The organism is Frigoribacterium sp. Leaf164 (genome assembly GCF_001423665.1).
GTDB classification, from domain to species: domain Bacteria; phylum Actinomycetota; class Actinomycetes; order Actinomycetales; family Microbacteriaceae; genus Frigoribacterium; species Frigoribacterium endophyticum.
Map to the genome: position 1 here is coordinate 130,038 of NZ_LMOX01000001.1, position 110,254 is coordinate 240,291.

Consider the following 110,254-nt stretch of genomic DNA (forward strand, 5'->3'; position numbering starts at 1 on the left):
GACGCCCCCGTGTCGCCGAACATGCACCTCGCCCTCGACCAGGTGCTCACCGAGGAGGTCGGGGCCGGCCGTCGCGGCCCCACCCTGCGCTTCTGGGAGTGGGAGCAGCCGGCCGTCGTCATCGGCAGCTTCCAGTCGCTCCGCAACGAGGTCGACCTCGACGCGGCCGAGGAGCACGGCTTCGAGGTCGTCCGCCGCATCAGCGGCGGCGGCGCCATGTTCATGGACGCCCAGTCGATCGTCACCTACTCGCTCTACGCCCCCGGCGAGCTCGTGCAGGGCATGAGCTTCGCCGACAGCTACGCCTACCTCGACGAGTGGGTCATCACGGCGCTGAAGTCGCTCGGCATCGACGCGTTCTACCAGCCGCTGAACGACATCACGAGCGCCAAGGGCAAGATCGGCGGGGCCGCCCAGAAGCGCCTCGGCAACGGCGCGCTGCTGCACCACGCGACCATGTCGTACGACATGGACGGCGAGAAGATGGTGAAGGTGCTCCGCATCGGCCGCGAGAAGATGAGCGACAAGGGCACCACGAGCGCCGCCAAGCGCGTCGACCCGCTCCGCAGCCAGACCGGCCTGCCCCGCGCCGAGATCATCGAGCGCATGAAGCAGACCTTCACGGGCCTCTACGGCGCCACGACCGGCCACGTCACCGAGGCCGAGCTCGAGGCCGCCGAGCAGCTCGTGACGACGAAGTTCGCCACGCCCGAGTGGCTCCGCCGGGTCCCGTGACGTGAGCCCTGCGGGCGTGCCCTGCGGGCGTGCCCTGCGGGCGTGCCCTGCGGGCACAGCTCCGAGAGCTGGGGGGAGTCGCGGGTCGGCGACCGGGGTCAGCGGGCCAGCAGCTCCTGGTAGTCGACGTGCTCGTCGACCCAGTCGGCGACGAACGGGCAGAGCGGCACGACGCGCAGCGAGGTCTCGGCGCGCACGTCGTCGAGGGCGCCCTGCACGAGCTGCGCGCCGAGGCCGGCCGAGCGACGGCTCGGCTCGATCTCGGTGTGGGTGAAGCGGATCTCGTCGCCGACGACGTCGTAGGCGGCGAAGCCGACGGTCTCGCCGTCCTCGACGAGGGCGTACTGGGACTGCTGGGGGCGGTTCTCGACGGTGATGCTCATCCGGCGACCCTACGCCCGGTGAACTGGCCGCTGCCCGGCACGACAGAATGGTGACCATGCCCGTCGACTGGACCCGTGACTCCCCGAGCCTCGTGGTCCACGGCGACAACCTCGACGCGACCCGCCAGCTGCCCGACGGCGCCTTCACGGTCGTCTACCTCGACCCGCCGTTCAACACCGGGCGGCCCCAGCAGCGGCGCTCGACGACCTCGATCCGCAGCGTGGAGGGGTCGGTCACCGCCGTGACCGGTTTCAAAGGGCGGGGCTACGAGCGGATCCGCGGCGACCTGATGCGCTACGACGACCACTTCGACGACTACTGGTCGTTCCTCGAGCCGCGCCTCGCCGAGGCCTGGCGCCTGCTCGCCCGCGACGGCACGCTCTACCTGCACCTCGACTACCGCGAGGCCCACTACGCGAAGGTGCTCCTCGACGCGCTCTTCGGCCGTGAGTCGTTCCTCAACGAGATCATCTGGGCCTACGACTACGGCGCCAAGAGCCGCAACCGCTGGCCGACGAAGCACGACACGATCCTCGTCTACGTGAAGGACGCCTCGGCGTACCACTTCGACTCCGAGACGGTCGACCGGGAGCCCTACATGGCGCCCGGGCTCGTCACCCCCGAGAAGGTCGCCCGGGGCAAGCTGCCGACCGACGTCTGGTGGCACACGATCGTGTCGCCGACCGGCCGCGAGAAGACCGGCTACCCCACGCAGAAGCCCGAGGGCGTGCTGCGCCGCATCGTGCAGGCCTCGTCGCGCGAGGGCGACTGGGTGCTCGACTTCTTCGCCGGCAGCGGCACGACCGGTGCCGTGGCCGACGCCCTGGGGCGCCGCTACGTGCTCGTCGACAGCAACGAGGAGGCGGTGGCCGTGATGCGTCGACGGCTCCCGTCGGCGGAGTTCGTCATCGCGGAGCCGCCGGCCACCGAGCCGGGCGCCGAGGCGGCCACCGCGCGCTGAGCGGGGCGGCCGACCAGAGCTGGACACCCGGCCGCACGGGTCAGGGGGTCAGCGGGTCAGGCGTTCTCGGTCTCGCGGACGGTGGCGACGTGCGGGTGGGAGGCCACGGCGGCCGGCGCCGCGGTCGTCGCGTCGTGCCCCTGGCCGGCGGGCCCGTCGACGCCGTGGTCGTCGATCTCGATCGCGGAGGTCATGTCGCGGAGGAACCCCACGACGGCCGCCGACTCGTCGGCGGTGAGCGACTCGGCCGCGCTGATCATCCGCGTGTGCATGCTCGCCATCGTGGCGCGGACCTCGCTGTTCGAGTCGCCGGTGGCCGTGAGCAGGACTCCGCGCTTGTCGGTCGGGTGCGAGTGGCGCTCCATGTGCCCGCTCCGCACGAGGCGGTTGATGAGCACCGAGGTCGAGGCGGAGGTGATGCCGAGGTGGTCGGCGAGTTCTTTGGCGCTGACGGTCTCGCTGCGGCGCTGGGCGCGGAGGAGGAAGCGGACGGCCGCGAGGTCGGTCTCGCCCATCTTCATGGAGGTGCGCGTGCGACGGCGCATCTCGGACTCGGCCGCACGGTAGCGGCGCAGGGCGTTGAGCACTTCGACGCCGCGCTCCTCGTTGCTGCTGGAGTACCAGTAGCCGGAGGCGTCGTAGATCGGGGCTGACCTGTCGGGCATGCTAGAGAGTCTAGCTACGGCCGGCGACGGGGGCGAGGGGCCCGTCGTTCTCCCAGGGAGGGGCCCGCGGCGCGGCCCGGAGACGAGGACGGGCCGTGCACCCTGAGGTGCACGGCCCGGGGTCGTCGCGCCTCCCGCGCTGAGCTTCACGGGCAGGGACCGCCGGAGGCGAGACGACCAGGACGTCAGCGCGTGGCGCCTACGTCGTCGTCAACGTTACTCGCCTCGGCGACGGAGTCCAGTCACGGTCGCTGATCCGCAGGCTCCTCGGAGGCTCCGTCGGCGGCCGTCCCCCGGCGGGGAGCGTCGCCCCCGTCGACCGTCCGGACGCTGCCCGTGTCGGGCGAGACGAGTGCGCCCGTCGCGGCCGCCGCCTCCTGCGCCTGCACGGCCGCGTCGGCGGCGAGGGCCGCCTGGGCGTCGTCGTGGGCCTCGTCGATGGCCGACTTCTGTCGCAGCGGCGTCGCCTTGAGGAAGAAGCTGAGCACGAACGCCACCAGCACGACGGTCAGCGCGACCCAGAACACGGTCACCGTCGCGTTGGCGAACCCGTCGAGGAACGGCGCGGCCAGACGGCGGTCGGCCGTGTTGAGGAACGACGTGTCGCCGTTCAGCGCCCCGCCGACCTGGGAGGTGTCGCCGCCCTGGGCCGACTGGTACAGCTCGAGGATGGAGGCGTTGGCCGGGTCGCTCGCGACGGCCGGGTCGGCGAGGGCCGCCTGGGCGTCGGCCTGCAGGTCGCGGTCGGCGAACGCGCCGGCGATGGTCTGCGGGATGCGCGAGAACAGCACCGAGAAGAGCACGGCGGTGCCCAGCGTGCCGCCGATCTGGCGGAAGAACGTCGAGGCCGAGGTGGCCACGCCGATGTCGCGCGGGCCGACGGAGTTCTGCGACGCGATGGTCAGCGTCTGCATCAGCTGGCCGAGGCCGAGGCCGACCAGCAGCATGCCGAACATCATGAACCAGTAGGGCTTGTCGTACGACAGGGTCGTGAACCAGAAGAAGCCCAGCGCCATGAAGGCCGTGCCGGTGATCGGGAAGATCTTGTAGCGGCCGGTGCGGGCGATCAGCTGGCCGGAGACGATCGACGAGATCATCAGGCCGGCGATCATCGGCAGCATCTGGAAGCCGCTCTCGGTCGGCGTCGCGCCGTTGACGAGCTGCAGGTACAGCGGCACCGTCAGGAGGGCGCCGAACATGCCGAAGCCGACCAGGACGCCCAGCACCGTCGACATCGCGAAGGTCGGGATGCGGAAGAGCTTGAGCGGGATGAGCGCGTCGTCGCCCATGCGGCGCTCGACGGCGATGAACGCGGCGATGCCGACGACGCCGATGACGTAGCAGGCGAAGGCGCGGGGCGAGCTCCAGCCCCACTCGCGGCCCTGCTCGGCGACGAGCAGCAGCGGCACGGCGGCCACGATCACGGCGCCGGCGCCGAGCCAGTCGATGCGGACGTTCTCGCGGCGCACCTGGCCGGGGATGTGGAGGAACCGCACGACGACGCCCAGCGCGACGATGCCGATCGGGATGTTGATGAGGAACACCCAGCGCCAGCCGGTGACGAAGAGGATCTCGTCGGCCCCGGCGAAGAGGCCGCCGACCAGCGGGCCGATGACGCTCGAGATGCCGAACACGGCGAGGAAGTAGCCCTGGTACTTGGCGCGCTCACGCGGGGCGAGGATGTCGCCCATGATCGTGAGCGGCAGCGCCATGAGGCCGCCGGCGCCCATGCCCTGGATCGCCCGGAAGATCGCGAGCTGGTACATGCTCTCGCTGAACCCGGCGGCGAGCGAGCCGACCAGGAAGATCGAGATCGCGATGAGGAACAACGGCCGACGGCCGAAGATGTCGCTGAGCTTGCCGTAGATCGGCGTCGATATGGTCGACACGATCAGGTAGGCGGTGGTGACCCAGGCCTGCAGGCTGAGCCCGTCGAGGTCGTCGGCGATGGTGCGCATCGACGTGCCGACGATCGTCTGGTCGAGGGCGGAGAGGAACATGCCGGCCATCAGCCCGAAGATGACGAAGAGGATCTGACGGTGCGTCATCAGCCCCTGTCTCTCGGCGGGCGCGGCGGCGGCGGGGGAGGAGTCGGTGACCCGGGACATGTGTGGTCTTCCTGGTGCGGTGAGTCTGACGGGGTGCGCGGCGGGCCGCGGGGGGAGGGGGCAGCAGCGCCGGAGGCGCGGTGAGCGCCGATCGTCGACGTCACGTCGACGAGAAACTTGCGTGGTACGCAGAAGTTACTCCACGCGGCGTCGCGCCGCCACGTGACGTCCGCTCGACCCGCGGTGCGCCCCCTACCCTGGAGCGCATGTCGTCACGCCGCCCGCGCCTCCGCCCCGCCTCCCCGGGCCGCGGGGCACGGCGCCGCGCGGCGTCGGCCCTGGCGCTCGGGCTCGTGGCCGCGGTGCTCGCCGGGTGCACCGGCGCGGACGACGGGGCCTCGGTGACCGGCACCGCGACTCCCTCGGTGACGCCCCGGGCGAGTTCGACGCCCACCGCCCCGGCCCCGACGGAGGACCCCGTGACCCCAGCCCCGGAGCCGGCCGCGCCGGCGACGCCCGCGTTCGACCGCGGCGCCCTCTCGGTCGACGACCCCGCCAGCCTCTGGGTCGTCAGCGACAAGCTGCGGCCGCTCGACCCGGTCGACTACGCCCCCGCCGACCTCGTCACCGTCGACGTCTCGTCGCAGAACCCGCCCGTCTTCCGGAAGGAGGCCGGCGACGCCCTGCTCGCCCTCTTCGCCGCGGGGGAGGCGGAGGGCGCGGGCCCCATGACCGTGCAGAGCGCGTACCGCTCGTACGCGACGCAGGTGACCGTCTACGCGGGGTGGGTGCAGCAGCTCGGCCAGGCCCAGGCCGACGTGCAGAGCGCCCGACCGGGCTTCTCGGAGCACCAGACCGGGCTCGTCGCCGACATCAGCCCGCTGCCGCTGAGCTGCGTGCTGCAGGCGTGCTTCGGCGACACGTCGCAGGGCCGCTGGCTCGCGGAGAACGCCTGGCGGTTCGGCTGGCTGCTGCGGTACCCGGCCGACAAGACCGCGGTGACGGGCTTCACGTACGAGCCCTGGCACTTCCGCTACGTGGGCGTGCCGCTCTCGACCGAGATGCACCAGCAGGGCGTCACCACGCTCGAGGAGTTCTTCGGCCTGCCGGCCGCGCCGACGTACGCCGGCTGACCGCCGCGGTGGCTGCGGCTGCGGCTGCGGCTGTGGTCGTTGTCGTGACGACGAGGAGGGGCCGGGCTGCGATCGCAGCCCGGCCCCTCCTCGTCGTGGCGGGAGCGCCGGCGCTAGCTGCCGAGGGCGGCGTCGACGATCGTCTTCGCCTCCTGCTGCACGCGCGCCAGGTGCTCGGGGCCCTCGAACGACTCGGCGTAGATCTTGTAGACGTCCTCCGTGCCGCTGGGGCGGGCCGCGAACCACGCCTTGTCGGTGACGACCTTGAGGCCGCCGACCGCGGCGCCGTTGCCGGGAGCCTCGCTGAGCGTGGCGGTGATCGGGTCGCCCGCGAGCTCGGTGGCCGTGATGGCGTCGCCGTCGAGCTTGCCGAGGCGCGCCTTCTGCTCCTTGCTGGCGGCGGCGTCGACGCGCTCGTAGACGGGGTCGCCGAACTCCTCGGTCAGCTCACGGTAGAGCTGCGACGGGGTCTTGCCCGTGACGGCGATGATCTCGCTCGCGAGCAGGGCGAGGAGGATGCCGTCCTTGTCGGTCGTCCAGACCGTGCCGTCCTTGCGCAGGAAGGACGCGCCGGCGCTCTCCTCGCCGCCGAAGGCGACGGAGCCGTCGACGAGCCCGGGCACGAACCACTTGAAGCCGACCGGCACCTCCCAGAGGCGACGGCCGTGCTTCTCGGCGACCTTGTCGATGATGCTCGACGACACGAGCGTCTTGCCGATCGCGGCGTCCTCGCGCCACTGCGGGCGGTGCGTGTAGAGGTAGTCGATCGCGACGGCCAGGTAGTGGTTCGGGTTCATCAGGCCGCCGTCGGGCGTCACGATGCCGTGGCGGTCGGCGTCGGCGTCGTTGCCGGTGAGCACGTCGAACTCGTCCTTGCGGTGAACGACGCTCGCCATGGCCGAGGGGCTGGACGGGTCCATGCGGATCTTGCCGTCCCAGTCGAGCGTCATGAAGCGCCAGGTCGGGTCGACGCCGGGGTTCACGACCGTGAGGTCGAGGCCGTAGACGTCGCGGATGGCGCCCCAGTACTCGACGCTCGCGCCGCCGAGCGGGTCGGCGCCGATCTTGACGCCGGCGGCCTTGATGGCCTCCATGTCGATGATGTTCGCGAGGTCGCCGACGTAGCCGCGGAGGAAGTCGTGGCGGCCCGGGCTGCCGTCGCCGCGGAGCACGTCGACGTTGCCCGCCGCGATGATCTCGTTGGCCCTGTTCGCGATCCAGCCGGTCGCGTCGCTGTCGGCGGGCCCGCCGTGCGGCGGGTTGTACTTGAAGCCGCCGTCGCGGGGCGGGTTGTGGCTCGGCGTGACGACGATGCCGTCGGCCTTGTCGAGGTTCGCCGGGTCGGAGTTGTAGACGAGGATGGCGTGGCTGAGCGCGGGGGTCGGCACGTAGCCGCCCTCGGCGTCGGCCAGCACGTGCACGCCGTTGCCGGTGAGCACCTCGACCGCGGTGCGCTCGGCCGGCCCGCTCAGCATGTGCGTGTCGCGCCCGATGAACAGCGGGCCCGTGATGCCCTGCCCCGCCCGGTACTCGACGATCGCCTGCGTGATCGCGGCGATGTGCGTCTCGGTGAAGGCGGCGTCGAGAGACGAGCCGCGGTGGCCCGAGGTGCCGAAGACGACCTTCTGCTCGGCCTTCGTGACGTCGGGGACGAGGGAGTAGTAGGCGTCGACGACCTCACCGGTGTCGATCAGGTCGCTGTCTTGTGCGGGGGTTCCGGCGCGGTCGGTCATGGGGTCATCCTGGCACCAGCCGCCGACCTGCGTCGCGCCTCGTCGACGGCCCTCAGTAGGCTCTCGGTCATGTCGACCCCCGCCTCCCCGCCGACCTACAGCTACCTCGGCCCGGCCGGCACCTTCACGGAGGCGGCGCTCAAGCAGGTGCCGGAGGCCGCGGGCGCCGTGTGGCACAGCGTCAACAACGTCGGCGAGGCCCTCGCCGACGTCGTCTCGGGCCGCAGCACGGCCGCGATGATCGCGATCGAGAACAGCGTCGAGGGCGGCGTCTCGGCGACGCAGGACGCCCTCGCGACAGTTCCGGGCCTCCGCATCGTCGGCGAGTACCTCGTGCAGGTCGACTTCGTGCTCGTGGCGCGCCCCGGCACGACCCTCGACCAGGTGCGCGTGGTCAACGCCCACCCCGTCGCCTACGCCCAGACGCACCTGTGGCTCGAGGCGACGCTGCCCGGCCACGGCCACCTGCCCGCGACGTCGAACGTCGCGGCGGCCGCCGACCTGCTCGCCGCGCCGGCGGGGGCGGGGCGCGCCGACGCCGCCGTCGCGCCGCCCACGATCACCGAGCACCACGACCTGGACGTGCTGGCGACCGAGATCGGCGACAACCGGAACGCCGTCACGCGGTTCGTGCTGGTCAGCCGCACGGTGCCGGTGCCCCCGGCGACCGGGGCCGACAAGACGAGCCTCATCGTCGAGCTGCCCGAGGACGGCGCGGGCGCGCTGGTCGACATGCTCGAGCAGTTCGCGACGCGGGGCATCAACCTCAGCCTGATCCAGTCACGACCGATCGGGGACGCCCTCGGGCGGTACCGGTTCGTCGTCGACCTCGAGGGTCACGTGCTCGACGAGCGCGTCGCCGACGCGCTGCTCGGCCTCAAGCGCTTCAGCCCGAACGTCATCTTCCTCGGCTCGTACCCCCGAGCCGACGGCCGGCCGGTCGAGGTGTCGCCGCGCAACGACGACGACGCGTTCGTCGACGCCCGCGACTGGCTCCGGGGCCTGGTGGCCGGGTCGCTCTAGCTCGCGAGCCGGCCCCGGCCCCGGCCCGGCCCGGCCCGGCCCGGCCCGGCCTGCCGGTGCCTAGCTGTCGGCGGGCACGCGCACGGTCAGCGCGCCCTCGTCGACGACCGCGCGGAGGGCCACGGCCTTGCCGACGGAGTCGCCGTCGATCTCGAAGTCCTGCGGCGACTCGAGCCGCACCACGAGCTTCCGGCCCTTCATGTAGCGCAGGGTGCGCACCTCACGGCTGTTGGCGGCGAGGATGCGGCGGCCGACCTGGGTGCGACGCAGCACGCCGTTCTCCCACACGATCTTGAACCAGATCTGGAACCAGCCGAAGAAGCCCTCGGGGCGCAGCGCGACGATGTCGAACTGGCCGTCGTCGATCGCGGCGTCGGGCAGCAGCATGATGTTCGCCGGCAGGAGGCCGCAGTTGCCGACGATGACCGTGTGGGCGCGCATCGACTTGCGGCCGCCCCCGTCGAGCTCGTAGCGCACGTCGATCTTGTTGTTGTCGCGCAGGGCACGGATGATGGCGTCGACGTAGGCGAGCCAACCGACGCGCGCCTTCAGGTCGTCGTTGGTGTTCGCGAGCATCTTGGCGTCGAGGCCGACCCCGGCCATGACGACGAAGGCGAACGTCTCGCGCTGGCCGTCCTCGCGCTCGATGTCGACCACCCCGAGGTCGATGTCGCGGTCGCGGCCCTGGAAGGCGGTGGCGATGGAGTCGTCGAGGTTGTCGAGCGACAGGTCGAGGTTGCGGGCGAGGAGGTTGCCCGTGCCCGACGGCAGCAGGCCGATCGAGGCGCCCGTGCCCCGCAGGGCCTCGGCCACGGCCCGGACGGTGCCGTCGCCGCCCGCGGCGATCACCATGTCGGCGCCGTCGGCGAGGGCCTGTGCGGTGACCTCTCCGCCCGGGTCCTCCTTGCTGGTCTCGTAGAAGCGGGTCTCGCCCCAGCCGGCCTCGCGCTCGTGGCGGGCGATCGACTCCTTGACGGCCTCGATGTCGACCTTGATCGGGTTGTAGACCAGCGCGGCCGTCTTCTGGGTCGTCTCGGCCGCGGGCGTCGAGCCGGGCTCGGCGGGCGAGGAGGAGGGGGAGGGGGTCATGCGCCGAGCGTATTGGTCGGGGAGCCCCCGCGACCGGTCTCGGGGCAGGTCGCCGGGAGAACGGGCCGACCCGCGACTCCGGGGAGGGACGGGGGCTGACGTCCACACGCACTCCTTAGGATGGTCGCGTGATCGATCCCCAGCTGCTCCGAGACGCCCCCGACCTCCTCAAGGCCAGCCAGCGCGCCCGCGGCGACTCCGAGTCGCTGGTCGACGACGCCGTGGCCGCCGACTCCTCCCGCCGTGCCGCGATCTCGGCCTTCGAGGCGCTGCGCGCCGAGCAGAACGCCTTCGGCAAGACCGTCGCGAAGGCCCCGAAGGAGGAGAAGGCCGCGCTCGTCGCCGAGGCGCAGGCGCTCGCCGCCCGCGTGAAGGAGGCCCAGGCCGCGTCGACCGAGGCCGACGCCGCGTTCGACCGGGCGATCCGCTCGCTCGGCAACCCGGTGATCGAGGGCGTGCCCGCCGGCGGCGAGGAGAACTTCGTCACCCTCCGCGAGGTCGGCACCCGCCCCGCCTTCGACTTCGAGCCGCTCGACCACGCCGACCTGGGCGAGGTGCTCGGCGCGATCGACATCAAGCGCGGCACCAAGGTGTCGGGCTCGCGCTTCTACTTCCTCCGCGGCATCGGCGCGCGGCTCGAGCTCGCGCTGATGAACATGGCGCTCGACCTCGCGGTGAAGAACGACTTCACCCCGCTGATCACGCCCACGCTGGTGCGCCCCGAGATCATGGCCGGCACGGGCTTCCTCGGCTCGCACAGCGACGAGGTCTACCACCTGCCGGCCGACGACCTCTACCTCACCGGCACGAGCGAGGTCGCGCTCGCCGGCTACCACGCCGACGAGATCCTCGACGTCGAGGCCGGGCCGATCCGCTACGCGGGCTGGTCGACCTGCTACCGCCGCGAGGCCGGGGCCGCCGGCAAGGACAACCGCGGCATCCTCCGCGTGCACCAGTTCAACAAGCTCGAGATGTTCAGCTACGTGCACCCCGACCAGGCCACCGCCGAGCACGACCGGCTCGTCGCGTTCCAGGAGACGATGATGCAGTCGCTCGGCCTCAACTACCGCGTCATCGACGTCGCGGCCGGTGACCTCGGTTCGAGCGCCGCCCGCAAGTTCGACATCGAGGCCTGGGTGCCGACGCAGGGCACGTACCGCGAGCTCAGCAGCACGTCGAACTGCACCACCTTCCAGGCGCGCCGGCTCGACACCCGCTACCGCACCGAGAGCGGCAAGACGGCCCCCGTGGCGACCCTGAACGGCACCCTGGCGACGACGCGCTGGCTGGTGGCGATCCTCGAGACGCACCAGCGGGCCGACCGCTCGGTGGTCGTGCCCGAGGCGCTCCGCCCGTGGCTCGGCGGCCTCGAGGTCATCGAGCCGGTCGCGTGACCGGCGTGGGCAGCCCGACCGACGTCGCGGCCTCGGCCGCCGCCGCGGGCGTGGTCGACGGTGAGCGCTGGCTCGTCGCCCTCGACGTCGACGGCACCATCATGCAGGAGGACGGCACGATCAGCGACGGCGTCGCCGACCAGATCCGTCGCCTGCGCGAGGCCGGCCACGCGGTGATGATCGCCACGGGCCGCTCGGTCTCGACGACGCTGCCGGTGATGGACCGCCTCGGCCTCGTCTCCGACTACGTCGTCACCGCGAACGGGGCGATCACGCTCGGGCGCGACGAGTCGGCGCCCACCGGCTACCAGCAGGTGCACGTCGAGGAGTTCGACCCGACCGACGTGCTCACCACGATCCGCGGCGAGATCCAGGAGGGCGGCTACGCCGTCGAGGACCGCGACGGGGTGCTGCGCTACTGCGGCTCGTTCCCGACCGTCGAGTCGAGCGGCAACGCCGAGAAGGTCGAGTTCGAGCAGCTCTTCGACCGCCCGGCGACCCGGGTGGTCGTCGTCTCGCCCGACCACGGCACCGACGACTTCCTCGAGGTCGTCGAGCGGATGGGCCTCTCGAAGGTGAACTACAACGTCGGCTGGACGGCCTGGCTCGACATCGCGCCCGACGGCGTGACGAAGGCGACGGCCCTCGAGCGGGTGCGCGAGTGGCTGGGCATCCCGCGCGAGCGCGTCTTCGCCGCCGGCGACGGCCGCAACGACATCGACATGCTGCGCTGGGCCTCGGCCCAGGGGCGCGGCTGCGCGATGGGCCAGGCGCCCGACGACGTCTTCGCCGTCGCGAACGAGCGCACCGGCTCCGACGTCGACGACGGGCTCGCCGTGGCGCTCGCCACGCTGTAGGCGCGGTCGACGGGGGCGGGTCGACGCAGTCGGGCCGGGGTCGGGGTCGAGGGGGCGACCGCCTCGCGGGCTGGCCGATCCCGCCCGTGTCGCCCGCGCCTCCTCGGTTAGACTCGGCCACGGTCGCGCGGGCTCGCCCGTCGCGCACCGGGAGGGCTGTCCGAGCGGCCGATGGAGCTTGTCTTGAAAACAAGTGGGCAGAGATGTCTCGTGGGTTCGAATCCCACGCCCTCCGCACCACGTCGCCTCGGCGACGACGAACCACGTCCTCGCACCGGAACCAGGCCGCGGCGTGGTTCGCGTGCGACGACCTGGTGCCTCACGGCCCGAGCGGCTGCTAGTCGTCGGTGGGGCGTCGGCGCTGCTGCTTGGTGGCCGAGCGCTCGCCCTTGGCGCTGAGCCGACGGCGGTCGGAGCCGCGCGTGCGTCGCGTCGGTCGTCGCGGCGCGGCGTCGGGGGCGAGCGCCGCGGCGACGATCTCGGCGAGCTTCGCGAGCGCCGTCTCGCGGTTGCGCAGCTGCGACCGCTGCTCGGACGACGTGACGGTCAGGGCGCCGGCGACCAGGCGCCCGTCGAGACGCGACGTCAGGCGCTCGCGCTGCGCCTCCGTCAGGCTGTCGGCGTGGGCGACGTCCCACGACAGCTGCACTCGGCTGTCGGACGTGTTCACGTGCTGCCCGCCCGGCCCCGACGACCGCGAGAAGCGCCAGGTCAGCTCCGCCGCGGGGATCGTGAGCGCACGCGACACGACCAGGTCCATGGCCCCACCCTCGCACGTCGGCGGCGCCTGTGGGCGCACTGCCGCAGCAGCGCGGTGGGGCCGCGGCGACGCTGGTCGCGGCGCGGGCCCCGAGCCGGTACCGTGCACCGGTGACGACACGAGGGGCGAGGGCGACGCGGTGATCCCCGAGACGATCGCGTGGGTGGTCGCGGCGGTGCTCGTCACCGTCGCCACGAGCGGAGTCGCGGGTCGGGCCGGCTGGTCGGCCCCGGTCGCGCTCGTCACGGTCGGCGCCGTCGCGTCGTTCCTGCCGTTCGTGCCCGAGGTGGTGATCGAGCCCGACGCCGTGCTCTACGGGCTGCTGCCGCCGCTGCTCTTCGCGGCCGCGATCCGCACGCCCCTCGCCGACATCCGGGCCCGGCGCGACAGCATCCTCGTGCTCTCGGTCGGGGTCGTCGTGGTCACCCTCGCCGCCGTCGGCTTCGCGCTCTGGGCCCTCGTGCCCGCGGTGGGCCTCGCGGCGGCGCTGGCGCTCGGCGCCGTGGTCGCCCCGACCGACGCGGTCGCCGTCCAGGCCGTCGCCGGCAAGGCCCGCCTGCCCCGACGCGTTCTCTCCATCCTCGAGACCGAGAGCCTCCTCAACGACGCGACCGCGCTCGTCGCCCTCAACACGGCCATCGCGGCCGTCGTCGGCGTCGTGCACCCGATCGAGGTGGGCGGCGAGTTCCTCCTCGCGGTGGGCCTCGGCGTGGGCATCGGCCTGCTGGTCGGCCTCGGGTTCTCGGTCGTCCGCCGCTTCCTCCACTCGCCGGTGCTCGACACGAGCCTGTCGCTCGTCGTGCCCTTCGTCGCCTTCGTGCCGACGCAGGAGATCGGCGGCAGCGGCGTGCTCGCCGTCGTCGTGGCCGGGCTCTGGCTCGGCTGGCGGGCCCCGCTCATCCAGTCGCCCGAGGCTCGCATCGCCGAGTCGGTCAACTGGCGCACGATCCAGTTCCTGCTCGAGAACGCGGTCTTCCTGCTCATCGGGCTCAGCCTGTCGGGCATCGTGCGCGGCCTCCGCCGCTCGAGCCTCGACGGGCTGCAGATCGCCGGGGTCGTCGTCGCCCTCCTCGTCGTCCTGGTGGCGTCGCGCTTCATCGCCGTCGGCCTCGCGAAGGTGCTGTTCGACCACGGGCCGCGGGCGCTGCGCGAGCGCTCGTGGAACTGGCGCACGGTCACCGCCGTCTCGGCCGCCGGCATCCGCGGGGTCGTCACGCTCGCCGCCGTCTTCCTCCTGCCCGCCGAGACGCCCGAGCGCGAGCTGCTGCAGTTCCTCGCCTTCGCGGTCGTCGTCGGCTCGCTGCTGCTCGGCCTCTTCCTCCCGCCGATCATCCGGGCGCTCCGCCTGCCCCGCACCGCCGACCTGCAGGAGGAGTCCGACCGCGACCGCCTCCTCGACGAGGCCCGGGCCGCGGGCCTCGAGGCCCGGCGGGAGGCGAAGGAGTCGCGGGTCGACGAGCAGGGCGAGCCGGCCGTCGGGGCGGCCGGCCGCGACGAGTCCGACGACCTCACCGACCTCACGGGCGAGCGGCTCGAGCACGACCGGGTGCGACGTCGCATGATCGAGGCCGAGCGGGCCGCCGTGCTCGCGGTGCGACGGGAGCGCCGCTACCCGGAGACCGCGGTGCGCCAGGTGCTCGAGCTCATCGACGCCGAGGACGTCGCCCTGCGCCGCCGCGAGGGGCCCCGCGAGTAGGCCCCCGGCGGCCGGTGTCTAGGCTCGGGGCATGGCCACCGTCATCCTCGTCCGTCACGGGCGCACCACCGCCAACGCGAGCGGAGTCCTCGCCGGGCGCACCCCGGGCGTCCTGCTCGACGTCGTCGGGCGCCAGCAGGCCGTCCGCACCGGCGAGCGGCTCGCCGTCGTGCCGGTCGTCTCCGTCGTCTCGAGCCCGCTCGAGCGCTGCCGCGAGACCGCCGGGTACGTCCTCGACCGGCAGGAGGGCAGCCCGACGACCCCGGTCGAGGAGGGCATCTCCGAGTGCGACTACGGCGACTGGCAGGGCCGCACCCTGAAGGAGCTCAGCGCCGAGCCGCTCTGGGCGACCGTGCAGGGGCAGCCCTCGGCCGTGACCTTCCCCGGCGGAGAGTCCATGGCGGGCATGCAGGCCAGGGCGGTGGCGGCGATCCGTCGCCACGACGCCGCCGTCGAGGCGGAGCACGGCCCGGGCGCCGTGTGGGTCGCGGTCAGCCACGGCGACATCGTCAAGTCGGTGCTCGCCGACGCGCTCGGCATGCACCTCGACCTCTTCCAGCGCATCGCGGTCGGCCCGGCGTCGGTCTCGATCGTCCGGTACGGCACGAGCCGCCCCGAGGTCCTCGCGACCAACACCGACTCGGGCGACCTCTCGTGGCTGCGCGCGGCGGCGCCCGCGGCGGACGCCGCCGTCGGGGGAGGCGCGGGGCACGAGTGACGACCGGCACCGTCGACGAGGTGGCCGGCCCGCCCGCCGGCACCGCGACTCCCGCCCTGCACGCAGCCTGGGCCGGGCCGGCCCGCCGCTCGTAGGATGGGCGGCATGCCCACCATCGTCCACGGATTCGACTGGCCCGACCGGATCGTCGTCGGCACGATCGGTCAGCCCGGTCAGCGCGAGTTCTACCTCCAGGTGCGCGACGGTGCCCGGCTCGTCAGCGTCGGCCTCGAGAAGCAGCAGTCCGCGGCCCTCGCGGAGAAGATCGACGAGATCCTCGACGAGCTGAGCTCGCGGGAGGGCACGTCGCTGACGATCCCCACCGTCACCCCCGTCGAGCTCGTCGACAACGAGCCGCTCGAGCAGCCCGTCGAGCCGGAGTTCCGCACCGGCGCGCTCAGCCTCGGCTGGGACCCGACCACGGCCCAGGTCGTCATCGAGGCCTTCCCCGTGGTCGAGCTCGACGACGACGAGTCGGAGGCCTTCTCGGCGGCCCTCGCCGCGGTCGAGGCGGACGACGACGAGGCCGCGGTCGAGATCGAGGTGGAGGCCCCCGAGCTGCTGCGCGTGCGCATCCCCGTCGGCACCGCCCGCGCCTTCGCCGCCCGGACCCACGAGGTCGTCGGCGCCGGACGCCCCCTCTGCCCGCTCTGCGGCACGCCGATCGACCCCGAGGGCCACGTCTGCCCGGCCGCCCCCGGCCTCGGCGAGATCGGGCCCGACGACCTCGACGACCTCTTCGACGGCGACCGGCCCGACGGTCGGCCGTAGGCCGTGACCGTGGCCCGCGAGCCGGAGGTGCCCGTGCCCGGTGCTCCCGCAGCTGGCGCGCCCGTGGCCGGTGCTCCCGTCCCGTCGGGGCCCGTCCCGTCGGGCGACCTCGAGCTGACCGGCCGCGTGCGCATCGCCTCGAACGACACCTTCGTCGGCACGATCGACGGCACGGCCGTCGTCTACAAGCCGGTCGCGGGCGAGGCCCCCCTGTGGGACTTCCCCGACGGCACCCTGGCGGGCCGCGAGGTCTCCGCCTTCCTCGTCAGCGAGGCGTTCGGCTGGGGCGTCGTGCCGACCACGTGGCTGCGCGACGGGCCGCTCGGCCCGGGCATGGTGCAGCTCTGGCAGGAGGTCGACCCCGAGCAGTCCGCGGTCGACCTCGTCTCGAGCGACGAGGTGCCCGAGGAGGGCTGGCTGCCCGTCATCGACGGCACCGACGAGCGCGACCTGCCGGTGACGCTCGTCCACGAGGACTCCGCGGCGCTGCGGCGCATGGCCGTGTTCGACGTCGTCGTCAACAACGCCGACCGCAAGGGCGGCCACGTGCTGGCCCTGCCCGGCGGGCACCGGCACGGCGTCGACCACGGCCTCACCTTCCACGTCGAGCACAAGCTCCGCACCGTGCTCTGGGGCTGGCTCGGCGACGAGCTCGCCCCCGACGAGCTCGAGGGGCTCGCGCGCGTGCGGGCCGACCTCAACGGAGCCCTCGGGGAGGCGCTGGCCGAGCACGTCACCCCGCTCGAGGTCAGCGCGACGATCGCCCGGTGCGAGCACCTGCTGTCGTCCGGTCGCTTCCCCGAGCCCCGCGGCCACGGCTCCGCCGTTCCCTGGCCGCTGTTCTAGCGACCCGGTGCGGCTCAGGCCGCGCGGCCGGGGCCCGGCTGCCGCCCGTCGAGGTACGACTCGACCACCGCGGCGCCGAGGTCGTCGGCCTCCGGCGCGACGACCGTGCCGCCGACCCGGCGTGCCATGGCGTCGACGAACCGGGCGAGGCCGGGGTCGTCGCCGAGGCGGAAGATCGTCGTCTGCGCGCCGAGGCGCATCGAGGCGTCGAGCTCGCGCACGGTGACGGCGATCGTCAGCGGCGCCGGCGGGTAGTCGAACCAGGTGGCGCCGTCGGCCTCCAGGTGGGAGGTCGGCTCGCCGTCGGTGACGATGAGCAGCACGGGCTGCGCGGAGGGGTGCTTCCGGAAGTGGCGGTTCGCGAGCAGCAGCGCGTGGTGGAGGTTCGTGCCCTTCTCCCACTTCGCGTCGAGGCCCACGAGCTCCTCGATCTCCATCGTCCGCGCCTCGCGGCCGAAGCCGATCAGCTGCAGGTCGTCGCCGCGGAACCGGCTGGTGACCAGCGTGTGCAGCGCCAGCGCCGTCCGCTTCATCGGCACCCAGCGGTCGTCCATCGCCATCGAGAACGAGGTGTCGACCAGGAGGGCGACGCACGCCTGCGTCCGGGCCTCGGTCTCCTGCACCTCGACGTCGCCGATCTCGATGCGCACGCCGTCACGGGTGGACCCGCCGCCGCCCGCCACGCGCGTCACGGCGTTGGTGACCGTCCGGGTGACGTCCCAGGGCTCGGTGTCGCCGAACGCCCACTCCCGCGTCGCGCCCGACCGCTCGCCGGCCGCGCCCGCCCGGCGGACGTCACGCGCGCCTCGTCGGCCGGAGACCGTCTCGGCGATGTCGCGCAGCAGCGCCTTGCCCAGCTGGCGCATCGCCTTGGGCGTGAGGCGCAGGCGGCCGTCGGCGGCTCGGGACATCGTGCCCGAGTCGCGCAGGGCCTGCTCGAGGCGCTGGAGGGCCCGCGCGTCGACCACCGCCTCCTGCCCCAGCTGCCGGGTGAGGGCGTCGAGGTCGAGGTCGTCGAGCTGGGAGCCGGGGCCCGACTGCGCCAGCTGCTCGGCGAGGGCGTCGAGGTCGGCGAGATCCTGGAAGACGCCGGTGCCGTCGCCCAGGCCCATGCCCTCGCCGCCGCCAAACTGCTCCGAGCCGCCCCAGTCCTCTCCGGGGCGCAGCCCGCGGAGCACGTCGTCGAGCTGCGACAGCTGACCCATCAGCTCGGGGGAGCCGAAGGCCTGCTGGGCGAGCGCGTCGAGCTCGTCGCGCTGCTCGGGGGTCAGCGAGTTGCGCAGCCGCTGCGCCGCGGCCGCCCGCGCCGCGAGGGCGTCGATCAGCTCGTCGACGGTCTCGGGCCCCTCGGGGAACGCGTCGCCGTGCGCGGCCATGAAGTCGTCGAACTGCTGCGCGACGTCGTCGCCCCGCCGGTGGGCCTCGAGGAGGTCGGTGAGGTCGGCGAGCATCTGCGTCGTCGCGGCACGGTCGGCGTCGGTGGCGCCCTCGAGCGCCTGCTTCATGCCGGCGAAGCGCTGGTCGAGCAGCTCACGGCCGAGCAGGTCGCGGATGGCGTCGTAGTCGGCCTGGGCCTGCCGGCTCTGCCAGCGGTAGCCCGCCAGCTCTGCGACGGCGGCGGCGGGCGACGGGGGCAGGCTGTCGAGCTGCAGCTCGGCCAGCGCACGGTCGCCGTCGTCGAGCTCGACGTCGCGCGCGAGCTGGCGGCGCTCGTCGAGCACCGCCCGCTCGAGCAGCGCCGCGACCTCGCGCAGCGTGCCGTCGAGGTCGGTGCCCCGCGTCAGCTCCCGGCGTCGCTCGGCGACGCGGCGGGCGAGGTCGTCGAGACCGCGACCGTCGCTGCCGCCGCGGCGCAGGAACTCGCGCAGCGCCGCCTCGGGCGACCGCCCCGCCATGACGTCCTCGCCGACCGCGTCGAGGGCCTCGCGCAGGTCGACCGGCGGGGCCAGGGGGTCGGGCCCGCCGTCGAACCTCCGGTAGCTCGAGCCGCGCCCGAGCCTCCTGTTCGCCCTAGCCATAGACGGCCTGCCCGTCGCCCGCCTCTTTGCTGACCCGGCGGGCCAGCCAGAGGCCCTCGAGCGCGAGCTCGATGGCCCCCGCACGCTGCCCGTCGCTGGTGGCGCCGAGACGCTCCGCGACCCGGTCGTAGAGGTCGGACTCGCCGAGCGAGGGCAGCCCGGCGAGGAAGTCGCGCGCCGTCACCTGCTCGCCGGTCGTGACCATGCGGCCCGCCTCGAGCGCGTCGACCAGCAGGTCGAGGTCGACGCCCCGCAGGTGCGCGCGCACGGCCTCCGCCGTGGCCGTCCGCAGCAGGTGGTCGAGGATCTCGTCTTCTCGCCCCTCCTCGCCCGACTCGAACTCGATCTTGCCGCCGAGCACGTCGACGGCCGTCTCGAGGTCGATCGGCCTGGCCACGGCCTCGGGCTCGCCCTGGCGCGTCGCGCGGTGCAGCGCGGCCGCGGCGATCGTCTCGGCCCCGGCGATCGCGAAGCGAGCGCTGACGCCGCTGCGCTGGTCGACGGAGGGCGAGTCGCGGAGGGCGCGCGTGAAGCGGGCGAGCACCTCGACGAGCACGTCGGGCACCTCCGCCACGAGGTCGGCCTCCTGCCGGATCACCGCGATCTCGTCGTCGAGCTCGATCGGGTAGTGGGTGCGGATCTCGGCCCCGAACCGGTCTTTCAGGGGCGTGATGATGCGGCCGCGGTTCGTGTAGTCCTCCGGGTTCGCGCTCGCGACCACGAGCACGTCGAGCGGGAGCCGCAGCACGTAGCCGCGGATCTGGATGTCGCGCTCCTCCATCACGTTGAGCATCGCGACCTGGATGCGCTCGGCCAGGTCGGGGAGCTCGTTGACGGCGACGATGCCGCGGTGGCCGCGGGGGATGAGCCCGAAGTGGATCGTCTCGGGGTCGCCCAGGCTTCGGCCCTCGGCCACCTTCATCGGGTCGACGTCGCCGATGAGGTCGGCGACGCTCGTGTCGGGCGTCGCGAGCTTCTCGACGTAGCGCTCGTCGCGCCCGCGCCAGGCGACCGGCAGGTCGTCGCCGAGCTCGGCCGCCCGGCGGACGCTCTCGGTCGTGATCGGCTCGAACGGGTGCTCGCCGAGCTCGGAGCCCTCGATCACCGGCGACCACTCGTCGAGCAGGCCCGCCAGGGTGCGCAGCAGGCGCGTCTTGCCCTGGCCCCGCTCGCCGAGCAGCACCACGTCGTGCCCGGCGAGCAGCGCCCGCTCGAGCTGGGGCAGCACGGTGGTCTCGAGCCCGTGCAGCCCGGGCCAGGGGTCTCGGCCCTCGCGCAGGGCGGAGAGCAGGTTGTCGCGGATCTCGGTGCGGAGCGGTCGCAGCCGGTGCCCGGAGGCTCGCAGCTCGCCGACGGTCGTCGTCGTGGGTCGTGTCACGCGAGCGACGGTACGCCTGACCACCGACGTCCACCAGGGCCCGGGGCGGGCGTCGTGCCGGCTCGTGGCCCGCACCCAGGGAGCGGGAGGCCCGCTGCCAGCCCGGGGTCGGGAGATGCGCAGCCACCGCGCCCGCGACTCCCACGGCTCCGACGGCGAGCCCCCAGGAGGCGCGGGCCGGGTCGGCCGGAGGGGGGACGACGGGCGTGCCCCCACCCCCGAAGACGGGCGGCGCCGGCACCGCACGGGGGCTTGAGGCGCACGGGGGCCCGTGCTGCACTGACGGCACCAGGTCGGCGTCACCCGCGTCCGTCGCCTGGTCGACGGGTGCTCCGCCCCGCCGCCCTCCCCACCGAACGGAACCCACCCCGTGACCTCCCTCGCCCGCCGGGGCGTGGTGCTCGGGGCCGCCGTCGCGCTCGCGACCGGCCTCGTCGCCGTGCCCACCGCCTCCCCCGCCGACCCCGCGTCCGCGGCGACCGCAGCGTCGTCCGCGACCGTCACCACCGCCACCATCCGCACGGCCTCGGCCGGCACCGTCTACCGCGGCGGCCTCTACGTCGACCCGACCGGCGCCGCCGCGACGGCGGCCTCGCAGCTGCAGGCTGCAGGCCGCGCCACGGAGGCCGCCGCGGCCCGGACGATCGCCGACCAGTCGATCGCCACCTGGCTCGGCAGCTGGTACGACGACGCCATGCTCGTCAAGGTCGTGCAGCGCACGCTCGCCGCCGCCGAGGCGAAGGGGCGCACGCCCGTCTTCGTCACGTACGAGATCCCCGGTCGCGACTGCGGCGGCTGGTCGGGCGGCGGGGCGGTCGACGACGCCGCCTACCTGCGCTGGAACCAGCTCGTCGCCGACACCCTCCGTGGCCACCGCGCCGTCGTGCTCGTCGAGCCCGACTCGCTCGGCCACCTCGGCTCCTGCCCCGAGACGACCACGACCCGGACCGCGACACTCGCCGCCGCCGTCGGGGCCCTGGCCGACGCGGGCGTGCCCGCCTACCTCGACGGCGGCAACTCGAACTGGGTCCCGCCCACCGAGATGGCCGCCCGGCTGAAGGCGGCGGGCGTCGACCGCGCCCGGGGCTTCTTCACGAACGTCGCGAACTACTACGGCGTCGACCCGGAGCGGGCCTACGCCGACAAGGTGTCGGCGGCGCTCGGCGGCACCCACTACGTCATCGACGTGTCGCGCAACGGGCGGGGCTGGAAGGGCACCTGGTGCAACGCCCCCGGGGCGGGCCTCGGCCAGACCCCGCGCGTGACGGGCGGCACCACCGGGCTCGACGCCCTGCTCTGGGTCAAGACGCCGGGAGCGAGCGACGGGCCCTGCAACGGCGGCCCGCCGGCGGGGCAGTGGTACCCGGCGTACGCGGTCGCTCTGGTCGCGAACAGGAAGTAGGAGGCGCAGGGCGGGCGGGCTCAGTCGGTCGCGGTGCCGGGGCCCTTGCCCTTGCCGTTGCCGTTGCCGGGGCCGGTGACGACCGTGGCGTCGACCCCGGGAACGGCGGCGCCGGCGCCGGTGGGCTTGCCGTTGCCGTTGCCGGTGCCGGTGCCCTGGCCGGGCACGGTGCCCGACGGCGGCGTCGCCTGCCCGGGCCCGCCCTCGTCCTCGTCGGGCTCGTTCTCGTCCTCGTCCGGCTCCTCCTCCGACGGGGCGGGCGCCGTCGTCTCCGGCGCGGGGGCCGGGGCGACGGTGGGCTCCGTGCTCGGCGACTCCTCGGCGGGAGCCTCCTCGGTCGGGGCGACGCTCGGCTCCGGGCTGGTCTCGGTCGTCTCGACCGGGGCGGTCGGGTCACCGGCGGGGTCGCTCCCACGCCCTGCCCCGAGGGCGAGGGCCACGGCGGCCAGCACGGCGAGCAGCACGACCGCGACGACCACGCCGACCAGCACGCGACGGCGGCCCGGTCGCTCGTCGTCGCCGCTGCTGCGCGCGGCCCCCGAGGAGGCGCGGGTCGACCCGAGCGGTGAGGTCGCGGCCCCGGCGGCCGCGGCGGCCCCGGCCCCCGCGGCGACCCCGGCCGATCCGGCAGGCGCGAAGCGTCGCGTGGGGGCGTCGTCCGACGGCAGCGCCCGAGTCGGAGCGTCGCCGGCCCCGGCCGCCGGGTCGAGACGGGCCGTCGGGGAGCCCCCGACGGGGAAGCGGGCGGTGGGGGCGTCGCCGGCGGGCATCGTGCCGGTCGGCTGGTCTGCGCCGGCGCCGGCTCCTGCTCCGGTGGCCCCGGCTGCGGCACCGGCACCCGCGGCGAGGCCGGCACCGGCGGCGAGGCCCGCCACGGCAGCGCCGCCGGCCCCGCGCCCGTCGCCGGTCGCCCCGGGGGCCGCCACCGCGCCTCCGGCACCCGCTCCCGTGGCCACGACGGGCGCGGCCGCACCGCGCGCCTCCCGCAGCACGTCGAGGGCGGTCGGGCGGGCCGCCGGGTCGCGCGCCGTCATCGCGGTGAGCAGGGCCTGCCAGTCGGCGCCGACCGACGCCGGCACGACCGGGTCGCGGCTGAGGCGCGCGCTCAGCGACTCCATCAGCGTGCCCGGGAACTCACGGCGGCCCGTGACGACCTCGAGCAGCACGAGGCCGAGCGACCAGATGTCGGAGGCCGTGCCGACCTCGCCGCCGAGGGCCTGCTCCGGGCTGAGGTAGGCGGCGGTGCCGAGCACGGAGCCCGGCGCCGTGAGGCGGGTGGCCCCGCTGAGCTGGGCGATGCCGAAGTCGGCGAGCAGCGCGCGGAACTCCTGGCCCGGGACGGGCGACGGCGCCAGCAGCACGTTGCCCGGCTTGAGGTCGCGGTGCACGATGCCGGCGGAGTGGACGACGTGGAGGGCCTCGGCGAGGTCGGCGGCCATGCGCTGCACCTCGTCGCCCGCGACGGGGCCGTCGTGCAGGCGCCGGTCGAGCGTGGGGCCGTCGACGAGCTGCATGACGAGGTAGGGGCGCTCGTCGCCGTCGACGACCGCGACGTCGGCGTCGTAGAGGGTCACGAGGGCGTGGTGCTCGAGCGAGGCGAGCAGGTCGATCTCGGAGTGCGCCCGCCGCAGGTCGTCGGCGTCGCCGCTGTTCGGCGCGAGCAGCTTCAGCGCCACCGGGCGCCGGAGAGCCGTGTCGACGGCGCGGTAGACGGTGGCCATGCCCCCGCGCCCGAGGACGCCGTCGAGTCGGTAGCGGTCGCCCAGGAGGGCTCCGCTCAGGTCACGGCTGCGGTCGTCGCCCATGTCGTCCCTCCGGCAGGTCGACTCCCCACTCTAGGCGGGGCCCCGGCTCCCGCGTGCGTCCGGGCGGACCGGCGCAGGGCCGTCGGCCGCCTCTCGTCGACGGGGTCGGCCTCCGCGGTGCGGCACCCCCAGTGAGGGGCTGCGCCGGTCCGTTCCTGTGGCGGGCACCTAGGGCGCTCTGTCTACAATGCCTTCTGCCCGCCCATCGCACGGGCGCCGCCGGCCTCCTCGTGAGCGCCCGGGCCGCGTGCCCGCGACGACCGAGAGGACCCTGCGTGAGCGATCCCCGCGACCGACGAGACCGACGTGACCGACGTGACCGCTCCCCGAGACGCGACCGCGCGACCGGGGGCCACGGCGCGGGTCGGAGCCGCACCACGACCGGGCAGGCCACCGAGACGGCGCACCTCTCGCGGCGAGCCGCGAGGTCGGGCTCGACCGGCATCGCGCGCCACGGCCGCCTGCGCTCGGGCGGGCCGGTCGGCGGCGTCGCGAAGATCCTCGCGGGGGCGCTCGCCGTCGTGCTGGTCAGCGGGGCCTCCGTCGGCGCCATCGCGGCGTACCAGGTGAAGAGCGACCTCGGCGAGGGCGTCGCCCTGCCCGCGGCCAAGGGAGAGACCAAGGCCCCCGAGGTGCCCTCGATCGCGGCCTACGAGGGCGGCTTCAACATCCTCGTCGTCGGCACCGACAACGACGCCTCCCAGGACTCCTCGGCGTTCGGGGAGCGCGACGCCACGTTGAACGACGTGAACATCCTGCTCCACGTCTCCGCCGACCACTCCAACGCGACGGCCGTGAGCATCCCGCGCGACATGGTCGTGCCCATCCCGGCCTGCGCCCGCGAGGACGGCAGCGGCTACTACTCGGCGATGGCGGCCCGGCCGATCAACGAGGCCTGGTCGTACGGCGGCCTGAGCTGCGTCGTCTCGACGGTCTCGTCGCTCACCGGCCTCGACATCCCCTTCGCGGGGATGATCTCGTTCAACGGCGTCATCGAGATGTCGAACGCCGTCGGGGGCGTGCCCGTCTGCGCCGCGACCCCGATCACCGACCGCTACACGGGGCTCAACATCCCCGCCGGCGAGACCGTGCTGTCCGGAGCGGACGCCCTGGCCTTCCTCCGTACCCGGCACGGCGTCGGCGACGGCTCCGACCTCGGCCGCATCAGCAGCCAGCAGGTGTACCTGTCGTCGTTGCTGCGCACCGTCAAGAGCGCCGACACGCTGGGCGACCCCACGAAGCTCTACTCGCTGGCCCGCGCCGCAGCGAGCAACATGACCCTCTCGGAAGGGCTCACCGACGTGACCACCATGGTCCAGATCGGCAGTGCCCTGAAGGACCTCCCGCTCGACGCCGTGAACTTCGTGCAGTACCCGGGCACGACCGACGGCAGGGGCGTCTACGCCGGCAAGGTGCAGCCGACCACCTCGGTGGCCACGCAGCTGTTCGACGCCATCCGGGCCGACGTCCCGTTCGCCATCCCCGAGGGCAGCACGGGGATCGGGTCGGAGACGACCGGGACGGCCGCTCCGGTGGACCCGGGTGCCGCGGCTCCGGCGCCCGCCGACACCGCGACTCCCTCAGCTCCCGCCGAGACGACGGCCCCCGCGGAGACGACGGCTCCCGCGGCGCCGGCGGTGCCCGCCGAGGTCATCAGCGGGCTCACGGGCCAGACGGCGGCCGACCAGACGTGCTCGGTGGGCTTCGGCAACTAGCGCGGGCCGTGGCCTGCCCGGGAAGTCGTCCCGGCGAGTAACCAGCTCGCCGGGACGACCCGGGTCTCACGCGGCGGCCCGAACCGGCACGCATGAGGGGCCCTGCGGCGCCGGGATCAGGGGTTCGGCGCCGCAGGGGGACGGAGTCGACGTCGCTGTCGGCGGGGGTGTGCCCACCGCGGGCGTCGGGTACGCTCGCGGAGTCGGGGTGGCACGCTGACGCGCTCGGGCAGCGGGGGAGTGTCCGGCAAGGGGTGGACGAGCTCGTGCTGTCGAGCTGCCGCACCTCCGCCGTCGTCGGCGTCAGGGGTACTCTATGTGTCCGCATAATGGCGGACAAGCCGGTCGTGGCCCCCAGGAGGGGGGCTTGCGGGTGAATCGCGGGTGAGAGACCACGGCCCCGGCCGGCCGTCGAGCGGTGGGGCACGCGGTGCGGGAGGCGCGGTTCGGCAGATCGCGCTCGGCCCGCTATGATCGTCGGTGCGCGCTGTCGTCCACGACGCAGCGCTCGAGGAGCCGTCGCATAGTTCGGCCTAGTGCACCACCCTGCTAAGGTGGAGTTCCCTTTGTGGGAACCGTGGGTTCAAATCCCACCGGCTCCGCTGGAAAGCCCCGATCGACCACCTCTCGCCAGGTGCCGACCGGGGCTTTCCTTCGTTCACGGTGGTCGTGTCCAGGGTGTCCGTGTCGAGGGTGGCCGTGCTCAGGGCGTCGGCGTGGTGCTCATCCGGCGGCGGCGGCCGACGAGCACGACCAGCGTCGCCAGCACCGCCAGGGCGACGACCAGCACCACCAGGTAGAGCGCGACTCCGCCCGCCCCGCCGACTGCCGACGGGTCGTAGAACGGGTACGGCCAGAACCCGATGACCGCTCCGCGGACGAGCGAGTACACGCTGTAGACGACCGGATAGACGAGGCAGACCGCGGCCGCCCACCAGGGCAGGCGCCGCTCGGGAGGCCACACGACCCAGTCGACCAGCACCGCCACCGGCATCAGCATGTGCACCACGACGTTGACCCACGGCACGAGGGCCCCCACGTCGAGGCCGGCCAGCAGCACGTTGAAGACGATCCCGACGAAGACCATGGCGACGACGGTGCCGGCCCGCACAACCGACCAGGCGCGGGAGTCGGGGGTGCCGCGGGCGACCCTGATCGCCCCGACCGTGAACACCACGGTCGCGAGCAGGTTGCTGAGGTTCGTGAAGTACGAGAAGAAGTTCGCGATCGAGGAGTCGTTCACGAGCGTGACCCGGAACTGCGCGGCCACCGCCGTGAGGGTGAGCGCCGCGAAGACGAGGCGGTAGACGATCGTGACGGAGCCGGGGCGCATGGGCCGACCCTAGCGCTCGACGTGCGTCCTCCCCAGGCAGACGCTTCGCGAGGTCGTCCCCGGCGCGACGGGCCCCCGACGCCCCGGTCGTGCACGGGTGCGATGCTGAGCGCATGACACGAGGACGACTGCGGGTGCTGCTCGGCGCGGCACCGGGGGTGGGCAAGACCTACACGATGCTCGAGGAGGGGCGTCGGCTGCGCGACGAGGGCAAGGACGTCGTCGTCGCGGTCGTCGAGACGCACGGCCGCGCCGCGACGGCCTCGGTGCTCGGCGACCTCGAGGTCGTCCCGCGCCGCGTCGTCGAGCACCGCGGCGTCGAGCTCGACGAGATGGACCTCGAGGGCGTGCTCGCCCGTCGGCCCCAGCTCGCGCTCGTCGACGAGCTCGCCCACACGAACGCCCCGGGCGGCACGCACGACAAGCGCTGGCGTGACGTGCAGGTGCTGCTCGACGCCGGCATCTCCGTGATCTCGACCGTCAACGTGCAGCACATCGAGTCGCTCAACGACGTCGTCGAGCAGATCACCGGCACGGTGCAGCGGGAGACCGTGCCCGACGCCGTCCTCCGGTCGGCCGACCAGCTCGAGGTGGTCGACCTCGCGCCCCAGGCGCTGCGCGACCGCCTGGCGGCGGGCGACGTCTACCCCGCCTCGCGCGTCGACGCCGCCCTCTCGAACTACTTCCGGCTCGGCAACCTCACCGCCCTCCGCGAGCTGGCGCTGCTCTGGCTCGCCGACGAGGTCGACAGCGCCCTGAAGGCCTACCGGGTCGAGCACGGCATCGACAGCCCGTGGGAGGCGCGAGAGAGGGTCGTCGTCGCGCTCACCGGCGGTGCCGAGGGCGAGACGCTCGTGCGGCGGGCGGCCCGCATCGCCGCGCGGTCGGCCGGGGGAGAGCTCATCGCCGTGCACGTCAGCAGCCAGGACGGCCTACGGCAGGGCGTGCCGGGAGCGCTCGCGGCGCAGCGCGCCCTCGTCGAGAAGCTCGGCGGCACCTACCACCAGGTCGTCGGCGACGACGTGCCCCGGGCCCTCGTCGAGTTCGCCCGCGGCACGAACGCGTCGCAGCTGGTCATCGGCGTCAGCCGGCGGGGGCGCCTCGCGACGGCGCTCACGGGCCAGGGCATTGGCGCCACCGTCATCCGCGAGTCCGGCCAGATCGACGTGCACATCGTCAACCACGGCTCGGCGGGGCGGGGCTGGGCGCTGCCGCGCATCGGCGGTGCCCTGTCGCGCGGGCGCGTCCTCGCCGGCTTCGCCCTCACTCTGCTCGGCGGCCCGCTGCTGGCGTGGCTGCTGGTCGGGCACCGCAGCGAGGACGGCATCGCGGGCGACGTGCTGCTCTTCCAGCTGCTCGTCATCGTGGTGGCCGTCGTCGGGGGCCTCTGGCCCGCGCTCGTCGCGGCCCTGCTCTCGGGCGTGGCGCTCGACCTCCTCTTCATCGCGCCCGTCTACGAGCTGACGATCGCCGAGCCCCTGCACTTCCTCGCGCTGGTGCTCTACGTCGTCAACGCCGCGCTGGTCAGCTGGGTCGTCGACCAGGCAGCCCGGCGCAGCCGGGCGGCGGCGCGGGCCCTGGCCGAGACCGAGCTGCTCGCCACCGTCTCGGGCAGCGTGCTGCGCGGGCAGGACGCCGTGCAGGCGCTCGTCGAGCGCACGCGGGAGGCGCTGGGGCTGACGCGGGTGCGGGTGCTGCAGGGCGACGTCGAGCTCGCGTCCTCCGTCGCCCCGGGCGGGGCCGCCGGGGCGGCTCCGCACCCCGACCAGCGCTCTGGTCCGCCCCTCGACTCCGACTCGATCGCGACGCTGCCCGCGGGCTCGGGGGCGGCCCTCGAGCTGACCGGCGGCGGGCTCCAGGCCGCCGACCGCCGCCTCCTCGTGGTGGTCGCGGCGCAGGTCGAGGCGGCGCTCGAGCACTCCGCCCTGAGCCGCGAGGCCGGCCAGGTGGCGCCGCTCGCCGAGGTCGACCGCATGCGGAGCGCCCTGCTCGCCGCCGTGGGGCACGACCTCCGACGCCCGCTGGCCGCGGCGACGGCGTCGATCAGCGGGCTGCGCCAGGCCGACGTCGACTGGAGCGACGCCGACCGCGACGAGCTGCTCTCGACCGCGTACGAGAGCCTCGAGTCGCTCGCCACCCTCGTGACCAACCTGCTCGACGTGAGCCGCGTGCAGGCCGGCGCCCTCGCCGTCTCGACCGACGACGTCGACGTCGACGAGGTCGTGCTCGGGGCGCTCGACGAGCTCGGGCTCGGCCCCGCCGACGTCGAGCTCGCCCTGCGGGCTTCCGTGCCGCCCGTGCGGGCCGACCGCGTGCTGCTGCAGCGGGTCCTGGTCAACCTGCTCGACAACGCCCTGCGGTTCTCGCCGGAGGGGCAGCGGGTGCGCATCTCGACGAGCGGCTTCGCCGACCGGGTGGAGGTGCGGGTCGTCGACCGGGGGCCGGGCATCCCTCCCGAGCGGCGCGGCGAGATCATGACGGCGTTCCAGCGGCTCGGCGACACCGACAACGCGACCGGCCTCGGCCTCGGGCTCGCGCTCAGCAAGGGCTTCACCGAGGCGATGTCGGGCACGCTCACCCTCGACGACACCCCGGGCGGCGGTCTGACGATGGTCGTCTCGCTGCCGGACGGCGACGGCCCCGGCGATCCTGACGGGATCCCTACGCCGGTGGCCCTCGCCGCGGCTCGGGCGTCGGGTACGGTCGGCGAGGAGGAGCCGTGAAGATACTGATCGCCGACGACGACCCGCAGATCCTGCGGGCGCTCAAGGTGACCCTGGGGGCCCGGGGGTACGAGATCCACACCGCGGCCGACGGCCGCGAGGCGCTCGACGCGGTCGTCGCGCACCGCCCCGACCTGGTGATGCTCGACCTCGGCATGCCCCGGCTCGACGGGGTCGAGGTGATCGCGGGCATCCGCGGCTGGTCGACCGTGCCGATCCTCGTGGTCTCGGGGCGCACCGACGCGGCCGACAAGGTCGAGGCGCTCGACGCGGGCGCCGACGACTACGTGACGAAGCCGTTCGCGATGGAGGAGCTGCTGGCGCGGCTCCGGGCGCTCACGCGGCGGCTCGCTCCCGGCGACGACGACGCCCCCGTCGTGGCCTTCGGCGACGTGCGGGTCGACCTCTCGTCGACCACCGTCACCCGGGGCGGCGAGACGGTGCGGCTCACCCCGACCGAGTGGCGCGTGCTCGAGCTGCTGCTGCAGAGCCCGGGCAAGCTCGTCACCCGCGAGACCCTGCTGACGCAGGTGTGGGGGCCGTTCCACGCGAAGGACACCGGGTACCTCCGCCTCTACTTCGCGCAGCTGCGCAAGAAGCTCGAGCCCGTGCCGGCGACTCCGCGCTACCTCGTGACCGAGCTCGGCATGGGCTACCGCTTCCTGCCCGACGAGACCCCCGCGGGGGAGGCTCGCCCCGAGTCCTAACGCGATCCTCACGCCCGCTCGGCTCCCGGCGCACCACCGGGGCTTAGCGTTGTGTGCGCGCGCCGTCCCGAGGCCGCGCGAGCGAGAGGTCCGACCGTGTCCACAGTCTCCGAGAAGTCCGGCAGGGACGCCGATGCGCTGGAACCGCAGCCGACCCCGGTGGCCGGCGCGCGCCTCCGGAACTGGCTGCTCGACGGCCTGACCGAGAACTCCGGCGCCCACCAGGGCCCGCACGCCGAGAAGGTGGAGAAGACCCACTCGTGGTGGCGCGTCATGTGCCTCACCGGCGTCGACTACTTCTCGACCCTCGGCTACCAGCCGGCCATCGCCGCCGTCGCGGCGGGCCTCCTGTCGCCGCTCGCCACGATCGTGCTCGTGGTGCTGACGCTGCTCGGCGCGCTGCCCGTCTACCGTCGCGTCGCCCGCGAGAGCCCGCGCGGCGAGGGCTCGATCGCGATGCTCGAACGCCTGCTGCCCTGGTGGGGCGGCAAGCTGTTCGTGCTCGTGCTGCTCGGCTTCGCGGCCACCGACTTCATGATCACCATCACGCTGTCGGCGGCCGACGCCACGGCGCACGCGGTCGAGAACCCCTTCACGCCCGAGTGGTTCCACGGAGCCGAGGTGCCGATCACGCTCTTCCTGGTCGCCCTCCTCGCGGCGGTCTTCCTCCGCGGGTTCAAGGAGGCGATCGGCATCGCCGTCGTGCTGGTCGGCGTCTTCCTGGTGCTGAACCTCGTCGTGATCGCCGTGTCGATCTTCCACGTGGCCGAGAACACGGTCGTGATCGGCAACTGGTGGCAGGCGCTCACGGTTCAGCACGGCAACCCGGTCGTGATGGTCGGCATCGCGCTGATCGTCTTCCCGAAGCTCGCGCTCGGGCTCTCCGGTTTCGAGACCGGCGTCGCGGTCATGCCGCAGATCACCGGCGACCCCGACGACACGGACGAGCGGCCCACCGGGCGCATCCGCGGCGCCCGGCGACTGCTGACCACGGCCGCCCTGATCATGAGCTCGTTCCTCATCCTGTCGAGCTTCGTCACGACGCTGCTCATCCCGCAGGAGGAGTTCCAGTCGGGAGGGTCGGCGAACGGCCGGGCCCTGGCGTACCTGGCGCACGAGTACCTCGGCAACGGCTTCGGCACGCTCTACGACGTCAGCACCATCTGCATCCTCTGGTTCGCCGGCGCCTCCGCCATGGCCGGGCTGCTGAACCTGGTGCCGCGCTACCTGCCCCGGTACGGCATGGCTCCGCAGTGGGCCCGGGCCGTCCGGCCGCTCGTCCTGGTCTTCACGGTGATCGCGTTCGTCATCACCATCGTCTTCGACGCGGACGTCGACGCCCAGGGCGGGGCCTACGCGACGGGCGTGCTCGTGTTGATCACCAGCGCCTCCGTCGCGGTCACGCTCTCGGCCCGTCGGGCCCGGCAGCGCAAGCGCACGATCGGCTTCGGGGCCATCGCGCTCGTCTTCGTCTACACGACGATCGTCAACGTGGTCGAGCGGCCCGACGGCGTGCGGATCGCCGCGATCTTCATCGTGGGGATCATGGCCGTCTCGCTCATCTCGCGGGTGCGTCGGTCGTTCCAGCTGCGGGCGACGTCGATCACCTTCGACGACACGGCCCTGGGGTACGTGCGGGAGGACGCCGACGAGTACGGCTCGATCCGGCTCATCGCGCACGAGCCCGGTCGCGAGGTCGCCGAGATCTACAAGAAGAAGCTGACCGCGGAGCGGCGCTACAGCGGGATCCCGCAGCGGGCGCCCGTGATCTTCGTCGAGGTGCACCCGGGCGACTCGTCGAACTTCGAGGAGGACCTCGTCGTCACCGGACACGTCGTGCACGGCTACCGGGTGCTGCGGGTCACGAGCGGCGCGGTGCCGAACACACTCGCCTCGGTGCTGCTGGCGATCCGGGACGAGACCGGGGTCGCGCCCGACATCTACTTCGAGTGGACCGAGGGCGGGCCGCTGTCGAACATGGGCCGGTTCCTGGTCACGGGCGCCGGCGAGGTCGCCCCGGTGACGCGCGAGGTGCTCCGCCGCGCCGAGCCGAACCGCTCCCGCCGCCCCGACGTGCACGTCAGCTAGCCCGCCGCCGCCGCCGCCGCCGCCGCCGNCCGCGATCGGACAAAACACCCCTGCGCGCACGGGTTCTTCGTCCGGAACGAGGTTCATCGAGGCCCGACGCCGTCGAACCTGGCACGGGCAGCACGAGCAGCGGCACGGATCCGCCGGGGATCGAGGGAGACGCCGCCCGCCCTCAGCAGCTCCGCCAGCTGCTCAGGCCGGACCACGTCGACGTAGTCGCAGTGGATGACCGTCCTCACGTCGGGCAGGGCGAGGAGGGCGCGGTCACGTGCCTTCTGCTCGCGGAGCGCCTGGGCGGTCGAGCGGCCGGCGAGCATGCGACCGTCGACGAGCTTCTCCATGCCGTCGAACTCGAGCACGGCCCCGTCGGGGAGCTGGACATCGGCGCGAGCGACGACTCGCCCGTGCAGGCGGAAGACCTTCTGGAGGACGGGCTGCGCGACTCCCAGCTCATGGAGGGCGATCCGCAGCAGCGACTCGCCCCCGTTCTCGGCCCACGGTGACGCGAAGGCGATGATGCGCCTCGCCGCGCGCCCGCCCCTGTGCCCGGGCGGTCCGACCCGGGACACGAGCTCTGCTCGGACCTGCGTCAGCCTCTCGTCGACGTCGGGGCCATCGCGGTGCTCGCCCCCCAGCACGACGCGGCGGAGGACGGCGTCCACGCAGAGCACCCCCTCGGCGAACGACGCGGTCCTGGCCATGTCGGCTGCCGTCCTCAGCAGCGAGGTGGCCCGGACGCCCGCCACCTCGACGACGTCGTCGTCGGTGAGGAGGCCCGGCCGGACCAGGCACGTCGGCGTGCGCTTGACCGTCGTCCGGTGCTCGTCGATCGTGCGGACGATGTCATCGAGTCGGCGCCCCACCGTCGGGAGCCCATGGAGGGCGACGGCCGACTCGTGCGACACCGCGATGCCCGGGGACGCCCCGGCCACGCTGGCACGGACCGTCACGACGTGCCTGCCCCGCGCCTCCAACGCTGTCCAGTCGGCGAGGTCGACGTAGACGCCTCGGCGCACGCGGTGCAGCAGGCCACGCTCGGCCCCGCGACGCAGAGCCCGAGCTTCGCGGGACGAGTCGCCGTGGGTCGCGACGCGCAGCAGGGGCAGCTGGGTGGGATCGGGACTGGCCATGCCCGAGTGTGCGCGAGTCGCGGCCGGGAGCGCCGCTGACGGGAGTGGCCCTGTGGACGGGGGAGGCGCCTCCCGGGCTGGGGAGGGTCACGGAAGAAGCCGGGATCGGACATCGCACCCGTGCGCACCGGGGTGCGATGTCCGATCGCGGGTTTGACGAGGACCGGAGGGGGGCGAGGAGGCGCGGGGCGGGTTTGAGGGGGCGGGGCGAGGGGTACGGGGGGCGAGCGGACCGCTCAGCTTGGCCCGCGCCTCCCGCGCTCCTGTAGATCTGAGTGATGACCGCATCTCGTTCCAAGCCCTACCCCCTCGGCGTCACGCCCCTCGACGGCGGCGGCGCCCACGTCGCCGTGTACTCCGAGACCGCCGACCACATCTGGTTCTGCCTGTTCGACGACGACGCGGCCGACGGCACCCCCGGCGCCGAGCACCGCACCGAGCTCGTCGAGCGCACCGGCCACGTGTTCCACACGGTCGTGCCGGAGGCGCGGGTCGGCAGCCGCTACGGCTTCCGTGTCGCAGGCCCCTGGGACCCTTCCGCGGGCCTCCGCCACAACGAGCACAAGCTGCTGCTCGACCCGTGGGCCACCGCCCTCGACGGCACCTTCGACTGGGGCCAGGCCGTCTTCGGCCACGACATGGACGACCCCGAGACGATGGACACCACCGACTCCGCCCCCGCCATGCCGCGCAGCGTCATCGCCGACCGCAGCTTCGACTGGGGCGACGACGAGCGCCCGCTCACGCCCCTCGAGGAGACGGTCGTCTACGAGGTGCACGTGAAGGGCTTCACGCGCCAGCACCCCGAGGTGCCGGAGGAGATCCGCGGCACGTACGCGGGCCTCGCGCACCCCGCCGCGATCAAGTACTTCACCGACCTCGGCGTCACCGCCGTCGAGCTGCTGCCGACGCACCAGTTCGTGCAGGACAGCCACCTCGAGGAGAAGGGCCTCCGCAACTACTGGGGCTACAACTCCATCGGCTTCTTCGCCCCGCACGACGAGTACGCCTCGAAGGCCGCCGGCACCCGCGGCGGCCAGGTCGCCGAGTTCAAGGCCATGGTCAAGGCCTTCCACGAGGCCGGCCTCGAGGTGTGGATGGACGTCGTCTACAACCACACCGCCGAGGGCAACCACATGGGCCCGACCCTGTCGTTCAAGGGCATCGACAACGCGGCCTTCTACCGCCTCGTCGAGGGCGAGGAGTCGGCCTACTTCGACACCACCGGCACCGGCAACAGCCTCAACGTCAGCCACCCCGCCGCGCTCGCCCTCATCATGGACAGCCTCCGCTACTGGGTGACCGAGATGCACGTCGACGGCTTCCGCTTCGACCTCGCCACCACGCTGACCCGCCAGGGCGGCGAGGCGAGCGAGCACAGCGCCTTCCTGACCCTCATCCACCAGGACCCGGTGCTGAAGAGCGTCAAGATGATCGCCGAGCCCTGGGACACCGCGGGCTACCAGGTCGGCGGCTTCCCGGCCGACTGGTCGGAGTGGAACGGCAAGTTCCGCGACGACGTCCGCGAGTTCTGGAACGGCGAGCCCGGCGTGCTCTCGACCTTCTCCGACCGCGTGCTCGGCAGCCCCGACGTCTACGAGGACTCGCGGCGCTCGCCGCTCTCCAGCGTCAACTTCGTCACGGCCCACGACGGGTTCACCCTCGCCGACCTGACGATGTACCAGGAGAAGCACAACGAGGCCAACGGCGAGGACAACCAGGACGGCGAGAGCGACAACAAGTCGTTCAACGGCGGCATCGAGGGCCCGACCGACGACGGCGCCGTCAATGCGTACCGCGACCGTCAGCGCCGCAACTTCCTGGGCACGCTGCTCGTCAGCGCGGGCGTGCCGATGATCCTCGGCGGCGACGAGATCGCGCGCAGCCAGGGCGGCAACAACAACGCCTACTGCCAGGACAGCGAGATCTCGTGGTTCGACTGGGAGCAGGCCGACCTGGAGCTGCTCGAGTTCACGCGCGAGCTGATCACGCTCCGTCGCGAGAACGCCGCGCTGCGCCCCGACTGGTTCCGCTACGCCCCCGAGGTCGAGAGCGACGACCACGTGCAGGTGCGCCGGGCCGACGACCACTCGTTCTCGAGCGGCGACTGGCAGCAGGGCGAGAACAAGGCGATCACGTTCGTGCTGACGCACAAGGACGCCGACGCCTTCGCCTTCCTCACCAACGGCTCGACGAGCGTCGTCGAGTTCCAGGTGCCCGAGGCGCCCCACGGCGAGTGGGAGCTGGCCAGCTCGAGCGACCCCGACCAGGTGGTCGAGGGCCCGGTGACCACGCTGCTCGTGCGCGACGCGAGCTTCACGCTGCTGCGGAGCCGCGCCTCCTAGGGGCCTGCCGGAGGCGCGGGCCGGCCACCCGGGGGAGACCCCGGTGGCCGTGCCCCCGCCTCCGCTCCCGCCCCCCGCGTCGTCGGAGGGGGCACGACGAAGGGCGGGTGCACGTCACCGTGGTCGATCGAGATCGACCCGGCGACGGGCACCCGCCCTCCGTCGTGCGGTGCGGCGGCCCGCTACGCGGTCGCGAGCTGGCGCGCCGTCTCGAGCCGCAGGAAGTCCGCGTAGGTCGGCTCGGCGACCGCGGCGGGGGCAGCGTCGACGCGGATGGTCGTCGGCTCCGACGACAGGCGGCGACGCTTGGGGTAGGGGTGGATGCGGGCGGCGGGCACACGCTCGTCGCGGAGGTAGGAGCTGTCGCTCGTGACGTCGACCCGCGACCGGACGTGGCGGACGAGCTGCTCGGCCGAGAGGCCGGCGAGCTGGCGGGCGGATGGGTGCAGCGGGGTGGTCATGTTCATCTCATTCCTGGCGGTCCTGCGAACGCCTAGAGGGGAACTCGGGGCTGGTGACGCCGCCGTGAATCGGCGTCGAGACGAGTGTGGCACGCAGATGTCTAGAGAAACTAGTTAGCGCCATGAACGTTCGCTTCGTGGATACCGGTGTACCCCGCCCGGACGCCGGGCACCCTCGCAGGGCCTCGCGGGGCCTCGCCGGGGCCGCACGTCGGCCTCAGGCCGGACTCTCTCCGGGCTCGTCCGTCCGCTCGCTCGCCCGCGCGAGCCCCGTGCTCCCCGCCCCTGTCAAGGCCCGGACACCGCCGGGCCGGGCGGCCTTCATGGGACGGGACCGACCACCAGGGCCCACCACGAAGGAGATCCCCATGAGCACCTCAGCTCGGACCACCACCGCCCGTCACCGCTTCGCCGAGACCCCCGTGCAGAAGGCCTCGCTCGTCGTCGGCGTCGTCTTCCTCGTCGTGGGGCTGGCCGGGTTCATCCCCGGCCTCACGACGAACGTCGGCGAGCTGCACGGCGCCGGCCACGGCTCGGGAGCCCTGCTGCTCGGGGTCTTCCAGGTCTCGGTGCTGCACAACGTCGTGCACCTGCTCTTCGGCGTGCTCGGCGTCGCCCTGGCCCGCGCCGTGCGCAGCGCCCGCCTCTACCTGATCGTGGGCGGCGTCGTCTACGCCGTGCTCTGGATCTACGGCCTCGTCATCGACAAGGAGAGCCAGGCCAACTTCGTGCCGCTCAACTCGGCCGACGACTGGCTGCACTTCGTCCTCGCGATCGGCATGGTCGCGCTCGGCGTCCTCCTCGGCCGCCGCGGCGCAAGGCGCCGCTAGTCGCGCCGCGCCTCCATCGCGTCGGCGAGGTCCTGCGAGAAGTCGCGGTCGAACGCGACGGGGACGCCGTCGAGCGACGAGATCGGCGAGATCTGCCGACCGCTCGACGCGAGCCAGAGGGCGTCGGCCGCACGGACGCTCTCCATCGGCAGCAGCTCGTACGCCGTCTTGTGGCCGAGGGCCTCGAGCGTCTCGAAGACGGCGGCCTGCGTCGTGCCCTCGAGGATGCCCTGATCGGTGCTCGGCGTGACGAACCGGTCGCCGAAGCGCGCGATCAGCGACGCCGAGGGGCCCTCGAGCGCGTAGCCGTCGCTGCTGACGAAGATCACGTCGTCGGCCCCGCGGCGGGCGGCCTCGCGCAGCACGCTCTTGTTGACGGCGTACGAGAGAGTCTTGGCGCCCTGCAGCAGCCAGGGCGAGGTCTGCGCGACGTCGTGGCGGTAGCCGCGGTCGAGCGCGACCACGGCGATGCCGTCGCGGCGTTCGTGCGAGTGGTCGGGCATCGCGTCGGTGCGCACCCACGCGGTGGGCGTGCCGTCGCCGCCCTCGACGCCCCGGGTGACGACGAGCTTCTGCAGGAGGAACGGCGCGGGGGCGTGCAGCCGCGCCGAGGCCAGGCAGGCCTCGCGGACCACGTCGAGGTCGAGCTCGGGCAGGTCGAGCATCGCGGCGGACCGGGCGAGGCGCCGCAGGTGCGGCTCGAGCGCCTGGATCGCGCCGTCGGCGACTCCCAGCCCCTCGAAGACGCCGTCGCCCCGCGTCACGCCGAGGTCGGCGACGTCGATGACGGGCTCGTGCGCGTCGACGACGTGCCAGCCCGTCTCGCCCTCGGCCAGGGGCGGTCCCCCCGCCGTGACCTTGTCGATCAGCACGAGGACGGGCGCGGAGGCGGGGGAGTCGGTCACGTCGTCAGCATAGGAGTCGCGGGTCGAGTCGGGCCAGGACCTCCCGGAGCCGCACGCCGAGCACCTGTCCGCTCGCAGCCCCGGTGGGTCGCTAGACAGCCTCGTTAGGCCGTCTAGCTAAAAAAGGGTGCTGATCAGCTTTTTCTGGGGTACGCAACCCCTGGTGGCTCCCAGTTCGACGCCGTACCGTGGGCTGTGCCCGCCTAGGCCGGCTCGTGGTTCCCCACAGGGTGCGGAGCTTCACACGCAGGGGCGTCTCCTGTGGGGGACCACCACGAGCCGGGGCCAGGCGGCGATGCAGCGGCCAGCGCGACCACCAGGCCACGCCGGCCTGGCAGCGGCCTACTCGGGCTTCGGGTGCCCCGGGATCGAGTCCCCCGACAGGTTGAGCTCGGAGGGATCGACCTCGATCTCGCCCACGTCGTCCGGTCCGCCGGTGCCCGGCAGGGTCTTCACGGCGTCGGAGTCGATCTCGTCGTCGTCCATGGCCGGCGAGTCGCCCGGCTCGGTCGACTGCATCTCGCGGATCGTGCCGTCGCTGCGCGGGCTGTCGAACGTCGGGTCGTCGGTGGTCTCGGTCGCCTCGTCGAGGCCCTCGGAGTGATCGTCGTTGGTCATGCCGTGACGCTACGCCGCGGTCGCCCGTGGGCGTCCGGGTGGTGCCCAGCCAGCCGCCGCGGCCACCAGCAGCCGCCAGCCGCTGTCGACGCCGTCAGCCGCTGAGCGGGTGCGAGCCGTCGTGCGATTCGCGGAAGGCGACCGCGCGGGCGAACTCGCGGAGCGTCGCGTCGGAGCTGTGCCGCGGCGCCCAGCCGAGCACGCGGCGCGCACGGTCGGTCGACATGACCGGGATCTTCGCCGCGATGTCGAGCCAGCCCGGCTCCGTCGGCTGCAGGCGCAGCAGCCAGGTGACCGAGACCAGGGCGCGCATCGCGCGGTACGGCACGGGCAGCAGGCGCGTGCCGAAGGCCTCGGCGACGTGCTCCGGGGTGACCACCGGCTCCGCGGCCAGGTTGAACGCGCCTCCGGCCTGTCGGTCGACGGCACGCCAGAACGCGTCGGCGACGTCGTCGGCGTGGACGACCTGCGAGACGAAGCGCGGGGCGAGCGGGAGGAAGGGGAGGCGGTGGCGCTGCATCCAGCGCGTGGGCACCCAGCGGCCGAGGAAGAGGCCGACGATCTCGCTCGCGGCGGCCGGCTGGAAGACCAGGCCGGGGCGCATGCGGGTGAGGGTCACCTCCGGGTGCTCGCGCTCGAAGTCGTCGAACGCGCGCTCGTTGGCGGCCTTCTGCCGGGAGTAGCTCGAGCGGCGCACGCCCTTCGTCCGGTGGGTCTCGTCGACGCGGCGTCGCTTGGGGCCGCGGCTGTAGGCACCGACCGACGAGGCCGCGAGCACGTGCGGCACGCCGGCGCGCACCGCCGCGGCGAGGACGTGGGAGGTGCCGGTCACGTTGGTGCGCCACATGCCGTCACGGTCGTGGCTGGGCTGCAGGGCCCAGCCCAGGTGGACGACGGCGTCGGCGCCCTCGAAGGCGTGCGCGAGCTGCGCCACCGCGACGTCGTCGCCGACGTCGATCGAGAACCAGGCGACGCCCCCGTAGGGCGGCGAGGCGGTGCGGGGCGCCCGGCGGGCGACGCCCGCGAGCTCGGTCACCTCGGGCTCGGCCTGGAGCCGGGTCAGCAGGGCGGTGCCCAGGTTGCCCGTGGCTCCGATGACGACCACGCGCATGCGGGCTCTCTTCCTGTCCGGGGCGGGGGCGACGACGGCCCCCGGGTGCTGCGTCGAGCGTACGCCGGGGCGCCTGGGCGCGGCGCGGGCCGGAGCACGGCCTGCGCGCGGGTGCTCAGCGCGGCGGAGCGGCCGGGCCGGCCTCCGCGGCGATGCGGCGCACCGCCTCCTCGTCGAGCACGAAGACCTCCTCGCCGTCGCCGCGGGCGTGCGCCCGCACCACGGTCGAGCGCACCGGGCCCTCGGCCAGCACGTCGACGACGAGGAAGGCCGAGCCCCGCACCGCCCGCTCGGTGCCGTGGGGCGCCGCGACGTCGGTCTCGTTCGTCACGCCCGGCGCCACGAGCACGGGCACCCCGGCCAGCGAGCCGACGATGTGGTGGTGGTAGTGCCCGGCCAGGACGACGCGGACGTCCGTTCCCTCGACCACCGCGCCCAGCGCCTCCGGGGCCTGCAGTGCCAGCGACTCGTGCAGCGTCGTCGGTGCCGGCACGGGCGGGTGGTGCAGCACGAGCACGGTGCCGCGCTCGGCCGGCGTCGCCAGCAGCTCGCCGAGCCAGGCGAGCTGCGCGGGGCGGAGCGAGCCCCAGCCCGCGCGCGGCACCGAGGTGTCGAGCGTCACCACGCGCCACCCGTCGAGGTCGGTCACCCCGTCGATCGGCACCTCGACGGAGTCGGGCGCCGACCCGCCGTGCCCGTCGCCGAGCACGGCGCCGAAGCCCTCGCGCACGTCGTGGTTGCCCGGGGCCAGCACGACCGCGGCGTCACGACGGCCCGCCCACGTCTCGAGGCGCCCGCGCAGCAGGGCGTAGGAGTCGCGGGTGCCGTCGTCCGACAGGTCGCCCGAGCCCACGAGCAGCCGCACCCCCTCGACCCGGTCGGCCTCGGCGAGGACGCGGTCGAGCGCCGCGGTCGTGTCGACGACCCCCTGGTGCAGGCTGCCGTCGCCGGAGAGGTGGGTGTCGCTGAGGTGGACGAGGCGGAGCGCTCCCGCGGGCAGGGCGTACATGGGGGGAGCGTACTGCCGGGGGCGTGCTGCGGGCGGGGCGTGCGTGCTGCGCGCGCTGCGGGGCGTGGCTAGGAGCTGAGCTCGTCGACAGGGCAGAGCCGCGCGTCGAGCAGGCGGCCGAGGCGGTCGAACATGCCGGTGACGCTCGCCCACTGGTCGGGGGTCGGCGCGGTCGGCTCGACCCAGAGGCCGTAGAAGCGGCGGCCGAGCGAGAGGGACTCGAGCAGGATCGTGCCGGTGAAGTCGGTCAGCACGGTGCCGTCGCGCTTGAGGTCGGCGGCGAGCACGAGGTCGCCGGCGTCGGTGCGGAAGCCGTTCGCGGCCAGGGTGCGGGCCGTCCTCGCCGCGGAGAGCCGGGGCAGGTGCGCGCGACGGGCGAGCGCCCCCGCCCGGGTGCGGTCGCCGTCGAGGGCCGCGGCGCCGTCGAGCCGGGCGCGCACGTGCGCGAACACGAGCGCGGGCTCGTGCACGGGGCGGGCGGCACGGTCGTCGGGGAACATGCGCCCAGCGTGGCAGCACAGCGGGCTCCCGGGCGACGCCCAGTTCGGGGAGCCCCGGGACGGGGGAGGCGCGGGTCGGGCCGCGGTCGGGTGGCCGCCGACGCGGCAGGATGGTCGCCATGGACGACGCCACCCGCTGCCCCTGCCTGAGCGGCGAGACCTTCGGGGCCTGCTGCGGGCCACTGCTCCGCGGCGAGCGGCCCGCCCCGACCGCCGAGCGCCTCATGCGCAGCCGCTTCACCGCGTTCGCCCTGCACGACGAGGCGTGGCTGCTCGCGACCTGGCACCCCTCGACCCGGCCGGGCGACCTCGAGCTCGACCCCGGCACCCGGTGGTACCGGCTCGACGTGCTCGGCACCCGCGCCGGGGGCCCGTTCGACGACGACGGCGTGGTCGAGTTCGCGGCGCACCACCGCTCGGCCGACGGCGCCGGGGTGCTGCACGAGGTCAGCCGGTTCGTCCGTGAGCAGGTGCCGGGCGACGTGGGCGGCCCGGACGGCCGCCGCTGGCTGTACGTCGACGGCGACGTCGGGTGACGCTGGCCCCGCGCTGAGGTCGGGTCGTCAGGCCCGGTGCGGTGTCGCGTCCGGCCCGGCGCGGGGCCGACGACGCGCCGTCCGTCAGCGCTGCGGCGTGCCGCCCTCGACGTGGCCGGCGCTCGCCGCGGCGGCGTGGCCGAGCGCGGTGGCGACGTCGACGAAGGCCGAGTGCGCCTTGGAGGCGCCGATCGCGCCGCCCTTGACGGCGGCCGTCCCGAGGTCGCGCGAGATGCGGGCGACGAGCCGGCCCTGGTCGTCGACGAAGTAGGCGAGCCAGAGCGTGACGTGGAACCCCTTGCCGGCCAGCCCGCCGAACAGCAGCGTCGTGGCGAGGTTGCCGCGGACGGCCTTGGTCGTGCCGTTCGGCGTCGCCTCGAGGGCGAAGCCCTGGGCCTGGACCGTCGAGTCGATCAGGTGCCGCGCCGCGTCGTGCGGCCCGCTGAAGAAGTAGTCGTAGCTGCTCTCGGCCATCGTGGCCCCCCCGGTCCGGCTGACGCGACGCCCCCGCCGGGCGTCGTCGGGCTCACTGTAGCGGCAGGCGCAGCTCCCGCTCGAGGGCGGTCGGGTCGAGGGGGTAGGGCGAGGTCGCGCCGGTCGGGGCGAAGCCGCGGCGACGGTAGAACGCGATCGCCCGGTCGTTGGCCTCGTGCACCTGGAGGAACAGCGCGTCGCCGTGCCCCCTCGCCCACTCGACGACGCCGTCGAGCAGCGCGTCGGCCACCCCGGCGGCGGCGCCCCGCGACGTCGGCGTGACGTAGACGCCGACGAGCACGGGGTGCCCGGGCTCGGGCAGGTACCCGCCCATGGTGCCGAGCCAGCGGCCGTCGGCCTCGTCGACCGCGGCCAGGAAGACCCCGGTCGCCGAGGTGCCCCGTGCCGCCCGCAGCCGCCAGGCCTGCTCGTCGAGGGGCTGTGCGGCGGCCAGCGTCTCGCCGAACGCCCGCGGGGTGTCGGCGAGCATCTCGAGCCGGAGGTCGCGCACCTCCCGCCAGTCGTCCGCGACCGTGGGCCGCACGGTGACGCCGCCCCGCGGCCCGGACGGGGTGCCCGGCGCGCCCGCCGCGGCGACCGGGTGCCCCCGCAGCGGCTGCGGCGCCGGCTGCCGACGTTGCTCGTCGCGGCACGGCGTGAGGATCGTGGCGCGACGCCCCCGCGCATCCGGCTCGGTCGCGTGCCCCAGCACCTGCAGCCGACCCGGGGCCTGCGCCCGCAGCGACGCCGTCCACGCGCAGAGCAGGGCGTCGAGCAGGTCCTCGCGGTGCTTGTAGGCCCGGTCGACGAGCGGCGACGGCTCGTCGAGCAGGAGGCGCGACACCGGGTGCGAGCGCAGCTCCAGCGCCGGGGAGGCGGCCGAGAGCGTGCCCAGCCGGCGCAGCAGGTCGTCGCAGACCGCTGCTCGGGCCTCGCGCCGCGCCTCCGGCGGGAGCGTCGTGTCGGGCCGCTTGTAGCGCGGCCGCCGCTCGTCGTAGCCGAGCTCGGCCGCCCCCACGAGCGTCGTGTACGGGTAGCACTCGAAGTAGCTGGTGCGGCCCTCGGGCACGGGCTGCACGCCGTCGTCGAGCACGAGGCCGGCGCGCTCGAGGCGCTCGCCGAGGTCGCGACCGCCGAGCCAGGGCAGGGAGGCGCTGCTCGCGTTCGCCGCCACGTGCCACCGGCCGTACGACCGCGAGACCTCGCGCTCGCTCGCGCGCATGCCGGTCGCGTTCGGCACGAGGACCGGCGCGTCGATGGCGACCACCGAGCCGGGGGTCGCCCAGCGCAGCACCCACTCCTCGACGGCGTCGACGCCGCGCGCCCAGCCCGCGTCGAGCACGGTGCCGTCGGCCGCGACGACGGCGAGGCCGGTCTCGTTCGCGGGCCGCCCCGGCGTCGAGTCGCGCCAGGCGAGGTCGACCCCGAGGTAGCGCGGGGCGGCCGCGGCGGGCCCGGCGGGGGAGTCGGGCCCGGCGGGGGAGTCGACGGAGGCACGGGTCACCCCGGTCACGCTAGTCGCGTCGTCGGCCGGTCACCCCCGGCGCTCGGGCCTGCCTCCCGGCCCCGCGGCCGGTCCGGAGGTTGTGGGGCGCGCCTCCCGCTGGTCCGAGCAGCGCTCCGTGACGGGTCGGCACGCGCGGGCGGGCTGGAGGAGGCACGATGAGGCCATGACCGACACGAGCGACCTCCGCCGCTGGCGCCGCTACCTCGCCGACGAGCGCGCCGAGGAGGCCACCTACCGCGACCTCGCCCGTCGCCGCACCGGCGAGGAGCGCGCCATCCTGGTCGCCCTCGCCGACGCCGAGGCGCGGCACGCGCAGCACTGGCTCGACCTGCTCGGCGACGACGTCGGGCGGCCGGTGCGCACCGACCTCCGCACCCGCGTGCTCGGCCTGCTGGCCCGCCGCTTCGGCTCGATCTTCGTGCTGGCCCTCGTGCAGAGCGCCGAGGCACGGTCGCCGTACGCGACCGACGCCGACGCGACCGACGCGATGGCGGCCGACGAGCGCATCCACGGCGAGGTCGTGCGGGGGCTCGCGGAGCGCGGGCGCAACCGCCTCTCGGGGTCGTTCCGGGCCGCGGTCTTCGGGGCGAACGACGGGCTCGTGAGCAACCTCGCGCTCGTGCTCGGCATCAGCGCCTCGGGGGTGCCGAACCGGGTCGTGCTCGCCACCGGCCTCGCGGGCCTGCTCGCCGGGGCCCTGTCGATGGGGGCCGGCGAGTACGTCTCGGTGCGGTCGCAGCGCGAGCTGCTCGACGCCTCGACCCCCGACGCGGCGGCGCGGAGCGTGCTGCCCGACCTCGACGTCGACGCGAACGAGCTCGCGCTGGTCTACCGGGCGCGGGGCATGTCGCCGGCCGACGCGGAGGAGCGGGCGCGCGACGTGCTGCGCGCCGTCACGCCCGTGACGTCGCCGTTCCGGCTGCCGGGCGAGGCCGTCGCGACGACCCGCGGGGCCCCGCCGACGGGCGACGGGGCCGACACAGCCGACGCCCTGCCCGGCGACGCTGTCGAGGCGGGCGGTGCCGGGGGCGCAGGAGGCGCCTCCCGCGCCCCCGAGGCAGCCGCAGCCCCGGCCCCGGTCGAGCACGAGACCCTCGGCACCGCCCTCGGCGCGGCCGGCTCGAGCTTCTGCTTCTTCGCGTCGGGGGCGGTGATCGCCGTGCTGCCGTACCTGTTCGGGCTGCAGGGGCTGGTCGCCGTCGTCGTCGCCGCCGTGCTCGTCGGGCTCGCGCTGCTCGGCACGGGCGCCGTGGTGGGGCTGCTCTCCGGGGCGAGCCCGCTCCGGCGCGCGCTGCGCCAGCTCGCGATCGGCTACGGGGCGGCCGGGGCGACGTACCTCCTCGGGCTGCTGCTCGGCACCGGGGGGCTCTGAGCGGCGCCGCGCCGCGCCGTCTCCGTCGGAGCCGGGCCCGGGAGGCACCCCGTCCTCGCTCGCGAACCCTGCCGCGGCGGGGTTCGCCAGCGAGGACGGGGTGCCTGTCGCTCGGCCGGCGCCGAGACCGCCCTCGGCGGCCGCGCCGGCGGCCCGGCTATGCTCGCCCGACCACGAGCCGGCGCGGGGGAGCACATGGCAGGGACCGACCACGACGAGCACGTCGAGCACGACGACCCCGTCGACCCCGTCGACACCCACCACGCCGTCGAGCACGACGACCCCGACCACGCCGTCGAGCACGATGACCCCGTCGAGCACGACGACCCCGTCGACCCGGTCGACCCCGACGGCGACGACCGCGACCCGGCCGCGAGTGGTGCCGCTCGCGGCCGCGGCGTCGCCCGGCACGGACGGCTGCGCCGTCGCGGCCCGTGGCGCGGGCTCGCCGCGGGCGTGGGCCTGGTCGCGGCGGTCGCCGTGGTGGGTGCGACGTCCCTCGCGGCCGTCGCCACCTGGCAGGTGCTCGACGGGGCGCCTCCGCCCGTCAGCCTCGCCGCTCCCGGAGCGACCTCGTCGCCGCCGCCCGCCCTCACCGCGCAGTCGGGCGAGGTGACGCTGCTGCTCGTCGGGTCGGACACCCGTGAGGGGCAGGGGGTCGCCTACGAGGACGCCGCGAACCAGGCGGCGAGCGTGGGCGTGGGCAAGAACGACTCGACCGTGCTCGTGCGCATCAACGCCGACCACACGGCGATGGCCGTCGTCAGCTTCCCGCGCGACCTGCTGCTGCCGATCCCGGCCTGCACGAACGACGAGGGCGGCGTCACCCCGGCGAGCTCGCGGGCGATGCTCAACACGGCGCTCGAGCGCGGCGGACGCGAGCACGGCCTCGCCTGCGTGGCCGCCACCATCGGGCAGCTGACCGGGCTGCAGGTCGACTACGCCGGCTCGGTCGAGTTCGACGGCGTCGTCGCCATGGCCGACGCCGTCGGCGGGGTCGAGGTGTGCCTGGCGACCCCGCTGCGCGACGACGACGTCGACCCGGCGCTCGACCTCCCGGCCGGCACGCGGGTGCTGACGGGCAGCGAGGCGGGCTCCTTCCTGCGCTCGCGACACGGCGTCGGCGACGAGAGCGACCTCGCCCGCGTCAGCAACCAGCAGACCTTCCTCTCGGCGCTCGCCCGGCAGACGGTGTCGGCGGGCACGCTGACCGACCCCGCCGCGGTGCTCCGCCTCGCGACCGTCGCGTTCGACTCGATGACCCTCAGCGACACCCTCGCCGACCCCGCCACCCTGGCGCGGATGGCCCTGGCGATCGACACCGTCGGCCTCGACCAGATGGTCTTCGTCACCTACCCGGTCGTCGACGACCCCAGCGACCCGAACCGGGTCGTCGAGGCCGCCGAGCCCGCGGCGGTGCTCAAGGCCGCCCTCCAGGCAGGCCAGCCGATCGAGCTCGCGGAGGACAGCCTCGGGCGGTCGGCCGTGCTCGACCCCGCGGCGCCCGCGGTGCCCGCACCGCCCGCCGCGGAGCAGCCGGGCGCCCCCGTCGGGTCGACCGACCCGGCCGACCCCACGGCCACGGCCCCGGCCACGGCGGCGCCCGCGCCGCTGCCGGCCGCCGAGCTGCCGTCCTCCGTCTCGGGCCAGAGCGCCGACCAGGTCACCTGCGCCGCGAAGGGCTGACCGGAGCGGCTCATCGGCGCGTCGCCGGGCCCGGGTCTGGCCGATCGGCGGTGCAGCCTGCGCAGATCGGACGCCGCCCCTTCCGATGTTTGCGCAAACACCGTACGCTCCCGTTCGGGGGTCGACGACGACCGCCCGGTCGCCGTCAGGGGCGACCGTCAGCACGACAGAGGGGCTGCATCGATGACGATGCGACGATCACGATCTGTAGTACGACGAGCACTCGCGGGGGCGAGCGTCACGGCGCTCGCGGCCGTGGGGCTGGTCACCGGGCTCCCGCCCGCCGACACCGCAGCGGCCGCGGCGACCGCCGAGGCGGTGACCATCACGCCGAACCCCTGGTACGCGGGCGACCCGTTCCAGGGCTGGGGCACCAGCCTCGTCTGGTTCGCCAACGCCACGGGCGGCTACCCGGAGGAGCTCCGCGAGGACCTCTACCAGGCCGTCTTCGGCGAGGAGGGGCTCGACCTCAACATCGCCCGGTACAACATCGGCGGCGGCAACGCGACCGACGTCGTCGACTACCTCCGCGCGGGCGGAGCGGTCGACGGCTGGTGGGCGCCCGACGCCGACGGCAGCGAGGGCACCTACGGGGGCGCCTCCACCGCGTACGCGGACCGCGAGGCCGTGCGCCAGGCCTTCGACCCCGACGACCTGTCGCAGTACGACCTCGACGCCGACGCCACGCAGCGCTGGTGGGTGGACCGCCTCGCGGCCGACGACCAGATCACGCACTGGGAGACGTTCGCGAACTCCGCGCCGTACTTCATGACCGAGAGCGGCTACGTGTCGGGCGGGTTCAACTCCACGGCGCAGCAGCTGAAGACGGCCTCCGAGGCCGACTTCATCACGTACCTCACGCGGGTCACCGAGCAGCTCGAGCAGACCTCGGGCATCGAGGTCGAGTCGATCGACCCGTTCAACGAGCCGAACACGAACTACTGGGGCACGACGATCCGGAACGGCCAGCCGACCGGGCGCCAGGAGGGCATGCACGTCTCGCCCGACCAGCAGGTGCGCATGATCGCCGACCTGCAGGCCGAGCTCGCCGAGCCCGGCACGACCACCGACGCGATGATCGCGGCGATGGACGAGACCAACCCCGGCATCTTCGCGACCAACTGGGCGGCCTACCCCCAGGAGGCGCGGGACGCGGTCGGGCGCATGAACGTCCACACCTACGGCACCAGCGGCCGCCTCACCGTCCGCGACCTCGCGAAGCAGGCGGACTCGCCGCTCTGGATGAGCGAGATCGAGGGAAGCTGGGTCAACGGCTGGGATCCGTCGAACATCGAGAACGGCCTCGGCATGGCCGGCCGCGTGGCGGACGACCTCCGCGAGCTCGAGCCCGACGCCTGGGTGCTCTGGCAGCCCGTCGAGGACCTCTACAACATGGAGCCGCAGGGCGAGGACCTCAACTGGGGCTCGATGTTCATCGACCTCGACTGCGTGCCCGTCACCGAGGGCGGCGTCGAGGTCTGGAAGAGCGAGCGCCGCGTCGCCGACGCGGGGGGCGACTCCACCGCCGTCGAGCCCTGCTCGGTGAAGGTGAACTCCAAGTTCTCCGCGCTCCGCAACTTCACGAAGTTCATCCAGGAGGGCGACCGCCTGGTCGCCGTCGACGACGTCGACACCACCGCGGCCGTGCGCCCCGACGGTGACGGCGCCACGCTCGTGCACCGCAACACGACCGACGCCCCCCGCACCGTCACGCTCGACCTGTCGCGCTTCGGCGCGATCGCCGACGGCGCGGCCGTCACGCCCTACACGACCACCGAGGCTCCCGAGGGCGCCGAGGTCACGTCGACCGGCGTCGTCCCCGGCGCCCCGGTGGCCGTCGACGTCGCCCGCGGCACCGCGACCCTGACGGTGCCCGCGAAGTCGGTCACCACCTTCGAGGTCGCCGGCGTCTCCGGCGTCGCAGCCGACGCCCCCGCGGTGCTCGACGGGCACGACTACCAGTTCGTCGGCGTGCAGAGCGGCAAGGCCCTCAGCACGGGCGCCGGCACCGGTGCGGCCACGACCCTCACCTCGTCGGCGACGACGACGGAGGCGGCGGTGCGGCAGTCCTGGACGGCCCGCACCGTGCCCACCGAGTCCGGCGACGAGCGCCGGGTCACCCTCCGGGCCGCCGACGGCCGCTACCTCGCGGCGACCTCCCGCGGCACCGAGCTGAGGAGCGTCGACGAGGCCACCGCGGCCGGCGACCCCGCCTCGCGCTGGTGGGTCACCACGACCGACGGATCGACCTTCTCGCTGGTCGGCGAGGGAGTCGCGCAGTCGCTGGACGTGAACGGACAGTCGTCTGCAGAGGGCGCGGGCGTCGGCGTCTACGGCTCCAACGGCGGCGCGAACCAGCGCTGGGTCGTGCGTGACCTGGAGCCGGCCGTCGGGCAGACCGTCGCGCTCCGGACCGACGTGGGCGTGCCTCCGGCGCTCCCCGCCACGGTCGTGGCCGGCTACTCGTGGGGCTCCGGCGCCGCGGCGAGCGTCGTCTGGGGCGCGGTCGACGCCGCGGCCTGGCAGACGCCCGGCCGCGTCGAGGTCGGCGGCACCGCCACCGACGTGTTCGGCCGCGAGTTCGCGGTCACGGCGCTCGTCGACGTCGGCGGCCTGACCGTCACCGACCCCGTGTCGCTCACCGTCGCGGTGGGCAGCGCGGTCGAGGGGGTCGTCGCGGCCCTGCCCGAGACCGTGCCCGCCCGGGTCGGCGCCTCGGAGCAGACCTTCGACGTGCCCGTCACCTGGAGCTCGTCGAGCCTCACGGCCGACGACCTCGCCCGGCCCGGCGTCGTCACGCTGGCCGGCACGGCGACGGTCGACGGCGGCGAGCTGCCCGCCGAGGTCTCGCTGATCGTCACCACGGCGACCCTGCGCAACTTCGCCCCCGACCAGGGAGTCGCGGCCACGGCCTCGTCGACCGAGTCGGGCTACCCCGCCGACCGCACCCGCAACGGGGTGTCGGGCGACAAGGGCTGGTCGAACTGGGTGTCGTCCAACAAGCCCGCGCAGAGCTGGCTGCAGTACTCGTTCGACGCTCCCCGCGACGTCTCGCAGGTGACCGTGCAGTTCTACCCGGACGGCTCGGCCACCAGCTGGGCCCAGACGATCCAGCTGCAGCAGCGGGCGACGGACGGCAGCTGGCAGCCGCTGCCGGGCTACGAGACGCCGCAGCCCGTCGCGGTGCCGACCGCCGGCGCCCCCGTCGTGACGGCGGAGTTCTCGACGGTGACCACCTCGGGCGTCCGCGTCGTGATGGACGCCTACGCGAACACGCACCTCACCGTGAGCGAGGTGCAGCTCTTCGAGCCGGTCGCCTCCGACTCGTCGGTGAGCACGGCCGCGACCCTGCGCCTCGACGGCGTCGAGGTCGAGGGCTTCGACTCCGCCACGTCGGCCTACGCGGCGACGGTGCAGGGCGAGCGCTGGCCGCTCGTCTCCGCGATCGCCACCGACACGACGGCCGACGTGGTCGTCGAGCAGGCGTCGGAGGCCACCGACGGCGTCGCCACGGTGACGGTCACCTCGCCCGACGGCACGACCACGACGACCTACACGGTCGACGTGACGCGCCAGGTCGCGCTGGGCTCCGTCGTCGTCACCGGCGAGGCGCGCGTCGGGTCGGAGCTGCGCGTCGTCGCGGTCGCCGACCCGGGCGAGGCCGAGCTGACGGCCGAGTGGCTGCTCGACGGCGAGCCCGTGGCCCCGGCCGCGGCACCCGGCGACGAGCCCGCGACCCGCGCCGCCACACCGGTCGAGAGCGCGACCTTCGTCGTGCCGGCCGGGTCGGAGGGCCGTGTGCTGAGCGTGCGGGTCACCGCCCGCGCGGCCGGCTTCGCCGACTCGGAGCCGGTCACGAGCGACGGCGTCACGGTGCTCGCCGCACCGGTCGACCCGCCCGTGGGCGGCACGGACCCCGGCGCCGGGACGCCCGGCACGCCCGGCGGCACGGCCCCCGGGACCGGAGCGGGTGCCGGCACCGGAGCGGGTGCCGGGACCGGAGCCGGAGCGGGCACGACCGACACCGCCGCCCGCGCCGAGGCCCGCCGCCTCGCGATGACCGGCTCGGGCCCGGCGTTCGGCGTCGCGCTCACTGCGGCGCTCGCGCTGCTCACGCTCGGCGGGGCGCTCGTCGCCCGCCGACGGGGGCGCGCCGCCGAGTAGCGGACAGCACCACCTCAGGGAGGCTCGGGTCGGGCACCAGCCCGGCCCGCGCCTCCTGCGCTGTGCTCCGCGCTCGTGCCCTCCCGCGCCGCACCCTCGCGCGCTGCGCCGCCGGCCTCAGGGCCCGCCGAGCCAGTGGTCGATGCGGTGGTGGTCGGGCGTGAACCCGTTCTGCACGCCCCAGAGCACCGCCTGCGTGCGGCTCGTCGCGCCGATGCGGCGGTACACCGAGCGGATGTACGACTTGACCGTGTTGGGGCTGAGGTACGTGAGCGCGGCGACCTCGGCGTTGTTCTTGCCCTGGGTGATGAGGGCGAGGATCTCGCTCTCGCGGTCGGTGATGCCCTCCTTCTTGCCCGGCCAGTCGAGCCCCGGCGCGCTGGGGGCCCGGTGCCGGACGTCGCTGACGACGAGCTCCCCGCGGTGGACGGCCTCGAGCGCCTCGACGAGCTCGCGGGCCCCGAGGGTCTTCGAGAGGTAGCCGTGCACGCCCTGCGCGAGGGCCGACTCCACCAGCTCGGGGTGGAAGTTCCAGGTGTAGACGACGACGCGCCGCGCGGAGGGGTTCGCGACGAGGGCCGCGAGCTCGTGGTGGTCGGACTCGGGCTGGGCGAACGAGTCGTAGAGCACGATGTCGACGCTGTCGGAGAGCGAGGTGGTCGCGTCGATCTCGGCGACCGTCACGCGGTCGCGGTACTGGTCGAACATGTGGGCGAGGCCGGTCAGCACGACGTCGTAGTCGTCGACGAGGGCGACGGTGATGTAGCTGGTCTGGACGGGCAGCTCCGCGGTGGTCATGGGCTCACCATCCCACCCCGAGGGGTGTGCCGCCACACCTTCAGGGGTGGTCTGCTGTGACACGGCGACAGCACGGCACCGACGGTGCCGGTCGCCGCCCCCCTAGAAGGAGAACACCATGCTCGGTCTCATCGTCAGCCTGCTCGTCATCGGCCTGGTCGCCGGCTTCATCGCCCGCGCCGTCGTCCCCGGGAAGCAGAACCTCTCGATCGTCGCCACGATCGTGCTCGGCGTCGTCGGCTCGTTCGTCGGCGGGCTGCTCGGCTTCCTGCTCTTCCAGCACGACCCGACCGACGGCTTCTTCCAGCCCGCCGGCATCATCGGCTCGATCATCGGCGCCATCGTCGTGCTCGTGATCTGGGTGTCGGTCTCGGGTCGTCGCGGCGCTCGCCGCTGACCGCTGCTCGTCGCACCTCCAGGCCCCGCTCGGCACGCGCCGCAGCGGGGTCTGCGCGTCGTGCGGGGGCGCGGCTCAGAGCCGGCGGTCGAGCTTCCAGGCCAGCCAGCCCGTGACCAGCACCACCCCGGCCGCGGCGAGGCGGGCGCCCATCAGCACCCCGTCGCCGGTCGACGTGGTGACGCTCATGTCGCTGCCGATGCCGATGCCCCAGGTCGCTCCCGACGCGGCCAGGCAGACGACGAGAGCGAGGCCCAGGACGCCCGACGTGACTCCGTGCGCCTTGGTGCCGACGGACTCGTCGCGGCCCCGACGGTCGCCCGTGTAGCGGGCGGCGACCCCGCGGACCACGCCCAGCCAGAGCAGCGCCACCGCGCAGGCGCCGACCACGTCGCTGCAGCGGTGCCAGCCGTAGGCGACGGTCTGCTCGGCGACGATCGCCGCGAAGGCGGTCGCCACGACGTACACGACGGGCCGCGAGCGACGGCCGAAGGCGGTGAGCACGGCGAACATGGCGGCCACGGCGACCGTGGTGTGGCCGCTCGGGAAGCTGTTGGCGTACACGTCGCCCGTGAGCTCGGGGCGCGGCACGACGATCTTGAGCACCTGCGTGGTCACCGTGGCGCCGATGACGAGGGCGCCGGCCTGGAGCGCGGCCCCGGGGCGACGGCGCGCGAACGCGACGAGCATCGTCACGCCGACGACCAGCATCAGGGCCGAGGGCGAGATGGCGTCGAGGGCCGAGCCGGACTGCAGCAGGGTGTCGCCGTCGACCGAGCGGAGGATGCTGTCCTCCATCGCCTGGCCGGTCGGCGTCAGGACGGCCACGACGTAGACGCCGACGAGGCCGGCGGCCGAGAGTCCCGAGGTCAGCATCCACCGGTGGGCCACGCGACGGCGGACGGCCGTGCTGGCTCGGGCGGTGGTCGATGCGGTCACGGGACCATGGAACAACACCGCCCCTGGAAGCAGCCTCACACCGACCTCCCAGAGCCCGGAGTGCGGGCGGACTCACAGGCTGCCGGGGCGCGCTCCATCTCCCGCCACGCGCCTCCCGCCAGGGGAGAGAGCGTCACGACGACGTAGACGGCGGCGACGACGCCGAACGCCACGGCGAGGCCGACCGTGTCGGCGGCGACGCCCCCGAGCAGTGCCCCGATCGGCACCCCCGCCCACGCCCCGGCCGTGATCAGCCCGAAGACCCGGGCCCTCAGGTGCTCGGGCACGCGCTCCAGCTCCACCGCGCCCAGGATGGGGTTGATCGCCCCCGCCGCCAGCCCGGAGACCGCCGTGGCCGCGACGAGCCACGCCAGCGGCAGATCGAGCGCGAACGCGGCCGACGAGGGGCCGCCCGCGAGGGCGAAGCAGACCGCGAACGTGACGCGACGAGGCACGCGGTGGGCCACCAGGCCGAAGCCCACGCTGCCCACGAGGGCGCAGCCGCCCATCACCGCGACGATCAGCCCGAGCGCGGCGGCGCCGCCCAGCCGGTCGTCGGCGTAGATCGGCAGCAGCGTCGAGCTGCGGGCGGCGTCGAGCAGGTTCGTCACCAGCACCAGGGCGACCACGAGGCGCATCAGCCGGTCGCGGGCGACGAACCGGGCCCCCTCCGCCAGGTCGGTCCAGAAGGAGGCGCGGTCCGCGTCCGTCTGCCCTGCCGCACCCGCCGTCGACGAGCCGGCCCGTGACCCCGCCGTCGCTCGCGGCTCCAGCAGCAGCGTCAGCAGCGCCGAGACCGCGAACGACGCCGCGTCGACGACGAGCGTGCCGAGGGGCCCGAGCAGGGCGACGAGCAGGCCCGCGAGCGTGGCGCCGACGAGCTTCGCCAGCCGCTCCGAGCCGTCGAGGAACCCCACGCTCCGTTCGAGGCGCACCCCGGCCGCCGTCGAGAGGGACGGCAGCATGACGCGGCGAGCGGTCTGCCCCGGGGCGTCGAACAGGCCGCTGACGAAGACGAGGGCGAGCAGTGCCCAGAACGGCAGGCCGACCGTCACGGCGAGGACGGGCACCGCCAGCACCGTGACGCCGCTGACGACGTCGGCGACCACGGCGCTCCGACGGTGACCGACGCGGTCGGCGACGACGCCGCCCAGCGGCCCGCCGACGACGACGGGGAGGGTCGCGGCGAGGGCGGCCACGCCGACCTCGACCCCGCTGCCGCCGGTGCCGAGCACGTAGAAGGGGACGGCGAACGAGGTGACCACGTTGCCCGTCTGGCTGACCGCGTGGGCGGCCAGGAGGGCGGTCAGGGCCGTGCGGGGGCGGGCGTGGGGCGCGGTGTGCGCCGCCTCCCCGGTGCCTCCGTCGGCCGCTGCGGGCTCCGAGGCGCCGGCCGGGACCCTCGGCTCCCTCACGGCGCCGTGGGCCGCCGGTACGCCTGGTGGGCCCAGGTGACGTGCTCGACCGCGGGGTCGCCGGGCTCGTGGGCGGCGGAGACGTCGAGCCACCTCTCGGTGAGCCCCTCGAGCTCGTCGCGCAGGGCGGCGAGCTCGTCGACGGTGAGCCGGAGGGTGCGGTCGCCGAGCGCGGCCGCGGCGACCCACTCGCGGGGGAGGGACGGCGCCTCGTCGAGGTAGCGCCCGTACTGCGCAGCGAGCACCTGCGCGATCGAGCGCTGGAACGCGGTGGACGCGGAGGCCCGCTCGGGGTCGTCGAGCATGTCGGCCGGCTCCCACGCGGTCAGGTCGCTCGTGGCCCGCCACCAGCGTTCACGGCGGTCGGGCCCCTGGCCGTCGGCCTGCTCGATCAGGCCGACCGCGGCGAGCTTGCCGAGGTGGTAGCTGAGGGTGCCGGGGGCCTCGTCGACGACGTCGGCGAGGAGGGCGGCGGTCTGCGGGCCGCGCTCGCGGAGGAGCCCGAGGAGGCGCAGCCGAGTGGGGTGCGCCAGAGCACGCAGCGAGGCGGCGTCGGTGAGCTCGGCACGGCGGTCGGGCACGCGAGGGGTCATGGGCTCGACCTTAGATGCGCAAGAAGTGTTGCGCAATGCCTCTTGTGCATGACGAGCCCGTGTCTGAGACGGGCCGCAGTCGAGGGAGCAGACTCGACCTCACATGACCCGAGCCACAGGAGGCACGCCATGACGAGCACCAACACGAACGAGCCGCACCAGGGCGGCGTCACCGACGAGACCGCCGAGTTCGGCGACCGCACCCGCGTGCCCGTCGCGGGCAGCACCGAGAACCACGGCGACGTCGAGACCGACGAGGGCGCCGAGCGCGGCACCGCCCACCTCAACGGCCGCGACGCGACCGGCGACGTGATGGACCGCAGCGGCACCGTCGACTCCGGCGACGTCGACCGGCTGCTCGGCGAGCGCAAGGACGACGACGAAGGGCCGCGCGCTCCGTAGCCCGCCCCGAGCCGGGCCCGGTCGCCTCGATTGGCGAGCGGGCCCGAGCTCGTGTATGGTTTCCTCTGGCCGTTCGGCCGGAGAAATGCGCCTGTAGCTCAACGGATAGAGCATCTGACTACGGATCAGAAGGTTGGGGGTTCGAGTCCCTCCAGGCGCACGAGATCAAGAAAAGCCCCTGCCCCACGCGGCAGGGGCTTTTCTCGTTCTCGGTGCTCGTCTGGCCGCCTGCCGGCGGCGTGCCGGTGGCGCTTCGCGCACCGGCGAGGGGGACGGTGGCCCTTCGTGCGTCGGTGGGGGCGTCGGCGCTTCGCGCGTCGGCGGAAGGGCGGGACGGCGGTCCGGGTGTCCGTCCGGGAGGAACGTCGTGGCCTTGCTCGACGGTCGAGGGCGCCTGCCTGCGGCAGGTCGCGGGAAGGAGGCGTTGGCCGGTCAGCGGCGGGTCGCGCCGATGGCCCAGACCCGTGGCGGCTGGGCGTCGTTGACGGCGTGGTCGCCGACGATGCGTGCCTTGAACACCCACGGGTTGTGGCTGCCGGCGGTCCGGGCGTTGCGCCAGTGCCGGTCCAGGTTCTTCGTGCTGCTCACGCCGGATGCCGCCAGCGCGTCGAACAGGTGCGAGGTCGCCTGTGTCGCGAGCGACGTCAGCGCGACCTGCGCCTGCGCGGTAGCGAGCTCGGCGCGGTCGTTCCTCCGCTCGTCCTCGGTCTCGTCCAGGAAGGCTCCCTCGTAGGCGCCTTGGAGGGCCTGCGCGGCGCGGTCGACGATCGCCTGTGCGGCGAAGCCGGCGGCTGAGACCTCGCCGACGACCTGCAGGATCTGCGGGTCGGCGGCGAAGGTGTCGGCGTTGCCGTGCGAGAACACGCGGGTGCGGTTCCTGACCTCGACCGCGATCTCCCTCTCGGCAGCTACGACGGAGCCCGCGAGGACGCTCAGCAGGACGGCCTGGTAGAAGGCCGTCTGGTACTTGAAGCGCTCGTCGAACAGCACGACGTCGTCGGCGCCGACACGGGCGTCGCGGAAGGTGCTCGTGCCCGAGCCCGTCGTCCGCTGTCCGAACCCGTCCCAGTCGTCGGTGTGGGCGACGCCGTCCTGGTGGGCGTCGACGATCGCGATGACCCGGTCGCCGGTGTCGGTGCGTTCGGCGTACGTGTCGATCCAGTCGGCGAAGATGCTGCCGGTGGAGTAGTACTTCTGCCCGGTGATGCGGAATCCGCCGTCCGGGTCGGGGCTGACCTTCGTCGTGACGTCGCCGACCTGCACCGTGCCCACCTCGGTCCAGGAGTTCCCGGCGATCTCGCCGCGGCCGAACCGTTCGAGCCAGACCTCGCGCGGCCCGGACCGGGCGACGAGGCGGTCCTCGACGAGGGCGAAGTGGCCACGCAGGGCCTGGGGGATGTTGCTGTCCGCCGCCGCGAGCTCGGTGAGCAGCTGGAACAGCTGGGGGAGGGTGGCGCCGGAGCCCCCGAACTCGACGGGGACACGGAGGGCTCCGAAGCCCGCGTCGGCGAGCTCGCGGATCTCGGCCACGGGGAGGCGGTGCTCACGGTCGCGTTCCGCGGCGCCGGCAGCGATGCGGTCGAAGAGAGGGCGGAAACGCGCGGACAGCGCCTCGTCCGCGGGTACCGCGGTGGTGACGGATGCGGTGGTCGTCGTGGTCATGGGTCTCGGTTCCGTTCTGTTGGGTCAGGCAGCGGCAGGGGCGGGCGTGTGTTCCGGCTGGGGACGTGTGGCGGCTCGGCGGGTGAGCAGGGCGGCACCGCCGAAGACCCCGCCGAGCGCCAGGAGCGCAGTCGTCGTGGCGATCGAGCCCGTCGGCCAGTGCCCGGTGAGGCCGAGGAGCGCGGGGACCGTGGTGGTCACCTGGCTCGCGAGGACGAGGGCCCACCCGGTGTAGGTGCCGATCGCTGATCGGCCGAGGGCGAGCAGGACGAAGAACAGCGCCCAGAGCGCCGCCCATCCAGCCCAGAGCACGGCGAGGACAGGGTCGTCCGCGACGTGGACGACCGCGAAGGCGACGGCGAGAGCGGCGACCAGGCCGCAGAACCAGCCCAGGCCCACGGCGCCGAGGCCGAGGAGGGAGTCCACGCCGACGTAGAGGTAGGTGACGCCGAACAAGAAGGTGCCCGAGATCCCGAAGAGGGCAGGCAGGGAACCGTCGGCCGACACGGCCACGGCTACGCAGAGGACGAGCTGCAGACCGCCGATCAGGACGTTGAACACGCCACTGTCCCGGCCGGGCACGCGCCCGAGCAGAGTGAGGCCGTTGACCAAGAGAGCGGCCCCGGAGAGGACCAGACAGATGAGCGCCATGCGGCGACCTTGGCACCGTCCGCCCCGTGGCCGCTGTCGTGTGTCCGATCATGTCCGTCCGCTACGCCCTGTGACGGCGGTGCCCCTCGCGGCACGTCCGCCGATCTGCTGGCCACGGACAGCCAGCAGATCGAACTGGCGAGGCAGCGAGGCATCGAGGCACGACGTTCGGCGGAGTCAGCGAGGCCCCCAGTACACTGGGCCAGCGCCATTGAACGACGTCCACGCCGGCGCAGATGACGCCAAGCTGCGTTGCAGAGCGTGCAGGATGGAGTCTGGGTGAGCGTCAGAGGCGGCGGTGAGCGTCTCGGTCTTCGCGAGGTGGCCGAGCGTGCGGGTGTGTCGCACATGACCGTGTCCCGCGTGCTGAACGGTCACCCGCAGGTCAAGGAGTCCACGCGCCAACGCGTGCTCGAGGTCGTCGCCGAGCTCGACTTCCGGCCCAACAGCGCTGCGCGCGAGCTCGTCACGCAGCGGGCTCTCCGGATCGGCGTGCTGATCGAGAGCGCCGTCGAGTTCGGCCCCTCGAGCATCCTTCGGGCCATCGAGCGATCAGCGCGTGACAGCGGGTACTCCGTGGCCTCGTTCGCGCTCCGCGACGACTCCGCGACGCCCGAGGAGGCCGTCCGCCACCTCACGGGCCAGGGCATCGACGCGCTCTGCGTGGTCGCTCCGCGCTCGTCGTCCGTGGCCGTGCTCCGGACCATCACGACGGGGCTGCCGACCCTGGTCGTCAAGGCCGAGAAGGACCCGGCCTTCCTCACGGTCTCGGTCGACCAGGCCGCGGGCACGAAGCTGGCCGTCGATCACCTCGCGTCGCTCGGTCACCGCGACGTCCTCCACCTCTCCGGGCCCCTCGACTGGTTCGACGCGCGCGCTCGCGAGCGTGCCTTCCACACGCGGACCCGGGCCTGGGGCATGCACGAGAGACCCATCGTGATCGGCGACTGGTCGAGCGACTTCGGTTACGACTTCGCCCGCGGGCTCGCTGGTGTCCCCGAGTACACAGCGGTGTTCGTGGCGAACGACGAGATGGCGCTCGGGGTGATCCACGGCCTCCACGACCGTGGCATCCGCGTGCCGGAGGACCTCAGCGTCGTCGGCTTCGACGACCTGCCCGTCTCGCGCCACTTCCTCCCGCCGCTCACGACCGTGCGGCAGGACTTCCCGGCGCTCGGGTCGCTCGTGGTGGACGTCCTCATCGCAGCGATCGAGGGCCGCGAGATCCCGCAGAACAGCCGGATCCCTGCCGAGCTCGTCGTGCGCGACTCCAGCGCGGCTGCGCGCCAGATGGGCTGACATGGCCATCTGAGGTAATCAAGCTCGTCGCCGTTCGCCCGCGTGCATCCCGACAGCTACAGTCGTGCACGTCGGGCACCGCCCGGCACGAGGCCGTCGAGGCCTCCGACCCGAGGAGCACCACGTGCGTCACGTACGGGCATCGACGACGATGCGCCCGATCGGCCCCCAGGCCGCGGGCCCGACCTGGTCCGGTCGCGGCGAGCGGCGAGACGGACCTGCCCACCCCACGGTCCAGATGCGGGGGATCACCGTCGCGTTCTCGAACGGCGTCGCACTCGACAGGGTCGACCTCGACCTCCACTCGGGCGAGGTGCATGCTCTCCTGGGCGAGAACGGAGCGGGGAAGTCCACGCTCATCAAGGCGCTGCTCGGCGTCTACCCGATCGAGGCAGGGGAAGTCTTCGTCGACGGCGAGCCCGTCCGTCTCGGCGGTCCGGCGGACGCACGGGCCCTCGGCATCCAGGCGGCGTTCCAGGAGACGCACCTGGTCGAGAACCTGAGCGTCGGCGAGAACGTGATGCTCGGCCACGAGGTGCACGGTCGCGTCGGCATCTCCTGGCGCGCCACCCACGCACGTGCCGCCACGATGCTCGCCGAGCTCGGACTCGCCGAGCTGGACCCGCGAGCCCTCCTGGCCGACCTCGCCCCCGCAAGCCGCCAACTCGTCTCCATCGCCCGCGCCATGGTCGACCGACCACGGGTGCTGGTGCTGGACGAGCCCACGTCTAGCCTCGATGCGGGCGACGTGGAGCAGCTCTTCGAGGTGATCCGCCGCCTCCGCGACCAGGGCGTCGCGATCCTCTTCGTCTCGCACTTCCTCGAGCAGGTGCTGGCACTCAGCGACCGGATGACCATCCTCCGCGGCGGCGTGAAGAAGGGTGACTACCTGCCGCACGAGATCGGCCGGGCCGAGCTCGTCGCGCGGATGATCGGGAAGGACATCGCGCACCTGCAGCGCATCGGCTCGGAGCGTCGCGCCCATCGTGTGGATCCGGTCGGCCCGCCGCTGTACCGGGCGACCGGTGTCGGGCGCCGCGGGATGTTGCGGCCGGTGGACTTCGAGCTGCACGCGGGCGAGGTCGTGGGCATCGCGGGGCTTCGCGGCTCCGGTCGGACCGAGCTCGCGCGGCTGCTCGCCGGCGCCGACCGAGCCGACGGTGGCGTGGTCACGCTCGGCGGTCGGGCCGTCGTGATCGACCGCCCCGCGGACGCACTGCGGAACCGGGTGGCGCTGTCCGCCGAGGACCGAGGGGCGGAGGGACTCATCACCGAGCTCAGCGTGCGGGAGAACATCGTCCTCGCCGTGCAGGCTCTGCGTGGGTGGGCACATCCGCTCTCCAGGGCCGAGCGCGAGGACCTCGTCGAGCGGCACATCGAGCACTTCGACATCACGCCGGCCGATCCGGCGACGCCCGCCGGCGAGCTCTCGGGCGGCAACCAGCAGAAGGTGCTGCTCGCTCGCTGGCTGGCGATCCGGCCGCGCGTGCTGATCCTCGACGAGCCGACCCGCGGCGTCGACATCGGCGCCAAGGTCGACATCCAGGCGCACATCGCGCAGCTCGCGCTCGAGGGCGTGGCCGTCGTGTTCATCTCGAGCGCGTTCGACGAGCTCGTGCGTGTGAGCGACCGGATAGTCGTGCTCAAGGACCGGGAGAAGATCGGCGAGCTGAGCAACGGGCCCGGCGTCACGGTCGACACGCTCGTGGAGCTCATCGCCGCCCCGGACGACGAGGACGACGAGGACGACTTCCCTCCGGCCTGGCCCGACGCACCCCTCCCGCGGCTGAGGCCGTAGCGCCGCTGGGGCTGACGCCGCTGTCCACCGTCGGCCAGATGTTTCTCGGAGCTCTTGTCTTCTCGAGACTGTTACCGGTAACATTCCCGACAAGCGGAAGCACCCGAGCCCACGCAGCACGACCGGCCCCCATGGCCACGACGGGACGCAGACGTCCCGTCATCTCAAGGAGGAGATCCATGTCCACGAAGAGGCGCATCGCCACCATCGCCGCCGCAGGGGCCATCGCCCTCAGCCTCGCGGCCTGCAGCTCCGGCACCGGCTCGACCGACGGCGGTGACGATCTGGCCACCATCGGCTTCGTCGCGGTCGGCCCCGAGGGCGCCTGGCGTCAGGCCAACGAATCGAACATCCAGGACACGTTCACGAAGGAGGCAGGGTTCGACCTCAAGTACGCCCCCGCCACCAACAACGACCAGAAGTCGCAGATCGACGCCTTCACGTCGTTCGTGGACGAGGGCGTCGACGTGATCCTGCTCTCGGCCACCGAGGGCTCCGGCTGGGAGGACTCGCTCGAGCGGGCGAAGGAGGCCGAGATCCCCGTGGTCCTCATCGACCGTGGCATCGAGCCGGACGACACCTCGCTCTACGCGACCCGGATCGCCCCCGACAACATCGCCGTCAGCGAGTCGGTCGCCGACTGGGCCAAGACCGCGTTCCCCGAGGGCGGCAAGTACTTCACGCTCGAGGGCCCTGCCGGCGTCTCGGTCGTGAACGAGCGCAACGAGGGCTGGGACGACGTGATCGGTTCCGACAGCTCCTTCACGAAGATCGGTGCGCAGACCGCCAACTGGTCGACGGAGGAGGCCAAGAGCGTCTTCGAGACCGTGCTGAAGTCGAACGGCAACGACGTGCAGCTCGTCTTCGCACAGAACGACGAGATGGGCCTCGGCGCCGTCCAGGCCGTCGAGGAAGCGGGCCTCACTCCCGGTGTCGACGTGAAGATCGCCACGATCGACGGCACGAAGAGCGCGCTCGAGGCGCTGTCCGCCGGCAAGCTCAGCTTCGTCGCCGAGTACAACCCGCTGTTCGGCGACACGGCCCTGGAGGCCGTGCAGAAGCTGCTCGACGGTGACAGCGTCGAGTCGTCGATCGTCGTCCAGTCGGCCACGTTCGACTCGCCCGAGGCGGCCACCACGGCGCTGCCCGACCGGAAGTTCTGACCAGCCCGCACGGCCACACCCGGCGGCGAGGCGGACCTGACCGCCTCGCCGCCACCCGCCTCTCCCGCCCCTGCCACGGCAGCGGACGGGAGAGGCGGCAGACAAGGAGCACACGCCATGCAGGCATCCAGTCCGATCGTGGAGATGCAAGCCATCACCATCGCCTTCCCCGGGGTCAAGGCCCTCGACGGGGTCGACCTCCGTCTCTTCCCCGGCGAGGTCCACACGCTCATGGGCGAGAACGGCGCCGGGAAGTCGACACTCATCAAGGCGCTCACGGGCGTCTACGGCATCGACTCCGGCCGTGTCGTGGTCGACGGAGTCGAACGTCGTCTCTCCGGCACCGCCGACGCGCAGGCCGCCGGGATCTCCACGGTCTACCAAGAGGTCAACCTCTGCAGCAACCTCACGATCGGCGAGAACGTCATGCTCGGCCACGAGCGGCGCGGCCGGTTCGGGATCGACTGGAAGGGGACGCACGCCGCCGCCTCCGAGGTCCTCGCCCGTGTGGGACTGGGTCACCTCGACCCGCGCACCCCGCTCTCCTCCCTCAGCCTCGCTCTGCAGCAGCTCGTCGCGATCAGTCGTGCCACGGTCGTCGACGCCAAGGTGCTGATCCTCGACGAACCGACCTCCAGCCTCGACGCTGACGAGGTCGAGGGGCTCTTCCGAGTGATGCGACGGCTCCGCGACGAGGGAGTCGCCATCCTCTTCGTCTCCCACTTCCTCGACCAGGTCTTCGCGATCAGCGATCGCCTCACCGTGCTCCGGAACGGCAAGCTCGTCGGGGAGCACCTCACCCGGGACATCGACCGGGCCGGGCTCATCGCCGAGATGATCGGGAAGGACCTCCAGAGCCTCCGCTCCCTCGACCGGGAGCGGGCCAGTCGACAGGTGGCCGAGGGCGAGCCCGTCTACCGAGCCACCGGGATCGGCCGGAAGGGCTCGCTCGACGCGACCGACGTGGCTCTCCGTCGAGGCGAGGTCGTGGGCCTCGCGGGGCTCCTCGGCTCCGGCCGCACCGAGCTCGCGCGCCTCCTCTACGGGGTCGATCGACCAGACACGGGGACCGTGACCATGGACGGCGTCCCCGTCGCCATCTCCTCTCCCGCGAAGGCGCTCAAGCACCGCATCGCGTTCTCCAGTGAGAACCGCCGTGACGAGGGGATCATCCGCGACCTGAGCGTCCGCGAGAACCTCGTGCTCGCCGTCCAGGCGAAGCGCGGCTGGGCCCGCCCGCTCTCCGCGAAGGAGAAGGACCGAATCGTGAACAAGTACCTCACCGAGCTCAACGTCCGTCCGGCGGATCCCGACAGGCCGATCCGCAACCTGTCCGGTGGCAACCAGCAGAAGGTGCTGCTCGGGCGGTGGCTCGCGACCGAGCCTGAGCTGCTGATCCTCGACGAGCCCACCCGCGGCATCGACGTGGGCGCCAAGGCCGAGATCCAGGAGCAGGTCGCGGCCCTGGCCGACACCGGCGTCGCCGTCGTGTTCATCTCCTCGGAGCTCGAGGAGGTCGTCAGGCTCAGCGACCGGATCGTCGTCCTCAAGGACCACCGCAAGATCGCCGAGCTCGAGGCGGGACCAGACGTGTCTGCTGAGTCCATCGTCGCCGCCATCGCCGAGGAGGGCGTCTCCGAGACGCCCCTCGCGACCGTCACCCGCACCACGCCCGAGGAGGCAACCCGATGAGTGACCCGACCACCACCGTGACCAGGCGCCCGGGCGCGCACGGCCTCGGAGACCTGCTCCACCGACCCTGGGTCTGGGGGACGGTCGCGATCGTCCTCCTGCTCGCGATCAACGTGGTGAAGGACCCCGGCTACCTCGCGCTGTCGGTCAACCCCACCACGGGCAACCTCGTCGGCAACCTCATCGACATCCTCCGTGCAGCGGCTCCCGTGCTCATGATCGCGGTCGGCATGTGCCTCGTCGTCGCCACCGGCGGCATCGACCTCAGCGTCGGCTCGATCATGGTGGTCGCGGGTGCCGTCTCCATGGAGTTCCTGAAGGCAGCAGGCTCCGACTCCCTCGGAGTCGCGCTCGCCGCCATGGGCCTGGCGCTCCTGATCGCCGGCGTCCTCGGGGCGGTCAACGGCATGCTCGTCTCGGTCGTGGGGCTGCAGCCGTTCATCAGCACACTCGTGATCATGCTCGCAGGCCGTGGCCTCGCGAAGGTCATCACGGGCGGCCAGAACACGGCCGCCACCAACGAGCCGTTCCGATGGGTCGCCAACGGCTACCTCGTGGGGCTGCCGGTCGTGTTCCTGCTCGCGGTCGTCATCACGATCGGCGTGGCTGCGCTCGTGCGGCGCAGTGCGCTGGGGCTCATGATCGAGGCGATCGGCATGGACCCGAAGGCCGCGCGCCTCGCGGGGCTCGACCGCCGCGCGCTCCTGTTCACCGCGTACATCGGCAGTGGCCTGCTCGCCGGCGTCGCGGGGATCTTCGCCACGTCGAGCGTCATGACGGTCGACGTCTCCCGCACGGGCTACCAGCTGGAGCTCGACGCCATCCTGGCCGTCGTGATCGGCGGCACGTCGCTGGCAGGCGGCAAGTTCCATCTGCTCGGAGCGGCCGTCGGGGCGTTGCTGATCGCCACCCTCGACAAGACCGTCGTGTTCCTCGGCGTCTCGTCGTCGGCCACGCCTGCCTTCAAGGCGATCGTGATCGTCGCGATCGTTCTCCTGCAGTCCCGGCGCGTTCGCGCCCTGTTCACGAGGCGCCGACGTCCGGTGCCCACACCCGTGCCCACCGAGAAGGAGGCCGTGTCCGCATGAGCGCCACAACGATCCGCCCGCCCCTCACCCCGACGCCGGCACCTGGTCCCGGCCGAGGGCCCCTCGAACCGCGGCGCCGCATGCGACTCCGTCTCGACTCCCTGCCGACCGTCGCCGCCCTGGTCATCCTGGTCGCGATGCTGGCCTACGGGGAAGTCGCGTACGGCCGCATCCTGCAGGCCGCGACCCTCTCGAACCTGCTCATCAACAACGCACACGTCATCGTCCTCGCCGTGGGGCTCACGTTCGTGATCCTCACGGGCGGCATCGACCTCTCGGTCGGCGCGATCGTCGCCGTCAGCAGCGTCGCCGGCGTCCTGCTCGCCAACGCGGGCTGGAACCCGTGGGCAGTGATGGTCCTCATGATCCTCATCGGCACCGCGTCAGGCGTCGTCTCCGGCGTGTTGATCCAGTTCTTCGACGTGCAGCCGTTCATCGCGACGCTCGCGATGATGTTCCTCGGCAGAGGTCTGGCCTCCATCCTCAGCACGGTGCCCGAACGTCTCGGCGACGAGTCGCCGATCCGCTCGCTCGCCACGAACATGAAGGTGATCGACGGCCCGAAGGTGAACGACGTCGTCACGACGCCGGGCGTCCTCATCGCCCTGGTGGTCGTGGCCGTCGCGTTCTTCGTCCTGCACCGCACACGCCTCGGCCGCACCGTTTACGCGATCGGTGGATCCGAGCAGTCGGCCGCCCTCATGGGGCTCCCCGTCCGCCGCACCAAGCTCGCGGTCTACGTCATCAGCGGCTCGCTCGCCGGGCTCGCCTCGGTCATCTACACGGCCCGACTCGGGAGCGCGCAGAACATCACGGGCATCGGCTGGGAGCTCGACTCGATCGCCGCGACGGTGATCGGCGGCACCCTCCTCACCGGAGGCGTCGGCTTCGTGCTCGGATCCGTCGTGGGTGCGCTCGTGCTCGGACTCATGAACGTCCTCATCACGCGAGACGGAGGCATCCCGCCCGAGGCGACCACCATCATCACCGGTGGGATCCTGCTGGTCTTCGTGCTCCTGCAGCGCGCCGTGATGGCGAGACGGAGACAGACCTGAGCGACTCCTGAGGCGCGCATCGTCCGCGTGCTCCCCAAGAACGGCTGCGCTGCACATGGATCAGGTTCGGGGTGCAGCGCAGTCTCACTCCCGGCGAACGGCTGCTCTGCACACCACATGAGTGTGCAGTGCAGCCGTTCGCCATGACCGGCGCAGCCCGGCAGGCACCTGCTGTCGGGCGCTCTCGACTTCACGAGAACACGCCTTGTTACCGTGAACAATCTGCATTAGGTTCAGCGTGTCGACGCGGATGTCTCGTCCCGCAGGTCGGCTGGTGTGGCGCACTCGCGCTGACGCTCCCGCTCCGCCCGCACTGGATTCAGAGACGAATCCTGAGAGGAACCGTCGATGTCGACGTCCCCCCGCCCAGCCCGCTCCGTGTCGAAGGTCCCGCATGTGCCCGTCACGGTCACCGCCGCCGTCGCGACCGCCGCCCTGCTGATGGCCTGCGCAGTTCCCGCGGCGTCGGCAGCGGACGCGACCGCGTCCCCGGAGCAGAGCCTCCTCGCCGACTTCACCTTCGACGCGGCTCCGGCCGACGGTGCGTTCGTCGACCGCACGACCCGTGCAGCCGTCCAGGGCTCCACCGACCTGGTGGCTGGCAGATCAGGGCAGGGGACGGCCGCGCGGCTCTCCGCTACGTCGTGGATGGACCTGACCGCCACTGACGGGAAGCCACTCCTCGCGGGCCTACCGAGCGTCACGATCTCCTACGACAGCAAGCCTGACTCGTCAGCGAACGCTGGCTGGACGGTCTTCGCCGCTCGGTCCGCCGCTCGCCAGGAGTACGCCCAGGAGCACTATCTCGGAGTGCTCGACCGGACCTCCGGCATCACCGTCGAGCGTTACGACAACGCCACCGCACGCAACTCCGCCGGCAACCTGGCGGCGACCACGCCGAACCCGGAGTGGAAGCACGTCGACCTGGTCGTCACCGACACGACGACGCGGCTCTTCGTCGACAAGGAGCCCGTCGCCGTGAACGGTTCCGGGATCCCTCTGAGCCAGATCCTCGGATCATCCGGCGGAGTCCTGCAGGTGGGCAAGGCGAACTGGGGCTCAGGCGAGTACTTCTCCGGCCTCATCGACAACCTGCGCATCTACGACCGGGCGCTGTCCGGGGCGGAACTCGGTGCAGAGGTCGCCGCCTTGCCGTCCGACGTGGGTGCCGCCCTGGCAGTCCCTGCCACGGTGCTCGGAGATCTGCCGTCGCAGGTCCTCGGCAAGCAGGTCACGTGGACAGCCACCGGCGCCGGAGCGAGCAGAGTGCGGCCGAACGGGACCATCGACACCGCAGGTCTCGGCTCGGCAGCGGTGGCCGTGACGCTCACGGCCGCCGTCGAGGGCACCGCCCAGACCTTCCGCTGGGACAGCCGCATCGCGTCTCCCGGTGGGCGCATCGCCACCTACGTCAAGACGGTGACGACCACCGGGGGGACGAAGGACGATCCCTTGGCCTACGACGACGACCGTCGTGCCGACGCGGTGTACGCCGCGGCTCTGCCGACCGGCAGCAGCAGCTGGGAGCCGTTGAACCGCTCACAGGCGATCTTGTACGTGGGCAACGACGGCGACCAGGCTTCCAGGCCGAGCGCCCAGGTGGGGTCACCGAGCCTCTTCCGCCTCGCCGACGGTGCTCTCGGGGCCGTGTCCTCCCAGAACAACGCGACCGATTCCGTCTACGTGTGGAACTCGCCTGACGGCCGCACGTTCGCCCAGCAGCGGTCCGTGAAGATCGCTCCCGGATCTGTCGTGACCGACCCTCGCATCGTGTTCGACCCTGCCGCCCAGAAGTACAAGGTGTTCTGGACGGACCTGCTCACCGGCAGAGGTCGAGTGACGATCCTCGCAGATCTGACCACCAGCACCCCGCTCGGCGTCACGTCCGAAGCGGACGTCCGAGTGCTCGGCGTACAGGGGGCAGGGCTCCCGTCGTGGGCCGCACAGAGCCAGGCGAGCGACGACCTGCTGTCCACGACGGAGTTCGACGCCTTCTACGAGAACTACGTCGACCTCCAGAACACGGGCGTCGAGACGATGGACGCCTCCGTCGCCCAGGGCGCCGGCGCCGAGGGCGTCGCTGCCGCGTTGCCGAAGCAGGCGGCCTTGACCTACAACGACGGCTCGAGGAAGAGCCTCAACGTGGACTGGCAGGACGACCTCACCGGCGTGGACACCACCAAGCCGGGCAGCTACCAGGTCTCGGGGACGCTCCAGCAGGACCCCGAGGAGATGGTCAGCGACGCGCGCGCCGATCCGTACGTGTTCCACAATCCTGACGACGGCTACTACTACCTCACCGGGTCGCACTACGGACAGCCCTCCCTGGGGCCGATCGAGGAGAGCTCGAGCTACCGCAAGATCGGCCTCAAGCGAGCGACGACGCTCGCGGGGCTGCGGGACGCCCCGGAGCAGATCGTCATCGACCCCGACGAGGGCACGCCCGGCAAGGAAGCGCAGTACCCGAACACCTTCTACGGCTGGGGCGGCTACATCTGGGCGCAGGAGTTCCACAAGATCAACGGCACGTGGTGGATCGTCGCAGGCATGAACAAGGGCTACGCGCCCGTCGGCGGGTGGTGCGACAACACCGTCCTGATCCCGTACACGGGCACGGACGCCTCCATCGCGGCGGGCGGGTTCCTGGACCAGACGAAGTGGGGCGAGCCCGTCGTCCTCGACGGCGCCGCATTCGATGTCAGCTACTTCGAGCGCACGGAGGCAGGCAAGCAGCAGGGCTACTGGATCATGCCCGCCGGCGGCCAGATCCTCGTGGGGAAGGCCGTGGCGGGGCCGAAGGGCACCGTCCCGCTCGTCGACGGCGAGCTCCGGCGCGTCTACGGCGAGTCCCAGCCGTGGGAGATCGGCAAGCGGTCTCCGACGCCCAGTGACACGTCCGAGGGAAGCGACCAGGGGGTCGTCGAGGCCCCGTTCATGGTGCAGCAAGGAGATGCCATCTCGATCACCTACTCCGGCGGCACGGTCGACAAGTACTACAGCTTGGGCCTCCTGACGACGACTGCCGACGCAGATCTCCAAGACCCGGCGAGCTGGAGGCAGACCAGCTTCCCCGTGCTGGACACCGACGACACCTCGACGGGCCGTCTCGGGGCGGACGAGACCCGCTACTACACGAGGCAGCAGGCCGGTACGGGGCACAACTCGTTCGCGAAGGACGAATCGGGCAATCTCGTCCTCGCGTACCATGCCCGTCCATACGAAGATCCTCACCTGGCGACGGACCCGCAGAACGCCGGCGGCCTCTTCGACTCCGACCGGAACACCTGGTTCAAGGGCGTCAACGTCCGCGCCAACGGCACCCTGGACCTGTCGTTGACGAAGGACCAGGAGGTGGCTCCGAGCAATCGGACCGTCACGGCCACGGTGGTCGTCCGCGCCACGGCCTCGGCCGTGACCTCCACGGCCACGTCCAGGTGCATCGCGGGGAAGGCCGTCGTCACCATCGTGACCAAGAACCCCGGAACGGCCACGGTCGTCACCTGGGCGACCCCCTGGGGTGAGCGGTCGCAGAGCGTCGGCGCGCAGAAGACAGCCTCACTCGCGATCACGACGCGGGCGGTCGCGATCACCGCGGGGACTCTCGTCGGGACGGCGGTCACCGGAGGCGTGAGCACACCGGTCACCGTGGCCTACCCCGCAGCTCGCTGCTGACAGGCCTCGAGAGTGCGGGGTCGGCTTGCTGGTCGGCCCCGTTCTCCCGCCATCTGGTCACGCCTCCCTTGGTGATCGTCGACATGGTGACCGGCAGGGCCCAGAATGTGGGCATTGGCTGTTGTTCACGGTAACAAAAACGGATACAGTGATCGATCAGAGGCCGCGCAGGACACGATCCAGCCGACTCGCCCCGATCTATCGGCTCGAAGAAGAGCCTGAGAGGAACGTCGATGACGACGTCGCCACCCCCTTCCGGACGAGGCCGCCAGGCCTGGTCCGCCGGTCACCGGTCCTACCGGCCGACATCTTCCGGCCCGCGCTCCGCTGACGAGTCCACGGGCTGACTCTTCGCGCTCACCATCCCTACTGGCGAGCTGCTCAGCGCTCGGCCCGAGCTGAGCGAACAGCGCGCGCGCTTGCCGTCGTGCATCGCTGTTCGCCGTGCCCTCCCCACCGACGACCCGCTCCTCCTCGTCCTGCGCCAGAAGCAGACGACCAGCTGGCCCTCACTCCCCGCCCTCCCCACCATGCGAAGGACTCCTCATGTCACGACCTCTCCCGCAAGAGCGCACCCGACGCTCGCGCCTTCCCCGCGCGGGCCTCGCGCTGACGATCGCCGCCGTGTCGCTAGGCGGTGCACTGACGCCGATCGGAGTCGCCGGAGCGGCCGAGAGCGTCCCGGCGCCCGTCTTGCAGTACTCCTTCGACGCCATCGGCTCGACCCTCGCCAACGGTGCCGTCATCGCGGACGCAGCGGTGGGCAACCACCCCGGGACGCTGGTCAACTCGGGCGCGACGAGCGTCGCCGGTGCTTCCGGCACCTCCGGCGACCGCGCGCTCTCGCTCCCGGGCGGGTCGAGCACGTCCGCTGCCCCGCACGTCCGGATCGCGCCCGGCCTCATCCCGGCTGGCACCCAGGACGTCACCATGTCCGCCTGGCTGCGCTGGAGCGGCGCTCCGGACTGCACCTGGCCCTTCACTCTCGGCTCCAGTGTCGACTCCCACGTCCTCGCGACCACCAAGTGCGGTCCGGCCGGCTTCGGCGCGGTCAAGAACGGCTCCGAGGTGAGGGGCGCAGGGAACACTGCCGTCGCCGCGGACCGCTGGGTGCACATGGCGGTCGTGGTCAAGGGCGGCCAGTCCGTCTCGACCTACTTCGACGGCGCTCTCGTGGGCCAGGGCAACACCTCCTCCACCGCCGCGTCCGCGATCGGCACCTCCACCTTCTCGGGCTTCCTCGGCAAGTCGTTCTACGGCGCGGACGCCTACTGGGCCGGTGCCATCGACGACATGCAGGTCTGGACCTCGGCGCTGACCGCAGGCCAGGTGCAGCAGAGCGCTGCCAGCGTGCACGCCGTGCTCGCGAACCAGGACGCCACCGTCTCGCTCGGCGACACCTCCGCCGTCACCTCCGACCTCACCCTCCCCACGTCCGGCGCCGCTGGCTCCGTGGTCACCTGGGCGTCGAGCGCCCCGGGCACGGTCAGCCCCACCGGCGCCGTGACCCGACCTGCCTCGGGCAACCCGGACGCGACCGTGACGTTGACCCCCACCGCCGTCCACGGCGGCATCTCCGCCGTCGGCCGTCCGATCACCGTCACCGTTCCCGCCTACGCCGCGGGCGAGACCGCCGAGTCCGAGCTCGCCCGGGCCGTGGCCGACGCCATCAGCGCAGATCCCGCACTCGCCGGACCTGTACGCGGCAGCCTGGACCTGCCCTCGACCGGAGCTGACGTCGCAGCCACGGCCTCGCGGCCCGGCAGCTCGGGCACGGCCGTCAGCTGGACCTCGTCGAACGAGGCGGTCATCACTTCAGGCGACAAGGGAACGGCGCCCGACCTGGTCGCGAAGGGATCGCTCACGCGTCCCTCCGCCGACACGACCGTCACCCTGACCGCCACGGTGACCGTGGCGGGAGCCTCGCCCGTCGTGCGGACGCTCACGCGCACCGTGCCGGCCGCGGCCCCCGTCGCCGCGAGCGACCTCGACGCTTACTTGTTCGCCTACTTCACCGGTGACAGCGTCGAGGGCGAGAAGATCCGCTTCGCCACGTCGGACGGCAACGACTCGCTGACCTGGAAGAACCTGAACGACGCGCAGCCGATCCTCACCTCGACCCTGGGCACGAAGGGTCTGCGCGACCCGTTCATCTTCCGCTCGAAGGAGGGCGACAGGTTCTTCCTGATGGCCACCGACCTCTCCGTCGGCACCACCGGCTTCGGCGGATCGACCAACCGCGGCAGCCGCCACCTCGAGATCTGGGAGTCCACCGACCTCGTCAACTGGGGCCAGCAGCGCCACGTCGAGGTCAACCTGCCCAACGCGGGCATGACCTGGGCGCCGGAAGCCACCTACGACCCCACCATCGACGCCTACGTCGTCTACTGGACCTCGGCTCTCTTCACGGACAGCACGCGGGACGTAGAGGACGGCAACGGACCGCAGATCCTCACCTCCACCACCCGCGACTTCCGTGACTTCACGACTCCGGAGGTGTGGTTCAAGGCCGCCGACGTTCCCTCGCTCAACAAGGGCAACGGGCTGATCGACGCCACGATGCTCAAGGACGGCGACACCTACTACCGCTTCACGAAGGCGACCCAGACCACCGGCTGCCCCTCGCCCGACATCATCGGACAGAAGTCCACCGACCTGCGTGCCACCACGGCCTCCGGCGCGTGGAGCCTCATCGACACCTGCATCGGGCGCGACGCCGGAACGCCCGAGGTCGAGGGTCCGGAGATCTTCAAGACCAACGAGGGCGACCGGGCGGGGTTCAAGTACTTCCTCTGGACCGACAACTACGGCGGACGCGGCTACATCCCGCTGGGCACCGACTCGCTCGAGGGCGACATCCGGTGGACGATCCCCAGCAGCTTCTCGCTTCCGGCCTCGCCCCGTCACGGGTCCGTCGTCTCGATCACCGCCAAGGAGCGCGACGCGCTCGCCGCCAAGTGGAACCCGTCGCTCCTGGTCACCTCCGTGGACCCGGTGGCACGGACGGTGCAGGCCGGATCGAGCGCAGTGTCGCTCCCCGCGACGGTGGCGGCGTCCTTCAAGGACGGCCACCGGGAGACCGTGGCCGTGACCTGGGAGACCGCGGACCTCAGCTCGCTGAAGAAGGCCGGCGACACCGTCCAGGTGCGTGGACAGCTCGCCAACTCGGCAGCGACCCCCGCGGTCGCGACGATCACGGCGACGGCGCCTCCTGGACCGGCCGTCCAGGCGTCGGCCTCCAGCCGCTGCGTCGCCGGCAAGGTCACGGTGATGGGGACCGGCACCAACGCCAGCGACTCGACCGTCGAGCTGACGATGTCCTCGCCGTGGGGGAGCAGGACGTTCACAGGCGTAGCCCCCGGGAAGACCGTCTCCGCGGCGTTCAGCAGCCGCTCTGCCTCCATCGCGGCAGGTGAGCTCAGCGTCACGTCCAAGGCCGCGTCCGGTTCCCGGACGGTGACGGCGCCCTACGCGGCGATCGTCTGCCGCTAGCACGGGATCCGAGAGAGCAGCCGCTCTCTCGGATCTCCTGCACTCGGGAGCCTGAGGTTCCCGCCCAGCGGGGAGCGCGGACCGAACGGCCCGCGCTCCCCGGATGCACCTCTCACGGAAGTTGACGAACGATGCTGTTCCGACGCACTACGGCCCTGATGGTGGCCGCGACCTTGACGGCGGGGAGCGCTGCGCTCAGCGGCGCACCCGCGCAGGCCGCCGTACCCGGCCCGATCCTCTCCTACGACTTCGCCTCGACGAGCGCCGCGGGCGCCCCCGTCACCGCGGGGACGGCCTTCACCGACTCGGTCGGGAACCGATCCGCCACGGTGCGCGGGAGCGGCGCCACGACGGTCGTGGGTCCGCGAGGCGGGAACGATCGCGCCCTCGGTCTACCCGGAGGCGTCGCCGGGAGCTCTGCTGCATTCGCCGAGATCGCGCCTGGACTGACCTCGACGTCGACCGCCGACCTCACCGTGTCAGCCTGGCTGCGATGGGACGGCGGCCAGAGCTGCAGCTGGGCGTACGCCCTCGGGCAGTCGACCGAGCGGTACCTCTTCGCCACCCCGCAGTGCGGCGGGAACCTCATCGGCGCGGTGAAGGACGGCTCTGAGCAGCGCGCAGCGGACACCGGCCCCGCGGCGTCCGACCGTTGGAGCCACGTCGCCGTCGTGCTCCGCAGCGGAGTCAGCGTGTCGACCTACGTGGACGGTCGGCTCGCGCAGACGACCCCGACCTCCGCGACCGGCGCGGCGACCGTCGGCACCTCGACCGCCTCCGGACTGCTGGGCAAGTCGCTCTACGGCCCTGACCCCCTCTTCGCGGGCGCGATGGACGACGTGCACGTGTACTCCAGTGCCCTGTCGCAGGAGCAGGTGCGTGAGGACGCGGCTCCCGCCGCCTCCGTCGTCGCGGGCTCCGATGCCGCTGCGGCGACGTTCTCGGTCACCCAGCCCGTCACCGGCGACATCGCCCTCCCGACCCGCGGCGCGGGCGGCTCCCTCCTGACCTGGTCGAGCAGCGACCCGTCGGTCATCGGTGCCGACGGGACCGTGCGCCGACCGGCACCCGGAACAGCGAACGCCGTGGTCACCCTCACGCCGAGCGCGACCTTCGCGGGATCCGCCGCGACCGGCACCGCGCGCTCCGTGACCGTCGTGGCCGACACCGAGGCCGACGCGACAGGACGCCTGCGCACCGCCCTGGTCGTTCCCCCCACCGTCGCGTCCGGCACCACGTTGCCCACGATCGCCGGGTACACCGTGTCGTGGAGCGCCGACGGCAGCGGCCTGTCAGGGGGACGCCTCGTCAACGACACGGCATCCGACCAGGCGATCTCGCTCACCGCCTCCGTGGCGGTCGGCAGCACCACGCTGACGAAGACCTTCCGCACCACCGTCCTCAGCGCCACCTCAGGGAAGACCGTCGTCGCCTACACGCGGACGCCCACCGGCGAGCTGAAGGCCAACCAGGACACGGTCGCCCGCAGCGTGCACCTGGCTCTCGGGTCGTCCGTCGACACATCGGCACCCCTCGCCGGCAACGGGGGCGTCCTCTTCGCCGAGGGCGTCTTCGTCGGGACCGACAAGGTGGACAACCGTGCCGTCGCGGCTCCGTCGCTCTTCACCTTCGCCGACGGGACCGTCGGCGTGCTCGCCACCCGTGTCCGCGAGGGAGGCGGACCTGACGGCACCGAGACCTCCAGCGCTCTGGTCTTCAAGGCCACCGACGCCACCGCGACCGACTTCACCGAGCTCGGCCTCATCGATCTCGGCACCACCGGAGGCGTCGCCTCGCCCCGCGCTGTCTACGACAGCGACCAGGAGCGTTACCTGGTCTCGTGGACGGATGCAGCGGGAGCAGCGAAGTACACGACCGTCACGGATCTGGCCCGCACGGAGCTCCGGACGCAGGCCTTCTGGCCGAAGGACGGCGGCCGCCGGAGCGTCGTCGTGACCGACGGGAACCGCGGACCGGTCCTCGGCGGGAGCCCCGCGACCGTGGCGACCGCCGACCTGTCCGCATTCGCCGGGCGTGTCGCCGACGCGGTCCCGGGCGGTGCGCTGGCTGTCTCCGCCTCGACCGCCGACGCGCTGACGAAGGCCTTCGGCCGCACGGTCAACACCGGATCGTCCGTCGCGCCACAGACGATCGAGCAAGGGGACGTGATCGCCCTCACGGAGGCGAAGGCCCGCCTGTCGTACGCCGACGGCTCGACCGGCAGCCTCGGCGTCGACTGGGACCCGCAGCAGCTCGCGGACATCGGCACGAAGGGCCCGGGGACGTACGACCTCTCGGGCACCGTCCGCCAGCGACAGTACGACGAGCCGTTCGCCTACAACCGCGCCGACCCGACCATCTACCGGTACGAGCGCGACGGGAAGACGCAGTACCTCTTCACGGCTACCGACGACACGGGCAACGACAACATCGCCTCCGAGCACCTCCCCATCCGCGTGGCCGACAGCATCGACCAGCTCAGCGACGACGACGGCGGGCGTGCCAGGGAGGTCGACCTGCTCAACCGCAGGACGCGGATGGACCGCACCGCCGAGGGGAAGGTGATCGCGGGCTGCTACTGGGCCCCCGAGATCCACGAGATCGGCGGCAAGCTGTCGATCCTGTTCGCCCCGTGCTTCAACCCGGGGAACGACCAGTCGAACCAGGACGCCGCGTGGTACACGGTGCAGGCCCACATCATGCAGCTGCGCGACGGGGGAGACCCTGCGGACCCGGCTGACTGGTCGGCGCCCCGCGCAGTCCTGAGGAGCGACTCGAGCGCCCTCGGACGAGCCGGCACGGGGCGCAACATCAGCCTGGACATGACCTATCTCGAGTCCGGCGGGACCGCCTACTACGCCTGGTCGCAGCGCTACGTCGACGGAGGCGCCAGCGACCCCGCGACCTGGATCGCGAAGGTCGATCCGAGCGATCCGACTCGCGTCATCGGCGAGCCGACACCGATCATCGTCCCGTCGCTCTCGTTCGAGGACCATCTGTCTGAAGGGGCGTTCGCGATCCAGCGTGACGGCAAGATCACGCTCGTCTACTCCAGCAGCGGCGTCAGCCCGAAGTACATCGTCGGCGGTGCCTGGGCGAAGGAGGGCAGCGACCTGACCGACATCGCCAGCTGGACCAAGTACGACGCTCCGCTCTTGAAGAGCGTCCCCATGCCGGACGGAGTCGTCGACTACCGCGCGTACGAGCAAGGACCCGGCCACGGGTCCGTCACACGCGACGAGGACGGCAACGACGTGTTCGTGTACCACACGTGGGGCAACGGGGTCGGGGGGGACGGCAGGGACACGCGGCTCGTCCGCATCCACTACGCCGCCGACGGCCGCCCTGTGCTCGACGTGACGCGCGACGAGGAGGTGGCGCCCGCCAACCGTGCGGTGACGACCACGGTGACCGTCCTGTCGCGACCCTCCGTGAGCGCCGTCGTGACGACGCGGTGCATCAGCGGCAAGGTCGTCATCACCACCGTGGTGAAGAACACGGGCACCTCGGCCATCGACGTCGCCACCGCGACGTCCTTCGGGTCGAAGACCGTGAAGGGAGTCGCTCCGGGAGCGTCGGGCGCGACTGCCACGACGACGCGGGCAGCGTCCATCACGTCGGGATCGGTCGCGATCACCGCGACGTCCACCACGGGCACCTCGCGGGAGAGCGTGGCGTACGCGTCGCGCAGCTGCGGATGAGCGGGGAGAGCGCAGGCGGGCCGATCGGCGGTCGTCTGTCGCGTCTGAGGGGAGACCTCGACAGGGACCTCGTCGACGGGAGCTCCGGGTCCGACGACGACGTCCTGGTCATCAACGGCAATGCCTTCACGATCACCTAGAAGTCGGCCTCGGCGCGATGCACGCCGCCGCCGTGACTCACCCGCTCACGTCTAAGGAGGCATTCTCAGCACATTCCCCACGGCGACGTCAGACGTCCCCACCCCCGATAGACCCCACTGAACCACCCTAGAAAGCGAACCATGTCAACAAGATCGAACTCCATCGCCGGCCCCGGCCGCAGCTCGTGGCGGCGCCGTCTCGGGACCATCGCCGCATCCGCCGCCATGATCGGCGCGTTCATCGTGGCGTCGCCGCAGACAGCCCCCGCTGAAGCAGCGACAGCCAACAGCGCCTACGTCATGGCGTACTTCAGAGAGAGCCCCAACGGGTCCGGCAACTCCAACAACGTGCACCTCGCCGTGAGCAAGGACGCGCTCGAATGGACGGCCCTCAACGACAACGCCCCGATCCTCGTCCCGACGCTCGGCACGAAGGGGATCCGCGACCCGTTCCTCTTCCGACTGCAGGACGGCAGCTGGGTGATGACGGCGACGGACCTCAAGAACGAGAACTTCGGGGCAGCCAACCCCTCGATCCACATCTGGACCTCGCCCGACCTGGTCAACTGGTCGAGCGACCGGCTGCTCAACATCAACAGCGCGAACCCCAACTCGTTCACGTGGGCACCTGCGATCTTCTGGGACCCGGCACGAGCGCAGTACGGCATCACGTTCAGCGCGAGTCCTACGGGCGGCCCCTTCGGCACGATCCTCGTCGTCTACACATCCGACTTCGTCACGACGACGGCGCCCGTGACGTTCTTCGACAACAACGGCCAGGGCGGTGTCATCGACTCCGACGTGCAGACCGACATCAACGGAGTGAACTACCTCTACTACCGTTCCCCTGCGCCCAACCAGACCGGCCTCATGGGCGCCCGCTCGTCGTCCCTCACGCCGGGCTCGTTCACCCCCTACACGACCGGCCTGTACCAGGGTGGCTGCGTCGAGGCGCCCACCGTCGTTCGATCTCTGTCAGACCCCAACTCCTGGTGGCTCTGGGGTGACAACTACTGCCCCAACAACAAGTTCAACGTCTGGCAGGGAAGCGTCACGACTGGCTCGTGGACGCCGCTCAGCCAGCGGAACTTCACGGCGCCCATCGGCTCCAAGCACAACAGCATCCAACCCATCACGTCGACCGAGTACAACGGCTTGACCACGAAGTACGGGCAGAGCAGCTCGACCCGCCTCAAGTCGTCGAACTTCCCCGACCGCTACGTCCGCCACCAAGGCGGGGCTGCGCGCATCGATGCGTTCCCCTTCGACCCCCAGCAGGACTCGCAGTGGAAGATCGTTCCCGGTCTGGCCGATCCGAGCGCTGTCTCCTTCGAGTCGGTCAATTTCCCCGGACAGTACCTTCGGCACTCGAACTTCTCGGTCGTCCTGAACGCCAACGACGGCAGCGCCGGCTTCGCGGCTGACGCGACGTTCAAGAAGGTCGCGGGTCTCTCCGACCCTTCCTGGTCCTCGTTCCAGAGCTACAACTACCCCACCAGGTACCTGCGGCACAGGGACTTCTCGTTGCGGATCGACCCGCTGTCCAGTTCCGAGTACGCAGACGCCACCTTCCGGCTCGTCCCCTGAGCCCTCCCGGACTCTGAGCCACACGCGAAAGCCGCCCCGAGGGGCGGCTTTCGTCGTTCGCGTTCATCGAGGCGCCGAGCGGCTCAGCGATCGTCCGCGTTCGCGGTCACTCCCTCTGCACGACCGGGATGCGCGCCCTCCCGGCGGCCTTCCTCCTTGGCCTGCCGCACGAGCGCGGCGACACGGCTGCGCGAGCGTGAGCGACCCGCGAGGAGAGCCGAGAGGACGAGTGCCGTTCCGAGCACCACGAGCAGTTGTGACCACGGAACTGCGGCCGCCGTCGCCGTAGCGGTGACCGGCTCCAGATCGACGGCCTCCCCTCCGTCCGGTGAAACCACCGTGGGGGCGACCTGCAGTTCGGCGCTCGCGACGATGAGGGGCCAGACGCTCCTGAGCGGGATCGACACCGCCCTGCGGTCGCCCGGCAGCAGTTCCTGTCGCGCGGCGTCGTCGGCGACGATCGGCGCGGAAGATCCCTGTGCGCGGACGGTCCCGTCGAGGACGAGGCGGACGTTGCCGGTGTTGACGATGTCGGCCTCGACGGTCAGCGACCCGGCGGCGAAGGGGTTCCACGACATCTGGTAGTCGACCCGCATGCCGTCGACGGCGACAGCCGGAACGACGTCGCCGGTCACCCTGGTCATCACGCGGAAGCCGATGCGGCTCTCGACCCCGACGGACGCGCCTCCGGCGCCGGCGCCGACCGAGACCAGGGACGCCGCTATGCCGGCTGCGTGGTCTCCGGGCTCGGCATCCGAGGGCACCGAGACCGTGAACGGGACGATGCCCGTCGCTCCGGGCTCGACGGTGACCGTCTCGGGAGCGGAGATCCACGTGCCGGCGTCCGTCGACGGCCTGTCCGAGGGGAGCATGGAGAAGCGGCCCGCGTCCGTGAAGTAGCCGTCTGCCGCGTCGATGCGGAACGTCACGGTCTCGTCGCTGAGATTGCGGACGGCAGCTTCGTCGGAGGCGGTGGCACCGGGGCCGAGGTCGAGCTCGACCCAGGACCGCTCGTCCGGAGCACCGTCCGTGGCGGGGCTCACCGCCCACGTCACGCCTTGGGGGGCTGACGCGGCTGACGCGGCCGGAGCGGCCGCCGCGACGAACCCCCCGGTGACGAGACCGACGAGAACGAACCCGGAGAGCGCGTGGAGGCGCGTCGCCGGACGGCGCCCGCCGGAAGAGGATCGGCGTGGACCGGTCATGGAAACCTCTTGATCTTGAGTAGGACGCACGAAGCGGCCGGGCACGAGGTGCCCGGCCGCTCACGGCTGACGGGGGACGAGGGCGTGCCTCGTGGAAGTTACTCGAACAGGGAGAGCGTGATCGTGGAGCTGTAGTCGCCGGCGTCGACGGTCGTCGGCGTCTTCAGGGTGAGCGCCGCGTCGGCGGTCCACGACCCCTCGCTCGCTATGCCGGCGGAGTCGTCGGTGATCGCGAGGAGCTCCTGGTCGACGAGGCCGACACCGTCGGGCCCACCATCGATGGCGGTGTCGACGACGTCGCCCTCGGCGACGAGGCCACTATCGCCCCCGTCGATGAGGTTCGGAGCCCAGCCGAGGTTCTCGGCGCCGATCGTGCTCAGGCCGTCCGAGGAGACGAAGTCGGTCGCGGTCCCCAGGACGTACCAGCCAGCGTCCGCGGGGATGTCGGCGGGATCGCGGGTGTCGGTCACGGTGACGGTGGGCAGGGTCCCGGTGAACTGGCGGATCACGCCGGTCGAGCCGTTCTCGGCCAGCGCGGTCGAGGTGCCCGCCACGGACATCGCGAGAGCGCCTCCTCCGCTGAGGGGTGCGATCTGGACGGTGACGTCGACGTCGTCGGTGCCGATCTCAGGTTCTGCGGCGGCCGCCGTGCCGGCGACGCCGAGGAGGAGCATGCCTCCGGTCAGGCCGACGGCTCCGCGGGCGAGGAGGGAGCGGGTGTTCATCTCGGGTGTCTCCGTTCTGCGTGGGCAGCATCGCCGACGCGGTGGGGTGGTGAGGGTGGGACAGGGGTCAGCGGCAGCCAGCAGCGGGATAGGGGGCGACAGCGCTGGTCGTCGCGGGCTCGCCCGAGACGAAAGCCGTGGCGGTCACGCTCACCTGTCCCCCGGCGACGCTCGCGTCGCGGGTGGTGAACGCGTGCGTGGCGCTCTTCCCGGCACCGATCTCGTCGATCGTCTTGACGCCGTGGGCCGAGGTGATGACGACCTTGATCGCGAAGGTGTTCGGGTTGGTGACGGTTACCGAGAGGAAGACCTTGCCCTGTACGCAGCGCGTCCTGCTCGAGGCGGCGACGGTGACCGCGGGCACGGCCACGTCGGCGATCTCCTGAGCGCCGGCGCCCTCGAGTGTCGGTCGCACCTTCTCCATGAGGCCGGTCGTCGGAGAGAACGTGACCCGGTCGATCGTCGTCTCACGGTGCGTGCCGTCGCCGCCGGAGAAGGCGAAGCGGTGGTAGGCGATGTACCAGTCGTCGGTGCCCGGCACGTTGATGACCGAGTTGTGGCCCGTGGCGAGGATGCCCAGGGCAGGATCCTTCTCGAGGACCACACCTCGGTAGGTCCAGGGGCCGTCGATGCTCGTCGCGGTGGCGTACCCGACCCTGTAGTTCTCGGACCCCGTGTCGTCGATGGAGTACGTCAGGTGGTACAGCCCGTTGCGCACGTTGACGAAGGCGCCCTCACGGAAGTCGGTCAGGCCGTCGATCCGCTTGATGGTGTCCACCTTGATCGAGAGCATGTCGTCGGCGAGTTCGGCGTAGACGGGAGCTCCGTTGCCCCAGAAGAGGTAGCTCTTGCCCGTCGCCGGGTCGGTGAACGCGGCTGGATCGATGGCCTGCCCGGAGTTCACGGCCTCGCCGTTCGTGATCATGGCCGTCGGCTGCGCGGCGAAGGGGCCTGTCGGGCTGTCGGCGACGGCGACTCCGATCGTCTTGCGGTCGAGCGCGGCGTTGTGGCCGGAGAAGTAGAAGTAATACTTGCCGTTCTTCTCCGAGATCGTCGGTGCCCAGGCGTTGCCGGCCGCCCAGGGGACGTTCCCGTTCGCACCGTCGAGTGTCAGGATCGGTCGGTCCGAGCGGGTCCAGTCCACGAGGTCCTTCGACGACCACACCCAGAACTGGTTGCCGCCCCAGCCGGGGACGCCGTCGGTCGTGGCGTAGACGTAGTAGGTGTCTCCGAAGGCGGCGATGTTGGGGTCGGCGTAGAGCCCGGGGATGGAGGGGCTCCCCATCGAGATCGCCTTCAGCGTCCAGGTGGTCGTCGAACTGCCGTCGAGCGGCGTCAGCACCACCCGCTGAGGTGTGGACAGATCGCGCACGGTCCCGGAGGCGGGGCTGGCGACGACGCCGGCCGCGGTCGTGTAGGTGGGAGCCAGGGAGGTCAGCGCGACACCGGGCTTCACCGGCAAGGTGACGACTCGGTTGACCGAGTCGATGATCGGCGCGGTCTTGAGGACGTCTCCGCCGATCGTCACGTCGGACAGGGTCGTCGTGTTCCCGGAGGCGGAGAGCACCTCGGCCGGGCTCAGCGCTCGGTCGTAGATCGCGAATTCTCGGATCTGGCCTCGGAAGCGATTGTCAGCGTCGTAGTTCGAACGGCCGATGTAGTTGGCCGTCGTCCTGCCGGCTCCGATGTCCTTCGGATCGATGGTCACGGTCGAGCTGCCCACCTTCACCCCGTCGAGGTAGAGGGTGGCGGTCGTTCCGGCGAGCGTGTACGTGAGGTGCGCCCAGGTGCCGCGCGGCACTGCTGCACTCTGCGACACCGTCTGCTCCGTGGTCCAGTTGCCGGTGGTCAGGCTGGTGCGGTAGTCGTCTCCGGAGGTGAAGAGGTATCCGTCGCCTGCTCCGGCCGTCGTGTTGCCCAGCCCGTAGAGGAAGTAGGGGGAAGCCTGGGCGGGGTCGATCCAGACGTCGGCCTCGACGGTGATGTCGGTGACATCGGCGAGCAGGTCGTCCGGGAGCCTGACGAAGTCGTCGACGCCGTCGAGCTGCAGAGCACCGTCGTTCCACGTACCGCCTGCGACGAGCTCCCCGTCCCGACCATGTCCAGAGCTGTCGAGGACAGATGTGCCCGCATCGGCGTCGAAGGCATATCGAAGGATCTCACCCGATGCACCGACAGCATCTGCCGGGGCGTCACCCTGGGCTGTAGCGGCGGACGCTGACGACGTCGCCAACACGGGAGCCATGAGGGCCACGGTCGTCGCGAGGACGAGCGGTCGCAGGAAGGGCTTCATCACACGTGCTCCTAGTTCGGCGTCATTGCTGAGGAGGGCTGAGGCTGTCAGTGATGTTCACGGTAACACCCAAACGGGGGTCAGCGCGAGCGAACTGGCCCACTCGGTCTGCCCGTCGCTTCCCCCTCAGCGGTCGGCGGCGATCATCTCGACGATCGTGTCGACCGTCAGCCACGGGCCGTTGCTGACCTCGCCGATCTTCTCGCGGTCCTTGAACACGACGATGCGATCGCTGAGGCGAACGACTTCGTCGAGGTCGGACGAGATGTAGACGATGGCGACGCCGTCCGTCGCGAGCTTCACGACATGGGCCTGGATGTCGACCTTCGAGGCCACGTCGATCCCCTTGGTCGGCTCGTCGAGCACGAGGAGTCGAGGCATGGTCGCCAGGCACCGTGCCAGCACGACTTTCTGCTGGTTGCCGCCGGAGAGGTACTTGGCCAGGAGGTCGGGATCCGCCGGCGATATGTCGAGCGAGTCGACGTAGGCACGGACGAGGCCGTCGGTCTCGGCGGCAGAGAGGGGTCGAGACCAACCGCGAAGCGCCTGGATGCCGAGCACGATGTTCTCGCGGACCGAAAGCTCGCTGATGATGCCGTCCTCGTGGCGGTTCTCGCTCGCGTGCGCGATCCGATTCCGCATGCCCGAGCGGGGTTCGGCAACTTGCGTGGGCTCACCGTCGATCAGGACGCGTCCGCGATCGAAGCGATCGGCGCCGCTGAGCAGGGAGGCCATCTCCGTGCGACCGGAGCCTCGCAGCCCGGCGAAGCCGACGATCTCGCCACGATGCAGCTCCAAGTCGGTCGGTGCGACCGCTCCTCGACGGCCGAGGCCGAGAGCCTGGTACATCGGCGGGCCGACGGGCTGCCGGCGATGCTGGCGGCGGTCTGCGCCGATCCGCCGTAGCGCCTCGATGTCCTCGCCGAGCATCGAGGCGATCAGCTCGGCCCGGTCCATGGAGTGCGCGGGGTATTCGCCGACCGTGCTGCCGTCGCGCAGCACGGTGATCCGGTCGCTCAGGGCCAAGACCTGTTCCAGGAAGTGCGAGACGAACAGTATCGCCACACCGCTGTCGCGCAGGCGTCTCAGGACTGCGAAGAGCCGGACGACGTCGTCGAGGTCGAGACTCGAGGTCGGTTCGTCGAGTACGAGGACGCGGGGGCGGTCGATCATCGCCCGACCGATGGCCACGAGCTGGCGGAGCGCCGGCGACAGCGAGCGCACGGATGCTCGCGGATCGACGGCTCCCATTCCGAGCTCTCCCAGCACCTCGGCTGCTCGCTGGTGGGTACGCGACCAGGAGATGCCGAAGCGGCCACGGACCTCGTGCCCGAGCATCATGTTCTCGCCGATGCTCAGGTTGTCCGTGAGCCACTCATCCTGGAACACCGCCGAGATGCCGGCCGATCGTGCGTCCGCCGGCCCCGAGAAGCGGCGCTCGACGCCGTCCACCGTGACCGTTCCGGCGTCGGGACGATGAATGCCTGTGAGGGTCTTGATCAGCGTCGACTTGCCAGCGCCGTTCTGCCCCATCAGCCCGTGGATCTCTCCCGGGGCCAGACACAGACGTGCGCCGGTGAGAGCCGGGCCCGAGGTGAAGACGACGTCGATCCCGACCATCTCCACCGTCGGGTGGGGAGAACCAGGAGTCGCCGTCGACTGCAGATCCACGTGCCGCCCTCGGATCGTGTGCGGCACGGCATCGGGGCTGCCGTGCCGAGGTGTCGCCGATGATACGCGACAGCTGACGACGGATCACCTCACGATGATCAGGCGCGCGGCGGCGCAGTGGAGTCGCGAACCACCAGCTGTGTCGCGATGCGTGTGCGCCGGGGGATCTCCTGGCCGTGCACGTGGGCGTGGATCACGTCTGAGACCGTCGTCCCCAGCTTGTCGAAATCCTGCCGCACCGTCGTCAGCGGAGGCAGCATGTGGCGAGCGCTGGGCAGATCGTCGAAGCCGATGACGCTGACGTCCTGCGGAACACGGATCCCCCGTTCGGCGAGACCGTGGATCACGCCGAGGGCCATGTCGTCGTTGGCGACGACCATCGCGGTGAACTCCGGGACCGAGGTCAGGCTCGCGGCGAACTCGTAGCCGGAGTCGGGCGTCCAGTCGCCGACGACTATGGGGCGTTCTCGCATCCCCCAGGACTTGGCGCGCGCGTGGAAAGCACGTTCACGAGATCGAGCGTCGAGCCAGTCCAGAGGGCCGGAGAGGTGCAGGACGTCACGATGCCCCAGCGACGCGAGGTGGTCGACCGCCTCCGCTGTGCCCGCTTGTTGATCGACCGAGACCGTGAGGAAGGTCGGGTCGTCCTCGGACTTCACCACCAGTGTCGGGACCCCGATCTCGATGGTGCGGAGGGTCGCCACGGACGAGGAGCGCGGCGCGATGATGCACAGGGCGTCGATGCCCAGCCCCGTCAAGTGCTCGACGGCGTCGACCGGAGTCATGTCCCGTTCGTCTCGCAGTGCGACGGACGTCACTGAATAGCCCCTCGACCGCGCGGCCCGCTCGATGGCACGCAGGGTGCTCGAAGGACCGAAGGCGTCTCCGCTCTCGACCAGCACGCCGATGCGCTCCGTGCGCTGCGTGACGAGCGATCGAGCCGCGACGTTGGGTCGGTAGTTGAGCTCGTCGACTGCCTTGAGCACCTTTGCGCGAGTGGAGTCCCTGATGTTCGGGTGGCCGCTCAGTACGCGCGAGACGGTCATGTGCGAGACGCCTGCCACCGCGGCGACTTGTTTGAGGCCTGGCCGACCGGACACCACGACGATCTCCTCCCCGATCACGGGCATGCGAGTCCCGGGCCCCTGAGCGACTGGTAAAACGCCGATCGCTCAACTCCAGCTTAGTGACGCAGGAGAGGAGGGCTCGACGTCGTGACCCTCGCTTCGCGCCCTCAGTGACCTGAGCACCTCACGCGTTCAGGCCTCCCGCGCGGCGAGTTGGTGTCGGAAGTGTCGCCGGATGGCTGTGGCGCTGATGAGCCCGAGGGCTGTGATAATCGCGGTGGCGCTGAAGACTGAGTGGGTGCCTGCGATGCCTCCGAGCCATCCGGCGAGGACGGGGCCGGCGACTTGGCCGATGTACTGGGCCGAGACGTTGTAGCCCAGCACCAGTCCGACGCTCGTGTCGGGGAGAAGTCGGCGGATCGTCGCGACGACTGTGGGGGTGATGCCGCCGAGGGCGATCCCGGTGAGGAATCGCAGGATCGCGAAGGCGATCAGGTCATCGACGACCGCTTGCGCGGCGAGGAAGAGCGTCGCGGCGATTAGGCTCAGGGTGAGGACCTGCATGTGGCCTATCCGGTCAGCGAGTTTGCCGAGGTTAGGACCGGAGAGGATCGTGCCGAACGCGGTGATGGAGAACACGACTGCGGCGTAGAGGGCGGTGTCGTCGGCTGAACCGGTGAGGGAGCGGACGTGCTCGGCGATGATCGGTTCGACTGAGATGGTCGCGAACATCAGCAGGGTCGAGAGGCTGAGCAGAGCGATGACCGGCAGCTTGTAGGGGACGGCGGCCCACGAGCTCGACGGCTTGGACTTCTCCGTTCGGCGATCGAGCCGGGGCGCCTCTTTCAGGAACAGGGTCGTTCCGAGGAAGGCGAGGAAGATCAGACCGCCGGTCGCGAGGAACGCTCCCTGAACGCCGATCGTCTGTGCGAGGGTTCCGCCGATCAGAGGGCCTGCGATGGTGCCGGCCATGATGGCGGAGGAGAGGGTGCCCAACGCCCACGCGGAGCGGTCTCTGGGGGTCTGAGCGGCGACCAGGATGGTCGATCCGGAGGCGTAGCCGCCGAGGAGGCCGACCAGCAGGCGCAGGAGCACGAGTTGTGTGACGTCTTGGGCGAGTCCGATGAGCGACATGGCGATCGCCATGCCGAGGCTTGCGCGGATCAGCATCGGCTTGCGTCCGAAGCGGTCACCGAGATAGCCCCAGAGTGGGGCTGTGAGAGCCGCGGTCAGGAACGTGGCGGCGTAGGCGATGCCGGACCAGAGGGTCACGGCTGCCCTGTCCTCGACGCCGAGGTCTCGGACGTAGAGAGGCAGGATCGGCAGGATCAGGGTCATGCCGATGATCGTCGTGAACGAGCCGAGCGCGCACACGAGGAGGTTGCGACGCCAGATCTGGGACGTGTCAGACGGCAGAGGGGTGGTGGTCATGAGCGCTCCGTGCGAAGGGGATGTGCGCAGGCAGCACGTCCACCGCGACGGGGGCGCCTACCTAGCTAGGACCCGTCGCGGCGAAGAAGGAGCTGCCGGATGACCATGTGCTGCACACCATAGCCCAGGCTGGGCCTGGCTCGAGGACTCCCCGAGAACCACGACGACGCCCTCACTGCTCGATCCCCGTGCCCCGCATCGCCTTCGGCCGGGCACCGAAGGAGAGGACCGAGATGCCGGGCACCACCGCCGCCGGCAGCACCACAGCCCTGAGCAGGAGCGGGATCGGCGACGGCCGTCGTCCTGCTCCTCGGGCGCTACGCACTGCAAGCGATGGGGGCGACCGAGGGCGATGCGCCCAGTGAGGCGCCGATGGGCTTCCCCGTGACGGCCGTGGTCACATCAGCGAAGGAGGAGTGCGTGTCAGGCGGCTGCTGGACCGTCTTCGACGTCGAACCGGCCGACGATGTGATGCAGGAGCAGCTGAGGGCCGAGCTCGAGACGGAGCTCGGCGACAGCATCCCGGGCACCTTCCTCGACCCCCGCCGCATCAGCGTCTACATCGAGGACTCGGGGCACGGTCTCGACGTGCGCGGCGACTTCTGGAGCTGGCCGGCGGCGCCGTGACCGGTCTGATGGTCGAGACGCAGGCCGTGCGCGCGTCCGCACGGGGCTCGAGCGGCGGTGGTCCGATCCGTCGACCCACCCGGCGGGCATCAGCGGGCCGCGGCGGCCTCCGCGCCCGCGGCCCCCGACGTCGCGAGGTCGCTCTTCTCCAGCGGCTGGCCGGCACCGAGGGCGGCCGTCCACGCGTCCGTCGTCGCGACGGCGGCGAAGTTCGAGTGCAGCAGCGCCATCAGGGTCGTGTGCACGGTCTCGGCGTCGACGGTGCCGGCGGCGTTCGCGATGCTGATCGCCCCCGTCGCGTCGGAGAGGACCTCCACGGCCACGCCGTGCGCCTCGGCGTCGGCGGCCGACGCGACGATGCAGTTGTTGGTCATGTAGCCGACCAGGGTGACGGTGTCGACCGAGGAGTCGCGGAGGACGCCCAGGAGGTCCGTGTGCGCGAACACGGAGCTGTACTGCTTCGTGACGGTGTGCCAGTCGTCCCGCCGACGCCGCTCGATCTCGGGGTGCAGCGCGAAGCGGTCCGTGTTGGGGTCGAACACCGGAGCGCCCTCGCCGGCGGTGTGCTGCACGACGACGACCAAGGTCCCGGCGTCGGCGGCGGCGTCGATCGCCGCCCCGATCCGCTCCAGCGAGTCGGCGACGGGCGGGTGCTGGATCTCGAGGGGACCGTCGAAGTACTCCTGCTGGACGTCGACGACGACGAGGGCGCGGGTGGGGGTGGTCATGGTGCCTCCTGGCTGAACGGGACGGGATGGGGCTGGACGGGGCGGCGCGGGTGCGTCGTGACGATCCTCGCTGCTGACCCGCGACTCCACCGCCACCCCGGATGCTGCTCGAGACCTCCCACCCGGAGCTGTCGCTCAGCCCTCCGCGGGCCGCGACCTCGTCGGGAAGGGGTCGTTGGGGCCGGGCGCCGGCGTGCCGTGCGTGTCCTCCTCGTCCTGCGAGTGGCCCGAGGCGGCGTCGACGAAGCGCGCCCCGCCCACGGCCGCGGTGCGCCGGACGAGCTCGGCCACGAGGGCGTCGTCCTCGGGCTGCAGGGCGTCCTCGGGGGCGACCTCGACCATGACCTGGCTCGCCGGGCCGAGCAGCAGCTCGGCCGTCACCGCCACGCCGTCCTCGTCGGCCGTGGGCACCTCGACGATGTCGGTGGTGCCGTTCTGGCCGAGCGCGGCCGCGTACGCGAGCACCGCCTCCGCGATCGCGTCGCCGGTCATGACTCGGTTCTCGCCGTAGACGATGTACTTCACGGGCTGTCCTCTCGTTGACCATGCCACTCAACCCCGTCCGCCCCAGCACGGCACGGCACGGTGCGCTCCGGGGCCACCTCCGAGGAAGGGGGGAGCAGTCTCGACCGATGACCGACAGAGACGACACCTTCACCGCCCTCAGCGTCCAGCGCGCCCTCGAGAACGTGGAGGCGGGCGGCAAGCCGTTCGCGTGCCTCCTCGTCCGTGACGGCGAGGTCGTCGTCGAGGCCGTGAACCACGTCGCCCAGACCGGCGACCCGACCGCCCACGCCGAGATCCGCGCGATCAGGGCGGCCGCCGAGCAGGGCATCACCGACCTGCGCGGCGTCGTCGCGTACGTCACCGCCTACCCCTGCCCGATGTGCCTCGGCGCGCTCTACTACGCGCAGCCCGACCGCGTCGTCTACGCGGTGTCGCGCGAGGAGGAGGGCGAGCACTACGAGGACGGCAACCGCCTCATGTCGCTCGCGACGTTCTACGACGAGTACGCGAAGGGCATCGACGACAGGGCCCTGCCGGCCGAGCACGGCACGGCCGACGACGCGACCGCCCCGTTCGTCGCGTGGACGGCGCGGCACGCGTCCTGAGCCCGCGCGGGCGACGCCCGCCCCGTCGCCGTCAGCCCCAGTAGCCCTCGAGCTCGGCGGCCGTCAGCTCGACGGCGCCGACCAGCCGAGCCGACACGGCACGCAGCAGCTCCTCGTGGCGGAGCGCCGCGAGGGCGGTGGTCACGAGAGGCCGAGGACGAACAGCACCCCGGCGACGAAGGTGCCGCACGTGGCGACGGCCGACGTGGCGACGACGAAGAGGGTGACCTGGCGGTCGCGGTCGCGGACCTCGGTGAAGGGGCTCCTGGCGGTGTGGAAGCTCATGAGCTTCTCGTCTCCGGCAGCCCTGCGGCGCTGCCTGTTCCTGCGGTGTCTGCCCGCCGTGAACCGGGCATGTGCCGGCGTCGCGGGCACGGCCACATCGTCGCATCGATGGGGGTCCAGATGGTTAACGACGTGAACTACTGCGTTCCGCGGACAGTCACAGCTCCCATTCACGCGCATCGATCGTTGACAGGCCCCTGACAACCTTGTCAGGATCGCTGTCGATCACCTCGCGCTTCCCCTCACACCCCTCGGACGACGGAGTCCTGCATGCCCTCATCCCCTCGGCGCCGCACGGTCGCCACCACCTCGATCGTGACGGCGGGCCTCCTCGCCGCCCTCACCGGCCTCGGCACGGTCGCCCCGGCCGCTGCGGCGCCGACGGCCGGGGAGGTGGCCGCGGCGCAGACGGTCACCGAGGGCGACGCCCGCTTCCAGGTGCTGTCGCCCACCCTCATCCGCACCGAGTTCGCGCCGGGCGGCGCGTTCACCGACGCCGCGACCTTCACCGTCGTGGGCCGCGACTCCTTCGCAGCGACGCCGTTCACCACGACGCGCGACGACGGCTGGCTGACCATCGACACGGGGGAGGCGCGGGTCCGGTACGAGATCGGCTCCGGCTCGTTCGACCAGGGCAACCTGGAGCTCAGCCTCACGACGGGCTCGGGCCAGCAGGTCGTGGCCGCGCCCTGGCAGCAGGACGACCCCGCGCGCTGCGTCGTGGGCGTCCGCTGCGAGGCCGAGACCCTCGACCTCGTCGGGCTCGCCCCCGCCACGAACCACACCGGCGCGACCGGCGACGGCTTCGTCGCCGGGTTCGAGCGCGTCGGCGACGCCGCGAGCTTCTCGGTGACCGCCGAGCAGGCCGGCCCGCACGACCTCGTCCTCCGCTACGCGAACTCGCAGGGCGGCGACGGCCAGGTCACGACGCGCACCCTCAGCGTCAGCGTCGACGGCGGCGCCGCGCAGACGATCTCGCTGCCGCCGACCGCGGGCTGGGACGACTGGGCGCTGGCCCGGGCGACCCTCGACCTCGCCGAGGGCGAGCACGACGTCGTCGTCGAGCGCGCCTCCGGCGACTCCGGCAACCTCAACCTCGACGGCGTCGCCGTCGTCGAGCCCGGCGCGGCGTACCCCGCCGAGGCGCCCGCCGCCGTCGAGACCGTCGACTGCGCGTACGGTGCCCCGTGCGAGGCCGAGACGACGGCCCTGGCCGGCGGTGCGAGCGTCGGCGACGACCACGACGGCGCCTCCGCCGAGGCGTTCGCCGCCGGCCTCGGCCGCGGCGCGTCGTTCACGGCGCACGTCACGGGCGTGCCCGCGGGCGAGCACGTGCTGCAGATCCGCTACGCGAGCGCGCAGCCCGACGCGCGCACCGTCTCGGTCAGCACCGGTGCCGGCACCGTGACCACCGCCTCCCTCGAGCCCACCAGCGGCTGGGACCACTGGCGGACCGTCAGCGTGCCCGTCACCCTGTCGGAGGGCGAGGACGACGTCACCGTCGGCTGCCCCGACGACGCGAGCTGCCAGCTCAACGTCGACACCGTCGCCGTCGCCTCGGCCGCCGCGCCGCTGCTCGCCCCGCACGCCGCGCTCGGCGGCTACCGTCGCGACCTCGACACGGCGAACGGCACCGTCGACACCAACGCCGGCCTGCTCTACCAGGACGGCTGGTCGCTCGTCGACGACAGCGCCTCGGCGCAGTACGACGAGGCCACCGAGACCCTCACGCCGCGACCCGTCGCCGAGGGCCAGGACGGCTACCTCTTCGCCGCGGGCGACGACCACGAGACGGCCCTCGGCGACCTGGCCACCCTCACCGGCCCCTCGGTGCTGCTGCCCCGCTGGGCCTACGGCGTCTGGTACTCCGAGTACTACGACCGCACGCAGTCCGACTTCTCCGACACGATCGTGCCGCGCTTCGCCGAGGAGGGCGTGCCGCTCGACGTGCTCGCCGTCGACACCGACTACAAGGCGCCCGACAAGTGGAACGGCTGGGAGGTCGACGAGACGAGGTTCCCCGACATGGCGGGCTTCCTCGCCGGGCTCGAGGAGCAGGGCGTCCACAACACGCTCAACGTGCACCCGAGCATCACGCAGGGCGACCCGCAGCTGCCCGCGGCCCAGGCCACGGCGCAGGGGAACCTCGTCCCCGACGGGGACCGCTTCCTGTTCGACTGGTCGGACCCGGCACAGTTGCAGGCCTACTTCGACCTGCACGACGAGATCGCCGACCAGGGCGTCGATGTGTTCTGGCTCGACTGGTGCTGCAGCGACGCGTCGCGCTACTCGCAGCCCGGCGTCACGCCCGACGCGTTCATCAACGACCAGTACGCGCAGCGCACGGCCGACCGCATCGGCCGAGGCTTCGCCTTCTCGCGGGCGTACGGCGCCCTGACCGCGGGCGGCTACGGCAACCCGCAGCCGGTGCCGACCGGCCCGTGGGCCGACAAGCGCACGACGCTGCACTTCACCGGCGACACCACGTCGACGTGGCAGATGCTGCAGGCCCAGGTCGGCTACACCCCCGGCGAGTCGGCGGCGACCGGCCTCTCGGCGATCAGCCACGACATCGGCGGCCACACCGGCGGCACCACCTTCCCGGGCGCGGAGGCCGAGAGCACGAAGCTCGCCGACGACCTCTACGCGCGGTGGGTGCAGTTCGGCACGTTCCAGCCGATCGACCGCCTGCACAGCAACCACAGCGACCGGCTGCCCTGGCAGTACGGCGCGGCGGCCGACGCCTCCGCGACGTCGTTCCTGAACCTGCGCGAGGCGCTGATGCCGCTCACCTACACGCTGTCGGCGGAGGCCACGCGCACCGGCGTGCCCGTCGTCCGGCCGCTCTACGTGCAGTACCCCGAGCAGCAGGAGGCCTACGCCATGGCCGGCAGCGAGTACCTGTTCGGCCCCGACGTGCTCGTCGCCCCGGCGGTGACGCCCGGCGAGACCGCCACGACCCGCGTGTGGTTCCCCGAGGGCAGCACCTGGACGGACTGGTTCACGGGCGAGACGCACGCCGGCGGCACCACCGCCGACGTCACGACCGGCCTCGACGCCATGCCGGTGTTCGTCCGCTCGGGCGGCGTCGTCGCGACGCGGAGCACCGACGTCGCGAACGACGCGACCCCGCTGACCGAGCTCACGCTCACGGCGGCGACCGGCAGCGACGGCGCCTTCTCGCTCTACGAGGACGACGGCGTCAGCGCCGACCTCACCGCCTCGGCCCGCACGGCCGTGACGTACACGGAGCAGGCCGACGGGGGCGTGCTCGACGTCGCCGAGGTCGACGGCAGCTTCGACGGGCAGGTCTCCGATCGCTCCCTGACGGCGGTCTTCACCGACGCCGAGCGCCCCGCGGTCGTCCGGGTCGACGGCACGCCCGTCGCCGCCGAGGCCTGGAGCTGGGACGAGGCCACGCGTCGCCTCACGGTGCCGGTCGCGAGCCGTCCCGTGGCGCAGGCCACGTCGGTGTCGTTCTCCACGACCGCGGTCGTCGACCCGGGCCAGCCGGGCGACCCCGGCACCGGGCCGGGCGCCCCCGTCGACCCGGGCGCACCCGGTGGCGACCCGACGCCCGTGCCTCCCGTGGCGGCTCCCGGTGACGGGACCGCCCCCGGGCAGGCCGCCGGCACCGCGGGCGACCGCGGGCCCCTCGCCTTCACGGGCTCGGACGTCGCCGGGGTGCTCGCCCTGGTCGCGGCCGCCCTCGTGGGCACGGGCCTGCTGGTGACGCGGGCGTCGCGCCGACGGGCACGTCGGGAGGGCTGACAGCCGGAGGGACGACGGAGGCGCGGTGCAGGTCGACCTGCACCGCGCCTCCGTCGTGCGTGCCCCGGGCCCGGCGACGTCGATGCCCCTCGGCACCGCCGGGCCCGGGTCACTCCTGCGTGCTCACCCAGTCGTCGATGTCGAAGTCGGCGCCCTGGGCGGGGAGCGCCGACGGCTGCACGTCGTGCGGGGCGATGCGCTGCGCGAGGCGCCCCTCGATGTAGGCGACCGTCTCGGCGTTGTCGGGCTCGGGCAGCGGGCTGTTCGTGCTCTCGGCGACGAGGGCGACCCCGGCCGACAGGAACAGCGTGGCCGAGACCACGTCGCCGTCGGCGCCGTAGGCGGTGAGGTCGATGGAGTCGGCGGAGCCCGTCTCGCCGAGCATCGCGGCGTACTCGAGCACGGCGTCGGCGATCGCGTCCCCCACGAGGAAGTCCTTGTCGGCGAAGGTGATGTGCTTCATGCGGACCACGCTAGGCAGGCGACGCCGGGCGCGACCGAGGGTTGACGGAGGCGGGGGGCAGGGGGTAGCCCGTCGGCGGAGGCTCGTCGGGTCGCGGGGCGCGGTGCTGTGTCGTGCCGTGCCGTCCGGTGCAGTGTCGTGCTGTGCCGGCCCGGGCGCGCGCGTCCGTCGCCGGGCGGGGGCGCCTCCCCGGGGTCGCCGCTCGCGTGTGCTGTGCTGGGCACATGGATCAGGAGACGACGACGTGGGTGCTGGTCGCCCTGCTGGTGCTGGCGCTCGTGGGGGTCGTGGTCGCGATCGTCGTGGGGCGTCGACGCAGCCGGGCCGCGGCCGCGGCTGCGACGGCCCGGGTCGAGGCCGCCGAGACGGCCCACCGCCAGGAGCTCGAGCGAGTCTCGGCCTCGCACGACGAGGGCGTCAGCAGCCTCGAGGCCCAGCACGCCCGGGAGCGTGACGAGCTCGAGGCCCGCCGCCGCGACGCGGAGGAGCGCGCCGAGCAGAGCCAGGAGTTCGCCACCCGCAGCATGCGCTGGGACGAGCCCTCGCAGCGGGCCGTCGTCGACGCCTGCACCGAGCTCGGGCTCGACGGCGTGCTCGTCACGAACGTCGTCTTCGTGCCGGTCGACGCACCGCGCACCCGTCGCTTCGTCGCGCAGGTCGACCACGTGCTGCTGCTGAGCTCCGCCGCGGTCGTCATCGAGAACAAGGGCTGGAAGGGCGTCGTGCTCGACGGCGTCCAGCCGCGCGACGTGCACTCGTCGATCGGCACCCTCTTCGGCGACGCGACCTTCGAGCCGCCGTTCGCGGTGCAGGTCTCGCGCGAGTCGCCGACGTCGTTCCGCATCACGAGCCACGAGGGCCGCGAGTCGCCGGCCGCGCAGGTGCGGCGGCAGGCGCAGCGCGTCTCCGACCTCGTCGGGGCCGAGACGAGCCGCACCCAGTGGTTCGACACCGCCGTCTTCTACTCGCACCCCGACGCGGAGGTCTGGGCGGCCGAGACCGACGCCACCGAGGCCGGCGTCACGACGACGATCGTCGCGGGCGGGCGTCAGCTGCGCAGCTTCCTCGAGCGGGTCGGCGACCGGCCGCGCACCCTCGCGCCCACCCGGATCGACGAGCTCGCCGAGCTCTTCGCCCGGCACGGCGCCGACGTGCGTCGCTTCGGCGCGATGGCGGTGCCGGAGGGGCGCTAGCCGTCCCGGGCTGGCACGGCCCCAGCCTCTCGCCCGCGGCGCCCTTCCCCGCATCGCCGCCGCTGCCTCCGGGCCCGATCACGCTCAAATTTGAGAGCGATCGGCTCGACACGGGCCAAGAACTGGGGGAGTCGCGGGTCGGCAGCCCGGATCTCTCTCGCTTTCCCGAGAGACAGCGGTCCGGCGGTCCGGCGGCCCGCCCCGGTCCCAGCAGGCACACTCGGGCGCCGCTAGCCGCGCTGCACCGCCTCGAACGCCGCCCGCGCCGCCGCCGCGACGAGCGCGTCGTCGTACGCCGCCGCCGGGTCGGTCCGCGTCGTCAGCACGGCGATCACCACGGGGTCACCACCCGGCCGCGTCACGACCGCGACGTCGTTCCGGACCGGCCCCGCGCCTCCGGACTTGTCGGCCACGGCCCAGCCCTCGGGCGCCCCGGCCCGGACGAGCGCGTCGCCCGTCGCGTTGCCCGACATCCACTCGAGCAGCTGGGCGCGGTCGTCGTCGCCGAGCCACTCGCCCGCGACCACCCTGGCCAGCAGGCCTCGGACGGCGGCGGGCGTGGTGGTGTCGGCCGTGCTCCCGGCCGTCGGGCGGTTGAGCTCGGGCTCGCCGTGCACCACGTCGGTGACGTCGTCGCCCTGGGCCGCGAGGGCCGCGTCGAGGGCGGCCGGCCCGCCGAGGTGCTCGACGACGAGGTTCAGCGCCGTGTTGTCGCTCTGCCGCACTGCGGCCTCCGCGAGCTGCCCGAGGGTCAGGCCGGTGCCCGTCGCGGCGCTCGTGGCGGGGGAGTACCCGGCGGCCGCCACGTCGTCCGCCGTCCAGGTCACGACCTCGTCGAGGTCGGCCGGCTCGGTCGCGTCGAGCAGCGCGGCGGCGGCCAGCGCCTTGAGGCTCGAGGCGTAGAGGAACCGTTCGTCGCCGCGGTGCTCGAGGGCCCGGCCCGTGCCGGTGTCGACGACGCTGAGGCCGACGCGGGCTCCGTGCTCGGACTCGAGGGCGGCCAGGGCGGCGTCGAGCTCGGGGTCGTCGACCACCGTCGTGGCCGGCGCGGTCGGCGAGGGAGTCGCCCCCGCACTGGTCGACGTCGTCGAGGAGTCGCGGGTCGGCTCCCCGGAGCCGGCGCCCGACCCGGCGTCGGCCGTCGCGCACCCGGCCAGCGCCACGACGAGGGCGAACCCGGCACCGCTCGCGGCGGAGAGGCGGCGGACGACGGGGCGGGGGAGGCGCGGTGACGGAGAGCGGATCATGCCTGCATGCTCGCACCCCGCCGGGGCTCGTCGGCGGGGGATCGTCCCCTGGTCGCCGGAGATCAGCCGAAGGGACGACGTCGCGGCCGTCGCGGCGCGAGAGGGTGAGGTCGACCCCGGTGCGACCCGGGGGTCAGCCCCCTGTCGCGGCGCCCCGCGAGACGGTGTGCTTGAGGTCGACGCCGACGGGCGGCGTTGACGCCCGAGAGGAGACCACCGTGACCGACGGCCGTCCGCCCCTGCCCCGCCACTTCGTCGTCACGCTCGCCGTCGCGTCGCTGCTGCTCGGCGTCGTCGCCTGCACGCCGGGCCTGCACGACCTGCCGGGCGCACGCGACGCGCCCGATCGCCCGGCGGCCGAGCTCGTCCACGACTGACGCGCGACGGAAGGGCTCGCCCTCACACCCTGTCGGCGAGCTCCCTTATCCAGTTCTCCGTGGGAACGCCCAGGCGCTCGTTGACCATCACGTGCACCTTGGCTGCCATGGCCCGCTGCTCCGGTGTGATCGGATCTGCTCGGCCCGCGGCGACACGGGCGTCGTACGAGACCACGAGGCGTCGCGGCCCTCCCTCTGACGTCTCATGCTCGATCGGCTCCATCGTCCTCACCTCGTTCGTCGTGCCCTGATCCTCCCGCGGCCGGCGGAGCCGCGTCCAGCCCGTCGGCGGTCGAGTTCTCGCACCGTCGCCCCCCGGTGGACGTCTCCTGGGAGTCGCGACACGTGTCGTGGGCACGCCACTACCGTCCAGCCCATGAGCCAGACACGAGAACGACTCACCACAGCTCTCCTCGTCGCCGGCGTCCTCGGCCTCGCCGCCGGGTGCACCTCCGACGACCAGGTCAGCGCCGCCCCGGCCGCCACCGACGTGGCCCCGACGCCGGGCGCGACGGCCTCGCCGACGCCCGTCGAGGCCGCCAGCCCGGAGGAGGCGCTCGTCGCCGAGTACCTCGACGCCGCCGTCGCCGGCGACGCGGCTGCCGCCTGGCAGCTCCTGACCCCGCAGGCCCAGCAGTTCTACTCGACCGAGCAGACCTTCGCGGGGCTCTTCGGCCGCGACGGAACGGTCTCCGCCGACGAGGCTGGCCAGCTGCTCGCCGGCGACATGGTGTCGAGCGAGGGCCCCGAGGGCGCCTTCACCCTGGTCAGCGTGACCACCGACTCCGAGGCCGACGCCTGGGTCGTGCGGGCCGTCGACGGCGACCCCGCCGACCTGCGCATCGACGACGCCGGCGTCCCGCCGACGGGCGGGTCGCTGTACGAGTGGCGGAACCCCGCGGCGGGCGCGGAGGACGCTCGCTACGAGGCAGGCCCCGCCGTGCTCGACGCCAGTCGCCCCGCGACCCTCTCGTTCGCGAGCCCCGCGAGCACGGACAGCGACGTGCCCTCGACCGTCGGCTACCCCGACGCGCTCTTCGGCTGGGTCGACGGCACCTCGGTGCCCGTCGAGCTCGGCGCCGCCGCCGGGTCGGAACGCCAGTTCACGGTCGACGTCGAGCCCGGCGACGGGGCCCCGACGGCCCTCACCGTCGTGTGGGAGACCGGCCTCGACGGCGGGGCCCCCGCCTCCTGGCGCAGCAGCACCGTCCTGCTCTAGCGCCGCCGACCGCGACCGCGACCACGACGCCGAGGCCGGCGCCGACGACCCTCAGCCGCGGGCGGCCGACTGCGCGACCGCGTGGTCGGCCTGCTCGCGGCTCAGCTCGGTGAGGCCGCCGCAGTTGCTGCACCGGTTCAGCCAGCGCTTCCGCAGCGTCACGAGCGGCACGAAGAAGAGCGTCGCCTTCGTGGCGTGCTCCTCGACCTGCTGCGGCACCGTCTTGTCGCAGAACCGGCAGGCGAAGACGACCACGGCGAGCACGCGGCTCTTCACGGTGGTGCCGAAGAGGATGAACATCGGTCGACCGTAGCGGCCCGGCCTGCGAGGCGGCGCGGTGGGGGGCAGGAGGCGCGGGCCCTTCCCTGGGACGCGCCCGCGCCTCCTGCGGTTCACTGTCAGGGGGAGGCAGCGATGAAGCACATCCGCTACGACGGCAGCACGATCACCACCGGCGACGACATCGCGGAGGCGGTGGTCGAGTACGCGGCCGCGCTCGGCGCGAACGGCGGCACGGACACCGTCCACGTGCCCACCTTCGACGCGCACGGCACCGCGACGACGTCGACCATCCTGATCGGGCCGGCGAGCCAGATCGTGGTCTCCGACGCGGACGAGGACGAGCTCGAGCCCGAGGACGAGGGCTTCGTCGGGCGCCTCCGGGAGGCGTCGGCCGCGGCCGGGTCGGTCCAGGTCGTCCACGCCGACCGCGGGCCGACGGCCTCGGAGCGCTGAGGCCGGGCTCGACGCGAGGGCGGCCGGGAGGGCCGGAGCAGTCCCCGCGGGCGTGGCCCCCGAACGGGTGATCTGCACGATGCGTCGCGGAATGGTCGGGCGGGGGCGGATTGTCAGCTATGCTCCCCGCTCTTGTGGCTCCGGCCGGAGTGGGCGTATAAACGACAGGTAACGGGGAACACGCGACGCAGTCACGCGGAGATCAGGTGCCTCCTCTTCTCAGTCAGGCGCCTCATGGCCCGTTCGACCTCCTCCCGCCCCCTCTTCTCCGCCCGTCCGGTGCTCGCCGGGGCCGTCGTGCTCGGCGTCGCCGCCGCGCTGGCCCTCTCCACGGCTCCCTCCGCCCGGGCCGTCGGGCTGATCGACCTCGGCGACGCGACGAGCTTCGCGGTGCTCGGCGGCCAGACCGTCACGAACACCGGCGTCTCGGTGGTGCAGGGCGACGTCGGCCTCTCGCCCGGGACGTCGATCACCGGGTTCCAGGGCGGCCCCGGCGTCGTCACCGACGGGACCCTGCACGCCACGGACGCCCTCGCGGCCCGGGCGCAGGCGTCGCTGCAGCGCGCCTACGAGCAGTCGGCGAGCCTCAGCCCGCAGGCCAGCATCTCGCTCGCCGACCCCGCCGACCGCCTCCTCACGCCCGGCGTCTACGCGACCGACGGCGTCGACGCCCTGCTGCCCGACACCGCCGCGCTGACCTTCGCCGGCGACGCGGCCTCGACCTGGGTCATCCAGGTGCCCCAGGACCTCACCATCGGCAGCGGCACGTCGATGGTCTTCACCGGCGGCGCCAGCGGCTGCAACGTCTTCTGGCAGGTCGGGCGCTCCGCGACCATCGGCGGCGGCTCGGCGTTCGCCGGCACGGTCATGGCCCAGACCTCCATCTCGGTCGTCGCGACCTCGACCGTCGACGGGCGCCTCCTCGCCCGGACCGGTGCCGTCACCCTCGACACGACGCGCATCGTCCGCGACGCCTCCTGCAACGAGGCCCCGCAGATCACCTCGTCGGCCCCGACCGACGCCACCGCCGGCACGCCCTACGCCTTCACCGTGACCGCCACCGGCAGCCCCACGCCCACGTTCACGTCGACCACGCTGCCCGCCGGCCTCTCGCTCGACGCCACGACCGGGGTCATCTCGGGCACGCCCACGACGCCCGGCACCACCACGGTGACCGTGACGGCCACCAACGGCGTCGCGCCCGCCGACACCGCGACCTACACGATCACCACCCTCGAGGCCGCCGTGGTGACGCCGCCGGTCGTGCCGGTCACGCCGCCCGTCGTGCCCGTCACGCCGCCCGTCACGCCGGTCGTGCCCGGGACGCCCACGACGCCGGGCGCCACCACCCCGCCGGTCACGACGACCCGCATCACGCCCGTCGCCGACCGCGGCCGCGTGGCCGCCCGTGACGGCGGAGCCCTCGCCTACACCGGCTCCGAGGCCACGCTGCCCCTGGCTGTCGGGGCCGCCGCGCTGCTCGCCGGGCTCGCCCTCGTGCTGGGCACGCGCCTCCGTCGTCGCGGAGAGCAGCAGCACCGCGGCTAGTCCCGTCCGCGGGCACGGAGCGTGCCGCGTGCGCCCGCCGGCTGTCAAGCCCCGGACGTCGCCCTGACCGCCGGGTTCGGTGGGTCGTGACCGACACCACGACCACGGGAAGGCAGGTGACCTCGTGATCGAACGAGGGAACACGACGCACGATCCGGAGCAGGACGAGCAGCTGGCACACGAGGCGCAGGGCCTCGTGCAGGGCCGGGGAGGCGCGGGCCACGTCCAAGAGGCCCGCCAGACCGAGCCGCTGCCCGACGACACGGACTCCGCCGAGGTGCAGCAGGCTGCGGGCCTCGACGGCGAGCTCGTCGACGTCGAGACCGCGGTGACGCCGGAGCCGCCGAGCGCCGGGGGCGACGGCACGGACACGCTCACGGAGACCGCCGCGGGGCTCAGCGCCGACCCCGTCGCGGTCAGCACGGAGACGCCCGAGGGAGCCGACGTCGAGCGCGCCGAGCCCGACGGCTCGGACCCGTCGGCGCCCGGCCAGCCCGTCACCGACGTGGCCGGGGCCGACGCACGAGCCTCCGAGGGGGCCTCCGCCGACGGAGCGGGCTCGTGACCGACACCGAGGTCGGCGACTCGCTCACCCCGCTGCTGCGCGGCGACCGGCCGACGACCTGGGCCTACGCGGACGTCTCGGCCGCCCGGGAGGACCCGCGCGGCTGGGCCGACAGCCTCGCCACCGCGACCCTCGACGCGCTCGTGCAGGCCGGAGCCCCGGTGGACGACGCCCGGGTGCTCGCCGAGGAGCTCGTCGCCCCGCCCGGAGTGCCCGCGCCGGTCAGCCGGTGCGTGCTCGTGCAGGGCGGCGAGGTCGTGCTCAGCGAGGTGCTGCCCGGCCCGGCGAAGGCCGCTGATGCCCTCGGCCACGGCCCCGTGCCCGACGCGCTGCCGCTGCTGGCGCACCGCCCGGTCGACCTGACCTTCCTCGTCGTCGAGGTGGGGCGCGACGGCGGCGGGTTCCGCGTGTACCGCTTCGGCCACGGCGAGGTGCAGCGCGAGCAGCAGGTGCAGGGCCGCACCGACACTCTCCACAAGATCCAGGGCGGTGGCTGGGCCCACAAGAGGATGCAGTCGCACACGGAGGAGCAGTGGCGACAGAACGTCGGCGAGCTCGGCGACGCGATCGACTCCGCCGTTCGACGTCACCGTGCCGGGCTGGTCGTGGTCGCGGGCGACATCCGGGCCCGTCAGCTGCTCGAGCTCGAGCTGTCGGCGGAGACCCGTGGCCTGCTGTCGGTGGTGCCGACCGACACCAGGGCGCCCGACGCCGCCGACGACGCCCTCGTCTCGCAGGTCGAGGTCGCCCTCGCCCGCGTCGTGGCACAGCGGGTGCACGACGCCCTCGACCTGCTGCGCACCCACCTCGGGCGCGGCGACGGCACGGCGGTGAGCAGGGTCGGCGAGGTCGTCGCGGCGCTCGCCGCGGCGCAGGTCGACACGCTGCTGCTCGATCCGTCGGCGGTCGACGACCGCACGCTGCTCGCGCTCGGCGACGCCCCCTGGGTGGCGACCGCCCCCGAGGAGGCGCTCGGGGCCGAGGTGCTCGCGGAGCTGCCCGCCGCCTCGGCCCTGGCCCGGGCCGCGCTGCTGACCGACGCCCGCGTCGTCCTCGCGAGCGCCGGTGCCCTGCCCGGCGACACCGGCCTCGGCGCCCTGCTGCGCTGGCCCGTCGGGCCGGCGAGGCCCGGCACCGACGCGGGCTGAGCGCCGGCCGGCCTGGTCGACACCCGTCCGACCGCACCCGCACACGCCGACCGCACCCGTGAGCATGCACGCACCGACCGCACGCACCGACCGCACGCACCGACCGACCGCACCGAGGAGGACCCCCGTGAGCGACGACTCCGCCCTGCCCCTGCCCGACTACGACCACCTGCCGCTCGGCACGCTCGAGACCCGGCTGCACGCCCTCGACGAGCCCGCCGTCGCGGCCCTGCTCGAGCACGAGCGGGCGCACGGCGACCGGCTGCCGGTCGTGCAGCTGCTCGAGGCGCGGCTGGGCCGCCTCCGCGACGGTGCCGAGCCGACGGGCGGCCTCCCGGCCACCGAGCCGTCGGTCGGCGCAGCGCCCGCGGGCGGTTCGCGCGTGAGCCCGGCGACGGCCGGCCCGGCGATGAACCCGCCGTCGCAGGGCGACCCGATCAACCCCGCCCAGCCTCGGTGAGCCCGACCCGGCGCGGTGGCTCACCGCGGCCCGGCGACGGCGCGCAGCCCGCCCGGCTGCGGGGAGGGGTGGAGGCGCCGGGCGCGTCTCACTAGCCTGGGCCCGTGAGCAGAGACCGAGTCCTCGCCCCCGCGCCGCCCGCCGACGGGTCGAGGCCGAAGGGGCCGGCGTCGTACTTCCCGAGCATCGAGGCCACCTACGGCCGGCCGGTGCAGGAGTGGCTCGACCTCGCCGCCGACCGGCTCGACGTCGAGCCGCACATGCAGGTCGTCGCCTGGCTGAAGGCCGAGCACGGCCTGGGCCACGGGCACGCGAACGCCGTCGTCGCGTACGTCAGGGCCGCCCGCGCCGCGCAGTAGCGGCCCCTGCCCCGTCGTCCCGCCGCGGACGGGCGCCGCACCCCGTTCCGTTCACCGCACCCCGATGCAGCGGGGTGCGGTGAACGGAACGGGGTGCGATGAGCCTTGGTGCGCGGGGTGAGGGGCGCGACCCCGAGGGGTGCGGCGGGCGCGCGCCGCGCTCAGCCGGCGTCGACGAGGCCGCGGCGGCGGTGCACGGCCCAGACGGTGCCGGCGACGCCGATCAGCACGGCCGAGAGCACCATCAGCGCGGGCCAGCCGCCCACCGGCCACACGGCGCCCGCCAGCGCCGAGCCGATGGAGCCCCCGACGAAGTTGCCGACGACGAACGCGGTGTTGAGCCGGCTGCGCGCCGCGGGGTCGAGCGACAGCAGCCGCGTCTGCAGCAGCACCTGCGACGACTGGATGCCGACCGACAGCAGCGCGACGGCGATCAGCACCACGACGAGCGAGTCGCCGCCGAGGCCGGCGACGACGAGGGAGACGAGCGTCACCGCGAGCCCGACCCCGATCGCGGGCAGCGAGAGGCCGCGGTCGAACAGACGGCCCGCGCGCTGGGCCCCGACGGCGCCGGCGACGCCGACGATGCTGACGAGCCCGATCTGCGCCGGCGACCAGCCGTACGGCTCGGCCGAGAGCAGGAAGGTGAGGCCCGTCCAGAACATCGTGAAGACGGCCATGACGGAGGCGCCGATCACCAGCGAGACCCGCACCTGCCGTCGACGCGCCACGGTGGTCAGCACCGACCAGAGCAGCTGCCGGTACGGGGCGGCCGCGCGGCGGGGCAGCGACGGCACCGACCGCGCCATGAGGGCGGCGAGCACGACCAGCAGCACCGCCGCGACGACGTAGACGGCCCGCCAGCCGAGGGCGTCCGCGACGAGGCCGCTGATCGCCCGCGACACGAGGATGCCGAGGATCAGCCCGCTGGCTACCGTGCCGACCACCCGCCCCCGGTCGGCGTCGGTGGCGAGGTCGCCCGCCAGCGGCGTCAGCATCTGCCCGGCCACCGTCGTGAGGCCCACCAGCGTCAGCGCCACGAGCAGCAGCGGGAAGCTCGGGGCCGCGGCGCTCGCCGCGAGCGCCAGGGCGGAGAGCAGCATGATGAGCGGCACGGCCCGCCGTCGGTCGACCCGGTCGCCGAGCGGCACGATGAAGAAGACCCCGAGGGCGTAGCCGACCTGGGTCACGGTGATCAGCAGCCCGGTGGAGGCGGGGGAGGCGTCGAGGTCGCCCCCGATGATGCCGAGCAGGGGCTGCGCCCAGTACAGGTTGCCGACCGCGGCGCCGCCCGCGACCGCGAAGAGCAGGGTGCGGCCCCGGGTCATCGTCGCCGTCGAGGGCGAGTCGGGCGAGGTGGGGGCAGGAGCGTCGTTCGTCACGCGGTCGACGCTACGCACTCCCGGGCAGCGGAGGGAGGCCCGGGCGGTGACCCCTCCAGGTGAGCGGCGTACGGTCGACGCCAGCAGGTGCGCCCCGCCTGCCGGGGCCGGTTCGCCGGCTCCTGGTCCCGACTCGTTTCCCGGAGCCGGGGCCGCCCCTCGTCCTCCCGCCGACGCGCCCTTCCCTCCGGGCCCGGCCGGTGCCACGATGTGCACGAGCGCCGACCGGCGCCGCCCGGCGACCCGCCGGGGCCGACCTCGACGACGAGGAGTCGACCATGTCCGTGCAGCTCACCCCCTACCTCGCCTTCCGCTCGGAGGCGCGTGAGGCGCTCGACTTCTGGGCCTCCGTGCTCGGCGGCACGCCGACGACCACCCGCTTCGGCGACTTCGGCGTGGGCACGCCGGCCGAGGCCGACAAGGTCATGCACGGCCAGCTCGAGACCGACGCCGGGCTCGTGCTGATGGCGGCCGACCGTCCCGACGAGATCCCGCTCGAGTCGGAGAACGCGATCTCGTTGTCGCTCAGCGGCGGGGCCGACGACGAGGAGGCGCTGACGCGCTGGTTCGACGGCCTCGCCGAGGGCGGGCACGTGCACGTGCCGCTCGCGAGGGCGCCGTGGGGCGACTCGTTCGGGATGGTCGACGACCGCTTCGGCATCCACTGGATGGTGAACATCGCGGGCGCGGGCGCGGGCGCGGGCACTGCCGCTGATGCCGACGCCGAGCACGCCTGAGCAGGACGCGCTGAACGGGCCCCCGGCGGCCTACTCCTCCGTGATCGCGACGAGGCTGATCGGCACGCCCGGCGAGACCAGCAGGTCGGCCCGCTGGTAGCGCCCCTCGCCGATGTCGACCTCGAGCCAGAACGCCTCGCCCCCGGCGACGGCGGCGAGCACGCGCTCGCGCACCGCGTCGAGCTGGTCGCCGGGCAGCGTGTAGAGCACCCCGTCGTAGTGGACGTCGACGCGCTTGGTCACGAGGCGGCCCCGTTCGTGACGGGGGCGGCCCCCGGGGCCGAGCTCGCGCCTCCGGCCGGCCCGGCGGGCTCGTCGACGACCTGCAGGCCGATGTTGGTGTTGGCCGTCATCTCGAGCGCCCGGACCCACTCGGGGTCGATGCGCGGCAGACGGCTGCCGTAGTACTTGTAGACGAGCGGGATGGGCGGGTGCAGCCAGATGGCGGTGCGCCCGTCGCCGACGGCATGGTCGTCCTTCCACGAGAAGTAGAACGACTCCCCGCGGCGCTGCTTCATGCCGATCACGATCTGCAGGTGCGCGAGGGTCCGGTCGTCGAAGTCGACGCTGAGCGCCTTGTCGTACGCGAACTTGCCCATGTCTGCCCCTCTGGCTGGCGGGGTGGGGGACGCCCGGCCGGTCGTCCCTCCACGAGCCCTGGCCCCCGGAGGGAACGAGGCTGCTCCCGAACCCATCGGCCCTGTTCCGATGCCTGTCCAGGGCTTGCGCCGACCCCTGCTCGGGGGGTATCGGGCCTCGGCCCCGCACCGTCCGGGCGGCCCCCGCGTCAGCGCCGCGTGAGGATCGGGCCGCGCGGCGTGAGGAAGCCGTGAGGAGCCCCGGTCGGCCCCGCTGCCCGGTGTCTACTGACTCGCTGTGCCCGCCACGGGCACCGGGCCCGAGCGGGCCCGCCCCGTCAGCCTCCCTGGGAGTCGTCGTGCTCGACATCGTCTACCTGTTCGCCGTCATCGCGGTCTTCGCCGTGATCGCCGTCATCGCGAAGGGGGTCGAGAAGCTGTGATCGTGTTCGAGATCGGCGCCGCCGTGCTCGCCGTCGCCGCCCTGGTCTACCTCGTCTGGGCCCTCGTGCAGCCGGAGCGCTTCTGATGGACGCCCTCCTCGGCGTCCTCCAGGTCGCCACCGTCGCCGCGGTGCTCGTCGTGGCCTACCGCCCCCTCGGCGACCACATGGCCCGCCTCTACTCGAGCACCCGCCACCTCCGCGCCGAGCGCGTCGTGTACCGGCTGATCGGGGTCGACGGCTCGGCCGAGCAGAGCTGGCCCGCCTACCTCCGCGGCGTGCTGAGCTTCTCCGTCGCCGGCGTGCTCGTGCTCTACGCGATCCAGCGCCTGCAGGCCGTGCTTCCCCAGTCGCTCGGCTTCCCCGCCGTGCCCGAGGGCCTCGCCTTCAACACCGCCGCCTCGTTCGTCACGAACACGAACTGGCAGTCGTACTCGCCCGACCTCACGCTCGGCTACGCCGTGCAGCTCGGCGGCCTCGTCGTGCAGAACTTCGTCTCCGCCGCGGTCGGCATGGCCGTGGCCGTCGCGCTCATCCGCGGCTTCGCCCGCGTGCGCACCGGCACCGTCGGCAACTTCTGGGTCGACCTGACCCGCGGCGTCGTGCGCCTGCTGCTGCCCCTCGCGCTGATGAGCGCCGTCGCGCTGATGATCGGCGGCGTCGTGCAGGACTTCACCGGGTTCACCGACGTCACCACGCTGACCGGCGGCACGGCCACGATCCCCGGCGGGCCGGTCGCCTCGCAGGAGGCGATCAAGATGCTGGGCACGAACGGCGGCGGGTTCTTCAACGCGAACTCCGCCCACCCGTTCGAGAACCCCACGCCGTGGACGAACGCGCTCCAGGTCGTGCTCATGCTCGTCATCCCGTTCTCGCTGCCGCGCACCTTCGGCACCATGGTCGGCTCGCCCCGTGAGGGCCGCGCGATCGCCCTGGTCATGGCGCTGTTCTTCGTCGTCTCGCTCACGGCGCTGACGATCTTCGAGCTCCGCGGCGCGGGCACGGCGCCCGAGCTGGCCGGCGGAGCGATGGAGGGCAAGGAGGCGCGGTTCGGCATCATCGGATCGGCCCTGTTCGGCACGACCTCCACCCTGACCTCGACCGGCGCCGTCGACTCGATGCACGACTCGTACACGGCGCTCGGCGGCATGATGCCGCTGCTGAACATGATGCTCGGCGAGATCGCCCCCGGCGGCGTCGGCTCGGGCCTCTACGGCATGCTCGTGCTCGCCGTCATCACGGTGTTCATCGCCGGGCTGCTGGTCGGCCGCACGCCGGAGTACCTGGGCAAGAAGCTCGGCCCGCGCGAGATCACGCTGGCCAGCCTGTACATCCTCGTCACGCCGACCCTGGTGCTCACCGGCACGGCGCTGAGCTTCGCGATCCCCGCCGTCCGGGCCGACGTCGAGGCGACGTCGATCTGGAACCCCGGGGTGCACGGCTTCACGGAGGTGCTCTACGCCTTCACCTCGGCGTCGAACAACAACGGCTCGGCCTTCGCCGGGCTCACCGCGAACACTCCCTGGTTCAACACCGCGCTCGGGGTCGCCATGCTGCTCGGCCGGTTCGTGCCGATCGTGCTGGTGCTCGCGCTCGCCGGGTCGCTCGCCGCCCAGGACAGGATCCCCGCCACCGCGGGCACCCTGCCCACCCACCGGCCGCTCTTCGTCGGCCTCCTCGCCGGTGTCTCCGTCGTCGTGACGGCGCTCACCTACTTCCCCGTCATCGCACTCGGGCCTCTCGCCGAAGGGCTGAACTAGACCATGCCGACACCATCCGACACCTCCACCGGGGCCTCGACCCGCGACTCCCGCACGACCGGCTCCGCCGGGGCCACCGGCGACCCGACCGGCGAGGCCGGCACCGGCGCCCCCGCCGCGGGCCGCCCCGCGGCCTTCGGCCCGGCGCAGCTCGCCGCGGCCCTGCCCGGCGCCCTGCGCAAGCTCGACCCGCGCCGCATGTGGCACGACCCGGTGATGTTCATCGTCGAGGTGGGCGCCGCCTACACGACGCTGCTCGCCGTCGCCCAGCTCTTCGGCGTGGGCGACGCCACCTCCGGCGGCTCGCCGGTGCCCGGCTCGTTCACGGTCGCCATCGCCGTCTGGCTGTGGCTCACGGTCGTGTTCGCGAACCTCGCCGAGTCGGTCGCCGAGGGTCGCGGCAAGGCGCAGGCCGAGACGCTGCGCGCCACCCGGACGAGCACGACGGCACGACGCGTCGCCTCGTACGACGCCGACGGCGACGCCTCGGCCGAGCACGCCGCCGTCGACGACGTCTCGTCGGCCGACCTCGGGCTCGGCGACGTGGTCGTGGTGACGGCCGGCGAGCTCGTGCCGGGCGACGGCGACGTCGTCTGGGGCATCGCCTCGGTCGACGAGTCGGCCATCACGGGCGAGTCGGCCCCGGTGATCCGGGAGTCGGGCGGCGACCGCAGCGCCGTGACCGGAGGCACCCGCGTGCTCTCCGACCGCGTGGTCGTGCGCATCACGAGCAAGCCGGGCGAGACCTTCGTCGACCGCATGATCGCGCTCGTCGAGGGTGCGAAGCGCCAGCGGACGCCGAACGAGATCGCCCTGAACATCCTGCTCGCGAGCCTCTCGATCGTCTTCGTGGTCGTCGTGCTGACCCTGAACCCGATCGCCGGCTACAGCGACGCGTCGGTGAGCGTGCCGGTGCTGATCGCGCTGCTCGTCTGCCTCATCCCGACGACGATCGGCGCGCTGCTCAGCGCGATCGGCATCGCCGGCATGGACCGCCTCGTGCAGCGCAACGTGCTCGCCATGTCGGGCCGCGCCGTCGAGGCGGCGGGCGACGTCACCACCCTGCTGCTCGACAAGACCGGCACCATCACCTACGGCAACCGCCGGGCGGTCGAGTTCACGCCGCTGGACGGCGTCGCCGAGGCCGAGCTGGTGGAGGCGGCCGCCACGTCGTCGCTCAGCGACCCCACGCCCGAGGGCCGGTCGATCGTCGACCTCGCGCTCACCACCGGCTGGCACGAGCAGGGCGTCGACCGCTCGACGATCGTGCCGTTCACGGCGCAGACCCGCATGAGCGGGCTCGACCTGCCCGACGGCACCGAGATCCGCAAGGGCGCCGCCGGGTCGGTCATCGCGTGGGTGGAGGAGGGCGGCCGGCTGGCCAGCACCGAGCACGACGAGCTGACCGGCCGCGTCGAGGCCGTCTCGACGGCGGGCGGCACCCCGCTCGTCGTCGCGGTCAAGGACGCCGGAGGCGCGGCGCGCGTCCTCGGCGTCGTCCACCTGAAGGACGTGGTGAAGGAGGGCCTCCGGGAGCGCTTCGCCGAGCTGCGCGCCATGGGCATCCGCACCGTCATGGTCACGGGCGACAACCCGCTCACCGCGGCGGCCATCGCCCGCGAGGCCGGGGTCGACGACCACCTCGCCGAGGCCACCCCGGAGGACAAGCTCGCGCTGATCCGCCGCGAGCAGCAGGGCGGCGCGCTCGTCGCGATGACGGGCGACGGCACGAACGACGCGCCGGCGCTCGCCCAGGCCGACGTCGGCGTCGCGATGAACACCGGCACGTCGGCCGCGAAGGAGGCCGGCAACATGATCGACCTCGACAGCGACCCGACGAAGCTGATCGACGTCGTGCGCATCGGCAAGCAGCTGCTCATCACCCGGGGCGCGCTCACGACGTTCTCGATCGCCAACGACGTGGCGAAGTACTTCGCGATCATCCCCGCGATGTTCGCCGGCGTCTTCCCGGGGCTGGGGCTGCTCAACGTCATGCAGCTCAGCTCGCCGTCGTCGGCCATCCTCTCGGCGATCGTCTTCAACGCCCTCGTCATCGTCGCGCTCATCCCGCTCGCCCTCCGCGGCGTCCGGTACCGGGCCGCGTCGGCGTCGTCGATCCTCGGCCGCAACCTGCTCGTCTACGGGCTCGGCGGCGTCGTGGCGCCGTTCGTCGGCATCAAGCTGATCGACCTCGTCGTCAGCCTGCTGCCCGGGTTCTGAGCCCGCGCCTCCCGCAGCACCACCTCTCGCAGCACCCACCTCGCAGCACCAGAGACAGACAGAAGGACTCACCATGAACGCACGCAGCACGCTGCGTCAGTACGGCACCGCCCTGCGGGCCGTCGTCGTCGCCACCCTCGTGCTCGGCGTCGCCTACACGCTCGTCGTGACGGCGGTCGGGCAGCTGGCGGTCGGACACCGGGCGAACGGCTCCGAGGTCGAGGTCGACGGGCAGGTCGTCGGCTCGTCGCTGATCGGCCAGTCGTTCACCGACGACGACGGGGCCGCCCTGCCCGAGTGGTTCCAGTCGCGGCCCTCCGCCGCCGGCGACGGCTACGACGCCTCCGCGTCGAGCGGCAGCAACTGGGGGCCGGAGGCCCCCGACCTGATCGCGGCGATCGAGGAGCGCCGGGCGGCCGTGGCCGAGAGCGACGGGGTCGACCCGGCGAGCGTCCCGGTCGACGCGCTCACCGCCTCCGCGTCCGGCCTCGACCCGCACGTCAGCCCGGAGTACGCGCGCGAGCAGGTCGAGCGCGTCGCCGCCGCCCGCGAGCTGCCCGTGGCCGAGGTGCGCGAGCTCGTCGAGCAGCACGTGCAGGGGCGCGACCTCGGCTACCTCGGCGAGCCGACGGTGAACGTGCTCGAGCTGAACGTGGCCCTGGCCGAGCTCGGGCGCTGACGAGGGGCGGTGCCGGGGGGCGCTGACGAGCGGGGCGCCGGGGGCGCACGAGG

92 protein-coding genes and 3 tRNA genes (1 of these 95 running past the window's edge) are annotated in these 110,254 nt (G+C 72.9%); 54 read left to right on the forward strand and 41 right to left on the reverse strand.

Annotated features, from left to right (window positions below):
• Nucleotides 1-735 carry the 3' portion of a biotin/lipoate A/B protein ligase family protein gene (locus ASF82_RS00580; RefSeq protein ID WP_056052046.1) on the forward strand. 315 nt of this gene lie to the left of the window's left edge, so the window shows 735 of its 1,050 coding nt (coding positions 316-1,050); the start codon falls outside the window, past its left edge; it ends in the stop codon at nt 733-735.
• Between the two features lie 98 nt (nt 736-833).
• On the opposite strand, the gene ASF82_RS00585 is transcribed toward ASF82_RS00580, so the two are convergent.
• Complete coding sequence (locus tag ASF82_RS00585; protein WP_056052050.1) at nt 834-1,118, reverse strand: GNAT family N-acetyltransferase; 285 nt, start codon at nt 1,116-1,118, stop codon at nt 834-836.
• A gap of 47 nt (nt 1,119-1,165) precedes the next feature.
• Between ASF82_RS00585 and ASF82_RS00590 the strand changes: the two genes are divergently transcribed.
• On the forward strand, nt 1,166-2,080 hold the full coding sequence (locus tag ASF82_RS00590) for a site-specific DNA-methyltransferase (RefSeq protein WP_056052053.1): 915 nt from the start codon (nt 1,166-1,168) through the stop codon (nt 2,078-2,080).
• Between the two features lie 56 nt (nt 2,081-2,136).
• Here ASF82_RS00590 and ASF82_RS00595 read toward each other — a convergent pair whose 3' ends face one another.
• Both ASF82_RS00595 and ASF82_RS00600 read right to left on the reverse strand, forming a co-directional pair.
• Nucleotides 2,137-2,745 carry a MarR family transcriptional regulator gene (locus tag ASF82_RS00595; protein WP_082514133.1) on the reverse strand — a complete coding sequence of 203 codons (609 nt, stop codon included), beginning with the start codon at nt 2,743-2,745 and terminating at the stop codon, nt 2,137-2,139.
• A 242-nt stretch (nt 2,746-2,987) separates the two neighbouring features.
• Nucleotides 2,988-4,853 (reverse strand): MDR family MFS transporter, encoded by a 1,866-nt coding sequence (locus tag ASF82_RS00600; protein WP_056052055.1) that lies wholly within the window; start codon nt 4,851-4,853, stop codon nt 2,988-2,990.
• A gap of 206 nt (nt 4,854-5,059) precedes the next feature.
• On the opposite strand from ASF82_RS00600, the gene ASF82_RS00605 reads away from it, so the two are divergent.
• Entirely contained in the window at nt 5,060-5,926 is an 867-nt protein-coding gene (locus tag ASF82_RS00605; RefSeq protein WP_056052058.1) for a M15 family metallopeptidase, read from the forward strand.
• 113 nt (nt 5,927-6,039) lie between these two features.
• Here the strand turns inward: ASF82_RS00605 and pgm are convergent, their stop codons facing one another.
• Complete coding sequence (pgm, locus tag ASF82_RS00610; protein WP_056052061.1) at nt 6,040-7,659, reverse strand: phosphoglucomutase (alpha-D-glucose-1,6-bisphosphate-dependent); 1,620 nt, start codon at nt 7,657-7,659, stop codon at nt 6,040-6,042.
• 69 nt (nt 7,660-7,728) lie between these two features.
• Here pgm and pheA point away from each other — a divergent pair, with 69 nt between their 5' ends.
• Nucleotides 7,729-8,682 (forward strand): prephenate dehydratase, encoded by a 954-nt coding sequence (gene pheA, locus ASF82_RS00615; protein WP_056052064.1) that lies wholly within the window; start codon nt 7,729-7,731, stop codon nt 8,680-8,682.
• Nucleotides 8,683-8,742: 60 nt separating this feature from the next.
• Here pheA and ASF82_RS00620 read toward each other — a convergent pair whose 3' ends face one another.
• The gene (locus tag ASF82_RS00620) at nt 8,743-9,771 is read right to left on the reverse strand and encodes a diacylglycerol kinase family protein (RefSeq protein ID WP_082514135.1); all 1,029 of its coding nucleotides are present in this window, start codon (nt 9,769-9,771) and stop codon (nt 8,743-8,745) included.
• Between the two features lie 128 nt (nt 9,772-9,899).
• Here ASF82_RS00620 and serS point away from each other — a divergent pair, with 128 nt between their 5' ends.
• The 3 genes from serS to ASF82_RS00635 all read left to right on the forward strand — a co-directional run bounded on the left by serS (nt 9,900) and on the right by ASF82_RS00635 (nt 12,257).
• A complete protein-coding gene (serS, locus tag ASF82_RS00625) occupies nt 9,900-11,165 on the forward strand; it encodes a serine--tRNA ligase (RefSeq protein WP_056052067.1) in 1,266 nt (421 codons plus the stop codon).
• Between the two features lie 5 nt (nt 11,166-11,170).
• Nucleotides 11,171-12,022, forward strand: coding sequence for an HAD family hydrolase (locus ASF82_RS00630; RefSeq protein ID WP_235491118.1), 852 nt, complete (start codon nt 11,171-11,173; stop codon nt 12,020-12,022).
• A gap of 150 nt (nt 12,023-12,172) precedes the next feature.
• A tRNA-Ser gene (locus ASF82_RS00635) sits at nt 12,173-12,257 on the forward strand.
• Nucleotides 12,258-12,359: 102 nt separating this feature from the next.
• Here the strand turns inward: ASF82_RS00635 and arfB are convergent.
• Complete coding sequence (arfB, locus tag ASF82_RS00640) at nt 12,360-12,782, reverse strand: alternative ribosome rescue aminoacyl-tRNA hydrolase ArfB (RefSeq protein ID WP_056052070.1); 423 nt, start codon at nt 12,780-12,782, stop codon at nt 12,360-12,362.
• Nucleotides 12,783-12,921: 139 nt separating this feature from the next.
• Between arfB and ASF82_RS00645 the strand changes: the two genes are divergently transcribed.
• The 4 genes from ASF82_RS00645 (at nt 12,922) to ASF82_RS00660 (ending at nt 16,813) form a co-directional block, all read left to right on the forward strand.
• Nucleotides 12,922-14,478: a sodium:proton antiporter gene (locus ASF82_RS00645; protein ID WP_056052072.1), complete on the forward strand. Its 1,557-nt coding sequence runs from the start codon at nt 12,922-12,924 to the stop codon at nt 14,476-14,478.
• Nucleotides 14,479-14,509: 31 nt separating this feature from the next.
• Nucleotides 14,510-15,196 carry an MSMEG_4193 family putative phosphomutase gene (locus tag ASF82_RS00650; RefSeq protein WP_056052076.1) on the forward strand — a complete coding sequence of 229 codons (687 nt, stop codon included), beginning with the start codon at nt 14,510-14,512 and terminating at the stop codon, nt 15,194-15,196.
• Nucleotides 15,197-15,301: 105 nt separating this feature from the next.
• On the forward strand, nt 15,302-15,967 hold the full coding sequence (locus ASF82_RS00655) for a DUF3090 domain-containing protein (protein ID WP_082514402.1): 666 nt from the start codon (nt 15,302-15,304) through the stop codon (nt 15,965-15,967).
• 63 nt (nt 15,968-16,030) lie between these two features.
• Nucleotides 16,031-16,813, forward strand: coding sequence for an SCO1664 family protein (locus ASF82_RS00660; RefSeq protein ID WP_056052079.1), 783 nt, complete (start codon nt 16,031-16,033; stop codon nt 16,811-16,813).
• A 14-nt stretch (nt 16,814-16,827) separates the two neighbouring features.
• Here the strand turns inward: ASF82_RS00660 and ASF82_RS00665 are convergent, their stop codons facing one another.
• A complete protein-coding gene (locus ASF82_RS00665; RefSeq protein WP_056052082.1) occupies nt 16,828-18,831 on the reverse strand; it encodes a VWA domain-containing protein in 2,004 nt (667 codons plus the stop codon).
• Entirely contained in the window at nt 18,824-20,209 is a 1,386-nt protein-coding gene (locus ASF82_RS00670; RefSeq protein ID WP_056052084.1) for an AAA family ATPase, read from the reverse strand. The genes ASF82_RS00665 and ASF82_RS00670 overlap by 8 nt, the downstream gene beginning before the upstream one ends.
• A gap of 370 nt (nt 20,210-20,579) precedes the next feature.
• On the opposite strand from ASF82_RS00670, the gene ASF82_RS00675 reads away from it, so the two are divergent.
• Nucleotides 20,580-21,611, forward strand: coding sequence for a glycoside hydrolase family 6 protein (locus tag ASF82_RS00675; protein WP_056052088.1), 1,032 nt, complete (start codon nt 20,580-20,582; stop codon nt 21,609-21,611).
• 20 nt (nt 21,612-21,631) lie between these two features.
• Here ASF82_RS00675 and ASF82_RS00680 read toward each other — a convergent pair whose 3' ends face one another.
• Complete coding sequence (locus tag ASF82_RS00680) at nt 21,632-23,416, reverse strand: serine/threonine-protein kinase (RefSeq protein WP_056052091.1); 1,785 nt, start codon at nt 23,414-23,416, stop codon at nt 21,632-21,634.
• A gap of 275 nt (nt 23,417-23,691) precedes the next feature.
• Here ASF82_RS00680 and ASF82_RS00685 point away from each other — a divergent pair, with 275 nt between their 5' ends.
• Both ASF82_RS00685 and ASF82_RS00690 read left to right on the forward strand, forming a co-directional pair.
• Complete coding sequence (locus ASF82_RS00685; RefSeq protein WP_235491119.1) at nt 23,692-25,131, forward strand: LCP family protein; 1,440 nt, start codon at nt 23,692-23,694, stop codon at nt 25,129-25,131.
• Nucleotides 25,132-25,643: 512 nt separating this feature from the next.
• Nucleotides 25,644-25,733: transfer RNA gene (locus tag ASF82_RS00690), tRNA-Ser, on the forward strand.
• A 101-nt stretch (nt 25,734-25,834) separates the two neighbouring features.
• Here the strand turns inward: ASF82_RS00690 and ASF82_RS00695 are convergent.
• Complete coding sequence (locus tag ASF82_RS00695) at nt 25,835-26,464, reverse strand: Pr6Pr family membrane protein (protein ID WP_056052094.1); 630 nt, start codon at nt 26,462-26,464, stop codon at nt 25,835-25,837.
• A 113-nt stretch (nt 26,465-26,577) separates the two neighbouring features.
• On the opposite strand from ASF82_RS00695, the gene ASF82_RS00700 reads away from it, so the two are divergent.
• The 3 genes from ASF82_RS00700 to ASF82_RS00710 all read left to right on the forward strand — a co-directional run bounded on the left by ASF82_RS00700 (nt 26,578) and on the right by ASF82_RS00710 (nt 31,982).
• The gene (locus ASF82_RS00700) at nt 26,578-29,187 is read left to right on the forward strand and encodes an ATP-binding protein (RefSeq protein ID WP_082514139.1); all 2,610 of its coding nucleotides are present in this window, start codon (nt 26,578-26,580) and stop codon (nt 29,185-29,187) included.
• Nucleotides 29,184-29,894 (forward strand): response regulator, encoded by a 711-nt coding sequence (locus tag ASF82_RS00705; RefSeq protein WP_056052098.1) that lies wholly within the window; start codon nt 29,184-29,186, stop codon nt 29,892-29,894. The genes ASF82_RS00700 and ASF82_RS00705 overlap by 4 nt, the downstream gene beginning before the upstream one ends.
• A 138-nt stretch (nt 29,895-30,032) precedes the next feature.
• Nucleotides 30,033-31,982 carry an APC family permease gene (locus ASF82_RS00710; RefSeq protein WP_056055491.1) on the forward strand — a complete coding sequence of 650 codons (1,950 nt, stop codon included), beginning with the start codon at nt 30,033-30,035 and terminating at the stop codon, nt 31,980-31,982.
• 83 nt (nt 31,983-32,065) lie between these two features.
• On the opposite strand, the gene ASF82_RS00715 is transcribed toward ASF82_RS00710, so the two are convergent.
• Nucleotides 32,066-33,112 (reverse strand): hypothetical protein, encoded by a 1,047-nt coding sequence (locus ASF82_RS00715; protein WP_056052101.1) that lies wholly within the window; start codon nt 33,110-33,112, stop codon nt 32,066-32,068.
• Nucleotides 33,113-33,390: 278 nt separating this feature from the next.
• Between ASF82_RS00715 and glgX the strand changes: the two genes are divergently transcribed.
• Complete coding sequence (gene glgX / locus ASF82_RS00720; protein ID WP_056052104.1) at nt 33,391-35,457, forward strand: glycogen debranching protein GlgX; 2,067 nt, start codon at nt 33,391-33,393, stop codon at nt 35,455-35,457.
• A gap of 182 nt (nt 35,458-35,639) precedes the next feature.
• Here the strand turns inward: glgX and ASF82_RS00725 are convergent, their stop codons facing one another.
• Entirely contained in the window at nt 35,640-35,918 is a 279-nt protein-coding gene (locus ASF82_RS00725) for a hypothetical protein (protein ID WP_156369866.1), read from the reverse strand.
• 368 nt (nt 35,919-36,286) lie between these two features.
• Here ASF82_RS00725 and ASF82_RS00730 point away from each other — a divergent pair, with 368 nt between their 5' ends.
• Nucleotides 36,287-36,748, forward strand: a complete 462-nt coding sequence (locus ASF82_RS00730) for a DUF4383 domain-containing protein (RefSeq protein ID WP_082514142.1) — start codon at nt 36,287-36,289, stop codon at nt 36,746-36,748.
• Here the strand turns inward: ASF82_RS00730 and ASF82_RS00735 are convergent.
• From ASF82_RS00735 to ASF82_RS00755, 5 genes are all read right to left on the reverse strand, one after another.
• On the reverse strand, nt 36,745-37,653 hold the full coding sequence (locus ASF82_RS00735) for an aminodeoxychorismate lyase (protein ID WP_082514145.1): 909 nt from the start codon (nt 37,651-37,653) through the stop codon (nt 36,745-36,747). The two genes, ASF82_RS00730 and ASF82_RS00735, sit on opposite strands and share 4 nt — an antisense overlap.
• A 342-nt stretch (nt 37,654-37,995) precedes the next feature.
• Nucleotides 37,996-38,271, reverse strand: coding sequence for a hypothetical protein (locus ASF82_RS00740; protein WP_056052112.1), 276 nt, complete (start codon nt 38,269-38,271; stop codon nt 37,996-37,998).
• 94 nt (nt 38,272-38,365) lie between these two features.
• Nucleotides 38,366-39,382, reverse strand: coding sequence for an NAD-dependent epimerase/dehydratase family protein (locus ASF82_RS00745; RefSeq protein ID WP_056052115.1), 1,017 nt, complete (start codon nt 39,380-39,382; stop codon nt 38,366-38,368).
• Nucleotides 39,383-39,497: 115 nt separating this feature from the next.
• Nucleotides 39,498-40,391, reverse strand: a complete 894-nt coding sequence (locus ASF82_RS00750) for a metallophosphoesterase (RefSeq protein WP_056052118.1) — start codon at nt 40,389-40,391, stop codon at nt 39,498-39,500.
• A 68-nt stretch (nt 40,392-40,459) separates the two neighbouring features.
• Nucleotides 40,460-40,891 carry a hypothetical protein gene (locus ASF82_RS00755; RefSeq protein ID WP_056052120.1) on the reverse strand — a complete coding sequence of 144 codons (432 nt, stop codon included), beginning with the start codon at nt 40,889-40,891 and terminating at the stop codon, nt 40,460-40,462.
• Between the two features lie 119 nt (nt 40,892-41,010).
• Here ASF82_RS00755 and ASF82_RS00760 point away from each other — a divergent pair, with 119 nt between their 5' ends.
• Nucleotides 41,011-41,427, forward strand: coding sequence for a YchJ family protein (locus ASF82_RS00760; protein ID WP_056052123.1), 417 nt, complete (start codon nt 41,011-41,013; stop codon nt 41,425-41,427).
• A gap of 84 nt (nt 41,428-41,511) precedes the next feature.
• Here ASF82_RS00760 and ASF82_RS00765 read toward each other — a convergent pair whose 3' ends face one another.
• Both ASF82_RS00765 and ASF82_RS15395 read right to left on the reverse strand, forming a co-directional pair.
• Nucleotides 41,512-41,901: a hypothetical protein gene (locus tag ASF82_RS00765; protein WP_056052126.1), complete on the reverse strand. Its 390-nt coding sequence runs from the start codon at nt 41,899-41,901 to the stop codon at nt 41,512-41,514.
• 52 nt (nt 41,902-41,953) lie between these two features.
• The gene (locus tag ASF82_RS15395) at nt 41,954-43,405 is read right to left on the reverse strand and encodes a GNAT family N-acetyltransferase (protein WP_162240242.1); all 1,452 of its coding nucleotides are present in this window, start codon (nt 43,403-43,405) and stop codon (nt 41,954-41,956) included.
• Nucleotides 43,406-43,571: 166 nt separating this feature from the next.
• On the opposite strand from ASF82_RS15395, the gene ASF82_RS00780 reads away from it, so the two are divergent.
• The 3 genes from ASF82_RS00780 to ASF82_RS15050 all read left to right on the forward strand — a co-directional run bounded on the left by ASF82_RS00780 (nt 43,572) and on the right by ASF82_RS15050 (nt 50,630).
• Nucleotides 43,572-44,780 (forward strand): VIT1/CCC1 family protein, encoded by a 1,209-nt coding sequence (locus tag ASF82_RS00780; RefSeq protein WP_056052129.1) that lies wholly within the window; start codon nt 43,572-43,574, stop codon nt 44,778-44,780.
• Between the two features lie 195 nt (nt 44,781-44,975).
• The gene (locus tag ASF82_RS00785; protein ID WP_056052132.1) at nt 44,976-46,466 is read left to right on the forward strand and encodes an LCP family protein; all 1,491 of its coding nucleotides are present in this window, start codon (nt 44,976-44,978) and stop codon (nt 46,464-46,466) included.
• 183 nt (nt 46,467-46,649) lie between these two features.
• Complete coding sequence (locus tag ASF82_RS15050; protein WP_082514147.1) at nt 46,650-50,630, forward strand: Ig-like domain-containing protein; 3,981 nt, start codon at nt 46,650-46,652, stop codon at nt 50,628-50,630.
• Between the two features lie 117 nt (nt 50,631-50,747).
• Here the strand turns inward: ASF82_RS15050 and ASF82_RS00795 are convergent, their stop codons facing one another.
• Complete coding sequence (locus ASF82_RS00795; RefSeq protein ID WP_200931956.1) at nt 50,748-51,428, reverse strand: response regulator transcription factor; 681 nt, start codon at nt 51,426-51,428, stop codon at nt 50,748-50,750.
• Nucleotides 51,429-51,546: 118 nt separating this feature from the next.
• On the opposite strand from ASF82_RS00795, the gene ASF82_RS00800 reads away from it, so the two are divergent.
• Complete coding sequence (locus ASF82_RS00800; protein ID WP_056052134.1) at nt 51,547-51,825, forward strand: GlsB/YeaQ/YmgE family stress response membrane protein; 279 nt, start codon at nt 51,547-51,549, stop codon at nt 51,823-51,825.
• A 75-nt stretch (nt 51,826-51,900) separates the two neighbouring features.
• Here the strand turns inward: ASF82_RS00800 and ASF82_RS00805 are convergent, their stop codons facing one another.
• The 3 genes from ASF82_RS00805 to ASF82_RS00815 are packed head-to-tail and all read right to left on the reverse strand — an operon-like array spanning nt 51,901 to nt 54,772.
• Complete coding sequence (locus ASF82_RS00805) at nt 51,901-52,764, reverse strand: phosphatase PAP2 family protein (RefSeq protein WP_056052137.1); 864 nt, start codon at nt 52,762-52,764, stop codon at nt 51,901-51,903.
• A 35-nt stretch (nt 52,765-52,799) separates the two neighbouring features.
• Nucleotides 52,800-54,179, reverse strand: coding sequence for an MFS transporter (locus ASF82_RS00810; protein WP_082514150.1), 1,380 nt, complete (start codon nt 54,177-54,179; stop codon nt 52,800-52,802).
• Nucleotides 54,176-54,772, reverse strand: coding sequence for a helix-turn-helix domain-containing protein (locus ASF82_RS00815; protein WP_056052140.1), 597 nt, complete (start codon nt 54,770-54,772; stop codon nt 54,176-54,178). Before ASF82_RS00815 ends, ASF82_RS00810 begins: the two co-directional genes overlap by 4 nt.
• Nucleotides 54,773-54,901: 129 nt before the next feature.
• Here ASF82_RS00815 and ASF82_RS00820 point away from each other — a divergent pair, with 129 nt between their 5' ends.
• Both ASF82_RS00820 and ASF82_RS00825 read left to right on the forward strand, forming a co-directional pair.
• Nucleotides 54,902-55,174, forward strand: coding sequence for a hypothetical protein (locus ASF82_RS00820; protein WP_056052142.1), 273 nt, complete (start codon nt 54,902-54,904; stop codon nt 55,172-55,174).
• An 87-nt stretch (nt 55,175-55,261) separates the two neighbouring features.
• Nucleotides 55,262-55,334: transfer RNA gene (locus ASF82_RS00825), tRNA-Arg, on the forward strand.
• Between the two features lie 272 nt (nt 55,335-55,606).
• Here ASF82_RS00825 and ASF82_RS00830 read toward each other — a convergent pair.
• Nucleotides 55,607-56,836, reverse strand: coding sequence for an acyl-CoA dehydrogenase family protein (locus ASF82_RS00830; RefSeq protein ID WP_056052145.1), 1,230 nt, complete (start codon nt 56,834-56,836; stop codon nt 55,607-55,609).
• 24 nt (nt 56,837-56,860) lie between these two features.
• Complete coding sequence (locus ASF82_RS00835; protein ID WP_056052148.1) at nt 56,861-57,487, reverse strand: AmiS/UreI family transporter; 627 nt, start codon at nt 57,485-57,487, stop codon at nt 56,861-56,863.
• A gap of 321 nt (nt 57,488-57,808) precedes the next feature.
• Here ASF82_RS00835 and ASF82_RS00840 point away from each other — a divergent pair, with 321 nt between their 5' ends.
• The 10 genes from ASF82_RS00840 (at nt 57,809) to ASF82_RS00885 (ending at nt 78,174) form a co-directional block, all read left to right on the forward strand.
• Entirely contained in the window at nt 57,809-58,786 is a 978-nt protein-coding gene (locus ASF82_RS00840) for a LacI family DNA-binding transcriptional regulator (RefSeq protein WP_307803420.1), read from the forward strand.
• A gap of 238 nt (nt 58,787-59,024) precedes the next feature.
• Entirely contained in the window at nt 59,025-60,584 is a 1,560-nt protein-coding gene (locus tag ASF82_RS00845) for a sugar ABC transporter ATP-binding protein (RefSeq protein ID WP_056055509.1), read from the forward strand.
• A gap of 179 nt (nt 60,585-60,763) precedes the next feature.
• Complete coding sequence (locus ASF82_RS00850) at nt 60,764-61,747, forward strand: ABC transporter substrate-binding protein (protein WP_056052154.1); 984 nt, start codon at nt 60,764-60,766, stop codon at nt 61,745-61,747.
• A gap of 117 nt (nt 61,748-61,864) precedes the next feature.
• Entirely contained in the window at nt 61,865-63,439 is a 1,575-nt protein-coding gene (locus ASF82_RS00855) for a sugar ABC transporter ATP-binding protein (protein ID WP_056052157.1), read from the forward strand.
• On the forward strand, nt 63,436-64,527 hold the full coding sequence (locus ASF82_RS00860) for an ABC transporter permease (protein ID WP_056052162.1): 1,092 nt from the start codon (nt 63,436-63,438) through the stop codon (nt 64,525-64,527). The genes ASF82_RS00855 and ASF82_RS00860 overlap by 4 nt, the downstream gene beginning before the upstream one ends.
• Nucleotides 64,524-65,582, forward strand: coding sequence for an ABC transporter permease (locus tag ASF82_RS00865; protein ID WP_082514155.1), 1,059 nt, complete (start codon nt 64,524-64,526; stop codon nt 65,580-65,582). Before ASF82_RS00860 ends, ASF82_RS00865 begins: the two co-directional genes overlap by 4 nt.
• Nucleotides 65,583-65,930: 348 nt before the next feature.
• A complete protein-coding gene (locus ASF82_RS00870; protein ID WP_082514158.1) occupies nt 65,931-69,254 on the forward strand; it encodes a family 43 glycosylhydrolase in 3,324 nt (1,107 codons plus the stop codon).
• Between the two features lie 546 nt (nt 69,255-69,800).
• Entirely contained in the window at nt 69,801-72,746 is a 2,946-nt protein-coding gene (locus ASF82_RS00875) for an immunoglobulin-like domain-containing protein (RefSeq protein ID WP_082514161.1), read from the forward strand.
• Nucleotides 72,747-72,877: 131 nt separating this feature from the next.
• Nucleotides 72,878-76,447: a LamG-like jellyroll fold domain-containing protein gene (locus ASF82_RS00880; protein WP_082514164.1), complete on the forward strand. Its 3,570-nt coding sequence runs from the start codon at nt 72,878-72,880 to the stop codon at nt 76,445-76,447.
• 281 nt (nt 76,448-76,728) lie between these two features.
• Nucleotides 76,729-78,174, forward strand: coding sequence for a glycoside hydrolase family 43 protein (locus ASF82_RS00885; protein ID WP_200931957.1), 1,446 nt, complete (start codon nt 76,729-76,731; stop codon nt 78,172-78,174).
• Between the two features lie 83 nt (nt 78,175-78,257).
• On the opposite strand, the gene ASF82_RS00890 is transcribed toward ASF82_RS00885, so the two are convergent.
• The 6 genes from ASF82_RS00890 to ASF82_RS00915 form a co-directional block, all read right to left on the reverse strand.
• Nucleotides 78,258-79,424, reverse strand: coding sequence for a WxL protein peptidoglycan domain-containing protein (locus tag ASF82_RS00890; RefSeq protein WP_156369868.1), 1,167 nt, complete (start codon nt 79,422-79,424; stop codon nt 78,258-78,260).
• 53 nt (nt 79,425-79,477) lie between these two features.
• Nucleotides 79,478-80,104 carry a hypothetical protein gene (locus ASF82_RS00895; RefSeq protein WP_056052186.1) on the reverse strand — a complete coding sequence of 209 codons (627 nt, stop codon included), beginning with the start codon at nt 80,102-80,104 and terminating at the stop codon, nt 79,478-79,480.
• Between the two features lie 67 nt (nt 80,105-80,171).
• Nucleotides 80,172-82,397, reverse strand: coding sequence for a family 43 glycosylhydrolase (locus ASF82_RS00900; protein ID WP_056052189.1), 2,226 nt, complete (start codon nt 82,395-82,397; stop codon nt 80,172-80,174).
• A 126-nt stretch (nt 82,398-82,523) separates the two neighbouring features.
• Complete coding sequence (locus ASF82_RS00905; protein WP_235491120.1) at nt 82,524-84,068, reverse strand: sugar ABC transporter ATP-binding protein; 1,545 nt, start codon at nt 84,066-84,068, stop codon at nt 82,524-82,526.
• 98 nt (nt 84,069-84,166) lie between these two features.
• Complete coding sequence (locus tag ASF82_RS00910; protein ID WP_235491121.1) at nt 84,167-85,192, reverse strand: LacI family DNA-binding transcriptional regulator; 1,026 nt, start codon at nt 85,190-85,192, stop codon at nt 84,167-84,169.
• Between the two features lie 135 nt (nt 85,193-85,327).
• Complete coding sequence (locus ASF82_RS00915) at nt 85,328-86,566, reverse strand: MFS transporter (RefSeq protein ID WP_056052196.1); 1,239 nt, start codon at nt 86,564-86,566, stop codon at nt 85,328-85,330.
• Between the two features lie 420 nt (nt 86,567-86,986).
• Here ASF82_RS00915 and ASF82_RS00920 point away from each other — a divergent pair, with 420 nt between their 5' ends.
• The gene (locus ASF82_RS00920; protein WP_156369869.1) at nt 86,987-87,193 is read left to right on the forward strand and encodes a hypothetical protein; all 207 of its coding nucleotides are present in this window, start codon (nt 86,987-86,989) and stop codon (nt 87,191-87,193) included.
• Nucleotides 87,194-87,282: 89 nt separating this feature from the next.
• On the opposite strand, the gene ASF82_RS00925 is transcribed toward ASF82_RS00920, so the two are convergent.
• Both ASF82_RS00925 and ASF82_RS00930 read right to left on the reverse strand, forming a co-directional pair.
• Entirely contained in the window at nt 87,283-87,921 is a 639-nt protein-coding gene (locus ASF82_RS00925; protein ID WP_056052202.1) for an isochorismatase family protein, read from the reverse strand.
• Nucleotides 87,922-88,056: 135 nt separating this feature from the next.
• Nucleotides 88,057-88,446 carry a hypothetical protein gene (locus ASF82_RS00930; protein ID WP_056052206.1) on the reverse strand — a complete coding sequence of 130 codons (390 nt, stop codon included), beginning with the start codon at nt 88,444-88,446 and terminating at the stop codon, nt 88,057-88,059.
• 107 nt (nt 88,447-88,553) lie between these two features.
• Between ASF82_RS00930 and ASF82_RS00935 the strand changes: the two genes are divergently transcribed.
• Nucleotides 88,554-89,033 (forward strand): nucleoside deaminase, encoded by a 480-nt coding sequence (locus tag ASF82_RS00935; protein ID WP_056052209.1) that lies wholly within the window; start codon nt 88,554-88,556, stop codon nt 89,031-89,033.
• A gap of 141 nt (nt 89,034-89,174) precedes the next feature.
• Here the strand turns inward: ASF82_RS00935 and ASF82_RS15400 are convergent, their stop codons facing one another.
• Nucleotides 89,175-89,318, reverse strand: coding sequence for a hypothetical protein (locus ASF82_RS15400; RefSeq protein ID WP_156369870.1), 144 nt, complete (start codon nt 89,316-89,318; stop codon nt 89,175-89,177).
• A gap of 270 nt (nt 89,319-89,588) precedes the next feature.
• Here ASF82_RS15400 and ASF82_RS00940 point away from each other — a divergent pair, with 270 nt between their 5' ends.
• Nucleotides 89,589-93,089 (forward strand): TIM-barrel domain-containing protein, encoded by a 3,501-nt coding sequence (locus ASF82_RS00940; RefSeq protein ID WP_082514169.1) that lies wholly within the window; start codon nt 89,589-89,591, stop codon nt 93,087-93,089.
• 109 nt (nt 93,090-93,198) lie between these two features.
• Here the strand turns inward: ASF82_RS00940 and ASF82_RS00945 are convergent, their stop codons facing one another.
• The gene (locus ASF82_RS00945) at nt 93,199-93,552 is read right to left on the reverse strand and encodes a hypothetical protein (RefSeq protein WP_056052213.1); all 354 of its coding nucleotides are present in this window, start codon (nt 93,550-93,552) and stop codon (nt 93,199-93,201) included.
• A 224-nt stretch (nt 93,553-93,776) separates the two neighbouring features.
• Here ASF82_RS00945 and ASF82_RS00950 point away from each other — a divergent pair, with 224 nt between their 5' ends.
• Nucleotides 93,777-94,745, forward strand: coding sequence for a nuclease-related domain-containing protein (locus ASF82_RS00950; protein WP_156369871.1), 969 nt, complete (start codon nt 93,777-93,779; stop codon nt 94,743-94,745).
• 230 nt (nt 94,746-94,975) lie between these two features.
• Here ASF82_RS00950 and bla read toward each other — a convergent pair whose 3' ends face one another.
• Nucleotides 94,976-95,992, reverse strand: coding sequence for a class A beta-lactamase (gene bla, locus ASF82_RS00955; protein ID WP_082514178.1), 1,017 nt, complete (start codon nt 95,990-95,992; stop codon nt 94,976-94,978).
• Nucleotides 95,993-96,210: 218 nt separating this feature from the next.
• On the opposite strand from bla, the gene ASF82_RS15405 reads away from it, so the two are divergent.
• Nucleotides 96,211-96,369: a hypothetical protein gene (locus tag ASF82_RS15405; protein WP_156369872.1), complete on the forward strand. Its 159-nt coding sequence runs from the start codon at nt 96,211-96,213 to the stop codon at nt 96,367-96,369.
• A gap of 22 nt (nt 96,370-96,391) precedes the next feature.
• Here the strand turns inward: ASF82_RS15405 and ASF82_RS00960 are convergent, their stop codons facing one another.
• On the reverse strand, nt 96,392-96,544 hold the full coding sequence (locus tag ASF82_RS00960; RefSeq protein WP_162240243.1) for a hypothetical protein: 153 nt from the start codon (nt 96,542-96,544) through the stop codon (nt 96,392-96,394).
• A gap of 201 nt (nt 96,545-96,745) precedes the next feature.
• Here ASF82_RS00960 and ASF82_RS00965 point away from each other — a divergent pair, with 201 nt between their 5' ends.
• Nucleotides 96,746-97,588 carry a hypothetical protein gene (locus ASF82_RS00965; RefSeq protein ID WP_056052222.1) on the forward strand — a complete coding sequence of 281 codons (843 nt, stop codon included), beginning with the start codon at nt 96,746-96,748 and terminating at the stop codon, nt 97,586-97,588.
• Between the two features lie 51 nt (nt 97,589-97,639).
• Here the strand turns inward: ASF82_RS00965 and ASF82_RS00970 are convergent, their stop codons facing one another.
• Entirely contained in the window at nt 97,640-97,888 is a 249-nt protein-coding gene (locus ASF82_RS00970; protein ID WP_056052225.1) for a zinc-ribbon domain-containing protein, read from the reverse strand.
• A gap of 114 nt (nt 97,889-98,002) precedes the next feature.
• Here ASF82_RS00970 and ASF82_RS00975 point away from each other — a divergent pair, with 114 nt between their 5' ends.
• From ASF82_RS00975 to ASF82_RS01000, 6 genes are all read left to right on the forward strand, one after another.
• Nucleotides 98,003-98,323 (forward strand): hypothetical protein, encoded by a 321-nt coding sequence (locus ASF82_RS00975; RefSeq protein ID WP_056052228.1) that lies wholly within the window; start codon nt 98,003-98,005, stop codon nt 98,321-98,323.
• Between the two features lie 234 nt (nt 98,324-98,557).
• On the forward strand, nt 98,558-99,871 hold the full coding sequence (locus tag ASF82_RS00980; RefSeq protein WP_056052231.1) for an ice-binding family protein: 1,314 nt from the start codon (nt 98,558-98,560) through the stop codon (nt 99,869-99,871).
• Nucleotides 99,872-99,995: 124 nt separating this feature from the next.
• Nucleotides 99,996-100,436, forward strand: a complete 441-nt coding sequence (locus tag ASF82_RS00985) for a hypothetical protein (RefSeq protein WP_056052234.1) — start codon at nt 99,996-99,998, stop codon at nt 100,434-100,436.
• Nucleotides 100,433-101,584 (forward strand): Vms1/Ankzf1 family peptidyl-tRNA hydrolase, encoded by a 1,152-nt coding sequence (locus ASF82_RS00990; protein WP_056052237.1) that lies wholly within the window; start codon nt 100,433-100,435, stop codon nt 101,582-101,584. The genes ASF82_RS00985 and ASF82_RS00990 overlap by 4 nt, the downstream gene beginning before the upstream one ends.
• Before the next feature lie 127 nt (nt 101,585-101,711).
• Nucleotides 101,712-102,044, forward strand: coding sequence for a hypothetical protein (locus tag ASF82_RS00995; protein ID WP_056052239.1), 333 nt, complete (start codon nt 101,712-101,714; stop codon nt 102,042-102,044).
• Nucleotides 102,045-102,148: 104 nt separating this feature from the next.
• Nucleotides 102,149-102,403: a DUF4287 domain-containing protein gene (locus tag ASF82_RS01000; RefSeq protein WP_056052243.1), complete on the forward strand. Its 255-nt coding sequence runs from the start codon at nt 102,149-102,151 to the stop codon at nt 102,401-102,403.
• Nucleotides 102,404-102,564: 161 nt separating this feature from the next.
• On the opposite strand, the gene ASF82_RS01005 is transcribed toward ASF82_RS01000, so the two are convergent.
• The gene (locus ASF82_RS01005; RefSeq protein ID WP_235491122.1) at nt 102,565-103,785 is read right to left on the reverse strand and encodes an MFS transporter; all 1,221 of its coding nucleotides are present in this window, start codon (nt 103,783-103,785) and stop codon (nt 102,565-102,567) included.
• A gap of 278 nt (nt 103,786-104,063) precedes the next feature.
• Between ASF82_RS01005 and ASF82_RS01010 the strand changes: the two genes are divergently transcribed.
• Nucleotides 104,064-104,522: a VOC family protein gene (locus ASF82_RS01010; protein WP_056052246.1), complete on the forward strand. Its 459-nt coding sequence runs from the start codon at nt 104,064-104,066 to the stop codon at nt 104,520-104,522.
• A 30-nt stretch (nt 104,523-104,552) separates the two neighbouring features.
• On the opposite strand, the gene ASF82_RS01015 is transcribed toward ASF82_RS01010, so the two are convergent.
• Nucleotides 104,553-104,765, reverse strand: coding sequence for a hypothetical protein (locus tag ASF82_RS01015; RefSeq protein WP_056052249.1), 213 nt, complete (start codon nt 104,763-104,765; stop codon nt 104,553-104,555).
• Nucleotides 104,762-105,121 (reverse strand): hypothetical protein, encoded by a 360-nt coding sequence (locus ASF82_RS01020; RefSeq protein WP_056052251.1) that lies wholly within the window; start codon nt 105,119-105,121, stop codon nt 104,762-104,764. Before ASF82_RS01020 ends, ASF82_RS01015 begins: the two co-directional genes overlap by 4 nt.
• A 260-nt stretch (nt 105,122-105,381) precedes the next feature.
• On the opposite strand from ASF82_RS01020, the gene ASF82_RS15410 reads away from it, so the two are divergent.
• The 5 genes from ASF82_RS15410 (at nt 105,382) to kdpC (ending at nt 110,201) form a co-directional block, all read left to right on the forward strand.
• On the forward strand, nt 105,382-105,543 hold the full coding sequence (locus tag ASF82_RS15410; protein ID WP_156369874.1) for a hypothetical protein: 162 nt from the start codon (nt 105,382-105,384) through the stop codon (nt 105,541-105,543).
• Nucleotides 105,540-105,629 (forward strand): potassium-transporting ATPase subunit F, encoded by a 90-nt coding sequence (locus tag ASF82_RS15415; RefSeq protein WP_156369875.1) that lies wholly within the window; start codon nt 105,540-105,542, stop codon nt 105,627-105,629. Before ASF82_RS15410 ends, ASF82_RS15415 begins: the two co-directional genes overlap by 4 nt.
• Nucleotides 105,629-107,302: a potassium-transporting ATPase subunit KdpA gene (gene kdpA, locus ASF82_RS01025; RefSeq protein WP_056052253.1), complete on the forward strand. Its 1,674-nt coding sequence runs from the start codon at nt 105,629-105,631 to the stop codon at nt 107,300-107,302. Before ASF82_RS15415 ends, kdpA begins: the two co-directional genes overlap by 1 nt.
• 3 nt (nt 107,303-107,305) lie before the next feature.
• Nucleotides 107,306-109,522, forward strand: a complete 2,217-nt coding sequence (gene kdpB, locus ASF82_RS01030; protein WP_082514183.1) for a potassium-transporting ATPase subunit KdpB — start codon at nt 107,306-107,308, stop codon at nt 109,520-109,522.
• A gap of 73 nt (nt 109,523-109,595) precedes the next feature.
• Entirely contained in the window at nt 109,596-110,201 is a 606-nt protein-coding gene (gene kdpC / locus ASF82_RS01035) for a potassium-transporting ATPase subunit KdpC (protein WP_056052256.1), read from the forward strand.
• Nucleotides 110,202-110,254: the final 53 nt, after the last annotated feature.

What these genes read in the sequence shown, in the direction of transcription:
- ASF82_RS00820 (WP_056052142.1), top strand. Translation starts at nt 54,902, where the DNA reads ATGACGAGCACCAACACGAACGAGCCGCACCAGGGCGGCGTCACCGAC.
- pheA (WP_056052064.1), top strand. Translation starts at nt 7,729, where the DNA reads ATGTCGACCCCCGCCTCCCCGCCGACCTACAGCTACCTCGGCCCGGCC.
- ASF82_RS00605 (WP_056052058.1), top strand. Translation starts at nt 5,060, where the DNA reads ATGTCGTCACGCCGCCCGCGCCTCCGCCCCGCCTCCCCGGGCCGCGGG.
- kdpA (WP_056052253.1), top strand. Translation starts at nt 105,629, where the DNA reads ATGGACGCCCTCCTCGGCGTCCTCCAGGTCGCCACCGTCGCCGCGGTG.
- ASF82_RS00700 (WP_082514139.1), top strand. Translation starts at nt 26,578, where the DNA reads ATGACACGAGGACGACTGCGGGTGCTGCTCGGCGCGGCACCGGGGGTG.
- ASF82_RS00970 (WP_056052225.1), bottom strand. Translation starts at nt 97,888, where the DNA reads ATGTTCATCCTCTTCGGCACCACCGTGAAGAGCCGCGTGCTCGCCGTG.
- ASF82_RS01010 (WP_056052246.1), top strand. Translation starts at nt 104,064, where the DNA reads ATGTCCGTGCAGCTCACCCCCTACCTCGCCTTCCGCTCGGAGGCGCGT.
- ASF82_RS00870 (WP_082514158.1), top strand. Translation starts at nt 65,931, where the DNA reads ATGTCGACGTCCCCCCGCCCAGCCCGCTCCGTGTCGAAGGTCCCGCAT.
- ASF82_RS00750 (WP_056052118.1), bottom strand. Translation starts at nt 40,391, where the DNA reads ATGTACGCCCTGCCCGCGGGAGCGCTCCGCCTCGTCCACCTCAGCGAC.
- ASF82_RS00975 (WP_056052228.1), top strand. Translation starts at nt 98,003, where the DNA reads ATGAAGCACATCCGCTACGACGGCAGCACGATCACCACCGGCGACGAC.
- bla (WP_082514178.1), bottom strand. Translation starts at nt 95,992, where the DNA reads ATGATCCGCTCTCCGTCACCGCGCCTCCCCCGCCCCGTCGTCCGCCGC.
- pgm (WP_056052061.1), bottom strand. Translation starts at nt 7,659, where the DNA reads ATGACCGACCGCGCCGGAACCCCCGCACAAGACAGCGACCTGATCGAC.
- ASF82_RS00745 (WP_056052115.1), bottom strand. Translation starts at nt 39,382, where the DNA reads ATGCGCGTGGTCGTCATCGGAGCCACGGGCAACCTGGGCACCGCCCTG.
- ASF82_RS00765 (WP_056052126.1), bottom strand. Translation starts at nt 41,901, where the DNA reads ATGGCCGAGAGCAGCTACGACTACTTCTTCAGCGGGCCGCACGACGCG.
- ASF82_RS00655 (WP_082514402.1), top strand. Translation starts at nt 15,302, where the DNA reads ATGCCCACCATCGTCCACGGATTCGACTGGCCCGACCGGATCGTCGTC.
- ASF82_RS00875 (WP_082514161.1), top strand. Translation starts at nt 69,801, where the DNA reads ATGTCACGACCTCTCCCGCAAGAGCGCACCCGACGCTCGCGCCTTCCC.
- ASF82_RS00940 (WP_082514169.1), top strand. Translation starts at nt 89,589, where the DNA reads ATGCCCTCATCCCCTCGGCGCCGCACGGTCGCCACCACCTCGATCGTG.
- ASF82_RS01020 (WP_056052251.1), bottom strand. Translation starts at nt 105,121, where the DNA reads ATGGGCAAGTTCGCGTACGACAAGGCGCTCAGCGTCGACTTCGACGAC.
- ASF82_RS00725 (WP_156369866.1), bottom strand. Translation starts at nt 35,918, where the DNA reads ATGACCACCCCGCTGCACCCATCCGCCCGCCAGCTCGCCGGCCTCTCG.
- kdpC (WP_056052256.1), top strand. Translation starts at nt 109,596, where the DNA reads ATGAACGCACGCAGCACGCTGCGTCAGTACGGCACCGCCCTGCGGGCC.
- ASF82_RS00785 (WP_056052132.1), top strand. Translation starts at nt 44,976, where the DNA reads ATGGCAGGGACCGACCACGACGAGCACGTCGAGCACGACGACCCCGTC.
- ASF82_RS00650 (WP_056052076.1), top strand. Translation starts at nt 14,510, where the DNA reads ATGGCCACCGTCATCCTCGTCCGTCACGGGCGCACCACCGCCAACGCG.
- ASF82_RS00845 (WP_056055509.1), top strand. Translation starts at nt 59,025, where the DNA reads ATGCGGGGGATCACCGTCGCGTTCTCGAACGGCGTCGCACTCGACAGG.
- ASF82_RS00595 (WP_082514133.1), bottom strand. Translation starts at nt 2,745, where the DNA reads ATGCCCGACAGGTCAGCCCCGATCTACGACGCCTCCGGCTACTGGTAC.
- ASF82_RS00850 (WP_056052154.1), top strand. Translation starts at nt 60,764, where the DNA reads ATGTCCACGAAGAGGCGCATCGCCACCATCGCCGCCGCAGGGGCCATC.
- ASF82_RS00620 (WP_082514135.1), bottom strand. Translation starts at nt 9,771, where the DNA reads ATGACCCCCTCCCCCTCCTCCTCGCCCGCCGAGCCCGGCTCGACGCCC.
- ASF82_RS00880 (WP_082514164.1), top strand. Translation starts at nt 72,878, where the DNA reads ATGCTGTTCCGACGCACTACGGCCCTGATGGTGGCCGCGACCTTGACG.
- kdpB (WP_082514183.1), top strand. Translation starts at nt 107,306, where the DNA reads ATGCCGACACCATCCGACACCTCCACCGGGGCCTCGACCCGCGACTCC.
- ASF82_RS00950 (WP_156369871.1), top strand. Translation starts at nt 93,777, where the DNA reads ATGGATCAGGAGACGACGACGTGGGTGCTGGTCGCCCTGCTGGTGCTG.
- ASF82_RS00860 (WP_056052162.1), top strand. Translation starts at nt 63,436, where the DNA reads ATGAGTGACCCGACCACCACCGTGACCAGGCGCCCGGGCGCGCACGGC.
- ASF82_RS15400 (WP_156369870.1), bottom strand. Translation starts at nt 89,318, where the DNA reads ATGAGCTTCCACACCGCCAGGAGCCCCTTCACCGAGGTCCGCGACCGC.
- ASF82_RS00795 (WP_200931956.1), bottom strand. Translation starts at nt 51,428, where the DNA reads ATGACCACCGCGGAGCTGCCCGTCCAGACCAGCTACATCACCGTCGCC.
- ASF82_RS00600 (WP_056052055.1), bottom strand. Translation starts at nt 4,853, where the DNA reads ATGTCCCGGGTCACCGACTCCTCCCCCGCCGCCGCCGCGCCCGCCGAG.
- ASF82_RS00800 (WP_056052134.1), top strand. Translation starts at nt 51,547, where the DNA reads ATGCTCGGTCTCATCGTCAGCCTGCTCGTCATCGGCCTGGTCGCCGGC.
- ASF82_RS00730 (WP_082514142.1), top strand. Translation starts at nt 36,287, where the DNA reads ATGAGCACCTCAGCTCGGACCACCACCGCCCGTCACCGCTTCGCCGAG.
- ASF82_RS00855 (WP_056052157.1), top strand. Translation starts at nt 61,865, where the DNA reads ATGCAGGCATCCAGTCCGATCGTGGAGATGCAAGCCATCACCATCGCC.
- arfB (WP_056052070.1), bottom strand. Translation starts at nt 12,782, where the DNA reads ATGGACCTGGTCGTGTCGCGTGCGCTCACGATCCCCGCGGCGGAGCTG.
- ASF82_RS00715 (WP_056052101.1), bottom strand. Translation starts at nt 33,112, where the DNA reads ATGGCCAGTCCCGATCCCACCCAGCTGCCCCTGCTGCGCGTCGCGACC.
- ASF82_RS00895 (WP_056052186.1), bottom strand. Translation starts at nt 80,104, where the DNA reads ATGAACACCCGCTCCCTCCTCGCCCGCGGAGCCGTCGGCCTGACCGGA.
- ASF82_RS00865 (WP_082514155.1), top strand. Translation starts at nt 64,524, where the DNA reads ATGAGCGCCACAACGATCCGCCCGCCCCTCACCCCGACGCCGGCACCT.
- ASF82_RS00695 (WP_056052094.1), bottom strand. Translation starts at nt 26,464, where the DNA reads ATGCGCCCCGGCTCCGTCACGATCGTCTACCGCCTCGTCTTCGCGGCG.
- ASF82_RS00815 (WP_056052140.1), bottom strand. Translation starts at nt 54,772, where the DNA reads ATGACCCCTCGCGTGCCCGACCGCCGTGCCGAGCTCACCGACGCCGCC.
- ASF82_RS00590 (WP_056052053.1), top strand. Translation starts at nt 1,166, where the DNA reads ATGGTGACCATGCCCGTCGACTGGACCCGTGACTCCCCGAGCCTCGTG.
- ASF82_RS00900 (WP_056052189.1), bottom strand. Translation starts at nt 82,397, where the DNA reads ATGAAGCCCTTCCTGCGACCGCTCGTCCTCGCGACGACCGTGGCCCTC.
- ASF82_RS00935 (WP_056052209.1), top strand. Translation starts at nt 88,554, where the DNA reads ATGACCGACAGAGACGACACCTTCACCGCCCTCAGCGTCCAGCGCGCC.
- ASF82_RS00585 (WP_056052050.1), bottom strand. Translation starts at nt 1,118, where the DNA reads ATGAGCATCACCGTCGAGAACCGCCCCCAGCAGTCCCAGTACGCCCTC.
- ASF82_RS15050 (WP_082514147.1), top strand. Translation starts at nt 46,650, where the DNA reads ATGACGATGCGACGATCACGATCTGTAGTACGACGAGCACTCGCGGGG.
- ASF82_RS00945 (WP_056052213.1), bottom strand. Translation starts at nt 93,552, where the DNA reads ATGAAGCACATCACCTTCGCCGACAAGGACTTCCTCGTGGGGGACGCG.
- ASF82_RS00665 (WP_056052082.1), bottom strand. Translation starts at nt 18,831, where the DNA reads ATGGCTAGGGCGAACAGGAGGCTCGGGCGCGGCTCGAGCTACCGGAGG.
- ASF82_RS00925 (WP_056052202.1), bottom strand. Translation starts at nt 87,921, where the DNA reads ATGACCACCCCCACCCGCGCCCTCGTCGTCGTCGACGTCCAGCAGGAG.
- ASF82_RS00835 (WP_056052148.1), bottom strand. Translation starts at nt 57,487, where the DNA reads ATGGCGCTCATCTGTCTGGTCCTCTCCGGGGCCGCTCTCTTGGTCAAC.
- ASF82_RS00885 (WP_200931957.1), top strand. Translation starts at nt 76,729, where the DNA reads ATGTCAACAAGATCGAACTCCATCGCCGGCCCCGGCCGCAGCTCGTGG.
- ASF82_RS00780 (WP_056052129.1), top strand. Translation starts at nt 43,572, where the DNA reads ATGACCGACACGAGCGACCTCCGCCGCTGGCGCCGCTACCTCGCCGAC.
- ASF82_RS00755 (WP_056052120.1), bottom strand. Translation starts at nt 40,891, where the DNA reads ATGTTCCCCGACGACCGTGCCGCCCGCCCCGTGCACGAGCCCGCGCTC.
- ASF82_RS00740 (WP_056052112.1), bottom strand. Translation starts at nt 38,271, where the DNA reads ATGACCAACGACGATCACTCCGAGGGCCTCGACGAGGCGACCGAGACC.
- ASF82_RS00830 (WP_056052145.1), bottom strand. Translation starts at nt 56,836, where the DNA reads ATGACCACGACGACCACCGCATCCGTCACCACCGCGGTACCCGCGGAC.
- ASF82_RS00760 (WP_056052123.1), top strand. Translation starts at nt 41,011, where the DNA reads ATGGACGACGCCACCCGCTGCCCCTGCCTGAGCGGCGAGACCTTCGGG.
- glgX (WP_056052104.1), top strand. Translation starts at nt 33,391, where the DNA reads ATGACCGCATCTCGTTCCAAGCCCTACCCCCTCGGCGTCACGCCCCTC.
- ASF82_RS00680 (WP_056052091.1), bottom strand. Translation starts at nt 23,416, where the DNA reads ATGGGCGACGACCGCAGCCGTGACCTGAGCGGAGCCCTCCTGGGCGAC.
- ASF82_RS00980 (WP_056052231.1), top strand. Translation starts at nt 98,558, where the DNA reads ATGGCCCGTTCGACCTCCTCCCGCCCCCTCTTCTCCGCCCGTCCGGTG.
- ASF82_RS00965 (WP_056052222.1), top strand. Translation starts at nt 96,746, where the DNA reads ATGAGCCAGACACGAGAACGACTCACCACAGCTCTCCTCGTCGCCGGC.
- ASF82_RS00915 (WP_056052196.1), bottom strand. Translation starts at nt 86,566, where the DNA reads ATGACCACCACCCCTCTGCCGTCTGACACGTCCCAGATCTGGCGTCGC.